At 61.5% G+C, this 115,343-nt stretch carries 93 protein-coding genes, 1 tRNA gene and 2 pseudogenes (2 of these 96 cut by a window edge); 61 read left to right on the forward strand and 35 right to left on the reverse strand.

Features of this window, described 5'->3' with window-relative positions:
• Positions 1 to 1,562, forward strand: partial view of an acid phosphatase gene (gene acpA / locus CLU92_RS15165; protein WP_101484704.1) — the 3' portion only. Its footprint begins 583 nt before the window's first position; only the last 1,562 of its 2,145 coding nucleotides appear in the window; the start codon falls outside the window, past its left edge; the stop codon is at positions 1,560 to 1,562.
• Between the two features lie 67 nt (positions 1,563 to 1,629).
• Here the strand turns inward: acpA and CLU92_RS27825 are convergent, their stop codons facing one another.
• Complete coding sequence (locus tag CLU92_RS27825; RefSeq protein ID WP_180338523.1) at positions 1,630 to 2,583, reverse strand: hypothetical protein; 954 nt, start codon at positions 2,581 to 2,583, stop codon at positions 1,630 to 1,632.
• A gap of 238 nt (positions 2,584 to 2,821) precedes the next feature.
• Positions 2,822 to 3,241 (reverse strand): hypothetical protein, encoded by a 420-nt coding sequence (locus CLU92_RS15175; protein WP_101482553.1) that lies wholly within the window; start codon positions 3,239 to 3,241, stop codon positions 2,822 to 2,824.
• Positions 3,242 to 3,522: 281 nt separating this feature from the next.
• Between CLU92_RS15175 and CLU92_RS15180 the strand changes: the two genes are divergently transcribed.
• Positions 3,523 to 4,593 (forward strand): hypothetical protein, encoded by a 1,071-nt coding sequence (locus tag CLU92_RS15180; RefSeq protein ID WP_101482554.1) that lies wholly within the window; start codon positions 3,523 to 3,525, stop codon positions 4,591 to 4,593.
• Here the strand turns inward: CLU92_RS15180 and CLU92_RS15185 are convergent.
• Positions 4,586 to 5,545, reverse strand: a complete 960-nt coding sequence (locus CLU92_RS15185) for a LysR family transcriptional regulator (protein WP_257561089.1) — start codon at positions 5,543 to 5,545, stop codon at positions 4,586 to 4,588. The genes CLU92_RS15180 and CLU92_RS15185 overlap by 8 nt on opposite strands.
• 109 nt (positions 5,546 to 5,654) lie before the next feature.
• Here CLU92_RS15185 and CLU92_RS15190 point away from each other — a divergent pair, with 109 nt between their 5' ends.
• The 13 genes from CLU92_RS15190 to CLU92_RS15250 all read left to right on the forward strand — a co-directional run bounded on the left by CLU92_RS15190 (position 5,655) and on the right by CLU92_RS15250 (position 23,124).
• Positions 5,655 to 6,494, forward strand: coding sequence for a phytanoyl-CoA dioxygenase family protein (locus CLU92_RS15190; protein ID WP_101482556.1), 840 nt, complete (start codon positions 5,655 to 5,657; stop codon positions 6,492 to 6,494).
• Complete coding sequence (locus tag CLU92_RS15195; RefSeq protein WP_101482557.1) at positions 6,494 to 7,312, forward strand: sugar phosphate isomerase/epimerase; 819 nt, start codon at positions 6,494 to 6,496, stop codon at positions 7,310 to 7,312. The genes CLU92_RS15190 and CLU92_RS15195 overlap by 1 nt, the downstream gene beginning before the upstream one ends.
• 79 nt (positions 7,313 to 7,391) lie before the next feature.
• On the forward strand, positions 7,392 to 7,853 hold the full coding sequence (locus CLU92_RS15200) for a MarR family winged helix-turn-helix transcriptional regulator (protein ID WP_101482558.1): 462 nt from the start codon (positions 7,392 to 7,394) through the stop codon (positions 7,851 to 7,853).
• A gap of 165 nt (positions 7,854 to 8,018) precedes the next feature.
• A complete protein-coding gene (locus CLU92_RS15205; protein WP_101482559.1) occupies positions 8,019 to 10,394 on the forward strand; it encodes a M1 family metallopeptidase in 2,376 nt (791 codons plus the stop codon).
• On the forward strand, positions 10,394 to 10,879 hold the full coding sequence (locus CLU92_RS15210; RefSeq protein ID WP_180338524.1) for a DUF6702 family protein: 486 nt from the start codon (positions 10,394 to 10,396) through the stop codon (positions 10,877 to 10,879). Before CLU92_RS15205 ends, CLU92_RS15210 begins: the two co-directional genes overlap by 1 nt.
• Positions 10,880 to 10,922: 43 nt before the next feature.
• Positions 10,923 to 12,956 (forward strand): TonB-dependent receptor, encoded by a 2,034-nt coding sequence (locus CLU92_RS15215; RefSeq protein WP_101482561.1) that lies wholly within the window; start codon positions 10,923 to 10,925, stop codon positions 12,954 to 12,956.
• Positions 12,957 to 13,061: 105 nt separating this feature from the next.
• Complete coding sequence (locus CLU92_RS15220; RefSeq protein WP_101482562.1) at positions 13,062 to 13,796, forward strand: 2OG-Fe dioxygenase family protein; 735 nt, start codon at positions 13,062 to 13,064, stop codon at positions 13,794 to 13,796.
• Positions 13,797 to 13,938: 142 nt separating this feature from the next.
• Positions 13,939 to 15,300: a hybrid sensor histidine kinase/response regulator gene (locus tag CLU92_RS15225; protein ID WP_101482563.1), complete on the forward strand. Its 1,362-nt coding sequence runs from the start codon at positions 13,939 to 13,941 to the stop codon at positions 15,298 to 15,300.
• A gap of 262 nt (positions 15,301 to 15,562) precedes the next feature.
• Positions 15,563 to 16,291: a CerR family C-terminal domain-containing protein gene (locus tag CLU92_RS15230; protein WP_101482564.1), complete on the forward strand. Its 729-nt coding sequence runs from the start codon at positions 15,563 to 15,565 to the stop codon at positions 16,289 to 16,291.
• On the forward strand, positions 16,288 to 17,709 hold the full coding sequence (locus CLU92_RS15235) for an efflux transporter outer membrane subunit (RefSeq protein ID WP_257561090.1): 1,422 nt from the start codon (positions 16,288 to 16,290) through the stop codon (positions 17,707 to 17,709). Before CLU92_RS15230 ends, CLU92_RS15235 begins: the two co-directional genes overlap by 4 nt.
• A gap of 13 nt (positions 17,710 to 17,722) precedes the next feature.
• Complete coding sequence (locus tag CLU92_RS15240) at positions 17,723 to 18,898, forward strand: efflux RND transporter periplasmic adaptor subunit (protein ID WP_101482565.1); 1,176 nt, start codon at positions 17,723 to 17,725, stop codon at positions 18,896 to 18,898.
• 9 nt (positions 18,899 to 18,907) lie between these two features.
• The gene (locus CLU92_RS15245) at positions 18,908 to 22,024 is read left to right on the forward strand and encodes an efflux RND transporter permease subunit (protein WP_101482566.1); all 3,117 of its coding nucleotides are present in this window, start codon (positions 18,908 to 18,910) and stop codon (positions 22,022 to 22,024) included.
• A 131-nt stretch (positions 22,025 to 22,155) separates the two neighbouring features.
• Positions 22,156 to 23,124, forward strand: a complete 969-nt coding sequence (locus CLU92_RS15250; RefSeq protein ID WP_101482567.1) for a hypothetical protein — start codon at positions 22,156 to 22,158, stop codon at positions 23,122 to 23,124.
• Positions 23,125 to 23,163: 39 nt separating this feature from the next.
• On the opposite strand, the gene CLU92_RS15255 is transcribed toward CLU92_RS15250, so the two are convergent.
• The 13 genes from CLU92_RS15255 to CLU92_RS15315 form a co-directional block, all read right to left on the reverse strand.
• Positions 23,164 to 23,904, reverse strand: coding sequence for a tetratricopeptide repeat protein (locus CLU92_RS15255; RefSeq protein WP_180338525.1), 741 nt, complete (start codon positions 23,902 to 23,904; stop codon positions 23,164 to 23,166).
• A gap of 66 nt (positions 23,905 to 23,970) precedes the next feature.
• Positions 23,971 to 24,183, reverse strand: a complete 213-nt coding sequence (locus tag CLU92_RS15260; RefSeq protein ID WP_101482569.1) for a hypothetical protein — start codon at positions 24,181 to 24,183, stop codon at positions 23,971 to 23,973.
• A 77-nt stretch (positions 24,184 to 24,260) separates the two neighbouring features.
• On the reverse strand, positions 24,261 to 25,391 hold the full coding sequence (locus CLU92_RS15265; protein ID WP_101482570.1) for a glycosyltransferase: 1,131 nt from the start codon (positions 25,389 to 25,391) through the stop codon (positions 24,261 to 24,263).
• Between the two features lie 109 nt (positions 25,392 to 25,500).
• Positions 25,501 to 26,643 (reverse strand): glycosyltransferase family 1 protein, encoded by a 1,143-nt coding sequence (locus CLU92_RS15270; RefSeq protein WP_101482571.1) that lies wholly within the window; start codon positions 26,641 to 26,643, stop codon positions 25,501 to 25,503.
• Positions 26,643 to 27,506, reverse strand: a complete 864-nt coding sequence (locus CLU92_RS15275) for an NAD-dependent epimerase/dehydratase family protein (protein WP_101482572.1) — start codon at positions 27,504 to 27,506, stop codon at positions 26,643 to 26,645. Before CLU92_RS15275 ends, CLU92_RS15270 begins: the two co-directional genes overlap by 1 nt.
• Entirely contained in the window at positions 27,503 to 28,537 is a 1,035-nt protein-coding gene (gmd, locus tag CLU92_RS15280) for a GDP-mannose 4,6-dehydratase (RefSeq protein WP_101482573.1), read from the reverse strand. The genes CLU92_RS15275 and gmd overlap by 4 nt, the downstream gene beginning before the upstream one ends.
• Before the next feature lie 303 nt (positions 28,538 to 28,840).
• Positions 28,841 to 30,265 (reverse strand): mannose-1-phosphate guanylyltransferase/mannose-6-phosphate isomerase, encoded by a 1,425-nt coding sequence (locus CLU92_RS15285; RefSeq protein WP_101482574.1) that lies wholly within the window; start codon positions 30,263 to 30,265, stop codon positions 28,841 to 28,843.
• Positions 30,266 to 30,454: 189 nt separating this feature from the next.
• Positions 30,455 to 31,606 (reverse strand): acyltransferase, encoded by a 1,152-nt coding sequence (locus CLU92_RS15290; RefSeq protein ID WP_101482575.1) that lies wholly within the window; start codon positions 31,604 to 31,606, stop codon positions 30,455 to 30,457.
• 145 nt (positions 31,607 to 31,751) lie between these two features.
• Positions 31,752 to 33,128: a TolC family outer membrane protein gene (locus CLU92_RS15295; RefSeq protein WP_257561091.1), complete on the reverse strand. Its 1,377-nt coding sequence runs from the start codon at positions 33,126 to 33,128 to the stop codon at positions 31,752 to 31,754.
• 2 nt (positions 33,129 to 33,130) lie between these two features.
• On the reverse strand, positions 33,131 to 34,480 hold the full coding sequence (locus CLU92_RS15300) for an HlyD family type I secretion periplasmic adaptor subunit (RefSeq protein WP_257561092.1): 1,350 nt from the start codon (positions 34,478 to 34,480) through the stop codon (positions 33,131 to 33,133).
• An 11-nt stretch (positions 34,481 to 34,491) separates the two neighbouring features.
• On the reverse strand, positions 34,492 to 36,279 hold the full coding sequence (locus CLU92_RS15305; RefSeq protein WP_101482577.1) for a type I secretion system permease/ATPase: 1,788 nt from the start codon (positions 36,277 to 36,279) through the stop codon (positions 34,492 to 34,494).
• A 273-nt stretch (positions 36,280 to 36,552) separates the two neighbouring features.
• The gene (locus CLU92_RS15310; RefSeq protein ID WP_101482578.1) at positions 36,553 to 38,523 is read right to left on the reverse strand and encodes a DUF4214 domain-containing protein; all 1,971 of its coding nucleotides are present in this window, start codon (positions 38,521 to 38,523) and stop codon (positions 36,553 to 36,555) included.
• A 441-nt stretch (positions 38,524 to 38,964) separates the two neighbouring features.
• On the reverse strand, positions 38,965 to 40,371 hold the full coding sequence (locus tag CLU92_RS15315) for a FecR family protein (protein WP_257561093.1): 1,407 nt from the start codon (positions 40,369 to 40,371) through the stop codon (positions 38,965 to 38,967).
• Positions 40,372 to 40,568: 197 nt separating this feature from the next.
• Between CLU92_RS15315 and CLU92_RS15320 the strand changes: the two genes are divergently transcribed.
• From CLU92_RS15320 to CLU92_RS28300, 12 genes and pseudogenes are all read left to right on the forward strand, one after another.
• On the forward strand, positions 40,569 to 42,506 hold the full coding sequence (locus CLU92_RS15320) for a CHASE2 domain-containing protein (protein ID WP_257561094.1): 1,938 nt from the start codon (positions 40,569 to 40,571) through the stop codon (positions 42,504 to 42,506).
• Positions 42,503 to 43,729 carry a lipopolysaccharide assembly protein LapB gene (locus tag CLU92_RS15325; RefSeq protein WP_101482579.1) on the forward strand — a complete coding sequence of 409 codons (1,227 nt, stop codon included), beginning with the start codon at positions 42,503 to 42,505 and terminating at the stop codon, positions 43,727 to 43,729. Before CLU92_RS15320 ends, CLU92_RS15325 begins: the two co-directional genes overlap by 4 nt.
• 43 nt (positions 43,730 to 43,772) lie before the next feature.
• On the forward strand, positions 43,773 to 44,102 hold the full coding sequence (locus CLU92_RS15330) for a VanZ family protein (RefSeq protein WP_101482580.1): 330 nt from the start codon (positions 43,773 to 43,775) through the stop codon (positions 44,100 to 44,102).
• Between the two features lie 54 nt (positions 44,103 to 44,156).
• A complete protein-coding gene (locus tag CLU92_RS15335; RefSeq protein WP_101482581.1) occupies positions 44,157 to 44,903 on the forward strand; it encodes a Crp/Fnr family transcriptional regulator in 747 nt (248 codons plus the stop codon).
• A gap of 164 nt (positions 44,904 to 45,067) precedes the next feature.
• A complete protein-coding gene (locus tag CLU92_RS15340) occupies positions 45,068 to 45,868 on the forward strand; it encodes an ABC transporter permease (protein ID WP_101482582.1) in 801 nt (266 codons plus the stop codon).
• Positions 45,868 to 47,091, forward strand: coding sequence for an ABC transporter ATP-binding protein (locus CLU92_RS15345; RefSeq protein WP_101482583.1), 1,224 nt, complete (start codon positions 45,868 to 45,870; stop codon positions 47,089 to 47,091). Before CLU92_RS15340 ends, CLU92_RS15345 begins: the two co-directional genes overlap by 1 nt.
• Positions 47,088 to 48,422, forward strand: a complete 1,335-nt coding sequence (locus tag CLU92_RS15350) for an FkbM family methyltransferase (protein ID WP_101482584.1) — start codon at positions 47,088 to 47,090, stop codon at positions 48,420 to 48,422. The genes CLU92_RS15345 and CLU92_RS15350 overlap by 4 nt, the downstream gene beginning before the upstream one ends.
• Before the next feature lie 6 nt (positions 48,423 to 48,428).
• Entirely contained in the window at positions 48,429 to 51,596 is a 3,168-nt protein-coding gene (locus CLU92_RS15355; protein WP_101482585.1) for a glycosyltransferase, read from the forward strand.
• 99 nt (positions 51,597 to 51,695) lie between these two features.
• Positions 51,696 to 53,150 carry a UbiA family prenyltransferase gene (locus CLU92_RS15360; RefSeq protein WP_101482586.1) on the forward strand — a complete coding sequence of 485 codons (1,455 nt, stop codon included), beginning with the start codon at positions 51,696 to 51,698 and terminating at the stop codon, positions 53,148 to 53,150.
• A 27-nt stretch (positions 53,151 to 53,177) separates the two neighbouring features.
• A complete protein-coding gene (locus CLU92_RS15365) occupies positions 53,178 to 53,519 on the forward strand; it encodes a multidrug efflux SMR transporter (protein WP_101482587.1) in 342 nt (113 codons plus the stop codon).
• Positions 53,520 to 53,714: 195 nt separating this feature from the next.
• The gene (locus CLU92_RS15370) at positions 53,715 to 55,247 is read left to right on the forward strand and encodes a hypothetical protein (RefSeq protein ID WP_101482588.1); all 1,533 of its coding nucleotides are present in this window, start codon (positions 53,715 to 53,717) and stop codon (positions 55,245 to 55,247) included.
• 25 nt (positions 55,248 to 55,272) lie between these two features.
• Positions 55,273 to 55,679 (forward strand): annotated as a pseudogene (locus tag CLU92_RS28300) (hypothetical protein); the annotation flags it as partial.
• Between the two features lie 57 nt (positions 55,680 to 55,736).
• Here the strand turns inward: CLU92_RS28300 and CLU92_RS15380 are convergent.
• The 8 genes from CLU92_RS15380 to pepN form a co-directional block, all read right to left on the reverse strand.
• Positions 55,737 to 57,134, reverse strand: coding sequence for an efflux transporter outer membrane subunit (locus tag CLU92_RS15380; protein ID WP_101482589.1), 1,398 nt, complete (start codon positions 57,132 to 57,134; stop codon positions 55,737 to 55,739).
• Positions 57,131 to 58,342 carry an HlyD family secretion protein gene (locus CLU92_RS15385; RefSeq protein WP_101482590.1) on the reverse strand — a complete coding sequence of 404 codons (1,212 nt, stop codon included), beginning with the start codon at positions 58,340 to 58,342 and terminating at the stop codon, positions 57,131 to 57,133. Before CLU92_RS15385 ends, CLU92_RS15380 begins: the two co-directional genes overlap by 4 nt.
• Positions 58,329 to 60,023, reverse strand: a complete 1,695-nt coding sequence (locus tag CLU92_RS15390; RefSeq protein WP_180338526.1) for an MFS transporter — start codon at positions 60,021 to 60,023, stop codon at positions 58,329 to 58,331. Before CLU92_RS15390 ends, CLU92_RS15385 begins: the two co-directional genes overlap by 14 nt.
• A gap of 197 nt (positions 60,024 to 60,220) precedes the next feature.
• Positions 60,221 to 62,632, reverse strand: a complete 2,412-nt coding sequence (locus tag CLU92_RS15395) for a catalase (RefSeq protein ID WP_101482592.1) — start codon at positions 62,630 to 62,632, stop codon at positions 60,221 to 60,223.
• A gap of 239 nt (positions 62,633 to 62,871) precedes the next feature.
• Entirely contained in the window at positions 62,872 to 63,225 is a 354-nt protein-coding gene (locus CLU92_RS15400) for a YqjD family protein (protein ID WP_101482593.1), read from the reverse strand.
• A gap of 396 nt (positions 63,226 to 63,621) precedes the next feature.
• A tRNA-Thr gene (locus tag CLU92_RS15405) sits at positions 63,622 to 63,697 on the reverse strand.
• 116 nt (positions 63,698 to 63,813) lie between these two features.
• Positions 63,814 to 64,815, reverse strand: a complete 1,002-nt coding sequence (locus tag CLU92_RS15410) for a class 1 fructose-bisphosphatase (protein WP_101482594.1) — start codon at positions 64,813 to 64,815, stop codon at positions 63,814 to 63,816.
• Positions 64,816 to 64,850: 35 nt separating this feature from the next.
• Positions 64,851 to 67,505, reverse strand: a complete 2,655-nt coding sequence (pepN, locus tag CLU92_RS15415) for an aminopeptidase N (protein ID WP_101482595.1) — start codon at positions 67,503 to 67,505, stop codon at positions 64,851 to 64,853.
• Positions 67,506 to 67,703: 198 nt separating this feature from the next.
• Between pepN and CLU92_RS15420 the strand changes: the two genes are divergently transcribed.
• A complete protein-coding gene (locus tag CLU92_RS15420) occupies positions 67,704 to 68,333 on the forward strand; it encodes a DUF4136 domain-containing protein (protein ID WP_101482596.1) in 630 nt (209 codons plus the stop codon).
• 318 nt (positions 68,334 to 68,651) lie between these two features.
• Here the strand turns inward: CLU92_RS15420 and CLU92_RS15425 are convergent, their stop codons facing one another.
• The 4 genes from CLU92_RS15425 to CLU92_RS15440 form a co-directional block, all read right to left on the reverse strand.
• Positions 68,652 to 69,581, reverse strand: a complete 930-nt coding sequence (locus tag CLU92_RS15425; RefSeq protein ID WP_243858281.1) for a quinone oxidoreductase — start codon at positions 69,579 to 69,581, stop codon at positions 68,652 to 68,654.
• 92 nt (positions 69,582 to 69,673) lie between these two features.
• Positions 69,674 to 70,063, reverse strand: a complete 390-nt coding sequence (locus CLU92_RS15430; protein ID WP_101484709.1) for a methylglyoxal synthase — start codon at positions 70,061 to 70,063, stop codon at positions 69,674 to 69,676.
• 29 nt (positions 70,064 to 70,092) lie between these two features.
• On the reverse strand, positions 70,093 to 71,013 hold the full coding sequence (locus tag CLU92_RS15435; protein ID WP_101482598.1) for a DMT family transporter: 921 nt from the start codon (positions 71,011 to 71,013) through the stop codon (positions 70,093 to 70,095).
• 104 nt (positions 71,014 to 71,117) lie between these two features.
• Positions 71,118 to 73,589, reverse strand: a complete 2,472-nt coding sequence (locus CLU92_RS15440) for an alkaline phosphatase (RefSeq protein WP_101482599.1) — start codon at positions 73,587 to 73,589, stop codon at positions 71,118 to 71,120.
• 185 nt (positions 73,590 to 73,774) lie between these two features.
• Between CLU92_RS15440 and CLU92_RS15445 the strand changes: the two genes are divergently transcribed.
• The 13 genes from CLU92_RS15445 to CLU92_RS15505 all read left to right on the forward strand — a co-directional run bounded on the left by CLU92_RS15445 (position 73,775) and on the right by CLU92_RS15505 (position 85,473).
• Positions 73,775 to 74,500: a YebC/PmpR family DNA-binding transcriptional regulator gene (locus CLU92_RS15445; protein ID WP_101482600.1), complete on the forward strand. Its 726-nt coding sequence runs from the start codon at positions 73,775 to 73,777 to the stop codon at positions 74,498 to 74,500.
• Positions 74,501 to 74,560: 60 nt separating this feature from the next.
• Positions 74,561 to 75,829 (forward strand): phosphoribosylamine--glycine ligase, encoded by a 1,269-nt coding sequence (gene purD / locus CLU92_RS15450; protein WP_101482601.1) that lies wholly within the window; start codon positions 74,561 to 74,563, stop codon positions 75,827 to 75,829.
• Positions 75,830 to 76,267: 438 nt separating this feature from the next.
• Positions 76,268 to 77,551, forward strand: coding sequence for a hypothetical protein (locus CLU92_RS15455; RefSeq protein WP_143452611.1), 1,284 nt, complete (start codon positions 76,268 to 76,270; stop codon positions 77,549 to 77,551).
• Positions 77,552 to 77,555: 4 nt separating this feature from the next.
• Entirely contained in the window at positions 77,556 to 78,200 is a 645-nt protein-coding gene (locus tag CLU92_RS15460; protein ID WP_101482603.1) for a hypothetical protein, read from the forward strand.
• Entirely contained in the window at positions 78,197 to 79,000 is an 804-nt protein-coding gene (locus CLU92_RS15465) for a hypothetical protein (RefSeq protein WP_101482604.1), read from the forward strand. The genes CLU92_RS15460 and CLU92_RS15465 overlap by 4 nt, the downstream gene beginning before the upstream one ends.
• Before the next feature lie 101 nt (positions 79,001 to 79,101).
• Positions 79,102 to 80,016, forward strand: coding sequence for an oxygen-dependent coproporphyrinogen oxidase (gene hemF, locus CLU92_RS15470; protein WP_101482605.1), 915 nt, complete (start codon positions 79,102 to 79,104; stop codon positions 80,014 to 80,016).
• Between the two features lie 20 nt (positions 80,017 to 80,036).
• Entirely contained in the window at positions 80,037 to 80,684 is a 648-nt protein-coding gene (gene nadD / locus CLU92_RS15475; RefSeq protein ID WP_257561095.1) for a nicotinate (nicotinamide) nucleotide adenylyltransferase, read from the forward strand.
• A complete protein-coding gene (gene rsfS / locus CLU92_RS15480; RefSeq protein ID WP_101482607.1) occupies positions 80,685 to 81,374 on the forward strand; it encodes a ribosome silencing factor in 690 nt (229 codons plus the stop codon).
• A 6-nt stretch (positions 81,375 to 81,380) separates the two neighbouring features.
• Complete coding sequence (gene rlmH, locus CLU92_RS15485; protein ID WP_034747108.1) at positions 81,381 to 81,851, forward strand: 23S rRNA (pseudouridine(1915)-N(3))-methyltransferase RlmH; 471 nt, start codon at positions 81,381 to 81,383, stop codon at positions 81,849 to 81,851.
• Positions 81,852 to 81,858: 7 nt separating this feature from the next.
• Positions 81,859 to 82,479, forward strand: a complete 621-nt coding sequence (locus CLU92_RS15490) for a nucleoside triphosphate pyrophosphatase (protein ID WP_101482608.1) — start codon at positions 81,859 to 81,861, stop codon at positions 82,477 to 82,479.
• Positions 82,480 to 82,521: 42 nt separating this feature from the next.
• Positions 82,522 to 83,985: a ribonuclease G gene (gene rng, locus CLU92_RS15495; protein ID WP_034747098.1), complete on the forward strand. Its 1,464-nt coding sequence runs from the start codon at positions 82,522 to 82,524 to the stop codon at positions 83,983 to 83,985.
• A gap of 2 nt (positions 83,986 to 83,987) precedes the next feature.
• Positions 83,988 to 84,770 (forward strand): AraC family transcriptional regulator, encoded by a 783-nt coding sequence (locus CLU92_RS15500; protein ID WP_101482609.1) that lies wholly within the window; start codon positions 83,988 to 83,990, stop codon positions 84,768 to 84,770.
• 79 nt (positions 84,771 to 84,849) lie between these two features.
• A complete protein-coding gene (locus CLU92_RS15505; protein WP_101482610.1) occupies positions 84,850 to 85,473 on the forward strand; it encodes a LysE family translocator in 624 nt (207 codons plus the stop codon).
• 4 nt (positions 85,474 to 85,477) lie between these two features.
• On the opposite strand, the gene CLU92_RS15510 is transcribed toward CLU92_RS15505, so the two are convergent.
• Positions 85,478 to 86,017, reverse strand: a complete 540-nt coding sequence (locus CLU92_RS15510; protein ID WP_243857947.1) for a hypothetical protein — start codon at positions 86,015 to 86,017, stop codon at positions 85,478 to 85,480.
• 72 nt (positions 86,018 to 86,089) lie between these two features.
• Positions 86,090 to 87,115: a LacI family DNA-binding transcriptional regulator gene (locus CLU92_RS15515; RefSeq protein WP_101482612.1), complete on the reverse strand. Its 1,026-nt coding sequence runs from the start codon at positions 87,113 to 87,115 to the stop codon at positions 86,090 to 86,092.
• 207 nt (positions 87,116 to 87,322) lie between these two features.
• Here CLU92_RS15515 and CLU92_RS15520 point away from each other — a divergent pair.
• The 4 genes and pseudogenes from CLU92_RS15520 to CLU92_RS15535 form a co-directional block, all read left to right on the forward strand.
• Positions 87,323 to 88,561: pseudogene (locus tag CLU92_RS15520) on the forward strand (malic enzyme-like NAD(P)-binding protein); the annotation flags it as partial.
• A 254-nt stretch (positions 88,562 to 88,815) separates the two neighbouring features.
• Positions 88,816 to 90,027: an O-antigen ligase gene (locus CLU92_RS15525; RefSeq protein ID WP_101482614.1), complete on the forward strand. Its 1,212-nt coding sequence runs from the start codon at positions 88,816 to 88,818 to the stop codon at positions 90,025 to 90,027.
• A 50-nt stretch (positions 90,028 to 90,077) separates the two neighbouring features.
• Positions 90,078 to 91,811, forward strand: coding sequence for a lipid A export permease/ATP-binding protein MsbA (msbA, locus tag CLU92_RS15530; RefSeq protein ID WP_101482615.1), 1,734 nt, complete (start codon positions 90,078 to 90,080; stop codon positions 91,809 to 91,811).
• A 35-nt stretch (positions 91,812 to 91,846) separates the two neighbouring features.
• Positions 91,847 to 92,947 carry a glycosyltransferase family 9 protein gene (locus CLU92_RS15535; RefSeq protein WP_101482616.1) on the forward strand — a complete coding sequence of 367 codons (1,101 nt, stop codon included), beginning with the start codon at positions 91,847 to 91,849 and terminating at the stop codon, positions 92,945 to 92,947.
• A 14-nt stretch (positions 92,948 to 92,961) separates the two neighbouring features.
• On the opposite strand, the gene CLU92_RS15540 is transcribed toward CLU92_RS15535, so the two are convergent.
• The 4 genes from CLU92_RS15540 to CLU92_RS15555 all read right to left on the reverse strand — a co-directional run bounded on the left by CLU92_RS15540 (position 92,962) and on the right by CLU92_RS15555 (position 97,339).
• Positions 92,962 to 93,573: a response regulator transcription factor gene (locus CLU92_RS15540; protein ID WP_101482617.1), complete on the reverse strand. Its 612-nt coding sequence runs from the start codon at positions 93,571 to 93,573 to the stop codon at positions 92,962 to 92,964.
• Positions 93,560 to 95,155 (reverse strand): ATP-binding protein, encoded by a 1,596-nt coding sequence (locus tag CLU92_RS15545; protein ID WP_101482618.1) that lies wholly within the window; start codon positions 95,153 to 95,155, stop codon positions 93,560 to 93,562. Before CLU92_RS15545 ends, CLU92_RS15540 begins: the two co-directional genes overlap by 14 nt.
• Positions 95,156 to 95,267: 112 nt before the next feature.
• On the reverse strand, positions 95,268 to 96,656 hold the full coding sequence (locus CLU92_RS15550) for an ATP-binding protein (RefSeq protein ID WP_101482619.1): 1,389 nt from the start codon (positions 96,654 to 96,656) through the stop codon (positions 95,268 to 95,270).
• Positions 96,653 to 97,339 (reverse strand): response regulator, encoded by a 687-nt coding sequence (locus tag CLU92_RS15555; protein WP_101482620.1) that lies wholly within the window; start codon positions 97,337 to 97,339, stop codon positions 96,653 to 96,655. The genes CLU92_RS15550 and CLU92_RS15555 overlap by 4 nt, the downstream gene beginning before the upstream one ends.
• A gap of 156 nt (positions 97,340 to 97,495) precedes the next feature.
• On the opposite strand from CLU92_RS15555, the gene CLU92_RS15560 reads away from it, so the two are divergent.
• The 4 genes from CLU92_RS15560 to CLU92_RS15570 all read left to right on the forward strand — a co-directional run bounded on the left by CLU92_RS15560 (position 97,496) and on the right by CLU92_RS15570 (position 100,421).
• A complete protein-coding gene (locus CLU92_RS15560) occupies positions 97,496 to 98,317 on the forward strand; it encodes a MipA/OmpV family protein (RefSeq protein WP_180338527.1) in 822 nt (273 codons plus the stop codon).
• A 103-nt stretch (positions 98,318 to 98,420) separates the two neighbouring features.
• Positions 98,421 to 98,966 (forward strand): universal stress protein, encoded by a 546-nt coding sequence (locus CLU92_RS27830; RefSeq protein WP_180338528.1) that lies wholly within the window; start codon positions 98,421 to 98,423, stop codon positions 98,964 to 98,966.
• A 46-nt stretch (positions 98,967 to 99,012) separates the two neighbouring features.
• Complete coding sequence (locus tag CLU92_RS15565; RefSeq protein ID WP_180338529.1) at positions 99,013 to 100,011, forward strand: VirK/YbjX family protein; 999 nt, start codon at positions 99,013 to 99,015, stop codon at positions 100,009 to 100,011.
• A gap of 179 nt (positions 100,012 to 100,190) precedes the next feature.
• Positions 100,191 to 100,421, forward strand: a complete 231-nt coding sequence (locus tag CLU92_RS15570; protein WP_101482623.1) for a DUF6139 family protein — start codon at positions 100,191 to 100,193, stop codon at positions 100,419 to 100,421.
• 65 nt (positions 100,422 to 100,486) lie between these two features.
• Here CLU92_RS15570 and dnaE read toward each other — a convergent pair whose 3' ends face one another.
• Positions 100,487 to 104,035 (reverse strand): DNA polymerase III subunit alpha, encoded by a 3,549-nt coding sequence (gene dnaE, locus CLU92_RS15575; protein ID WP_243857946.1) that lies wholly within the window; start codon positions 104,033 to 104,035, stop codon positions 100,487 to 100,489.
• Between the two features lie 137 nt (positions 104,036 to 104,172).
• Between dnaE and CLU92_RS15580 the strand changes: the two genes are divergently transcribed.
• The 12 genes from CLU92_RS15580 to CLU92_RS15635 all read left to right on the forward strand — a co-directional run.
• A complete protein-coding gene (locus CLU92_RS15580) occupies positions 104,173 to 105,069 on the forward strand; it encodes a sulfurtransferase (RefSeq protein ID WP_101482625.1) in 897 nt (298 codons plus the stop codon).
• A 485-nt stretch (positions 105,070 to 105,554) separates the two neighbouring features.
• Positions 105,555 to 106,637: a dTDP-glucose 4,6-dehydratase gene (gene rfbB, locus CLU92_RS15585; protein ID WP_101482626.1), complete on the forward strand. Its 1,083-nt coding sequence runs from the start codon at positions 105,555 to 105,557 to the stop codon at positions 106,635 to 106,637.
• Positions 106,634 to 107,530 carry a glucose-1-phosphate thymidylyltransferase RfbA gene (gene rfbA, locus CLU92_RS15590; RefSeq protein ID WP_373918114.1) on the forward strand — a complete coding sequence of 299 codons (897 nt, stop codon included), beginning with the start codon at positions 106,634 to 106,636 and terminating at the stop codon, positions 107,528 to 107,530. The genes rfbB and rfbA overlap by 4 nt, the downstream gene beginning before the upstream one ends.
• A gap of 3 nt (positions 107,531 to 107,533) precedes the next feature.
• Complete coding sequence (gene rfbC / locus CLU92_RS15595) at positions 107,534 to 108,082, forward strand: dTDP-4-dehydrorhamnose 3,5-epimerase (RefSeq protein ID WP_101482628.1); 549 nt, start codon at positions 107,534 to 107,536, stop codon at positions 108,080 to 108,082.
• Complete coding sequence (rfbD, locus tag CLU92_RS15600; protein ID WP_101482629.1) at positions 108,079 to 108,993, forward strand: dTDP-4-dehydrorhamnose reductase; 915 nt, start codon at positions 108,079 to 108,081, stop codon at positions 108,991 to 108,993. The genes rfbC and rfbD overlap by 4 nt, the downstream gene beginning before the upstream one ends.
• Positions 108,994 to 109,067: 74 nt before the next feature.
• Positions 109,068 to 109,838, forward strand: a complete 771-nt coding sequence (rfbF, locus tag CLU92_RS15605) for a glucose-1-phosphate cytidylyltransferase (protein WP_101482630.1) — start codon at positions 109,068 to 109,070, stop codon at positions 109,836 to 109,838.
• The gene (gene rfbG / locus CLU92_RS15610; RefSeq protein WP_101484710.1) at positions 109,838 to 110,905 is read left to right on the forward strand and encodes a CDP-glucose 4,6-dehydratase; all 1,068 of its coding nucleotides are present in this window, start codon (positions 109,838 to 109,840) and stop codon (positions 110,903 to 110,905) included. The genes rfbF and rfbG overlap by 1 nt, the downstream gene beginning before the upstream one ends.
• Before the next feature lie 30 nt (positions 110,906 to 110,935).
• The gene (gene rfbH / locus CLU92_RS15615; protein WP_101482631.1) at positions 110,936 to 112,261 is read left to right on the forward strand and encodes a lipopolysaccharide biosynthesis protein RfbH; all 1,326 of its coding nucleotides are present in this window, start codon (positions 110,936 to 110,938) and stop codon (positions 112,259 to 112,261) included.
• 8 nt (positions 112,262 to 112,269) lie between these two features.
• Positions 112,270 to 112,803: a dTDP-4-dehydrorhamnose 3,5-epimerase family protein gene (locus CLU92_RS15620; protein WP_180338530.1), complete on the forward strand. Its 534-nt coding sequence runs from the start codon at positions 112,270 to 112,272 to the stop codon at positions 112,801 to 112,803.
• Positions 112,804 to 112,816: 13 nt separating this feature from the next.
• Positions 112,817 to 113,734: an NAD(P)-dependent oxidoreductase gene (locus tag CLU92_RS15625; RefSeq protein WP_218973462.1), complete on the forward strand. Its 918-nt coding sequence runs from the start codon at positions 112,817 to 112,819 to the stop codon at positions 113,732 to 113,734.
• Positions 113,731 to 115,107, forward strand: coding sequence for an O-unit flippase-like protein (gene wzx, locus CLU92_RS15630; protein WP_101482634.1), 1,377 nt, complete (start codon positions 113,731 to 113,733; stop codon positions 115,105 to 115,107). The genes CLU92_RS15625 and wzx overlap by 4 nt, the downstream gene beginning before the upstream one ends.
• Positions 115,108 to 115,110: 3 nt before the next feature.
• Positions 115,111 to 115,343 carry the 5' end (the start) of a glycosyltransferase gene (locus tag CLU92_RS15635; RefSeq protein WP_101482635.1) on the forward strand. It continues 796 nt past the right edge of the window, so only the first 233 of its 1,029 coding nucleotides appear in the window; its start codon is at positions 115,111 to 115,113; its stop codon lies off the right edge, out of view.

A 115,343-nucleotide genomic window follows, 5' to 3' on the forward strand; every position in this document is an offset into this window, starting at 1 on the left:
CGGCGCCCGCCGATGCGCTGGCCGCCCTGAACGGCGCCCTTGCGCTGAACAATATTCAGACCATCGTCGTCATCTACGCGGAAAACCGTGGCTTCGACAATCTGTACGGCCTGTTTCCGGGCGCGAATGGCGTACCGGGCGTCAACCCCACCTCCAGCACCGCCTACGTGCCGCAGAAAGACGTCGACGGCAGCACCCTGCCCGTGCTGCCGCCCACCTGGGGCGGCATGACGGCGGCCGGCCAGAGCACCGTCATCACGCAGGCGCAATCGGCCAATTTGCCCAACAAACCGTTCCAGATCGACGATGCCAGCAGCCCCCTGTACCTGCCGCAATCGGTCATCACGCGCGACCTGGTGCACCGCTTCTACAATAACCAGATGCAGATCAACGGCGGCGCCAACGACAAGTTCGCCGCGTATTCCGATGCGGGCGGCCTGTCCATGGGCTATTACGACGGCAGCAAGATGCAGCTGTGGGACATCGCCAAACAATATGCGCTGGCCGACAATCTGTTCATCGGCGCCTTCGGCGGTTCCTTCCTCACGCACCAGTACCTGATCTGCGCCTGCGCCCCTACCTATCCGAACGCGGACACCTCGGTGGCGAAAGGGTCGATCGCGAAGATCGACGTCGATGCCAAGGGCAATTTCCTGCGCCTGACGCCATCCGCCACGGCGCCGACCACCGTGCTGAACGGCGCGCCCGCCTATGCCAACGACGGCGCGCTGACGCCGGCCGACAGCAGCGGCATGTTTTACGCCGTCAATACCATGCAGCCAGCGTTCCAGCCCAGCAGCAACGCTCCCGCATCCGGCGACAGCAGCAAGCTGTATGCCGACACGGGCAAGGCCAACACCCTGCCGCCGCAGACGCAGACGAATATCGGCGACTTGTTATCTGGCAAGAACATCGACTGGGCCTGGTATGCGGGCGCCTGGAAGGATACGACGGCCCTGGCCACGGCCAGCGCGCGCGCCAGCAGCTTCCCGAACCCGCCGAACTTCCAGTTCCACCACCAGCCGTTCAATTACTTTGCCAACATGGACCCGGTGAAGGCGCCCGCCTACCGCGCCGCCCACCTGCGCGACTTCGACAGCCAGTTCCTGAGCGATGCCAGCGCCGGCAAGCTGCCGCCCGTGGCCTTCTACAAGCCGCAGGGCAATTTGAACCAGCATGCGGGCTACGCCAGCGTGGCCGACGGCGACGCGCATATCGCCGGAGTCATCGCCCAGCTGAAAAAGAGTCCGCAGTGGAAAAACATGCTGGTCATCGTCACCTACGATGAAAACGGCGGCTTTTACGATCACGCCGCGCCGCCGAAGGGCGACCGCTGGGGTCCGGGCACGCGCGTGCCGGCCATCCTCATCTCGCCGTACGTGAAAAAGGGATTGGTTGATCATACGCAATACGATTCGGCGTCCATCCTGCGCGCCATCACGCACCGCTTCGCCCTGCCGGTGCTCGACGGCCTGAGCACGCGCGACAAGGCGCTGGTGGCCAACGGCGGCAAGCCGATGGGCGACTTCAGCGCGGCGCTGGCCCTGGTGCCGCAAGAGTAAGCGTCGATTCAAACGGCAAGATGACGCCCGCCCGGCTTGGCCGCGGCGGGCGTTTTTCCTGCTGGTGCTACTGATCCGGGGCAGGGCTTGGAATCGCGTCGAGTAGCGAGCGTTCAAGCAATTGCGACAGCGACGCGCGCAGCGCCTGCGTGCGCGCCGCCAGTTCCGGCCGCTTGTAGCGCTCGGCGGCGATCAGGCTGTTTTCCAGGCAGACCCGGTCGCCCTTGGCCAGACAGGCGTCGGCCAGGTCGAGCTGGGCGCTGGCTTGCGCCACTTTCACCCTGGCATCGAGTTCCAGGGTGTCGGGATCATCGCCCCAGCGCTTCACGTAGATGGCCAGGCGCGTGGCGGCGAGCTCCGGCTTGCCCGCATCAAGCGCCTGCTTGACGCTGTCTTGCAGCGCCGTCCATGCCTGTGCCCGCTGCTGTTGCCGGTCGCAGGAGGCAGCGGACTTGGTGATGCTCGCCTGCAAGCGCTTGATCTGCGCCGCCGGCGCCTTGGCGCTTTTCAGCACGGCCAGCGCACTGCGCGCCCCGTCCAGGTCGCACTGCGCCGCCAGCGCAGTGGCAGCCTCGACCTGTTCCGCCACGCTGGCCGGCTTGTCGGCGGGCTTGTTGAAGAACCAGATACCGGTCAGCACCACGGCCGCAGCGATCCACGTGCGCAAGCGCACGGGCGGGCGCGGTGGTGGCACCGAACCCTTGGCGGCCGGTTTCGCGGGCGGCGCCTTGGCTGGCGCTGGCGCTGCTGCGGCAGCCGGTGGCGGGACGGGCTGGGGAGCGGGAGTAGGCTGCGGCGCGGGTTGCGGCGCGGGTTGCGGAGCTGCTTGCGGCATAGGAATGGGCGGGGCGACGGGCACCGGCGGCGGCATGCGCGGCACCGGCGGCGGCGCTGGCACTTTCTCCAGAACAGGCGCTGCAGCCACCTGGCGCGCGCCGCAAAACGGGCAATGCACCACGCGCAGCGGCAAGCTCCGGCCGCAAGCGGCATTGATGCAAACATCATTCACTGTTTCAAGCACATTCCAACCTTTTCCTGGAGTCATTCCACTGCGTTCTGCCGCAATATTACCTTACGCGCGTACCGCAACGGCGCACCCGCAGCGAGTTCCACTGCCTTGATACCGATCAAAAAAAAGCTCTGTCTCCGGCAAGCAGGGAACAGAGCCAATATTATCGTGATATCAGGGAAGTAGCCGAAACGGCAGAGCAAATGCCCAAGGGCAGGCAACAACGCCAGGGGCGATTTATCAGGGTCTCTTACACCTTGACCGCATCAACTTTTGCAATCACCGTGCGCGCAATGATATCCGTTGCCGGACAAGTCTCCATCGCGTCCGAATAAGCAAGCCAGCGCTGCAGGCTTTCCATGCGGCGGATGGTGATGCCCTTGCCATTGATGTAGCCGATCTGCTCGAAATTGGCAGGGCTGGTGGTCAGCTTCGAGACGGTGGGCGCATTGTCGACCAGGCGGTCGTAGGCCTTGCGCGCCTTGTGCTCCCACTTGGCCAGCACAGGGTCGTCAAAGCGGTTGCTTTCAAAATACACGGTGATAGTGCGGTCGTGATTGGCAAAGCCGACGATTGCCGCACCCTTGCGTATGGTCAGCAAGACATCTTCCTTGACGCCCGTGACGGGAACGAACACGGCAGCGCGCCCATCCGTATCCGGCCGCTCCATGGGAATATCTTGTCCGATTATGCTCATCACATCACACTCTTAGTCATCGCCTGTTGGCTTGTTGTCCCTGCATCACTGAAAGCGTGGCCTGCACATGCTTGCCTTTGCCGCTGCGACGGGCCACTCCCAGGCTGTTTATCAAATAATACATTGCCGGAAAGCACTACACAAGACAATCAGAGGCACGGCAGCCACAGCGCCTCCGCCGGATGGGGAATGGTATGCCCTGCGGCAATCACTTTATAATGCTGCGATTACTTCACGCCAGATACCTCCGCACCATGACGCTTCCCGAGAATGACACCAGCCGGCTCGACGCCATCAGCGCCGCCGCCACCGAAGTGGCCGCGCAAAACGTGGCCGACCTGCTGGCCATGGCCATCTGCCACCGCCCGGACGAGCCGGCCCTGATCGTCTGCGACAAGCGCAGCTGGCTCAACGTCGTGTTGACGGAAGCCTATCGTCAGGCCTTGCCGGACGCGAGCTTCATCGATTTCGACGAGGTCACGCCCGACACCGTGCTGGCCGCGTTTGCCGAGCTGCCCGCCGGCAGCCTCGTCGTGCTGATCCAGTCGACCAGTTTCCGCCTGGAAGCGTTCCGCATCCGCATCGAGCTATTCAAGCGGGGCCTGAAAGTGATCGAACACGTGCACCTGTCACGCATGCCCGGCGTGCAGGGACTGCACTACATCGCTTCGCTGGCCTACGACCCGGCGTACTACCGGGGCGTGGGCCATGCGCTCAAGGCGCGCATCGACCGCGCCCGCCACGGCATGGTCGACAGCGGCGGCGAGCAACTGGTATTCGCCTCGCCGTTCGAATCGGCCAAGCTGAATATCGGCGACTATAGCGGCATGAACAATATCGGCGGCCAGTTCCCCCTGGGCGAAGTGTTTACGGAAGCGCAGGACCTGGAAGCGGTGAACGGGCGGGTACGCATCTTCGTCTTTGGCGACACGCACTTCATGGTAAACCGCCCCGATACGCCAATCACCCTGATCATCGAAAAGGGCCGCGTGACGGGCACCGAGCACGCCACGCCCGAATTTACCGCCATGCTGGAGATCATCCGCGCCCATGAAGGCGAAGTGTGGGTGCGCGAACTGGGCTTCGGCATGAACCGCGCCTTTTCGCGCGAGCAGCTGGTCAACGACATCGGCACGTATGAACGCATGTGCGGCATCCATCTGTCGCTGGGCGCCAAGCATGGCGTCTATACCAAGCCCCAGTTCAAGCGCAAGGATGCGCGCTATCACGTCGATATCTTCGCCGTTACCGAAGCCGTCTACCTGGACGACGAACGCGTGTATGCCGATGGCGCCTGGACGGTGGAACCCGTCGCTTTCAGCTGAAAAATCCAGCCGCTTCCAGCTCCCGGTCCCAGGGCGGCACGGGCTGGTATTCGGCCACCAGGAAATCGATCAGCGCGCGCACCTTGGGCGACGGCTGGCGGCTGGCCGGGTACAGCGCGCTCAGGTGATTCAGCGGCAGCTCCCAGTCGGACAGCACGGGCAGCAGGCTGCCATCGAGCAGATTGCGCCAGGCGAGAAACGTGGTGCTGTAGACGATGCCCAGCCCCCGCTGCGCCGCCTGGTGCAGCACCAGCCCGTTATTCGCCGTGAAACCCGCCTGCACGCGCACGCTGGCCTCCTCGCGCTGCTCCGCTGCTCCACGCTGGAAATGCCAGTTCGTGCCGTCGGTCAGGTGGCTGAAATGCAGGCACTGATGCTGCAGCAAGTCTTGCGGCGTCTGCGGTACACCCCATTGCGCCAGATAGGCGGGGCTGGCACACAGCACGGCGCGGCATGGCGCCAGCGGGCGCATCGCCAGCGCGCTGCTGTCCGGGATGCCGCCCACGCGGATAGTCAGGTCAAAACCATGGCGTATCGGGTCGAGCAGCGCATCGTCGACAAACAAGTCGGCCTGCACCTGCGGGTGCAACAGGCTGAAACGGGCGACGGCATCGGCCAGCCACGCGCTGCCGAAACTCGATGGCGCCTGGATGCGCAGTGGCCCGGCGAGCTCCGCCCCCGCTCCCGCCTGCGCCACGTGCGCCACCATGCGCGCCGCTTCCTGCGCCTGGCTAACGGTGGCCATGCACGGCGCCAGGTAGGCGCGGCCCGCGTCCGTCAAGCTCACTTCGCGCGTGGAACGGTGCAGCAGGCGCGCATGCAGGCGTTCCTCCAACTGCATGATGGTCTTGCTGACCATGGCCCGCGTCAGGCCCAGGCGTTGCCCGGCCAGCGTGAAGCTGCGCTGGCGCGCCACCTCGACAAAGATTTCCATTGCTTTTAGTTGATCCATGTCAAAGATTGTCTTCGCTTTGGCGACAATCTGTCAACCGCAGGAAGATTGTCTGCCGCCCTCGCCCATCCTACAATGACGCTTTCCATTGACCTCCGGAGCCGCCGCCATGCTAACAACTGAACAACAGGAACAATACCAACGCGACGGTTACATCATCCTGCCCGGCTTCAAGGGGGCGGACGAAATCGCCGCCTTGCGCGCGCGCGCCGAGCAGATTGTCAACGAATTCGATCCCAGCGTCAGCCAGTCCATCTTCACCACGCGCGACCAGGCCAAGAACACCAACGATTATTTCCTCGCCTCCGACAACACCATCCGCTGCTTCTTTGAAGAAGAGGCCTTCGGCCCGGACGGCCAGTTAAAGCAGGCAAAATCCCTGTCGATCAACAAGATCGGCCACGCCATGCATGACCTGGACCCCGTCTTCCGCAGCTTTTCCAGCGACCCGAAGCTGGCCGAAGTGGCGCGCGACCTGGGCCTGGCAGACGCGCAGGTCTGGCAATCGATGTACATCTTCAAGCAGCCCGGCATCGGCGGTGAAGTGCGCTGGCACCAGGACGCCACGTATTTCGAGACCACGCCGATCAGCGTGACCACCTTCTGGTTCGCACTGGAAGACGCGACCCTGGACAACGGCTGCCTGTGGGCGGAACCGGGCGGCCACCGCGGCCCCTTGCGCGAACGCTTCATCCGCAACGGCGACCAGGTTCGCGTGGAAAAACTCGATGCCATGCCCTGGCCCGACGACAGTACGGCTGTGCCCTTGGAAGTGAAGGCGGGCGCCCTCGTCTGCTTCCACGGCTTGCTGCCCCATTACAGCGCGCCGAACCGCTCGTCCGTCTCGCGCCACGCCTATACTTTGCACGCCACCGACGGCCAGACGGAATATGCCGCCCACAACTGGATACAGCGCGATGCAGCGTTCCCCGTGCGGGGCTTCGTCTGATGCGCATCGAAGTCTACGCCGCCCACTGGGGCAATAACGAGCTGCCGCCCGAGGTCTTCATCGACAAGGTACTGGAGGCCGGCTTCGACGGCATCGAGATGTCGCTGCCGCTGGATGCGGCCCTGCGCGAGGAATGGACGGACCGCATCGCCAAGTCTGGACTGCAACTGATCGCCGCGCAGTGGGAAACCGTGTTCCACAGCGACTTCGAACTGCACCGCGCCGCCCTGGCGGAACTGCTGGAAAACGCCTGCCTGGCGCGGCCCGTGCTGGTCAACACGCACACGGGCAAGGATTACTATAGCCAGGCGCAGAACGCGCAACTGCTCGACCTGGCCGCCGCCATCTCGGCAAAGCACGGCGTGCCCATCGTGCACGAAATTCATCGCAGCCGCTTCAGCGGCCACCCGATGCTGCTGCTGCCTTACCTGGCGCAGTATCCCGCGCTGCCATTGACGGCCGACCTGTCGCACTGGTGCTGCGCCTGCGAATCGCTGCTGGAAGACCAGCCGCAGACCCTGGCGCAGGTGCTGCCGCTGGTGCGCCATGTGCACGCGCGCGTGGGCCACGCGCAGGGTCCGCAGGTAGCCGACTTCCGCGCGCCGGAAGCGAAGGCGGCGCTCGACGCCCACCTGGCCTGGTGGGATGCCATCGTCGCCCTGCGCCGCGCGGCCGGCGCCGAGCGCATGACATTCACGCCGGAATTCGGCCCCGCGCCGTACACGCAAACCCTGCCCTGGACACAGCAACCCGTGACGGATGCCTGGGAACAGAACGTCGCCATGCTCAATGTGCTGCGCGCGCGCTACGCCGGATAGGTAGCCGCGATCCGGCGCCGGATCGCCAGGTCCGGCGCCGCGCATTGCTATTAAGTAGCGCACTATATATACTGTGCCCATGGATACCACCACCGCCCCCAACCCTTTGCACCAGGTGCCGCGCCTGGACGGCCAGCTGTGCTTTGCGCTGTACTCGACCTCGCTTGCCATGAACAAGCTGTACCGCAAGCTCCTGCGCAAGCTGGGCCTGACCTATTCGCAATACCTGGTGATGATGGTGCTGTGGGAGCGCGACGGCCTGACGGTGTCGGAAGTGGGAGAGCGCCTGTTCCTCGACTCGGCCACCCTGACACCCTTGCTCAAGCGCATGGAACAATCGGGCCTGTTGACGCGCACGCGCGCCGCCAGCGACGAACGCCAGGTCATCATTTCCCTCACGCAGCAGGGCGACCAGTTGCGCCACGAGGCGGCACTGCTGCCCGAGGCCATCCTGGCGGCCAGCCACTGCAGCGTGGAACAAGTTGTGGACATGAAACAACAACTGAACCAGTTGCGCGACAGCCTGATGAAAAGTGAGTAAAAGCCCCGCTTTTCCGAGCAAAATCAGGCAAAGCATCCCCCTCACAGCGCCAGGCAAAAGCTGGCGCAAAATCTGCCTTTCTTTATTACAAATCGATACAAGGATGGCCTCACCCTGCGTATAGAATAGTTGCCACTATTTCCTTACAACAACATCAGGGTGAATATGCGCTTACCTTTCGGCTCCGTAGCCTCGTTGGCTCTCTGCTTTACCGTGTCGGCCTTCGCTGCCGAACCATTCGACGACAAGTTCCGCCAGCTCGAAGAGGTGCTGCCCACCCCGAACACCTACCGCACCGCTTCCGGCGCGCCAGGCCACGCCTATTGGCAGCAACGCGCCGACTACAGCATCCGCGCCACGCTGGATGAGGCCAAACGCGAGATCGCCGGCAGCGGCACCATCACCTACCATAACCAGTCGCCCGACACCCTCGCTTACCTGTGGGTGCAGCTGGACCAGAATATCTACAAGCAGGACTCCGACGCGCGCCGCATGACCACGGCGCCATCGCGCCAGGCGTGGGCCAGGACGACGGGCGAAGAGACCATGAAATTCGAAGGCTTGCGCGGCATGCTGGCGCGCGGCGACTTCCAGGGCGGCTTCAATATCCGCGCCCTGAAGGGCGCCGATGGCCAGCCCTTGAAATATGTAGTAAACCGCACGATGATGCGCATCGACCTGCCCCAGCCCCTGAAGCCGGGCCAGGACTTCGTCTTCCAGATCGACTGGGATTACCGCATCAATGAACAGAAAGTGCTGGGTGGACGCGCCGGCTATGAAGTCTTCGACGACAAGAACGCCCTGTTCGAAGTGGCGCAGTGGTTCCCCCGCATGGCGGCCTACTACGACGCGGCCGGCTGGCAGCACAAGCAGTTCCTGGGATCGGGCGAATTCACGCTGGAGTTTGGCGACTACGACGTGCAGCTGACCGTCCCCGCCGACCATATCGTCGCCTCCACCGGCGAGCTGCAAAATCCGCAGGACGTGCTGTCTTCCGCGCAGCGCGAGCGCCTGGAAAAAGCCCGCAGCAGCGACAAGCCCGTCATCATCGTCACGCAAAAAGAGGCCGAAGCGTCCGAAAAATCCGTCAGCCGCGCGCAAAAGACCTGGCACTTCAAGGCGTCCAACGTGCGCGACTTCGCCTGGGCCTCGAGCCGCAAGTTCATCTGGGATGCGCAGGGCTACAACAAGGGCGGCAGCAAGCTGATGGCCATGTCCTACTATCCGAAGGAGGGCAACCCGCTGTGGGAAAAGTACAGCACGCAAGCCATCGTGCACACGATAGAACAGTACAACAAGTACAGCATAGCCTACCCGTACCCGACGGCCATTTCCGTCAACGGCCCCGTGGGCGGCATGGAGTATCCGATGATCTCGTTCAACGGTCCCCGTCCGGTGAAAGACAAAAAGACGGGCGAGCTGACCTACTCCAAGCGCACCAAATATGGGCTGATCGGCGTGATCATCCACGAAGTGGGCCACAACTACTATCCGATGATCATCAACTCGGACGAGCGCCAGTGGACCTGGATGGATGAAGGCTTGAACACCTTCGTGCAGTACCTGGCGCAGCAGGCGTGGGAAGAAAACTACCCGGCCTCGCGCGGCGAGCCACGCGAGATCGTCGACTACATGCGTAGCCGCGACCAGGTGCCCATCATGACCAACTCCGAATCGTTGCTGCAATTCGGTAACAACGCCTACGCCAAGCCGGCGGCGGGCCTGAATATCCTGCGCGAGACCATCCTCGGGCGCGAATTGTTCGACTACGCCTTCAAGGAATACGCGCAGCGCTGGAAATTCAAGCGCCCCACGCCCGCCGACTTTTTCCGCACCATGGAAGATGCCTCCGGCACGGACCTGGACTGGTTCTGGCGCGGCTGGTTTTATACCACCGATCCGGTCGACATCAGCATCGACGGCATCAGCGAATACGGCGTGAGTTCCAAAAATCCGGAAACGGAAAAAGCCTGGAAAAAGGCGCAGAAGGACGCCCAGCCGGAATCCGTTACGAGCCGCGCCAACAAGGGCATGCCGCGCCGCGTCGACGCGCATCCGGAACTGAAGGATTTCTACAACCAGCATGACGACTTCACGGTGACCAACAAGGACCGCAACGCCTACACCGAAGCGCTGGCTGGCCTGGAACCGTGGGAAAAGGATTTGCTGAAACAGGGCAAGCACCTGTACCTGGTCGACCTGTCGAACCTGGGCGGCATGGTGATGCCCTTGATCCTGGAAATCGAACTCAAAAGCGGCAAGAAGTACGTCGAGCGCGTGCCGGCCGAAGTGTGGCGCTACTCGCCGAAAAAGATCACCAAGGTCGTCATCACCGATGAACCGATGGTGGGCCTGGTGCAGGATCCGTACTGGGAAACGGCCGATATCGACACCAGCAACAACGCCTGGCCGAGAAAAATCACGCCCTCGCGCCTGGAACTGTTCAAGAGCGAAAAATCGCCCAAGGATAACCTGATGCACGACTTCAAGACGCCGTTGAAAGGCAGGAACGGCGGCTCCGACAAGGGCGACGAGGCGTGATGCGCTGGCGCACGTTCGCGGCAAGCCTGCTGGCCTGCGCCAGCACGGCGGCTGGTGCCCACAACTTCCACATGGGTATCGCCGACATCAGCTATAACGCGGCCAGCGGCAGCACGGAGGTGGTGCACACCTACACGGGCCATGACGTGGAAGCGCTGCTGACGAATCTGTACCAGCGCCAATTCGACCTGGGCCAGGAAAACAGCGAAGCGGCGCTGCGCCGCTATATCGAAAAACAGTTCTACCTCGTGGGGCCGGATGGCAAGCGCCTGCGCCTGAACTGGGTCGGCATGAAGGTCAACGCCGACAACGTGGTGATCTTCCAGGAGATCGAACGTACGCGCCTGGCCCCCGCCACGCGCATCCACAACCAGTTGCTGATCGATTTCCTCCCCAGCCAGAGAAATACCCTCAACGTTCAGGACAGCGGCAAGATCCAGACGCTGATTTTCGACAGCCAGAATACGGAACTGCCGATCCGTTAAGCACTGGCGGGACACTACCCTTCGCCGCCACACCCATATACCCATGACGCCACGCTATCTCCCCCTCCTCCTCGCCGTCCTGTTTCCAGGCGCCGCCCACGCCGACGACATCTTCCAGCGCGTGCTGGTCGACGGTTCGCGCATGAACCAGCTGGGCGTGGCCGATTCGGCCAACGCGGGCAGCGTCACGCAGCAGCAGCTCGCGGCGCGCACCAGCTACCGGCCCGGCGAATTGCTCGAAGCCGTGCCGGGGCTGATCGTCAGCCAGCATAGCGGCGAGGGCAAGGCCAACCAGTTCTACCTGCGCGGCTTCAACCTCGATCACGGCACGGACTTGCGCACGACCGTTGACGAAATGCCCGTCAACCAGCGCAGCCATGGCCACGGACAGGGCTGGACGGACCTGAACTTCCTGATCCCCGAACTAGCCATGCGCCTCGATTATAAAAAGGGCCCGTATTCGGCTGCGCAAGGCGATTTTTCCTCGGCCGGAGCGGCATCCGTCGTCTATGCGAACCGCCTGACGCAGGGCATCGCCAGCGTGGGCGTCGGACAAAACGGCTTTCGCCGCGCCCTGCTGGCCGATACACTCGATGCGGGCGACGGCAGCTTGCTGTACGCGCTCGAAGCGCAGCATAACGATGGGCCGTTCACGCAGCCGGACCGCTACCACAAGCTCAATGGCGTGCTGCGCTACAGCGAAGGCTATGCCAACAACGGTTTCAACGTCACGGCCATGGCGTACGACGCCAGCTGGCATGCCACCGACCAGATTCCGCGGCGCGCCGTGCAGGACGGCACGCTGGGCCGCTTCGACGCCATCGATGCCAGCGACGGCGGCAAGGCGCAGCGCTACAGCCTGTCGGGCGCCTGGCGACAGACGACGGACGACATATCGTCCAAGGTCAGCGCATATGTGATCGCCAACCGCCTGGCCCTGTTCTCGAATTTTACGTATGCGATGGACGACCCCGACAACGGCGACCAGTTCGCCCAGCCCGACCGGCGCGTGACAGCCGGCCTCGATGCCAGCCACACCTGGCACCGCCATACGGACAGGGGCAGCAGTGACACCACCATCGGTCTGCAGCTACAGAACGACAATATCCACAATGGCCTGTACAACACACGCCAGCGGCAGATCGTATCAAGCACGCGGCAAGACCATATCGTCGAAACCAGCATCGGCGTCTATGCCGAAAACAGCACCCGCTGGTCGCGCTGGCTGCGCAGCGTGGCCGGCCTGCGCGCGGACGCCTACCGCTTCGACGTGCGCAGCGACCGTGCGGCCAATTCGGGTACGGCCAGCGACCATTTGTTCAGCCCCAGCCTGAGCGTGATCGCCGGACCGTGGCGCGAGACGGAAGCGTATGTCAACATAGGCAATGGTTTTCACAGCAACGACGCGCGCGGCACGACGATCACGGTCGACCCGAAGACGGGTGCAGCGGCCGACAAGGTCACGCCTTTGGTGCGCTCGCGCGCTCTGGAACTGGGCTTGCGCAGTGCCGCCATCGCCGGCCTGCAAACGTCGCTGTCGCTGTACCGCCTGGACTTCGATTCCGAACTGCTGTTCATCGGCGACGCCGGCGCCACCGAGGCGGGCCGCCCCAGTCGGCGCTACGGCGTCGAGTTTTCCAGCTACTACAAGGCGGCCAGCTGGCTGTCGCTGGACCTGGACCTGGCGTATGCGCGGGCACGCTCGCGCGGCAGCGACCCGGCGGGCGACTTCATCCCGGGCGCCATCGAAGGTGTGGCCCAGCTGGCCATGACGGTGACGCCGCCAGGGCCATGGTCGGGCTCTTTGCGCCTGCGCTACTTCGGCCCGCGGCCCCTGATCGAAGATAACAGCGTGCGCTCCGCAGCCAGCGTGGGCTTGAACGGGCGCGTCGCCTACCAGATCGACAATACCTTGCGCGTGGAGCTCGAAGGCTACAACCTGGCCAACCGGCGCGACTCGGCCATCGATTACTACTATGCCTCGCGCCTGCCAGGCGAAGCGCAGCCGGTCGACGATATCCACTTCCATCCGGTGGAATCGCGCTCGCTGCGCCTGACCCTGGTAAAGAATTTTTAACTCAACAAGCATAATTCCTGGCGGACATAACACAGGAGTCGCCGCGAAGTCGTAGAATGCCAGGCTGGATAAACTGATACAGGCCGCGTTCCGGCCCGCACCGCCATGAGCACTTCCGCACCGATCTTTACCGACCCGTCCCATCTCAAGGACGCCTTGCGCGATGACGGCTATGCCGTCCTGCGCCCGCAGGATGTGGCGGCGCTGGCCGGCTGCCCGCTAGCCGCGCTGCGCGCGCTCGAACCCAGCTGGAACACGCTGGCGCTGGACAATTACCTGAAAGATGGCGGCCGCTATCGCCGCCGGCGCCACTCGTGCTTCGTGCAGGATGGCGCGCGCCTGACGCAGACGGCGCACCGCCCGCACTGGCAACCGGTCGAATACAACGCCCTGCACGGCGGCATGCACCGCCTGTTCGAGCCGATCGAGCCGGCCATCGTCACACAGCCAGCCTGGCAGCAGCTGATCCGCGCGCTCGGTGACGCCTGCTCGCAGGTCAAGGGCAGCCAGCCGTGGTTCATCGAGGCGCACCAGTTCCGCATCGATACGACCGATGGCATCGGCCGCCCCACGCCGGAAGGTGCGCACCGCGACGGCGTCGATTTCGTCGCCGTGCTGCTGATCGGGCGCGAACAGGTCAAGGGCGGCGAGACGCGCATCTTCGAAGCCAATGGTCCCAACGGCAAGCGCTTTACCCTGACGGAGCCGTGGTCGCTGCTGCTGCTCGACGATGCGTCTGTCATCCACGAATCGACGCCGATCCAGCCCATCGGCGAGCATGGCCACCGCGATACGCTGGTGCTGACATATCGCGCTGGCCAGTTCCAGGGCGAGAATTAAGCGTTGGCCACAGCATTCCCTGTGGCCAAAATAGTTACTTGCAAGTTACTTTTGCAGACTTAAATCCGATATAGTCACAGGATGTCGATATTGCGCGCTCACCGCGCCCAGCATCACCACACTGAAATTCTAGGAGAGGTCTGTGGACTCCAACAATCAAATCAAGCCTGACGAAATCGAGATCCTGATCGTCGAGGACAGCCCGACCCAGGCGGAGCGCTTGCGCCGCCTGATCCAGTCGCTGCACTACAATGCGCGCGTGGCGGCGAATGGCCAGCTGGCCCTGGCCGCCATCCGCGAGCGCAAGCCACACCTGGTGCTGTCCGATATCGTCATGCCTGAAATGAATGGCTACGACCTGTGCCGCGCCATCAAGTCCGACCCGACCCTGCGCGACATTCCCGTGATCCTCGTCACCTCACTTAACGACCCGAAGGACATCATCCGCGGCATCGAGTGTGGCGCCGACAATTTCATCCGCAAGCCCTACGCGGAAGACTACCTGCTCAACCGCATCAGCCACATGCTGATGAACCAGAAGCTGCGCAAGAACCAGAACGTGGAAATCGGCATCGCCCTGTACCTGGGCGACCAGAAGCACTTCATCAATGCGGAGCGCCAGCAAATCCTCGATTTGCTCATTTCCACGTATGAACAGGCGGTGCAGGTCAACGGCGAACTGCAGGCGCGCGAACGCCAGGTGATCGAACTGAACATGCGCCTGGCGCACCATGCGGCAGAACTGGAAACCATCAACCGCGAAATCGCCCTGAAAAACCTGGAGCTGGCCGAAGCGAGCCGCATGAAGTCCGCCTTCATCGCCAATATGTCGCATGAACTGCGCACGCCGCTGAACGCCATCATCGGCTTCACGGGCGCGCTGCTGATGAAACTTCCCGGCCCCCTGACGTCCGACCAGGACAAGCAACTGAACACCATCCGCGCCAGCGCGCGCCATCTGCTCTCGCTGATCAACGACATCCTCGACGTGGCCAAGATCGAAGCGGGCAAGCTGACCCTGTCGATCGAGCCCGTGCACTGCCAGGAACTGATGGTTGAAGTGGCCGACACCTTGCGCCCCCTGGCCCAGCAAAAGGGCCTGGCATTGGAAATGGCACTGGGAGAAGCAGGCCGCCCGCCCGCCATCATCGACACGGACCGCCGCGCGCTGACGCAAATCCTCATCAACCTGCTCAATAACGCCATCAAGTTCACGGAACAGGGTACGGTGCGCATCAGCCTGGCCCAGCGCGAGGAAGACGACGTGCTGGTGACGGAAATGAGCATCGCCGACAGTGGCGCCGGCATCAAGGAAGAAGACCAGGCCAAGCTGTTCCAGGCCTTCTCGCAGCTCGATTCCACCTCCACGCGCCACGTGGAAGGCGCGGGACTGGGCCTGTACCTGTGCCAGAACCTGGCCAACGCCATCGGCGGCGCCCTGTTCTTCAATAGCGACTATGGCTCGGGCAGCACCTTTACGCTGGCCCTGCGCAGCAAACGCTGAGCTTCTGTGCGACGCAACATAAAGTTTGATTTTTTGCCATCCATGACAAGTTCATACAGTAGTTTTACGGTATTGCACCGCACCATTTTTAGCGCTATAGTGGAACTGTCTCCTCCAATTCGTTCTCCGAACATTGGATTCGGCCCGCGCTAGTACGCGGGCTTTTTTTTGCCTGCGTTTTCCACGCATCTTCATCTTTCCTTAACTAAATCAACCGATTTAGTTATATCAATCGTTTGAGATATATGATTAAATCTCCGGCATGATTGAAAAAAACGCCATCCCAACTCCCCATGCCGACGACGGGCGCAAGCCCCGTTCCGATGGCGAGCAATCGCGCGAGCGGCTGCTGCATAGCGCCATCCGCCTGTTTGCCGAACAGGGTTACGCCAAGACCTCCACGCGCGAACTGGCGCAGGCGGCCGGCACGAACGCGGCAGCCATCAGCTACTATTTTGGCGACAAGGCGGGCCTGTACCGCGCCGCCTTTGTCCAGCAATCGTCGAATCCGCAAGACAATATCGCCCTGTACGAGCAGCCCCATTTCACCCTGCGCCAAAGCCTGGAAGGCTTTTATGCGCAAATGCTCGCGCCCATGCAGCAGGGCGAGATTGCGCGCGACTGCATGCGCCTGTGGTGCCGCGAGATGCTCGAACCGACGGGCCTGTGGGCACGCGAGATCGACCAGAACATCCGTCCCGAACACGAGGCGCTCACCCGCGTGCTGGCGCGCCATCTTGGCGCGCCCGACAACAGCGACGACATGCACCGCCTGGCGTTTTCCATCGCTTCGCTGGCCCTGCAACACATGGTGGGCGCCGAAGTGCTGCAAACTTTGCGCCCGCAGTTGCTGGAAACGCCGCACGCCATCGACACCTGGCTGTCGCGCATGACCGACTACGCACTGGCCATGGCCGAAGTGGAACGCCAGCGCATGGGCCTCCCCACTTCTACCACTACCGCTCAACGACAAGCAGAAGGACCAGCATGACGACTATTCGATGCACCGTTCAACGCGCCCTGGCCGCCAGCATCGTGCTGGCGCTGGGTGGCTGCGCCCTGCAGGGTCCGCCCGCAGTGGTGGCCGCCAGCGCACCCGCGCAGTGGCAGGCGCCGCTGCCGCACAATGGCAAGCTGACGGACCTGGCCAGTTGGTGGCAGGGCCAGGGCGACAGCCTGCTGGTGCAATTGATCACCGATGCGCAGCAGGTCAGCCCCACGATCGCCGCTGCCAGCACGCGCATCGTGCAGGCGCGCGCGGACAGGGTCGCCAGCGGCGCCGCGCTGGCGCCCGCCCTCGACGCGACGGGCAGCGTGGTACGCACCAGCCAGCAATCGGCACAGCCCAGCGGCACCACCTCGCAGGCGGCCTTGCAAGCCTCGTGGGAAATCGATGTGTTTGGCGCCAACCGTGCCACGCGCGATGCGGCGCAGGAGCGCTACGACAGCGCCCGCGCGGGATGGCATGAGGCCCGCGTCTCGGTGGCCGCCGAAGTGGCGAACCAGTACTACGCCTTGCGCACCTGCCAGCAACTGCAGGCCGTGGCCGAACAGGATGCCGTCTCTCGCCGCGATTCGTCACGCCTGACGGAACTGAGCGCAGGCGCCGGCTTCCAGCCGCCCGCCAACGCCGCCCTGGCCCGCGCCAGCGCTGCCGAAGGCGCCAGCCGCGCCATCGAACAGCGCGCCGCCTGCGATGTGAATGTCAAGGCGCTGGTGGCCCTGTCGGCCATGCCGGAAGAGACGCTGCGCCAGAAGCTGGCGACCAGCCCCGCCGTTCTTCCCTCGCCCGTGGCGATTGCGGAACTGCCGGCGCAAACACTGGGCCAGCGTCCCGACATTTACAGCGCCGAACGCGAAGTGGCGGCAGCCAGCTTCGAAGTACGCGGCGCGCAGGCGCAGCGCTATCCTCGTCTGAGCCTGGCCGGCTCCATCGGCAAGGGTAATATCCGCGCCGGCGGCACCAGCATCACGGCCAGTACCTGGAGCATCGGCCCGCTGGCCGTCAGCCTGCCCATCTTCGACGGCGGCACCCGCCGCGCCCAGGTCGATGCAGCCACGGCGCGCTACGACGAAGCGGTGGTGAAATACCGCGCCGGCGTGCGCCAGGCCGTGCGAGAAGTGGAAGAAGCCTTGGTCAACCTGGCCAGCACGGACGAGCGCAGCGGCCACGCGAAAACGGCACTGGAAGGCTACCGCGTGTCGTTCGTCGCCACCGAGGACCGTTACAAGAATGGCCTGGCCAGCCTGATCGAACTGGAAGACGCGCGCCGCACGCGCCTGGCCGCCGAAAACACTGTGGTCAACCTGGAGCGCGAACGCAGCGCCGCCTGGGTAGCGCTGTACCGCGCCGCCGGCGGCGGCTGGAACAGCAGCAGCCCCAATGCCCTCGCCAACAACGCCCCCTGACGGATACGACAATATGAAAAAAATGACCTTGAAACCCGTGGCACTCGCCCTTGCCGCCCTTTGCGTGATGCTGGGCGCGGGCGTGGCCCTGTACCCCTCGGCTTCCACTGCGGCCAACGATGCCAAAGACAAGAACGCAGCGCAAAAACCGGCCCTGACCGTCACCACGGCCAAGCCGCAAACGGCCAGCCTGCCCATCAAGCTGAGCGCCAACGGCAACGTGGCCGCCTGGCAGGAAGCCGTCATCGGCAGCGAATCGAACGGCTTGCGCCTCACCGAGGTTCGCGTGAATGTCGGCGACGTGGTGCGCGCTGGCCAGGTGCTGGCCGTCTTCTCGAACGACACGGTGAACGCCGACGTGGCACAGGCGAAAGCGGCGGTACTGGAAGCGGAAGCAAATGCGCTTGAGGCGGCCGCCAACGCGCAGCGCGCCCGGTCGCTGCAAAGCACGGGCGCCATCAGCGCCCAGCAGATCAGCCAGTACCTGACGGCCGAACAGACGGCCAATGCGCGCATCGCGTCGGCCAAGGCGCAGCTGGCATCGCAGCAGCTGCGCCTGAAATACACGCAGGTGGTCGCCCCCGACAGCGGCATCATCTCCTCGCGCTCGGCCACCGTCGGTTCCGTCGTGGGCACCGGAACGGAGCTGTTCCGCATGATCCGCCAGGGCCGCCTCGAATGGCGCGCCGAAGTGACGGCCACCGAGCTGCTGAATTTAAAACCGGGCACCCTGGCGCAGGTCAAGGCAGCCAATGGCAGCGTTTTGACAGGCAAGGTGCGCATGATCGCCCCTACCGTCGATCCGCAGACGCGTTCGGCCCTCGTGTATGTAGACCTGCCGGCCAGCACGGGCAACAATGCGCCATTCAAGGCCGGCATGTACGCCAGCGGCGAATTTGAACTGGGCACATCGGGCGCGTTGACGGTGCCGCAGCAGGCCATCGCCGTGCGCGATGGTTTCAGCTATGTCTTCCGCCTGAATGCCGACCAGCGTGTCAGCCAGATCAAGGTGCAAGCCGGGCGGCGCCTGAGCGACCGCATCGAGATTGTAGGCGGCATCGCGGCCGACACCACCATCGTCGTCAGCGGCGCAGGCTTCCTCAATGACGGCGACCTGGTACGGAATGTACAAAACCCGGTCGTGCCACCAGCAGCCAAGACTGCGGCAGCATCTGCCGTGAAAAAATAGGGGGAGGCCATGAACTTTTCCTCCCTATCGATCAAGAACCCGATTCCGGCCATCATGCTGTTCGCGCTGCTGACCCTGGCCGGTCTGCTGGCCTACAAGGCCAATCCGGTGCAGGATTTCCCTGACATCGAACTGCCCATCGTCACCGTCAGCGCGGTGCTGCCGGGCGCGGCGCCGGCCCAGCTGGAAACGGAGGTGGCGCGCAAGATCGAAGACTCCGTCGCCACCCTGCAAGGCGTGAAAAACATCTACACCAAGGTGCTCGATGGCGTCGTCACGGTGACCGTTGAATTCATCCTGGAAAAGCAGATCGCCGAAGCCGTCAACGATGTGCGCGACGCCGTCGCCCGCGTAAAGGCGGACATGCCGGCCGAACTGCGCGACCCTACCGTCACCAAGGCGTCCACCGCCGGGCGCGTGGTGCTGACCTTTATCGCCACGGCGAAACCCGGCGTGGACAACCCGCTCGACGCTCCCGACCTGTCCTGGTTCGTTGACAACACGGTGGCCAAGCGCCTGCTGACCGTGCCCGGCGTGGGCGCCGTCAACCGCGTGGGTGGCGTTTACCGCGAAATCCAGGTGGAGCTCGACGAAGCGCGCATGGCCGCATTGAAAGTGTCGGCCCTCGACGTCTCGCGCCAGCTGCGCCTGGTGCAGCGCGAAGCGCCTGGTGGACGGGGCGACATCAGCGGCGCCGAGCAGTCGGTGCGCACCATCGCCACCGTCAAGACGGCCGAAGAATTGTCACGCGTGGAAGTGCCGCTGCCGGACGGCCGCCATGTGCGCCTCGACCAGGTGGCCACCGTGCGCGACACGATCGCCGAACCGCGCGCGCTGGCCGAGCAGGATGGCAAGACCGTGGTCGCCTTTGAAGTGTTCCGCACCAAGGGCGCCAGCGAAGTGGCCGTCGCCAAGGGCGCGCGCGCGGCCATCGCCGATCTGCAGAAGGAAAACCCCAACGTGGTGCTGCAGCAGTCGATCGACAATGCCTTCCCCGTCGAGGAAAACTTCGACGGCTCGATGGAACTGCTGTACGAAGGCGCGCTGCTGGCCGTGCTGGTAGTGTGGTGGTTCCTGCGCGACTGGCGCGCTACCCTGGTGGCCGCAGCCGCGCTGCCCCTGTCCGTGATGCCGGCATTCCTCGGCATCTACTGGTTCGGCTATACGCTCAATACCGTCACCCTGCTGTCGCTGGCCCTGGTCGTCGGCGTGCTGGTCGACGACGCCATCGTCGAAATCGAAAATATCGAACGCCATCTGCGCATGGGCAAGTCGCCCATGGAAGCGGCCATGGAAGCGGCCGATGAAATCGGCATGGCGGTCATCGCCACTACCTTCGCGCTGGTGGCCGTGTTCTTGCCAACGGCCTTCATGAGCGGCATTCCCGGCCTGTTCTTCAAGCAGTTCGGCTGGACGGCCGTGCTGGCCGTGCTCGCCTCACTGGTAGTGGCACGACTGCTCACGCCGATGATGGCCGCCTACATCCTGAAACCCCTGCCGCACAAGGAAGAACAGGATGGCTGGCTGATGACGCGCTACCTGACGGTCATGCGCTGGTGCCTGAACCATCGCGGCATCACGGCTATCGCCGCAGCCCTGTTCTTTATCGGCGCCATCGCGCTCGTGCCGCTGCTGCCGACGGGCTTCGTGCCGGCCGCCGACCGCGCGCAGACGCAGATCAACCTGGAACTGCCGCCCGGTTCTACCCTGGCCGAAACGCAGGCCGTGGCGGCCATGGCACGCGATGCAGCCATGCAGACGCCGGGCATCAAGGGCGTTTTCAGCTCGATTGGCGGCGGCTCCAGCGGCGACGCCTTCGCCCCCGGCGCGGCGGCCGAGGCGCGCCGCGCCGTGCTGACACTGACCACCGTGCACCGCACGGAGCGCAAGGAATCGATGGCGGGCCTGGAAACGCAGCTGCGCCACAAGCTCGATACGATACCTGGCGCCCGCTTCACGGTGGGGCCGCCCGACACGGGCGTCAAGATGCAGCTGGTGCTGCGCTCGGAAGACCCGGTGGCACTGATGGCGGCGGCACAAAAGGTCGAGCGCGAACTGCGCGGCCTGAAAGGCATTGGCAACGTCAACTCCAGCGCATCGCTGGTACGTCCGGAAATCATCGTGCGGCCCGACTTTGCCAAGGCGGCAGACCTGGGCGTGACGGCGGCGGCCATCGGCGAGACGGTGCGCGTGGCCACGGCCGGCGATTACGACACGGACCTGACCAAAATGAACCTGCCCGAGCGGCAAGTGCCAATCCGCGTCAAGCTGCCCAACAGCGTGCGCGCCGACCTGGCCGCCATCGAGCGCCTGACCGTACCCGGCAAGAACGGCCCCGTGCGCCTGGCGAACGTTGCCACCGTGACGATGGAAAGCGGCCCGGCGCAGATCGACCGCCTGAACCGCAGCCGCAACGTGACGCTCGACGTCGAACTCGGTTCGCGCACCCTCGGGGAATTGAATGAAGAAGCGCGCGCGCTGCCGTCGATGAAGAATTTGCCGCCGTCCGTGAAGATCGCCGAACTGGGCGACGCGCAGGAAATGGCTTCGCTGTTTGCCAGCTTCGGCCTGGCCATGCTGATCGGCGTGTTGTGCATCTATTGCGTGCTGGTGCTACTGTTCAAGGACTTCATGCAGCCGGTGACCATCCTGGCGGCGCTGCCGCTGTCCATCGGCGGCGCCTTCGTGGCGCTCCTGATCACGGGCAGCGCTTTGTCCATGCCGTCGATGATCGGCCTGATCATGCTGATGGGGATCGTCACCAAGAACTCCATCCTGCTGGTCGATTATGCGATCCTGGCGCGCCAGGCCGGCATGAACCGCTTCGATGCGCTGGTCGACGCCTGCCACAAGCGCAGCCGCCCCATCCTGATGACGACGATCGCCATGGGCGCCGGCATGATGCCGCTGGCACTGGGCTGGGGCGCCGACCCGAGCTTCCGTTCGCCGATGGCCATCACCGTCATCGGCGGCCTGATCACCTCGACCTTGCTCAGTCTGCTGGTGGTGCCGGCCGTGTTCACCTATATCGACGACCTGGAGCACCTGCTCAAGCGCGGCATGGCGAAGCTGCGCCGCCACAAGGCGCCGCTGCGGCGCGATGACAAGGTGGCGCTGGAAAAATAAGCGCCGCCATTGTTTGCAAAATCGCCCCCAGCGGGCAAGGAAGCGAAGGACCGGCCGGCAGGCCGCGCTCCCTCGCTTCCATCTATCTGGCATACTGCGCCCATTCTCCATGAACGCAATCTGCCCTGCCTATGAATTACCGCACCCCGCTCGTCCTGCTACTGGTATCCGCACTGCTCGGCGCCTGCTCGGACAAGACCGCCCCCGCCAGCGCCGACGTGGCAGCTGACGTGGTAGCCGATGTCCCCGCCGCCGCAGATACGGCATCGGCAGAGCACGTGCCGCCGCCGGCCGCCACCGCGCCCAAGACGGAAGAGATGAACACGCCGCAAGCACGCAAGCGCGAGGCGGGCATGATGCGCGCCGTGTTTGGCAAGGACTACCGTGGCGACAGCGACGATGCGCTGGCCGACCTGTCCGATCCGGACAACCATGTCGACAAACTCAGTTATGTGGTCAGTGCCATCAGCCACAAGCTGCTGCCCGATGGCCGCGCCATCCTGGTGGCGAATGCGGAAACGGCCAACACGGAAGGCACGGCAGAATCGGCGCACGCCTCGCCGGGCTTGTTGAATGTCTTTTTCCTGGCGCCCAAGGGCCAGCCGGAAGACGGCCAGTGGCAAGTCGTGAAGCGGTTGGAAAACATCGCCGCCCTGGGTTCATCAGGGCAGCTGGGTGAAGTCCACTGGGTCATGCTGGGCGCGAACAAGCCGGGACTGGCGATACGCCACGGCTATACGGGCCAGGGCTACACCATCACGCAGCTTGCCCTGTTTGAAATCGGCGACGGCAAGGTGACCGCGCTCGATGGCGGCATCGACCTGTACTCGGACAATATGGGCGCCTGCACGCCGGACATGGACGAGTGCTGGATGGTCGACGGCAAGTGGCGCTTCGCCCCCGCGCGCAACGGCGGCGCCTACGACGACTTGCTGCTCGATTTCACGGGCGCGTCCGAAAAGATCAAGCCCGGCGTCACGGTCAAGCCGGACGAAGACCCGCCGCGCATCGCCACGCCACTGAACGGTCGCGCGCGCTATGCTTTCGATGGCAAGGGGTACAAACTGGTTGAAGGCAAGAATACGGTGCCTGGCGTCTAATGGGGTCCGACCCGCCGGGTCTGACCCCACGCAAGCCAGCTATCGGCGTGCCGCTTCCAGGCGCACCAGCAGCGGCGCATACATGGCACGCGTATGGCTGCTCCAGCGGGCCATGGCGCTGTCGATATCGAGCAGCAGGCGCTCCGACAACACCTTGTCGCCCTGCTGCAGCGCCCAGATCGCGCACTCGGCGCGGCACTCGAAGCTGTTGTAGCGCGTCAGCGCCTCGTCGAACTCCGCCTTCGCTTCCGCCTGGCGCCCGCTTTGCGCCAGCGCGCGGGCCGTCAGCAGGGACACCATCTCGGGACGGAAATGGGTGTCGTTGCGGCGGATGAATTCGAGGTGCGTCAAGGCCTCGGCGCCGCGCCCGCATTCCAGGTAGGCACGTGCCGCGCCCAGGCGAATTTCCAGGTCCGATGAAAACGCCCCCTGCAGGCAGGCTTCATACGTCGAAGCCGCAGCCTGCGCATCGCCCGCTTCGAGCAGCGCACTGGCCAGGCGCATCTGGTTTTGCGCCGTCGGCGTGTACTCGAAAGCGGCCTTCGCCTCGCGCAGTTCGCGGTTCGGGTCGAGCACCTGCACGGCCACAGACGCAACCTTGCGCGCGCCCTGCGGCAGGCGCGAATTGGGCAGGTAGATGGCGAAGAAATACACCACGCTGCCCAGCAGCGGGAACATGAATAAAATGAGCAGCCAGTACAGCTGCTGCCCGTTGCGCACCACGTGAATCGCAAAAAATACCGCGATCAGGATGTGGATACCTATGCCAAAAATTGTCATGCTGCGACCTCGTTCGTTCGTGACGGCAGCGGCTGGCACCATGCCGCCGCTTCTCCAGGCCAGATATTACACCGGCCGGTGGCACAGGCTGCGCCGGACACGCGGGCGCGACAAGTCGACCGAAGCGACGAGGATGCGCGCTTTCAGCGGCAGCAAGCCCGCGTCGGCGCTCCAGAGGGTAGGCTGCGCGTTCGCCAAGGCCGCCGCCAAAGCCTGCTTGTTAAGCACCACGGAATGCACGCTTTGCCGGGCAATGTCGAGTTTGGCCCGCGCCGGCATCAGCAGTAAAAGCCAAGCAACAGCCAAGCAACAGCGAAACAGGCGCTGGCGGCACAAGAGCCTGACCATTGCCAGCCTTACATCGCTGCCACTTCCCGGAACAATGCCGCGTAGACCCGACCCAAGGCTGGTCCCGAAAACAGGGCTTCGTAGCGTGCTCTGGCGGCACATCCCATGCGATGCGCCAGCCCCTCATCGAGCAGCAGGGTCTGCATTGCGCGACGCAGCGCATCCGGCGACTCGGGCTGCACGACAAAGCCCGTTTCCTCGTGTGCGTTGACAAAGGAAGTCCCGGTGCCGATTTCGCAGGAAATGAGCGGACGCCCGAACATCGAGGCCTCCACCAGCACCATGCCAAACGCCTCCGAGCGCAAGTGCGAAGGCAGGACCAGGGCGCGGCAACGTTGCAGCAAGGCGACTTTTTCAGCATCGCTGACCTGGCCGGCAAACACCACATTGTCCGCGGCGGCCTCCCTGGCCTGGTTGCGCAGGCTCGCTCCCATCGGTCCCGAACCGACAATGACGATCTTGGCGCCGAGGTTTTTGGCCGCCCGTATCAGGAACTCTAGGCCCTTGTAGTAGCGCAAGACGCCGATGAAGAGAAAAAATGGCTGATCCTCGGCCAGTCCCAGGCGCGAAAATATCTGTGAATCGCCGATTTTGGAATAGGAACTTTCCTCGATTCCCAGCGGAATGATACGTACCTTGTCGCGGATATCGCGATGCGACAGGATCGGGCTGGTTTCGGCATACACGGGCGCATTGGCCACGATCAGGCGCATCGAGCGCAGGGTACGCCACATCAGGGGCGCATAGGCCGGCCCCAGAAAGCGTTGTCGCACCACATCGGAAATATAGGTCATGACCGCCGGGCGGTCGGGGCGCACGGCGGCATGCAGGACATCGGCAAACGGCCATGGAAACAGCAGATGCAGCACATCTGCTTCGCGCGCCAGCCGGGCGTAAGTGGAAAACGCAGCGGGACCGCCAAGGTCGCAGGAAGCCGGCGCCAGCCACGAACGGCAACGCACCACCCGCGCCTCAGGGGCTGCCAGCACGGCAGGCACCGGCTGTGGCGACAGGGTGAAAATCGTATTCTTGATACCTTGCTGTCCCGTGCAGAGGGCGATCTGACGTATCGCTTCTTGCAGGCCGCCGGGCGGATCAGGGAAATACGTGCGGTACACATGCAAAACTGCTGGGTTCAAACTGACTGCTCCTCTTACTTATCAATGGACGCGCGCGCCCTGTTCCAGCCTGGAGCCTGCTGCCTGGGCAGGCGCGGGCGGACCAAAAAGAAATAGCGCTCCCGGCGGCTCAGGCCTTTGCGCCCAGTACCTGGCGGTAAGCCGCGACGGTCTTTTCCGCGCACAGGTCCCAGGTGAACTGTTTGCTACGCGCCAGGGCCTTGGCCGACAGCACTGCCCGCAGCGCGTCATCTTCCAGCAATTCGGTGATGGCGTTTGCCAAGCCATCCACATCGCCCGGATCGATCGCCAGGCCCGTGTCGCCCACTACTTCAGGCAGCGAGGACACATTCGATGCGATCACCGGCACGCCGCAAGCCATGGCCTCCAGCGGCGGCAAGCCAAAGCCCTCGTAAATGGAGGGGTAAATCAGGGTTTTCGCGCCGGCCAGCAAGATGGCCAGATCCTCGCGCGACAAATAGCCCAGCTGGCGCACTTCCCCGGAACGCAGCAAGGGTGCGATCTGCTGTTCCAGGGCCGAGGTGTGCCAGCCCTTCATGCCCACCAGCAGCAAGGGATAACGCTTCCTCAAGGCGGGCGGCAGCAACATGAAGGCATGCAGGGCAGACTGCAGGTTTTTCCTCGGTTCCAGCGTCCCCACGGCGATCAGATACTCGCCGTGCTGCAAGCCATGGACTTGCAGCAGGGCCAGCGTTTCGGCTGGCGAGCGGGGGCGAAACATGGACTCGACGCCCAGCGCCACCGGCACGATGCGCTCCGGGGCGATCTGGAAGACATCGATCAGTTCGCGTTTGACGAAGGCCGAATCGGTGAGTATCAGGGCCACCTGGGACAGGCTTTTTTCAAAGAACTGGTTCATCGCCCGCACGCGCTTCACCGGATGCGTATGCGGATAGCGTATCCAGGACAAATCATGCACCGTGATGATCGATGGCGGCTTGCATTTGAACGCCAGGAAATTGGGCTCATGATAAACGTCAGGCTGCTGCGCCCGAATGCCGGACTGGAAGCGAATCTGCTGCACAAACCGCCCTACGGCATATGGGTTCGGCACGAAGCGGGTAATCAGGGACTTGATGGTCAGAATGCCCGGCGCCGCCTGGCTGCGCAACTGCCGGCTCCAGCCCGTGCCATAGAAAAAATTCAGATCGACGTCGCCCCGCGCCTGCAGCGCTTGCGCAAGCTGATAGCTATATTGCCCGATACCCGTCAGCGGCGACAGCAGCGAGGTTGCATTAAAGGCAACCCGCATCACACCCTGCCGCTGGCGGCATGCTCAAGCATCCAAACCAAGGTTTCGCGCAGGGGGGGCTGGCTGAGGCCGGGCGCAACGGCGTCCAGCTTGGCCGAGGAGCCGGACAGGCGGTGAATTTCGTTGGCGCGTACAAAAGCGGGGTTGACGCTGACCTCCAGTTGGTGGCCGGTAATGTCGGCCAGCAGCGCCAACACCGAACGCAGGGTCGCCGGACGTCCGCCGCAGATATTGTACATTTCACCGGCTTGCGCATGGCCGAGCAATTGCAGATAGGCATCACACACGAAGCGCACATCGTTGAACTCGCGCTCGACGTCGAGATTGCCCAGCTCTATCCTGTCTGCCCGGCGGGCAAAGTGATCGACCAGCTTGGGGATCAGGAACGACGAAGCCTGGCCAGGGCCGGTGTAATTGAAGGGACGGGTAAAGAAGATCGGCAAACGGTCCAGATAAGTGCGCGCCATATGCTCCATCGCCAGCTTGCTGGTGGCGTAATGGTTCACCGGCGCCGGCGGCTGCGTCTCCGCTATCGGCGATTGCAGGCAATTGCCGTACACATTGGCACTACTGGCCAGCAATACGCTGCGCGGCGGCTGCGCCAGCCCGGCCAGGGCATCGAGCAGATTGAGCGTGCCGATCACGTTCACGTCATAAAAGCTGCCGGGGTCGGCATGGCCGACAAAGCTGATGGCAGCCAGATGCACCACCGCTTCCGGCGCCGCCTCAGCCACTTCGGCGGCCAGGGCGGCCCGGTCATCGAGCTTGGCCCGCAGGGACACAATCTCGTGGCCACAAGCGCGCGCGCGCGCGACAAAATGCTGCCCCGTGAAACCGCTCGCGCCTGTGACTAGCAGCTTCAAAATGAAAAGCCGTGCGTATTGCGCTGTACATCGGCATGCACCATCATCTGGCACAGCTGTTCCAGCGTCGTCGTTGGTTCCCAGCCCAGTTTCTCTTTCGCCTTGAGCGGATTACCAATGAGCAACTCCACTTCGGCCGGACGATAGAACTTCGGATTGACGCGCATCACGGTCTTGCCGGTCGCAACATCGATTGCGACCTCATCTTCCGCGCTGCCCTTGAATTCAAGCGCGATGCCGACTGCCTTGAAGGCCATGGAGACAAAGTCGCGCACGGTTTCGGTGCGGTTGGTCGCCAGCACGAAGGTATCGGGCTCATCGACCTGCAGCATGCGCCACATGCCTTCCACATATTCCTTGGCATAGCCCCAGTCGCGCTTCGCGTCGATGTTGCCCAGTTCCATGCAATCGAGCTTGCCCAACTTGATCTTGGCCACCGCATCCGTGATTTTGCGCGTCACAAACTCACGTCCGCGCAATGGGCTTTCATGGTTGAACAAGATACCGCTGGCGCCGAAAATACCATAGCTTTCGCGATAGTTAACGGTCATCCAATGCGCATACAGCTTGGCCACGCCGTAAGGGCTGCGTGGGTAAAATGGCGTGCTCTCGACCTGCGGCACAGCCTGCACCTTGCCAAACATTTCCGATGTCGACGCTTGATAGAAGCGGATCTTCGGATTCACCAGACGAATCGCTTCCAGCAAATTGAGTGCGCCGATGCCGGTGATATGGGCCGTCGCTGCCGGCTGATCGAAACTCACGCCGACGAAGCTCTGGGCGGCCAGGTTGTAAATTTCATCAGGCTGGACGCGCTGTACCAGGGCAATGTTGGAACCGGCATCCGTCAGGTCATACTCCACCAGATGCAGATTCGGATGGTCCTGGATGCCCAGCTCTTCGATACGCCAGAAATTAACCGAGCTGGTGCGACGATACGTGCCGTAAACGGTATATCCCTTTTCCAGTAAAAGCTGGGCCAGATAGGCCCCGTCCTGGCCGGAAATACCGGTGATGATGGCTTTTTTCAACTTAGGCACTCCAATTGTAATATATTTTCAGCAAATAATTGCTGTATTGCTAACAGGTAAAGGCAGGCGGCATTCAGGCGCCCATGACGACGCTGCGCCCGGCCTGCGGGCTACTGCCAGGGCCAGACAGTTTCCGTCGGTGCGGCGCCTGCAAAGTGACGCGAGGTGCGATGGGGAAGCTTGCCGCAGCAGCTGCCGGTGGCACGCCTATGCTATCTCAGCGGACATTATACTGAAGGAAGCCCCGCACGATAAAAAATACTGGCAGGGTAGCAGCACGCCGCCTGGCAACTTCAATGTATTTCAGACACGTCCATAATTATCCTGGAAGCGGACGATATCGTCCTCGCCCAGATAATCGCCGCTCTGCACTTCGATCATGACAAGGTCGAGCACACCAGGATTTTCCAGCCGGTGCTTGTGGCCTGCCGGAATATAGGTGGACTCATTGGTGCTGACAAACAATTCACGCTCGCCGTTGACGACCTTGGCCATACCGCTCACCACGATCCAGTGTTCGCTGCGGTGATGATGCATTTGCAGGCTCAGGCTGGCGCCAGGCTTGACTTCGATGCGCTTGATCTTGAAACGCGTGCTGTCTTCCAGTACCGTGTACGTGCCCCACGGACGGTGCACGGTGCGGTGCAGCTTGTGAGCGTCATGCCCGCGCGACTTCAGGCTGGCATACAAGTGCTTGACATCCTGCGCATGGCGGCGGTCGGCCACCAGCAAGGCATCCGGCGTATCGACGATGATCAGATTATCGATGCCGACGGCGCCGACCAGGCGCTCCTTGCTCTGTATGAAACAATTACTCACGCCATGCAATTGCACTTCGGCATCGACACGGTTGCCATCGGCGTCCGGTTCGATCAGTTCACCCACCGCATTCCAGGAACCGATATCGCTCCAGCCTATGCTGCAGGGCACGACCGCGACCTTGCCCGATTTTTCCATCACGGCATAATCGATCGAATCGTCGGCCACCTGCTCAAAGGCCTGGGCATCGAGTTCAATCTGCTGGAAGTTCTTGCCCTGTGCCGTGCTCGACTGCTCCAGGCATAGACGGGTGGCGGCCAAAATCTCGGGGCAGTGCAACTCCATCTCACTGATCATCGCGCCGGCGGCAAAGCAGAACATGCCGGAATTCCACAGGTAACGACCGCTTTGCAGGTACTCCCTGGCTTTTTCCAGCGATGGTTTTTCAACGAAGCGCAGCACTTTATTGCCTTCGGCCTCGATGTAGCCGAAGCCGGTTTCCGGTGCTTCGGGCTGAATGCCGAAGGTGACCAGCAAGCCCTCGCGGGCCAGCGGCACGGCTTGCGCCACGGCAGCGCCAAACGCCGCCTCGTCATGTATCAAATGGTCGGCAGCCAACACCAGCAGCAAGGCATCTGGCCCATGGGTCGCGGCCACATGCAAGGCGGCGACGGCAATCGCCGGCGCCGTATTGCGTCCGCATGGTTCCAGGATATAACTATTATTGAGGGCCAGACCAGGCTTGCCGGCGACGGCACGGTATTCGTCGGCCGTCTTGAAAAACAATTCGCGATTCGTTACCGTGAGCACTTCTGCAACATCGGGCAATACGGCGCCACGCAACCAGGCTTTTTGCAGCAGGCTGTGACCGTCGGCCAGGCGGATGAAAGGCTTCGGATGCAGTTCCCTGGAGACTGGCCACAGACGCGATCCCGCGCCGCCGCATAATATAGTTGGTATGAGTTTCAATGATGCTCCCTTAATTGCATGCTCGCCGAAGCTTAAACCTCAAATTGTATCCATAACGGACAGAAAGGGGAATTGCTTCGGGCAATCAATTGTAACAATAACAAACACCGGGCATATAGCCCGGGAAATTAGAGTATTTGATCAGGCATCAACTAAATACCGGGAGACGGATGATTCGCCGCAATTATTTCATTTGCTGCTGGCGACGCCGCCTGTGACAGCAACTGGCGCAGCTTGTCCCGCCCCCTTGTCCATGCCCGATGTGCCGTAGTTGCGGCGCATGCGCAGGAAGGGTTCTTCGATGGCGCTATAGCTCAGGGTGGCAAGCGCCCAGGTGGCAGCGTAGCTCAGGACCAGCAGGATGGCCGCATTGAGCCAGACGCCGGGCACGATGGAGACCAGGCCAAACCATTGCTGTAGCAGATGGATCAAGGCCATGTGCAAGAGATAGAACGAGTAGCTGACCTTGCCACCGTGGTTGAGCATGCGCTCCAGCCAGGCTGGCAACAGCGAGCGTTCGCGCGCCAGCCATGCGACGATGAAGCAGGCCCAGCCGCCGCTTTCCAGCATCGACCAGAATATCCAGAACGCCGACTTGGGCGCAGCGCCGAAGGCGGCATAGTGCGACTGCGCCGCACTGTTGCCAAACACCAGCAAGGCTGCAGCCGGCAGCAGCCAGATGGCGTAAGCCTGCAACCTGGCGTGGTGGCGCTGGTAGAGCAAGGCCGCCAGCATACCAATCAAAAATTGATCGAAACGGCCGACGAAGGTGCTGAAATACATCAGCTCGCTATTCTCATTGACCGTATAGGCTGCCAGCTTGAAGAACAACATCAAGGCCAGCAGTTTGAGCAGATAGCGCGGCCCCTGCTCCATGGCAAAGCGGGCCAGGAAGGGGAAAACCATATAAAACAGGAATTCGAGCGAGATGCACCAGGCCGCCCCGGTAACAACCGTGCCCGACGTCGGCGACATGCCGAGGTTGGTGGTGAACAGGTACAAAATATCCTGCGGCTGAAATTTATCGCGGCCGATCGAGGTCGCCAGCAGGAAAATCGTCAGGAACAGGGGAAAAATGCGCAGCAAGCGGTTGCGCACGAAATGGCCATACTCGATGGTGCGCTGGTGCAGCGCGATTTGCATGAACAGGAAACCGGACAGCGTAAAGAACAGGCCGACCCCGGTATGCCCTTCGCTCACCAGGCCGAACCAGGAGCTACCCAGCGCGGCACCGCCAGAACCGCGATAGGCCAGATAGAAATGGAACAGAAACACCAGCATGGCGGCCAGCCAGCGCAATTGATCGATGCGGGGATTATAGGGAAGATTCAGAGATTTCATCAGAACAATACCGGGCTGCTGGGGAACGTCATTATACGGCGCTGTCCACGCCAGCCAGCGAAAAAAACGACCGGCGCCGTCAGCATGGGCGCCGGTCGCTTTTTCACTGTCTACGCCAGGTCCGGCTATTGGCTGATGCTGGGTATCAACGGAAATAGTTGGCGATTTCCGTCACGTCGGCACCGTTCAAGGTACCGGCGGCGGCCTTCAGGCGCACCACACCGAGTAGATAGCTATAGCGCGCCTGCGCCAGGTCGCGCTGGCTGGTCACCAGTTGCTGCTGCGCATTCAGCAGGTCGAGGTTGATGCGCACCCCGCCCTTGATGCTTTGCTCGGTCGCCTTCATCAGCATGGTGCCCGAATCGACCGCCTTGAGCAGCGCGTCGACCTTGGCCATGCTGCTCACCACCACGCTGTGGGCCTTGCGCAGCTCTACCAGCATCCGGTTGGTGCGCACATCGAGCTCGGACTTGTAGCGCTCGGTCGTGGCAACTGCCTGGCGCGATGTCGCACTCACCTGCCCGCCGGAATACAGGGGAATATTCAACTGGAAACCAAGCGAGCGGTTCAGCGTACTCTGGTTAACCGTGGTGATGGAGTCGGAATCGCTGTTGCTGTAGGTCGCAACAAAGTCGAGCCGCGGCATGTGGCCGGCCCGCGCCTTCTGGATTTCCTGCTCGTAGATTTCCACGGTATGACGCGCCGCCCTCAGCTCCGGGTTGTTCGCCATCGCGATAGTGCGCCACTCCTCGTAGCTGGCCGGCAGCAAACGCTCGACTCGGAAATTCGGCGCCAGCGGCGCAAGGTTATCCACTTCCATGCCGACCACGCCTTCGAGCGCGTTACGCGCGGCGGTCACGGCGTCGCGCCCTTCTATCACCTGGGCCTCCGCCAAGTCCAGCCGGGCCTCGATTTCCAGCATGTCGGTCTTGGTCCCCTCGCCTTTTTCAAACATGCGCTTGGTGACCTTCCTGTGCTCTTCAAGTGCATCGCGCTGCGCCAGCACCAGCGCCACCTGGTCACTCGCAAACAGCATGTCGAAGTAGGCGCTCACCACACGCATGGCCACATCGCTGCCGCTGAGTTCGTACTTGGCCTCGGCTTCCTTGCTTTGCGCAACGCCCTGGCGATAGCGCGCCAGCGCGTCCATGGCAAACAGCGGCTGGCGCAGCTGCAGCACGGCGGAACGGCTGAGGTATTGCGGATGGCTCTCTGACTTATACGTGCCCAGGCCCTTGGGCAGGGTCTGGATTACGGTCTGGTCGGCACGATTGCGGCTGCCGCTATAACTTGCACTCAAGCTGGGCAACAGGCCGGCGCGCCCGATGACGCGGCTCTCCTTGCCTGCCTCGCTTTCATAAAAACCCATCTTGTAGGTCGGGTCGTTCTTCAGCGCCGCATCGTATGCCTGCTGCAGATTGAGCGCTGCGGCAGAGCCGGCCCCCATGGCCATCAGGGCGCCAAGGGCACACGCCATGGCGCGCAGGCGAAACTGTTGAGTCGTCTTGGTCAAAATCGGCACGGTTATTCCTCGCTCAGCGACGACTTCGACCGGTCGAAGACAGGCTTCAACAGATAGTTCATCATCGTGCGTTCGCCCGTCTTGACGAACAGCTCCACCGGCATGCCGGACTGAATGGCCAGCTTATGCTTGGCGATCAGCACCGCACCTGCGGGCGTCACCTTGACGCGCACTTTATAGTAGGCAAAGCCGGTGCGCTCTTCGACTGTCCGGTCGGCGGCGACGTTGACTACCTGTCCCGGAATATGCGGCGTGCGGTTGGTATTAAAAGCCGAGAATATCAGCTCCACCGGCAAGCCAGCATGCACCCGGTCCACCAGGTTGACCGGCAATTGGCCCTCGACGACGAAGGGGTCGCCGCTAGGCACGATATCCATCATGCGAAAGCCCGAGGGCACGACGCCGCCGTTGGTGAATACATTCAGACCGACCACGATGCCGTCGACCGGCGCCTTGACATCCGCATTGGCCAATTCATATTCCTGCGCATCCATGCGGCTGGCCAGCGCTTCCGCTTCCTTCTGCACGTCGGTAAGGGTCGTGCGCACTTCTTTTTGATAATCCTGTATGCGCTGGCTGCGGCGCAAGCCGTATTCGATGATCTGGTGCTGTACGCGGCCGATCTGGCCGAGATCGTCCGACACGGAACCATTCACCTGGGCGTAAGTACGCTCGAGTTCGAGCAAGCGGTTGCGGGCCACATAGCCTTCCTTGGCCAGGTCGCGCATGCCGGCCAGCTGCTCCGTCAACATGCCCAGCTGAAGCTTCTTGTTTGCAAGAGATTCCTTGATGCCGGCCAGCTGCTGCGTCAGGCCGGCGACGGTCTGGTCGTACGCGCCCAGCTCATTTTGCAGCGAAGACTGGCGCGAGCTGAACAACTGACGCTGCAAACCCATCACTTCCAGGACCCGCGGATCGTCCTTCTTGGCTAGCAATTCGGCCGGGAAAGCAGGCTGCTTGGCGCCGTCGCGTTCGGCGACCAGGCGCGCCTCGGTGGCGCGCGCCGTCACATACTGGCCACGCGAGATGTCCGTCTGCGACTGTGCCGTCACCGGATTCATGCGCACCAGCACCTGGCCCGCCTTCACCACCGAACCTTCATGCACCAGGATCTCGCGCACCGTGCCACCGGACAAATGCTGCACCGCCTGGCGGTTCGATTCGCTCGCCACCACGCCAGACAGGGGCACGCCCTTGTCGAGCGGTGCAAACAAGGCCCACAGCATGAAACCGCCAAAGCCGAACAGCACCAGGAACCAGCCGAACCTGGTGTAGCTCCTGGCATCGGTATCCACCGTGACCGGCGTGACTTCATGCGTGACGACCTCGGCCGCCTCTGTTTTTTGTTTCATCAAATTGCGCATTATTGATCCTGTTCCGTCGTTACTTGTGCCGCCGCCTGCGCGGCAGCCAGTTGCGCCGCATGCCGATGGGCCGCCTCCTGCTGCGCCAGCGCCACCTTCTGCGCCTGCTCCGTCAATGCCGCCAGCACCTTGTCGGTAGGGCCGAACATCTGCACCTCGCCTTCACGCAACAGCAACAGCTTGGTAGTGGCGCTGATGATGTTGGTACGGTGGGTAATCATGATGATGGTCTTGCCGCGGGCCCGCAGGTCGGCAATGGCTTTCACCAGGGCTTGTTCGCCCACTTCATCCAGATTCGAGTTGGGCTCGTCGAGCACAATCACGGACGGATCGCCATACATCGCGCGCGCCAGTCCCAAACGCTGCTTCTGCCCGCCGGACAGGCCGGCGCCGCCGTCGCCCAAACGGGTGTCATACCCTTCCGGCAGGTGCAAAATCATGTCGTGCACGCCGGCGCGCTTGGCCGCGAGCACCACTTTTTCAGGATCGATGTCGCCGAAGCGGGCGATATTTTCGCTCACCGTGCCACCGAACAATTCAATATCCTGCGGCAGATAGCCCATGTTAGGGCCCAGTTCGGCCTTGTTCCACTGATAGATATCGGCGCCATCGAGACGCACCTTGCCTATTGCCGCCGGCCACACGCCCACCAGCAGACGCGCCAGTGTCGACTTGCCCGAGCCGCTGGCGCCGATGACGCCCAGCACGTCGCCCGGCACGATCGCAAAGTTAATATTCCGGATCACTGCATTGCGGGTGCCTGGCGGCGCGGCAGTCACGCCTTCCACGCTCAGGGCGCCGCTCGGCTTGGGCAAGGGCATGCCAGCATCGCGTGCAGGGTTGTCGCTCAGCAGGCTGGTCAGGCGATCATAGGCGCTGCGGGTGCTGCTGAAGCTCTTCCACACGCCGATCACTTGCTGCACCGGTGCCAGCGCGCGCCCCACCAGGATGGAGGCGGCAATCATCATGCCGGCCGTAATTTTATTTTCAAGCACCAGTAGCGCGCCGAAGCCCAGCACCAGCGACTGCAAGGAAGTCTGCACGAATTTGGTGGCCGCCTGGATCTTGCTGGCCTTCTCGCTGGCCTCGGCCTGCAACTTCAGGAATTTTGAGTGCAGCTTGTACCAGCGCCCCATCAAATTGGGCAGCATGCCCATCGACTCGATCACTTCGGCGTTGCGCAAGTTGTTGGTGGCCAGGGTGCCGGCCTCGATCGCCATGCTGTTTGCAGCCTTGAGCGGGTCCTTGGTGACGCGTTCGTTAACATAGGCCAGCACCACCAGGACCGCCGTGCCACACAGGGCGAAGACACCCAGCTGGGGTTCAAAGAAGAAAATAACGATCAGGTAGACGGGGAACCAGGGCGCATCGAAGAAGGCGAACAGGGCGTTGCCAGTCAGGAACTGGCGCACGCTGGTCAGGTCCGACAGCGACTGGCCGGCATTGGCGCCTGTCTGCTTCAAATTCTGCTCGAAGGCCGCCGTGTAGACGCGCTTGTTGAGCTGCATGTCGAACATGGCACCGACGCGCACCAGGATGAAGCTGCGCACCAGCTCCAGGCCGGCCACAAACAGATACGCCCCCAGCATCAGCAGGGTGAGCATCAGCAGGGTGATTTCGTTGCGGCTGCCCAGCACGCGGTCATAGACCTGCAGCATGTACAGCGACGGAACAAGCATCAGCAGGTTGCTGATGGCACTGAAGACGCCGACCGTGATGAAAGTGCTCTTGAAACCCTGCAGCACACTCGCGAGTTCGGTCTTGGCGTGGGAAATTTTATTGGTCATTTTATCGTGGCAGGTCAGCGGTAAGATACGAGCAGCGGCTCGAAGTACCCAATCATGTCCGGCAGCCTGGCAGCCCGGCTTGGCTGGCCAAAGATTATTGAGCATTGCCATTATCGCTCAAAAACACAAAAATTTGTGATGCACATCACAAATTTTACCCATGAGCAATCGAAATGTCGCCTCTGGAAGACAAAAAACCCCGCCACCTTGCGGTAGCGGGGTTGAGGGATCAGCAAGCCGGCATGGCCGGCCGCTGCTCGCCTACGGCATCACTTATACAGTGACGATGCCGTTTGCGAAGTGCACGTCGGTTGCGTTCACGCCCACCAGGGTGATGGTGATGGTGTCGCCCGATTCCGAACCGTAAGCTGCTTTTTCCACCGTTACGACGGTGTTGGCACCGCTTTGTGCCAGGAAGATTTCCAGCACTGCATTGTTACCAGCAGCTGGCTTGCCAGCGTTCAGCACGTAGTCGCTACCGACGAACAGCATGTCTTTATCATCCAGACCAACAACGGTGCTGTTCACGTCACCTGCGACAAAAATGTCGGCAGCCGAAGTGGCCACGTCAAAGCTCGTCAGGGTAACTGGCTTAGCCAAGCCATGATCAGCGAAGTTTTGCTCAGCAGCAGCGATAGCAGCTTTCAGGCCGTCCATTTCTTTAACCACCGCGTGTGCGGCATCCAGTTTCGCCACGGCTTCCGTCAGCGCTTTGATATCAGCAACAACGTCGGCAGCATCCGCTTTAGCACCGGCCAACGCATCAGCCAATGGATTGACGGTATCGGCAGTGTCAAACGCGGCAAGCTTGGTGTTGAAAGCAGTCACCGCGGTAGCGGCATCAGCAGCAGCCTGGGTCTGGGCTGGAGTAACTGCGGCACCAGCAGCCGTAACAACTGCATCAGCAGCTACTTTTGCAGCGGCCAGGCCGAGGATTTCAGCATTGATCTGCGCTGCAGTTGGATACTCACCAGCAACGATTTTGACGATGGTCATAGCTGCACCGACGTCTACCAATTTAGTACCGGAAACATTAGCATCGAAATCCGAACGATTGACGTCCGCTTGGGCGGCCAGTGCTGCTTTATTGGTCGTGCCTTCCGCCTTGTCAGCAGCTTCTTTGGCGATGCTGGCATTCAGGACAGCGGTGATGCCTGGATTGGTCGTTTCAGTAACGCCGGTTTCCAGTACCAGCTTCTTGGAATCTGCATCAACCTTGATCAGGGTAGCAACCGTACCGTCAGCATTAACAGTAATTGCGCTGTTGTTTACAATGTACGATGCTACAACACCTGCCAGGGATGCTTGGGCAGCAACCGTTGCCTTGTGTGCAGCAGTGTCAGCAGCGGCAGTAACTTCCGCTTTTGCAACATACGTAGCCAAAACTGCATCTTTAGCAACTGCAGTATTGGCGGTAGTGATTGCTTTCTGCGCGTCAGCCAGAGCTTTTGCATTCGAATCAATTTTATCTGCCAACGCAGCTGCCTTGACGCCAGCCGTTTGGCCAGGTGCATTGTAAACACCGCCTACGATCGAGCCAACGCCACCGGGGCCAGTGTCAGCAGTGGTTTCAAGAGCTTTCACTTGCGCTTCGGTCAAGCTGGTCTTCGCATTGTTGTCGCCGTCAGCAGCTGCCAGGAACGTAGCCAGGGCTTCGCCTGCATTGGTCAGCGCGGTCAGCGCGCCAGGCACCGTGAATGGAACGCCAGCCTTAACAACAGCGGCAACTTTTGCGTCCAGGGCAGCTGGTACGATTGCTGCGGTTGCATCTTCAGCGGTCTTGATGGTTGCCAGGAAATCTTTGGCAGCTTTGTTTGCATCCGCGCCGTTGTAGCCAGCTTTTTCAGCATCGGTGTCCAGTGCTGCGGTGAAGCTGGTAGCGACCAGTACTTTGCTGTCGTAAGCAACTTTATCGGTGCCTTGGGCGCCGGCAGCGATTTTGGTCACAGCTTGGTCGATGGTGAATACCTTGTCGCCAACTGCTTTGACCCAGTATGCCAGACCAGGCGCATCAGGAGCGTGGCCAAACAGGTTAGCGTAGATCTGCGAGATCACGCCGGAGGTGTTCACTTGAGCGTATTCGGTCTGGTATTCGGTCGATGCTGCGAATGCGGCGGAAACGGCTGCGGTGCTGCCATTGGCTGCAGTAACTACGCCTTCCCAGTAAGCCAGGCCAGCTGCATCAGCAGGACGGTTGAAGTAAGCGACGTACAGCTTTTGGATTGCATCGGTATAAGTTGCCATGTATTGCTCCTGAGTAGATCAAAAAGATCATTAAGTAAATCGATTCTGCAGCCACACTCTGTGTCTTGCAGCCCAACGTTCCGCATCATGACAGAAGGCAATGCGCATTAATGTGACCACGATCACAAAATGAAAATAAATTTCTCTAAAACATTGGTTTTTTTCGATATTACTATTGGCAATATCAGTAGCAAGGAAAATTATTAATATTAATGCAACTATAGAGTAATCAAAAAGGTGGCGAATACATCGGGGGAAAATCCGCTTGTGACGTGCCATGCCCCAGGGAAACACTCAGCCATGCGCCGCCCATGCATGGATGGGCAAGTGCGTGAGCCGCAACATAAAACACCCCGCAATGAAAAACCCCGAAAGTTGGCGTCCAACTTTCGGGGTTCGGTTTACATGCGCGGCATGCATAATAATGCCGCCGTATGCTGCTTATTGATTTTTAATGCGCCAAGATGTCCCGCCATTAATGGTTCGGCGGGCATCGATGCGCCCGTCAAAGATATACGCGGCGGTACCGCCCTTTTCATTGCTCAATACACCATCGACATTCATATGGCCGGCGCGGCCGTTTGCATCGTCGCCGTACAGCCGGCCATCGGCCGACAGTGCGCCCTGCGCCTGGAACTTGAACGACTCATCCTTGCTGGTCAAATCGAAGGAGGTGGCGAAAGTCTTGCTGCCGAAATTCACGTCCAGGCGGCCATTCGACAGGCTGGCAGCCGCCGTCGTCCGGTTGCCATAGCCGTAGTCGGTATACACATACGCCTCGCTGGCGGCCATGCTGAACCCCACGCTGCCATTTTCGCGCGCCACGTACTCCTTGCCGGGTGTGCGGAACAGGGCAAAATTGCCTTTCACGGCCAGCAGTTCCGAGCGATTGCGCTCCTCGGTCAAGTCGATCGTCGCGGGAGGCGCCCCAATGCGCACAAAACGCCCCCACAGGATGCCACTGTCCTTTTGCGGCACGATCACGGGCGGCACCACGGGTGGCAGCACTGGCGGCAGCACCGGATCAGGCTTATGGCCCGAGTCGACCACCGGTGGCGGCGTCACGACGGGGGGCACAGGCTCCTGCGGCACGCGGGGGACCACGGCCTGGGCCAGGCTTTCATTTTTCTTCGCATCCAGGTTCGGCTCGACCACGATGGCGGCAGGCGCATTCGTCATGGCCCCGCTCTTGGCCAGCGGTTCATCGCTGCGCGGTGGAGCAATGTTGTCGGGACCAACGTTAGCACTCGACATCAATTGCGGCGCACCCTGGCCGCGCTGGATCTGCAGCAGCTGGCCGCGCTGGCTGGCCGACAATTCACGGCTGGCCATCCCCTCGCAAGGGCCGACGCCTTCCCGGCTGCAGGCGCCGGCAAAACCACTGACCACGATGCCGCCGGAAATGACGGCCACGCGCGAGGTGTCCTGGTCGGTAAAGACCGTGAAGTCGGTGCCGCGCACGCCAATCGCGGCCACCGGCGTGTTGAAACGGAAGTTCTGGCGCGCCAGCTTGACGGCGTCGCCCGACTTGCTGCGCGCAACGCCGCTCAGCAACTCCAGCTTGATGCGGGTGTTCTCGGGGGTCTTGGCGTCGATATGGTAAGTCACGATGCGCGCCCGGGTATTCGGGCGCAGGATGAACAGGCCATTGTCGAGCGTCTTGATATAAATAAAGCCATCCGCGCCAGTCGTCAGCAGCTCGCCTTCCTGCACGGCAGCGTCCTGCAGCGCCGGGCGATCCACCACCTGCGCCATCCCGGCAACAAAGATGATCTTGCCCGCTTCCGCGGCGTGGGCTAGCTGCGCGCAAAGCGCAATGCTGGCTGTAACTAACAATTTACGCAACATGAGTTCTCCATTTTCCCCATTATCCGGCCTGCCGGGAATTAGATCAGTGATGAGGATCACATTTTATCGAATTCCCCAGGCCTGTGCCCGCAGTTACAATTTGTATCAACTGCTGCAACTGCTATGTGGCAGCGGACACAACACGATATACTTACTATTTATTCACTGCAAGTGTACCCGCACTTTCCCGGCCAGACGTGCTCGATCCCCGCCCACCTTCCCCTGCCATACGACGCACCGCCCGCCCAGGCCTGGTCCGCTCGGCCATCGCCCTGCTGGCCATCCTGCTGACGATCTGGGCGCAATGGGGCAGCACACCCAGCGCCTCCGTGTTTGCCAATGAATGGGTGCGCGATTTTTTCGTGCGCCTGCAGGCCAGCAAGGCGCCCGAGCCGCGCATATTGGTGGTCGATATCGATGAGGCCAGCCTGGCCAAGCTGGGGCCATGGCCCTGGCCGCGCGACCGCCTGGCCGAACTGGTCGAAACCTTGTTGACACATTACAGTGCGCGCGCAGTGGCGCTCGATATCGTCCTGCCCAAACCTTCGGAGGGCCAGGGCGACCAGCGCCTGGCACTCTTGGCCCAGCACGGCCCGCTGGTGCTGGCGCAGATGTTCGATTACAACTTTGGCCGTCCCGAGCCGGTGCGCGACGGCCAGCCAGCCGGCGCCAGCACCCGCTACCCCGGCGGCCAGGTGCAGGCTGCCGGCTACATCGCCAACCATCCAGGCCTGGCACAGGCTCGCCACGTCGGCAATATCGGCTTCATTCCGGACGCCGACGGCGCACTGCGCCGCGTGCCGCTGATGACCACCCTGGAAGGCCAGCACTACCCCGCACTGGCGCTGGCCATCGTCAACTGCTGCCAGGGCGGCGGCGCACTGGCGCTGCCGGACACCGGCCTGATGCGCGTAGCCTACAAGCGCGACTGGAGCGCCTACACCGTGGTGTCGGCCGCCGACATCCTCGACCAGGCGATCGATCCGGCCAGCGCCGCCGGCCGCCTGGTACTGGTGGGTTCCTCCTCGCTGGGCATAGGCGACCGCGTCATCACCCCCTTCCATGGCGACCGCCCCGGCCTCGGGGTACAAGCCGCCGCGCTTTCCACCTTGCTGGACCAGCAAGCCGGACTGGCGCCGGCGCCCTGGCCCGGTCGCCTGCTGGGCGTCCTGTTTGCCATTGTCGTCACGCTGGGCGCCAGTTACGCCTTCCCGCGCCTGTCGGCAACCTGGAGCGTCGGCTTGCTGGGCGGCGCATCCGTGCTGTGGCTGGCGCTCGCGTATGTCATCAACCCCCACGACCCGGACTTTTCAACCACCGGGCCGCTCGCCACGAATCTGTTCCTGCTGACGTTTGCCGTTCCCTACCATTGGCAGCTGAGCCAGCGCAAATCGCGCTACCTGCTCGATACCCTGCGACTCTACGTGGCGCCGAAAGTGGTCGAGCAGCTCATGCGCAGCGATGTGAAGGACCCGCTCAAACCGCGCCTGCTGGACGTGACCACCCTGATTGCCGACATGGAAGGCTACACCACCCACGTCGAATCGCTGCCGGTGGAAGAAGCGGCCCGGCTGACGCGCGACTTTCTCGATTGCCTGACCGCTCCCGTGATCGACCAGCAAGGCACGCTGGACAAATACACCGGCGATGGCCTGGTGGCATTCTGGGGCGCACCCTTGCCGATCGAACACCACGCCGACCTGGCGCTGGACGCGGCGCACGAGATCCTGCGCCGCGTAGCAGGCCTGAGCGCCGAACGCTGCCTCAACGGACACCCGCCCCTGCGGGTGCGCATCGGCATCGAAAGCGGACGGGCCATGGCCGGCGATTTTGGCACCTCATTTCGCAGCATTTATACCGCGGTCGGCGACAGCGTCAACACCGCCTCGCGCCTGGAACAGGCGGCGCGCGACTTCAGCCATGACATCATCATCGGCACCGGCACGGTCGAGCGCGCACGGCGCCACCGTTTCATCGTGCTGGGTGAACGCATATTGCGTGGCAAAGAAAAACCAATTACCTTATACACTCTTGATTTGAGCATGGCACCTGCCCTTCCCATACCCCCTGCCCCCCGTATTACCCAAGGCATCACGCCTGCCAGCAGTAGCAACAGCATGGACGACGCAGCATGAGCCTTCGGCGCGGCGTACTGCCGTCCGTCCTGGCCTTGTTTTGCATGCTGCTTGCCGTCCCTGCAGTCGCGCAGGAGCCGCCGCCGGCCCACTCCGATCCGTATCAGGAAGCGCTGCAATCGCTGTCCGAGGGACGCAAGAATGATGCATTGAAGCAATTCCAACGTGCCATCGACGAAGAGCCGATGCACGCCGGCGCCATGCTTGAAATCGCGCTGATCCAGTGCAGCATGGGCAATATCAGCGAAGCAGAACGCCTGTTTTTGGAGATCGAACTGCGCTTCAGTCCGCCGCCCGGCATCATCGAACTGATCACCACGGAACGCCGTACCGGCTGCCACGGCAGGCCGGCGCTATCCTCGTCGTCGTTCATCTTCGGGCGCGGCTTCGACCAGAATGTTAACCAGGGCGCAACGAACCCCTATTACTCCAATGTGCAGGGCGAGTTGATGTTGCTGACCGATTTCCTGCCCAAGTCCGACCAGTACAGCTTGCTTGGCGCCGACTACATGCGCGAAATCACGCCCAACGGCAGCATCGGCTTCGCCCAGTTCCAGAGCCGCCGCAACGATACACTGCGGCAGTACGACAGCACTTCGCTGTACTTGGGCGTGGAGTCGCCCTACCGCCTCGGGCGCTGGACCGCCCGCAGCACGGCCATGCTCGGCCTCACTACCCTGGGCGGCAGCCTGTACCAGCGCCAGGCCCAGTTGCAGGCCCGCATCGTCCCGCCGCTGCCGCTGCCCGACAGCCTGCAGGTCACGCTGATGGGCGGCATCACGCATATCCAACACGTAACATTGGCCAACTTCGACGCCAACACCTTCGAGCTGCGCGGCCAGCTCAGCTACCGAAAAGACGATTTGTACGGCAACGCCAGCCTCGCTTATGTGCAGGACCGTGCGGTCAGCGACCGGCCGGGCGGCGACCGCCGCGGCATGGCGCTGAACCTGCTGGGGCGCCGCCTGCTGTGGGCCAGTTGCATCGGCGAGATGGCATACGTCTACCAAAAGTGGGACAGCGAACTGCCCTACGCGCCGGGCATGATCAATGAAGTGCGGCACCAGGCTACCCACGTCATGCGCGGCACGCTGATCTATCCGCTCGGCAAAAATCAAGCCCTGCAACTGGAAGCGCGCTTCGTGCGCAACAATAAGGATATTTCACTATTCCAGTACAACAACCGGCAACTGCAATTGAGCTACCAGTGGCAAAGTCCTTGAACGTATACAATCAGGCCTGTTCAATCTTTTGATCTGGAATGCAATGCACTGGGAATTGATGCTGTTCATCGCCATCGCTGCTGCCATGTCGGCAGGCTGCCTGGTGCCGAACCGCTGGCTGCCGCCTTTGCCTAACGATAAACTGATGCACTTCGCCGGCTTCGCCCTGCTCAGCGCGATTGCCGCGCGCATCGCCAGTGGACCGGGCGAAACGGCGCTGTGGCTGCTGGGCCTGCTGATCGCCGGCTGGCTCATCGAATGCCTGCAGGCGCTGGTACCGACCCGCGCCTTCTGCTGGAAAGACATACTGGCGAACACGGCCGGCATTGCCCTGGTGGCTATCGTCGTCGCATGCTGCAGCCTGTTCGCGTAATGCGGCATGGCGCCTTGCGCCTGCGCCGCCCCTTTGATACCTGACACGACACCTATGACACTTCGGAAGCTGGATGCAAACGCACTGAACAATGAAGCAAGCGGCACTGCTGCGCCGGAAGAACAGCGCCACATTCAAATTCACCTGCGCAAGATCCCGCTGCTGGCCGAACTCAGCGAGGACGAAATCACCCTCGTCAAGAGCGAGGTGCGCATCCGCCACTATGCCAGGCGCGAAGTGGTGTTGCACAAGGGTGGCAGCGGCGATGGCCTGCTGTTCCTGCTGTCGGGCCAGCTGCAAGTCATCGACGTGACCGAAGATGGGCGCGCGGTCGGCCTGCGCATGCTGGAGCCGGGCGACTTTTTCGGCGAAATCGCCCTGATCAACAATTCGACGCGTTCCGCCTCGGTGCTGGCGATGAGCCCGGTGCTGGTGGCCTTCCTGCCGGCGCCGACCGCGATGCACCTGTTTTCGCATTCGCCATCGGTGGCCAAGCAGATGCTGAAATACCTGGCGCAAAAAATCCAGCGCGACTCGGAATTTCGCGCGCTGCTGAGTATCAGCAACACGGCCAGGCGCATCTATGCCTACCTGGCACTGATGCAGACGACGCAGCCGGACGGCATCGTGGTGGAAAACCTGCCTACCCACCAGGACATTGCCAACATGATCAACACCAGCCGCGAAACGGTCACCCGCGCGCTGCTGATGCTGGTACAGCAAGGTATCGTGCAAAAAGAGGCGCACCGACTCTTCATCAAAGACCCCGACGCCCTGAAAAAACTGGTGCAAGGAGGGTAATTTCTTTGCAAGAAGGTATTGCGCCGGTATCCGGGCACTGGGGTGGGTACGGTATAATTCCGCTCTTATCAATTCTAGGGTGCTGCCTGCCGTAACGGTAGCGCAATTTTCTCCATGGTGACAGTTTTAGCGGCATTGCCGTCCAGCCGGCTGCGGGGCTGGGCATGATTCCCAGCACGATGCTGCGGGCCCTGTGGTCGTATCGCGGCTTCGTCATCGGCAGCGTAAAGCGTGAATTCCAGTCCAAATACCGTCAAGCGATGCTGGGTGCGGCCTGGACCGTACTGAGCCCACTGGCTCTGATCCTGGTGTACACCCTGATCTTCTCCCAGGTAATGCATAGCAGACTGCCCGGCGTCACCTCTGAATTTGGCTACAGCATCTATTTGTGCGCCGGCATCCTGACCTGGGGCCTGTTTTCCGAAATCGTCACGCGCGCCCAGAACATGTTCCTGGAGCACGCCAACCTGCTCAAGAAAATCAGTTTTCCGCGCATTTGCCTGCCCGTCATCGTGGTCCTCAATGCCGGCCTCAACTTTGTCATCATCTTCGCCCTGTTCGTCCTGTTCCTGATTTTCTCGGGTCAATTTCCAGGCTGGATTTTCATTGCCGTAGCGCCCGTGCTGCTGCTGCAGATCCTGTTTGCCATCGGCCTGGGCATGGTGCTGGGCGTGCTCAATGTATTCTTCCGCGACGTCGGCCAGTTTTTTGCGATCTTCATCCAGTTCTGGTTCTGGCTGACGCCTATCGTGTATCCGGCGTCTATCCTGCCGCCGGAAATGCGCCATTACCTGGCCTGGAATCCGATGGCCGCGATCACCCAGGCTTACCAGACGATACTGGTGACAGGCCAGGCGCCCGATTGGGGCAGCCTGCTGCCGGCCGCCATCTGCGCCGTGCTGCTGTGCGTGCTGGGCATGCAATTATTCCGCAAACGTGCCGGAGAAATGGTGGATGAACTCTGATGGGCTCGATAACAGTCAGTCACCTGGGCAAGGCCTACAAGCAATATCCCACGCGCTGGTCGCGCCTGGCCGAATGGCTGCTGCCGTTTCGCGGCCCGCGCCACCAGCTCAAGTGGATTTTGCAAGACATTAATTTCCACGTTGCGCCGGGTGAAGCCGTCGGCCTGATCGGCATCAACGGCGCCGGCAAGAGCACGCTGCTGAAACTCATTACCGGCACCACCCAGCCGACCACCGGCAGCGTGACGATGCAGGGCCGCGTGGCGGCGCTGCTGGAACTAGGCATGGGTTTTCATCCGGACTTTACCGGTCGCCAGAACGTCTACATGGCCGGCCAGCTCCTGGGCATGTCGGTCGACGAGATCACCCGTTTGATGCCGGAGATCGAGGCCTTCGCCGAAATCGGCGACTATATCGACCAGCCGGTGCGGGTCTATTCCAGCGGCATGCAAATGCGGGTGGCGTTTTCCGTGGCCACCGCGCGCCGTCCCGATATTTTGATCGTGGACGAGGCCTTGTCGGTCGGCGATACGTATTTTCAGCACAAGAGCTTTGAGCGCATCCGTCAGTACCGGCGCCTGGGCACCACGCTGCTGCTGGTGTCGCACGACAAGCAAGCCATCCAGTCGGTATGCGACCGCGCCATCCTGCTCGATGGCGGACGGCTGGCGCGCGTGGGCAAGCCGGAAGAGATCATGGATTATTACAACGCCATGATCGCCGAGCGCGAGAACCAGACCGTGCGCGTCAATGAACGGGCCGACGGCAAGGTGCAGACCATTTCCGGCACTGGCGAGGCCAGCGTGGCCGATATCGCCCTGCTCGACGAGCATGGCGCGCGCGTCGAAGTGGTGGACGTCGGCAGCACCGTGACGCTGGAAGTGACGGTGCAGGCGCATGCCGATATCCCGCGCATGGTGCTGGGCTATATGATCAAGGACCGTTTGGGCCAGGCCATGTATGGCACGAATACCCACCTCAAGCAGATGCCGCTCGAAGAGGTCAAGGCCGGCGCGCGGCTGCGCTATTGCTTCGCGTTCGCGATGAACCTGGGGCCGGGCACGTATTCGGTCTCGACCGCCATCGTCAGCACCGACACCCACCTGGTCAACAACTATGAATGGCGCGACTTGGCGCTGGTATTTACCGTGATGAACATGCACCGGCCGCACTTCGAAGGTACGGCCTGGATAGACCCTACTGTCAATATCGTCCACCTATGACCTTCCTCACCTACGCTCAAAACTTCGAAGACGTGCTGCTGTGGCGCGCCCTGCAGCACGTCAAGAACGGCTTTTACATCGACGTTGGCGCCAACGACCCGGTGCTGCACTCCGTGACCAAGGCCTTTTATGACCATGGCTGGAGCGGCATCAACATCGAGCCGATGCCGTCCTACCACCAGGTGTTCGAGCAGCAGCGTCCGCGCGACATCAACCTGGCCGTGGCGGCCGGCGCCGCAGCCGGCGAGATCACGCTGTTCGATGTGCCGGCCATGAACGGCTGGGCCTCGACCGACAGCGCCGTGGCGCGCGAGCATATCGCCGAAGGCTACGCCGTGGTGGAAACGGTGGTGCCGCTGCGCACCCTCAGCGATATCTGCGCCGAACACGTGCGCGGCACCATTCATTTCCTGAAAATCGATGTCGAAGGCTTCGAGGGCGAAGTGCTGCGCGGCTTCGACCTGCAACGCTGGCGCCCGTGGGTGCTGGTGATCGAGGCGACCCTGCCCGGCAGCCGCGTGAGCAACCACGCCGACTGGGAGGCTCTGGTCACCGACCACGCTTACCATTACGCTTATTTCGATGGCTTGAACCGCTATTACGTGGCCGACGAACAGCGCGCCCTGCTCAACGTGCTCAATCTGCAGGCCAATGTCTTCGATGACTTCATCAGCTATCACCTGGACGCGGCCTGGAAGGAAAATACCCGCATTACCACGGTGGCGCAGCAGGCCCAGCTTGCAACAGCCGAGGCGGTGGCGCTGCGCGCGCAAGCCGAGCAGCAAGCGGCCGCGGCAATCCAGGCACAGCTCAGCGCGGGCAACGCCATTGCCTCGCTTGGCCAGGCCGTCAATACGCTCGAGAGCGTGCTGTCACAGGCGCAGCAGCGCCTGGAGACAAGCGAACGCGAAGCGGAGCAGCTGAAGGCCCGTGTCGCCGCCTACCAGCAAATGGAACAGTGGGCCAACGGCCTGCAACAGCGTTTGGTGCAGATCGAAACGAGCTTGACCTGGCGCGCCATACTGTCCCTGCGCCACGTGACGCAACTGCCGCGCAAGCTGTATGCGCGCAGCCGTAACGGCGCCCGCCTGGTGCTGCGCCGCATCAGCAGCAATGAAAGAGCGCGGCGCTTGCTGATGCCGCTCAAGAAGCGTTTCCCCGCTGTCACCGAGCGCTTGATGCAAATCAGCCGCCAGCAGGCCTCGCCGCAAGCAAAAGTACCGACCCAGGCTGCCCATCTGGCCGTTCCAGCCGAACTGGCAGCACTGCCGCTGTCGGTGCGCGCCGTGCTGGCCGACTTGGCCTCGGCCATGCACTCTTCTTCACGATAATTCATTATGCGTCTCGTCATCGATTTGCAAGCCTGCCAGGACGGCAGCCATACCCTTCCATCCAGCCCGGCAGCGCAAGCGCTGGCCCAGGCGCAGGAACTGGCCCGCAGTGCCGGCACGCACGAGGTCTGGATCGTGCTGCAGGCAGGCCAGCCTGACCAGCTGGAACAATTGCGCGCCGCGTTCAGCGGCCTGTTGCCCTCCGGACAGGTGCGCACTTACGATGTGCCGCTGACGAAAGATGCCACGCCGTGGCAGCGCCGCGCAGCCGAACTGGTGCGCGACAATTTCCTGCTTGGGCTGGCCCCCGACCTGGTCTATACACCAGCCCTGTTCGAGTCCGACAGCGGCACGCCGGTGTGCGCGGCGCGTCCGCTGGCCGGCCTGCGGACCGTCTTCAGCCTGGAATCGGACACGCTGCTGGCCGCACCGAAGAACGCCAATGCGGCGCAGCTCGAATCCTGGCAGCGCCTGCAGACCAGTTTGCGCACAGCCGACTTGTTGCTCGCAGCCACGCCGGCACTGGCCCAGCGCTTGCAGACGGCTTGCGACAAGCAGCCGCAGCAGCTTGCAGTGCTGCCCGCCACGCCACAGCTATGGCAGTTGTTTGACGCCGTCGCCGCACAACCCTCGCCTGCCGAAGCTGCCACGCGCCGGCCGCGCCTGGCCTACCTGTCGCCACTGCCGCCGGAACGCTCCGGCATCGCCGACTACAGCGCCGACGTCATTCCGGCGCTGGCGCAATACTATGACATCGAACTGATTGCGGAACAGGACAGTATCAGTGACATAGCCCTGAGTGCCAACTTCCCGCTGCGCACCCCCACCTGGTTCGACGAGCACGCCCACGAATTCGACCGTATCGTCTACCACTTCGGCAACAATCACATGCATCGCTACATGTTCGACATGCTGCAGCGGCATCCGGGCGTGGTGATCCTGCATGACTTTTATCTGTCGGGCGTGGTCGACCAGATGGAGCGCGGCGGCTATCAGGACAGCGCCTTTTTCCAGGCGCTGTACCAGTCGCACGGCTACAAGGGCTTGCTGGAACAGCAGCGCCTGGGACGCAACGATACGATCTGGGCCTTTCCAACCAACAAGGCGGTACTCGACCAGGCCGCCGGCGTCATCGTCCATTCCGCATTCGCCTGCCAACTGGCGGCACGCTGGTATGGCGCCGACTACCCTGCCCAATGGCGCACGGCGCCGCTGCCGCGCCGTCCGCTGGCACAACAGATAGGCGCCAGCACTGCCGAACGCCGCGCTGCGGCGCGCAGCCGCCTGGGGCTGGGCCCGAACGACTTCGTCGTATCAACTTTCGGCATGCTGGGGGCGACCAAACTCAATGCGGAATTGATCGCCGCTTTCGAAGCGTCGCCGCTGGGCAGCGACGCGCATTGCCGCCTGCTGTTCGTGGGGCAGAACGCCAGCACCGATTACGGCTACGATATCGAACGGCAGATCGCCAGCAGCCCCGCCCGCGAACGCATCGGCATCACCGGTTTCGTCAGCGCCGAGCAGTATGCGGACTACGCCGCCGCTACCGACATCGCGGTCCAGTTGCGCAGCATGACGCGCGGCGAAACCTCGGCCGCCATCCTCGACTGCATGCTCTACGGCGCGCCGACTATCATCAATGCCCACGGCGCCGGCGCCGAGCTGCCCGACAGCGCACTGTTAAAGCTGCCGGACGCCTGTAGCGTGGCCGAGCTGAGCGCTGCGCTGGCGCTGCTGCACGGCGATCCCGCCCTGCGCCAGCGCCTGGGCGAAGCCGCCGCCGGACTGATACGTAGCGACCATTCGCCGGCCGCCGCCGCACATTGCTACCACGAGGCGATAGAACATTTTGCCATGCAGCATACGCGCAGCCGCTACCGCGCGCTGACCCTGGCGCTGGCGCGCGTGGCCACACCTGCGCCGGGCCCGGCGGAGCTGCTGTCCGCCGCCCGGGCGATTGCCTACAATCAAGCACCGACGGCGCCGCGACAGCTCTTCGTCGACGTCTCCGCGCTGATGGATACCGACTTGAAAACGGGCATCCAGCGCGTGGTGCGCAGCGTGTTGCAAGTCTTGATCGATCAGCCGCCGCCCGGTTACCGCGTCGAGCCCGTGTATGGCAATGGCGGTAATCGCCCATATCGCTATGCGCGCCGCTTCACGCTGGAGCTGCTCGGCGTCAGCGAGTTGCAAATGGAGGATGCGCCGATCGAGGCCCGCCACGGCGATATCTTCCTCGGACTCGACCTGTTTACCAATGGCACGTCGCAGAATCGCCAGTTATTGCTCGACATGCGCAAGCGCGGCATCGCCGTGTATTTCGTGGTGTATGACATTTTGCCGATGCTGCGGCCGGAATGGTTCCCGCACGGCACCGAGGATTATTTCGGCATTTACCTGGACACCGTGACGCACGCCGCCAATGGCATTATCTGCATTTCGCGCGCCGTGGCCGACGAGTTGGCGGCCTGGACGGCAACGCGCCCGCAGCTCCGCCGCGCGCCGCTGCAGCTCGGCTATTTCCATCTGGGCGCCGACATCGATGCCAGCAAGCCCAGCTTTGGCCTGCCGCCGAATGCCGACCACGTATTTGCCAGCGTGGCGGCGCGCCCCAGCGTGCTGATGGTCGGCACGCTCGAACCGCGCAAGGGACACGCCCTGGCCCTGGCCGCCTTCGACCTGCTGTGGGAACAGGGCGAGCAAGTCAATCTGGTGATCGTCGGCAAGGAAGGCTGGATGGTCGACGCCCTGGCGCAGCGCCTGAAGCAGCATCCCCAGCGCGAACAACATCTGTTCTGGCTGCCCGGCGTGTCCGACGAAATGTTGCAGCGCCTGTACAAGGAAGCCTCCGGCCTGCTGGCGGCGTCCGAGGGTGAAGGTTTTGGCCTGCCGCTGATCGAAGCCGCACAGCAAGGCATTCCCATCCTGGCGCGCGACTTGCCCGTGTTCCGCGAAGTGGCGCAGGGACATGCCAGCTATTTTACGGCGGCGACACCGGCCGAACTGGCGGCCACCCTGCACCAGTGGCTTGCTGCACTACAAGCGGGCACGGCGCCGGATTCACGCGCCTTGCCCTGGCTGACCTGGCACGACAGCGCCCAGCAACTGCTGGACGTGGTGCTGCAGCAGCAATGGTATAAGGAGTTGCCAGGCGGCAGCGATACCACGCACTAGCGCTATGGTGCAGCCAATTGCGATTATACTTTCTCATTTAACAATATAAGCGTTCGGCTCCTGGCATCTCCGCCAGGCCGGCGCTCATTGCAAAGCCACATGTCCTCAAACGAATCAAGCACCCTTCCCGCCACCAGTTCCGCCACCTCCCCGCCGCTGGTGGTAGACCTGGACGGCACACTGATTTATTCCGACTTGCTGTGGGAAGCCATGCTGCTGTTCATGAAGCAGCATTTCTGGAAAGTCTGGCGCCTGCCGTTCTGGCTGCTGCGTGGCAAGTCCGGCTTCAAGCAGCAACTGGCACTGCATATCGCATTTGATCCTGCCACGCTGCCTTACGACCAGGGCTTGCTGGCCACGCTGGCCGAACAGCGCCAAGCCGGCCGCCGACTGGTGCTGGCCACGGGTTCGCAGCGCCGCTTCGCTGAGCAGATCGCAAGCCATACCGGCCTGTTCGACGACGTGATGGCGACCGACGACGAAGGCGTCAACCTGACCTCGCACAACAAGGCCGACGCGCTGACGGCACGCTACGGTCCGCGCGGCTTCGATTACATCGGCAACTCGCCCGTCGACGTGCCGGTCTGGCAAGCCAGCCGCCAAGCCTACAGCGTCACCATGAAACCGTTCGCTCTGGGCGGCGGCACCGCCACGACGCACATGGGCACCCCGCGCAAGCCGGTCATGCGCGCGCTGCTGAAAGCCATGCGGCCGCGCCAATGGCTGAAAAACCTGCTGGTATTTCTGCCGATGCTGGCCGGCCATGCGCTGGACCTGCCCACATTCTTGCAATCGCTGCTGGCCTTTGTCGCGTTTTCGCTGTGTGCATCCAGCGCCTATCTGCTCAACGATGCGCTCGATGCCCACGACGACCGCCTGCATCCGACCAAATGCAAGCGCCCGATTGCCGCCGGCACGCTGCCATTGGCGCTGGCGATGATCAGCAGCCCGCTGCTGGCGCTGGCCGCGATACTACTGTGCGCCACCTTCAATCCGCTGCTGCTGGCCGTGGTGCTGGTGTATTTCGTCGCCACGCTTTCCTATTCCTTCGTGCTGAAGCGCTTGCTGATGATCGACATCGTCACACTGGCACTGCTGTACACGGTCCGCATCCTGGGCGGTGCTGCCGCAACGCAGATTGAACCGTCGTTCTGGCTACTGGCATTTTCCTTCTTCCTCTTTCTGTCCCTGGCGCTGCTGAAACGATATAGCGAACTGTTCAATCTGAAGCGCCAGGGCAAGGATAAAACCAGCGGCCGCGGCTACTCGGTGGCCGACAAGCCCGCCATAGGCGCCATGGGCATCAATAGCGGCATGTTATCGGTGCTGATCTTCATGCTGTACATTAATTCGCCGAACGTGCAAAAACTGTACCCCAGCCAGCACTGGCTGCTGGCTGTCGTACCCCTGCTGGTGTACTGGCTGGGCCGCCTGTGGACGCTGGGCTTTCGCGGCCAGGTCAATGAAGACCCGGTCCTGTATGTCAGCAAGGATGCGGTCTCACTGGTCGTGATCGGCCTGTGCATACTGTTCGTTGCCGGCGCCGCATTCTGACCTCCTCACTCACCATCGATTCCAACCATGTCCTCAAATCTGAACGGCTACCTGTGGTGCGGCTTGGCCGCCGTCGCCAGCGCCCTCGCCACCCTGCTGATCAAGCTGTCCGCCCATGCCGGCGTCGGCTGGACCCTGGCCCGCATGGGCTGGCTGGGCGGCGCCTGCACTACCTATGCGCTGGGCTTTGTCTGCTATTCGATCGCCCTGCAGAAATTGCAGATCAGCCTAGCCTACCCGGTGATGACCGCCGCCACCATGTGCCTGGTGGCGCTGATCGGCGCCACGCTGCTCAATGAGCCGCTGCATGCCGGCAAGCTGGCCGGCATGGCCCTGATCGCGGCCGGCGCCTTCATTCTGACGCGCTAAACCGGCTGCGTTAACCTGTGCAGGCGTCGTCATGACCCGCAATACCGGCATGGCCGCCTCGATGTCCGCCTGTACGATTGAAGACTGTCCGCGGCTGCCAAATTTACTGCCTGCATCGACATACATGCTATTTGTGCAATACACTGACGGCACCCTAACGACCGGGTCCGTCCCGACCTTTACTTTGGAGATAATGTGACGTTCAACAAATTGTCCGCCGCCTGGTGGCGTTTTGCTTTCCTGCTCGCCTTGCTGCTGAGTGCTTTGCTCATCAGCACCGAAGCTCAGCATCGTGGCGATGCGGTCGAGTATTCCCTTGTCACCGTTGCCCTGGCCACCCACGGTACGCCGGACGTGCGCCCGAGCGACATCACTCTGGCCAGGTCATTAGCGCCCGCCCTGCAAGGCGTGTACGACCTCGTCGAACCCGGTCTGCGGCAAAACGGCAAGGATCTGTATCCCGCCTTTGCCATTGGCAAGGATGGCAAAGCCTATTCCATCCATTTTTTTGGCTATTCACTGCTGGCCGCGCCGCCGTTCAAATTGCTGCATGCGCTGGGCCTGCCTCCCTTCAAAGCCTACCAAATCATCAACCTTGGCATGGTCTTCGTGCTCGGTCTGAGCCTGTTCCGCCTGTTCGGCTCGGCGCCCAGGGCGCTGCTGGGTGTGCTGCTGTTCATGCTGTGTGGCGGCTGGCACTATGGCGGCTGGGGCAGCCCCGAATGCCTGAGCGCAGCGGCGCTGCTGGCGGCGCTGATCCTGTATTGCGACGATGCGCCCATCGCAGGCGGGGTGCTGGCCGGCCTGGCTTCACTGCAAAATCCGACCATCGTATTTTTCTTCGCTTACGCTCCCCTGTTGCGCGCCGGCCTGCACTATCGCGCCGATGCTGGCTGGCGCGTCAGTCTGCGCGCCATGCTGCAGCGGCGGTATCTGCTGGGCCTGGCGATCGGCGTCTTGCTGGCCCTGCTGCCGGTGCTGTGGAATCTGTATCAATTTGGCGTGCCTAGCATCATTGCCCAGCGCGCTTCCGACCCAGCCCTGATCAGCTTGATACGCCTGCATTCCTTCTATTTCGACCTGAACCAAGGCATGATTATGGGCATCCCCGGCGTAATGGCCATGCTCTTGCTCTGGGGCTGGCGCAAGCTGGCAACCGGGCAAATAGTTCACCAGGCGCTGTTACTATTGAGCTGCGTGCTGTTTACCATGGCGCTGGCGATACCGGCGATGGCCATACACAACTGGAATTCGGACGCTGCCGGCGTCATGCGCTACGCCTTCTGGGCCAGCATGCCCTTCCTGTTCGCCCTGTTCTGGCGTTTGCGCACGCTCCCTCGCTGGCCGGTGGCGCTACTGTTCGGCGTCGTTCTGGTGCAGGCCGTTTGCACTGCCGAAGCCAAACGCTATAACTATGTCGAACTGAGCCCGCTCTGCAAATGGATCATGCAGCGGGCGCCCGGCCTGGTGAATCCGGAACCAGAAATCTTTGTCGAGCGTAGCGGACATCTTGAGACCTACCTCCAGCAGGAGCTGATCTATACCTTCAATTTCGGCGGCCGCGCCATCAAGACCCTGTACAACCCGGCCAACACGAAAGTCGACGAGCAGCTATGCGGTACGGGCAATAGGCTGGCGAGCGACAATCATTACCATGATACGGATCGGCAGTGGCGCTACATCAATGGCCCTGTGCGTTGCCAGAATGGCGCAGTGTCGCATCAATGAATCGCCATTCAAACAGCACTGTTGCGATGACCGCTTGAACACACAGCAGTCATGGCTTGAAAGCGGCGCGGTCTACGGCTATCGCAAGGTATCCGGCGACCTGCGCGAGCTGGGCGAGCGATGCGGCATCCATCGCGTTCCCGCATCATGCGCTCAGCGGAGCTGACGCTCTCAGACCGGATACGGCAAGCGCCAGTGGCAAGGCGGCGGCGTGCCAAGCATGAGCCGGCGTGGCAACTGCCATGGCAATGCTGTCGCTGAAAGCTTTTCCAGCGTATCAAGCGCAAGACCCATGCAACCCGGGACGACGCCAGGCAAGGCATCTTCGACTATATCGAGATGTTCTACAATCCGAAGCGCCGTCATGGATTGCATGACAGGCTTTGGTCCGCAGAGTTTGAGCGTAGGCATTTTGAACGGCTCGCCAGTGTCAGGCAAACTCGTGGCGATCACCGGCCGGTAGCACAGGCTGCGCCGGACACGCGGGCGCTATTGTCCACCAGCGGACCAGCCGCCGCCCATGGCCCGGTACAGGTCGACCGAAGCGACGAGGATGCGCGTTTTCAGCTGCAGCAAGCCCACGTCGGCGCTGTACAGGGTACGCTGCGCATCGAGTTCTTCCAGGTACGATGCGTAGCCATTGCGGTAGCGGTTATGCGCGATGCGCAGGGTATCAGCCGCCGTGGCGCGGCGCGCGTCGTTTTCCACGGCTTGCTGCTGGAGCCGATAGATGGCACCCAGGCTGTTTTCCGTTTCGGCGAAAGCATTCCTCACCACGTTTTCATAGGTATACACGAGCTGGTCGCGCTGCGCGCCGGCCGCATCCGTCTGCGCCTGCACCCGCCCGCCGTCGAACAGGGGGCCGGCCGCCAGCGCCGTCAGCCGCCACAGCGCCATCGGCGCATGCAGGAAATCAGTCAAGGTGGTGGCTTGCCCGCCGCCGGTCGACGTCAGCTTGAACGAGGGCAGCAGCTGGTCGCGCGTGGCTGCCAGGCTGGCATTGGCGGCCGCCAGATTGTGTTCCGCGCGCGCGATGTCGGGCCGCCGGCGCAGCAGTTCGGAAGGCAGGCCGGCCGGCACGCCAGGCGCCGACAGTTCGGCCAGCGGCAAGCCGCGCGCGATGGGGCCGGGATTGCCACCGACGAGGACGGCCAGCGCGTTTTCCTGTTCAAAAATCTGCCGCTGCAGCTGCGGCACCTGTTCGGCCGCCGCATGGTATTCCGATTGCGCCTGCAGCCATTCCAGCCGCGAGCTGTAGCCCACCTCGAACTGCTTGCGCGCCAGCTCGCGCGACTGTTCGCGCAGTTGCAGGGTCGATTGCGTCAGCGCCAGCTGCGCGTCGAGTCCGCGCAGGTTCAGGTAGGCCGTGGCCACGCTGGCGGCGATCGACAGGGCCGCCGCATCGAGGCTGGCCTGCTCGGCGCGGTAGCTCTCGCCGGCCGCATCGCTCAGACTGGCCAGCCGGCCCCACACATCGATTTCATAGCTGGCCTGCAGTTCTGCCTGGAAGACATTCGTCACATACGGCACGCCGTTGTAGGCCAGCGTGCGCGTGCGCGTGGGCGAGCCGTCAAAGGCCAGGTTCGGCGCGCGGTTCGCATCGGCCTGCGCCAGGCGTGCGCGGTATTCCTGCACGCGGGCGCGCGCCACGCGCAAGTCGCCATTGCGCGCCAGCGCCTCTCCCACCAGGTCACTTAAAACAGGATCACCGAACGCCTGCCACCACAGCTGCTCCACCTGCGTGCCATGCGCGGACACTGCGCCGCCCTCGCCTTGCGCGCGCCAGCCGGACGGCAGTTGCAGGGCCGACGGGGGCTGCGGTGGCGCATAGGCGGCGCAGCCAGCCAGCGCCAGCACGCCGGTAATCAGCAGGAGGCGGCGCTTCATGGCTTGGCCTTCGCGGCCGCCTTTTTCGGTGCAGGCGGTGGTGCGGGATTGTCCGCCGAGTCGTTCAATACGGCGGAGGTGTCGACGCTGACCACCACCGACATGCCAGGCACGAGTCGGCGCGCATTCGCCTGCCCGGCATCGATGCGGATGCGCACGGGAATGCGCTGGGCAATCTTCAGGTAATTACCCGTCGCGTTATCGGCCGGCAGCACAGAAAACTCGGAACCGGTGGCTGGAGATATGCGTTCCACCTGACCCGTCAGCACGGCGCCATCGAGCGCGTCGACGTGGAAGGTGGCGCTCTGCCCTTCCTGCACGCCGTTCATCTGCGTTTCCTTGAAATTGGCGATCACCCACATCTGGCGCGGCACCAGCGCCATCAGCTGCGCGCCCGAATTCACGTAGGCGCCCTGGCGCACCGTCACCTGGCCCAGCTGGCCGTCGGATGGCGCGACGATGCGCGTGTTATCGAGGTCGATCTTTGCCGCCTTGACGGCCGCCTGCGCGTTTGCCACCGCCGCTTCCAGGGCCTGCTTGTTGACCACCACGCTATGTACGCTTTGCTGGGCGATGTCGAGATTGGCGCGGGCCTGCGCCAGCGCGGCCGCCATCTGCGCCTGCGTGGCGCGCGACTGATCGTGTTCGCGCTGCGACAGCGAACCGTCGGCCACCAGCTGCTCCACGCGATTCAAGTCGGCGCTGGCCTTGCGCGCCTGCGCTTCCGCGTTGGCCAGGGTCGCCTCGCTGACCGAAATCCCCGCCTGCGCGCTGGCCTTCTGCTGCGCCCAGTTCGACAGCGCCGCCTGCTGCGCCGCCAGCTGCGCCTGCGCCTGCTCGTAGCGCTGCTGGTAGATGCGGTCGTCGATGCGCACCAGCAGCTGGCCTTCCTTCACATCCATGAAATCCTGCACAGTCACTTCCACCACATAGCCGGACAGCTGCGTGCCGATGATGGTCACCTGTCCCCGCACGGTGGCGTTTTCCGTCGTCACGATGGGACTGGTGAACGGCGGCAAACGCCACGCATACAGCACGATCAGCACGCCCACCAGGGCCACGGCGGCAAAGGCCAGCGCGGACAGCCACTGGTGGCGCCGGTCCGGTTGCGGTGGCGTGGTGGTAGCCGCGGGGACTGGCGCAGGAGGCGCAGGAGGCGCTGCAGGTGCGGATGGCGGTACTGGCGGCGTGGTGTTATTTTCTGTCATTGCTCGGTTCCGAATTGGTAATGGGGACGATGGCCATGGCCGTCTGCGCATCGCGCACGGGGCCGACCAGCCGGCGCGCGCCGGTGGTGATGCGGGTCCAGGACTGGCTGACCAGCATCCAGATCAAGGTGGCGATGGCGACGCCCGCGATCATCAAAAAAACATCGTTATAGGCCAGCACATTGGCTTCGCGCGTGGCGATGGCGCCGAGGCGCGCCACGCCCTGGGCGCCGCGCAGGGCGGGGTCCATCAGCACGCCGCCGTAGCTTGCGGCACCGGACTGCACGCGCGCGGCCACCTGTGGGTCGAGCATGGTCAGGTGCTCGACCAGGTAGCTGGAATGGTATTTTTCGCGCGCCGTCTGGATGGTGCCGACGATGGCCGAACCGAGCAAGCCACCCAGGTTCTGCGTCATGGTAAACATCACGGAAAAACTCACCAGGTTGCGCGGTTCGGCGATCACGGCGCCCATGCCGGCCACCATGGTGGGGCCGAGGAAATACGTGCCGCCAAAGGCCAGCAGGAACTGGCTGACATACATGTTGACGGGGCGCGTCTGGCTGGTGGCGTGCGCGTCGATCAACGCCCCGGCGGCGATCAGCAGCAGCGCGAACATCAGCGAACGGTGGAGGGTCGCCGGATTGATCGTCAGCGCGCTGACCAGCAAGCCCGCCACGCTGCCCAGGAGCACCACGATGAACAGGTTCTGCATCTGGTCCGTATTCAAGCCCAGCGCCTGCAGGAAGCCGACCGCCCCCGTCGATTCGGACAGCACGATGCGAAACAGCAGCACGGATAAAAATAGCTTGGCGATCTTGCCCGTGGTGAGCCAGCGCGTGTTGAGCAGCGGGCGTGCGCGGTTATGCTCGATGGCCAGGGAGGCGGCGATCAGCACAATGGAGCACGCCAGGCACACGCCCACCCAATCGGATTCCATCCACCACGCCGTGCGTCCCTGCGCCAGCACCGCGCACAGCAGGGCCACGCCGGGCGCGAACAGGATGAAGGTGAGGAAATCGAGCGGCTCGAAGGTCTGCACGCGGTCGCCGGGCGGCAGTTTCAGGGCCAGCACGCAACCGAGAGCCAGCAGGGCCAGGCCCAGCTCAAACAGGTACAGGCCGTGCCATTCGCCGATCTGCAGCAGTTCGGAGGTAAAGATGCGCGCCAGCGGCAAGGCCAGCTGGGCAAAGCCCAGGCCCAGCACCACCCCCTTCAGGCGGTGCCGCGCGGGAAACGCCTGCAGGGTGTAGTACAGGCCCAGCACCCCCAGCGCGCCGCCCACCATGCCATGCGCGGCGCGCACGGCGATCGCCGACGGCAAGGTATTGGCATACAGGTGGGCGAACGTCACCAGCGCATACAGCACCAGGAACGCTTCCGTGAACAGGCGCAGGCCGAACTGCTGGCGGAACTTCACCAGCAGCAAATTCATGGACACGATGGTCATCACGTAGGCAGCCGGCAGCCACTGCATCTGGTAGGCATAGGCGGCCAGCGAACCTTGCAGGTTCAGCAAATTGGCAGTCACCAGGCCGTTGCCCAGCCCCCCCGTCAGCGCGACGATCAGGCCGACGATGAAATACGCGACACGCTTGGGCGTCGAATGTTCGGGCATCGATGGCGACCCGGGCAAGGTCGGGCGTTCGCCCGGCCCCCAGGTGCGAGGTGTGTACTTGTCCATGCAGTAATCGCGATCCGGTTTGCTGAAGCCGTTCTTTGCTGGTGTTATGGAAATGGTTGCAAATGAACAGTTCTAGTCAGCAGCATATCACCGCAGGACGTTTTTATTGTTTACATTGTTGCATGGCGTTGCGCATGCAGAGCAAACAGGGTATGCAACGGGACAGGCGGGTCCGGCCCCGTTGCTGATCCAGCCACTCACACCCTCGGCGGATCCGTTTCGCGCGCGAATGCCCGGTGTGCCGCCAGCGCTTTTTTAAAGGCCGCCACGGCTTTCACCACGTCGCCGAACGGCACGACGATGACGGCTGGATCAGGCTTGCCATCGGGCAGGGCCGCCGGCACACCAGCCTTGTCCAGCAAACCCTTGCCCGCGCCGACGGCAAGCATCGGCTTGCAGTGGCGGTATTGCAGGCGCAGGAAGTCGAGCGCGTTGGCGTCGTCAGCCAGTTGCTGGACGGCGCCCTGGCCATCGGGAAGCACGACGGCGTCGAACAGCACGGACGGTCCCGCTTCGAGCGAGATTTCCACGTCGAGTGGCGCACCGCCGCTGGTGTCGACTTTCCCCAGGAGGCTGCCCACCAGCCGTGGCACGGCGCCATCGGAGAGCAACGATGCATAGATGTTGCGCACCTGCGCGCCATCGCTGCCCGGCCCCACCAGGATGGCCACGCGCAGGGTATGGATGCCCGTCTTGCCGGGACGGAAAAAGAGCGACAGTGCCGGCGACGGCGGATACGCGGGCAGCGGCTGCAGGGAGGCGCGCGGCATGACGGGCGGCAGCGCCAGGCCCAGTGCATCAGCCAGGCGCTGCGCCAGGGTTTCGTCGACATTGCGCAGCATGGCGACGATGCGCTGGCGGATCACCACCGTCTGTACCTTGCTCAGTTCAAAGCGGAAGGCGTGCACGATATGGTCTTGTTCGACCGGCGTCTGGCTGATCCAGAACAAACGCGCCTGGCCATAGTGCTCGGCGAACTTCTCGGGCTTGCCGCGCACCTCGTCGCCTTCGGCGGGCGCGGGAAAACTGTTGAAACCCTTCGTACCCGCCTGGAACGGGCAGCCGCCCGCCAGCGAATTGGGTTCGTAGGCCACCCGGCCACGGTTGATGGCCTGGCGGTGGATACCGTCGCGCTGGTTGTTGTGCAGGGGCGCCAGCGGAGCATTGATGGGAATTTCATGGAAGTTGGCGCCGCCCAGCCGCGTGATCTGCGTGTCCATGTACGAGTGAATGCGGCCCTGCAGCAGCGGATCGTTGGAAAAATCGATGCCGGGCACGATGTGCGCCGTGCAAAAGGCCACCTGCTCCGTCTCGGCGAAAAAATTGTCCGGGTTGCGGTTCAAGACCATTTTGCCGACGGGGACAAGCGGCACCAGCTCTTCGGGGATCAGCTTGGTGGGATCGAGTACGTCGAAGGGAAATGCTTCCGCCTGCGCTTCCGTGAACACCTGGAAGGACAGCTCGTACTCGGGATACTCGCCGCACTCGATGGCTTCCCACAGATCGCGCCGGTGGAAGTCGGAATCGGCGCCGCTGATCTTGACTGCTTCGTCCCACACAAGGGAATGCGTGCCGGCCATCGGCGACCAGTGGAATTTGCAGAAGACGGACTGGCCCTTGGCATTCACGAGACGGAAGGTGTGCACGCCAAAGCCCTGCATCATGCGGTAGCTGCGCGGAATGGCGCGGTCGGACATGGCCCACATCAGCATGTGCGTGATTTCAGGCGACAGCGAGGCGAAATCCCAGAACGTGTCGTGTGCGCTGGCCGCCTGCGGCATGCCATGGTGCGGCTCGGGCTTGACGGCGTGGATCAGGTCGGGAAATTTCATCGCATCCTGGATGAAGAAGACGGGAATGTTATTGCCCACCAGGTCCCAGTTGCCCTCGTCCGTATAAAACTTCACGGCGAAGCCGCGCACATCGCGTGCCGTATCGGTCGAACCCCGTTCGCCGGCCACGGTGGAAAAGCGCACGAAGACGGGTGTGCGCTTGCCCGCCTTGGCGAACAGCGCGGCACGCGTCAGCTTGCCTTGCTCCTTGTAGCATTCAAAGTAACCATGGGCGGCCGAACCGCGCGCATGCACGACGCGCTCGGGGATGCGCTCGTGGTCGAAATGCGTGAGCTTTTCACGCAAAATGAAGTCTTCCATCAGGGTGGGGCCGCGCAAACCCGCCTTCAGCGAATTCTGGTTGTCACCCACGGGCACGCCCTGATTGGTCGTCAACACACAGCCGTTGTCGTCGCTGCGGGCGCCGTCCAGCGAGGCATTACGCGCATTCTCGCCCAGCGCTGGCTGGCCATCGCCCGTCTTCGCTGATGCTGTCGTTTCACCCGTAGTGCTGGCCGTTGCCAGCGGTTCACCCGCTGCCACATGCACGCCTTCGGCAGGCGTACGCGCCGCCTCGCCATACTGGCCATCTTCCTTGGGATTGACAGCCATGGCGGCGGCCAGCTCCTGGCCGGCGGCCGTTTTTTGCAGCAGTGCGCGGGTCACGTCATTATCCGCGCCCAGGCTGTGCGGCGCCTTGCTGTCGGATGGACCGGACATGCTGCTTAAAACGGAACCCGCACCGTCCGTGGACGGCGTTTTCTTGTTGCTAGCCATGTCATCTCCTGTGAGAAATTCGCCCCGGGAGAACGCTACAACTCCCTCATTCAGCGCACGAACAGGGCAATCAAAATAAGGATGGGAATAGGTATGCCGATTAAACACGACAAAACGGAGCGCATCATCACGCCCCTTTACTGCTTGCTACTGTCTTGTGCGCGTGGGCGCTGGCCCGCCCCGCCATGACGGCGAAGGGAACAGCGCCCACGACAGCACCTTCCAGGAAGACGTAAAACTTATTTACGCGAACCCAGCAGTTTCGACAGGCCATAACCGGCCGCTGCCGCAATCAGCAAGGATACGGCCGGACGCTCGCGCACATAGCCACGGCCCGTCTCGCCGGCGCGCTGGCAGGCGGCGCCCAATTGCTTGCCGCGGGCCATCAGGGTTTCGGAAGCCTTGCTGACGGTATCGCTGACCTGGTCGATGCGGTCGCCTACCTGATCCACGCCGTCATGCGCGCGCGTGGCCACCTTGTCGGCCAGGGGCTGGGCTTGGCTAGCCACCTTGTCGATGGTGCGGTGCAAATCCTGGCGGGTATCCTGGACGTTGCCATTCAAATCGGAGCTGGTTTTTTCAATCGCGTTCATGATGGTTTCCTTTAACAGTGAATAATTTCAACCATGCTCGATGCCGTGACCGAATCATGATTCTCCTCGCTTCAGGGGAAAAGAAGCGGCTAAACGCTGCCGGGCTGAGCCATATCAAACGGTGGATCAGCAGCAAGCTGTTAGCACTACCTTAACCGCACCCGCCGCGCGCCACTGTGCGCTGCCACACCTTGAGGCACAGGCTTAAATTCCTGTTGGAAATAGCAATCCCCGCCGGCCCGGTGTGGCGGGCAGGGCGTTTTCCTCCTGCAATTGCAAGAACTGCTCCGGAGGCGCGAGGTGGCTGAGATCCCGCCAGTGCAGGCTGGCGGCGACAAAGTTGCAGACGAAAAAAAACCACCGTTTGAGCGGTGGTTTTTTTCTACTGCGAATACTTGGTGCCGTTGGCCGGAATCGAACTGGCGACCTTCACATTACGAATGTGCTGCTCTACCAACTGAGCTACAACGGCGAAGACCCACATTCTACAAACAATGCACAAAATTTGCTAGTGTCAACGCGAACTTTTTTGCATTTTTTTCGCGGCCCGGCTACGGGCCGCTGAAATCCATGGAAAAGTGCGGCTTTTTACTCCGCGTGGTAAGCCGTGACGCGGGCCACTTCGTCTTTCGAGCCAAGGAAGACGGGCACGCGCTGATGCAGCTTGTGCGGGGCGATGTCCATGATGCGCTGCTGGCCATCGGTGGCTGCGCCGCCGGCTTGCTCGACGATGAAAGCCATCGGGTTCGCTTCGTACATCAGGCGCAGCTTGCCGGGCATTGACGTGTCGCGCAGGTCGGCCGGGTACATGAAGATGCCGCCGCGGTTCAGGATGCGGTGCACGTCGGCCACCATCGAGGCGATCCAGCGCATGTTGAAGTTGCTGCCGCGCGGACCCGTGTCGCCGGCCAGCAGCTCGTCGACATAGCGTTTCACGGGCGGATGCCAGTGGCGCGCGTTCGACATGTTGATGGCGAATTCCTTCGTCGTCGGCGGAATCTGCATATTGCTTTGCGTGAGGACCCACGAACCCATTTCGCGGTCCAGGGTGAAGCAGTTCACGCCATTGCCGAAGGTCAGTACCAGCATGGTTTGCGGGCCATACACGGCGTAGCCGGCGGCAACCTGCTTGGTGCCTGCCTGCATGAAGTCCTGCTCCGTCGGCTGCCCCATGCCTTCCGGTGCTTTGAGCACCGAGAAGATGGTGCCGATGGAAACGTTGACGTCGATGTTCGACGAGCCATCGAGTGGGTCGAACAGCAGCATGTATTCGCCCTTCGGATAGCGGTTCGGGATCGGGTGGATCGATTCCATTTCTTCCGATGCCATGGCCGCCAGGTGGCCGCCCCATTCGTTCGCTTCGAGCAGGATCTCGTTGGAGATGATGTCGAGTTTTTTCTGTACTTCGCCCTGCACGTTTTCCGTGTCGGCCGTGCCCAGCACTTCACCGAGGGCGCCCTTGCCGACAGCATGGCTGATGGTTTTGCACGCGCGCGCGACGACTTCGATCAGCAGGCGCAGTTCGGCCGGAATGCTGTTGTTCGAGCGCTGCTCTTCAACCAGGTATTGCGTAAGACTGATGCGTTTCATGAATTCCCTTTTGTTTTTGGTGATGATTTGCTGTGCTAGTTCGCTAAAGCCTTGCTGACCACTTCCATCACGTCATTCGACAGGCTGGCCTGGCCGGCGACTTTTTCCAGCGCGCTACGCATATGGCTTTGCAGCGCAGGCACGTAACGGCGCCAGCGGTCCATGGAGCGCGCCAGGCGGGCGGCCACTTGCGGGTTCAGGGCGTCGAGCGCAATGACTTGCTCGGCCCAGAATGCGTAGCCACTGCCATCTGCCGCGTGGAATTGCGATGGATTGGCGTTGGTGAAATTGAAGATCAGGCTGCGCGCGCGGTTCGGATTTTTCAAGGTGAACGCATGGTGCGTCATCAACTGGCGCACGGCTTGCACGTCGGTCGTTGGTGCGGCCGCCTGCATGGCGAACCACTTGTCGATCACCAGCGCCTCGTTCTCAAAGTCGCGATAGAAACTGGCCAGGGCCGCCTGCGCGTGCGATGGCGAACCCGAATGTATCAGAGCGCCCAGGGCGGCCGCGCGGTCCGTCATGTTGCCGGCGCCGTCGAACTGCTGCTGCGCAAGGGCCAGCTCCGCTTCGCCCGGTGCAATCAGCAAATAGGACAGGGCCAGGTTTTTCAAGGCCCGCTTGCCGGCCGACAGGGCGTCGGGGCTGTAGTCGCCCGGCGTCTGGTTGGCGTGGTACTGCGCCAGCAATTCAGGCTTCATGGCTGCCGCGATAGTGCGGCGCATGAACTGGCGCGCCGCGTGGATCGCCTGCGGGTCGACTTGTGCCATGCGCTCGGCGATGATGGTTTCCGATGGCAGGATCAGGGCCAGCTCGCGGAAGGCAGGATCGAGCGTTTCGTCGGCCAGCAAGGCGCGCTGCGCTTCGATGAAGGTCTCATCCAGCGCCAGCGCTTCGCCAGCGGCCACGGCGCCGGTCAGTTTCAGCAGGCGTTCCATGGCCAGGCGCTGGCCCGCTTCCCATCGGTTCACCGGGTCGCTGTCGTGACGGAACAGGTGCAGCAGCTGCGCATCGGTATAGTCGTACTCCAGCACCACGGGCGCGGAAAAATCGCGCAGCAGCGAAGGCACGGGTGCTTGCGTCACGTTCGTGAAACGGAAGGTTTGCGACGCTTCGGTCAATTCCAGCACCACGCTGGTAGCGCCATTCGATGCCACGCCGTCCACGTGCAGCGGCAGGTCGCGGCCATCGGCAGCCAGCAAGCCGACGGTGACGGGAATGTGGAATGGCAGTTTTTTCGGCTGGCCCGGCGTGGCGGGGCAGCTTTGCGCCAGCGTCAGTTCAAACGTCTGGCTGGCAGCGTCGTAGCACGTGGAAGCGGTGACGATGGGCGTGCCGGCCTGGCTGTACCAGCGCTCGAACTGGGTGAAATCACGGCCATTCGCGTCCGCCATGGCGGCGCGGAAGTCGTCGCACTGCACGGCCTGGCCATCGTGGCGTTCAAAGTACAGGTCCATGCCCTTGCGGAAACCGTCGCGGCCCACCAGCGTCTGGACCATGCGCACCACTTCGGCGCCCTTTTCGTAGATGGTAACGGTATAAAAGTTATTGATCTCTACAAAAGAATCGGGACGCACGGGATGCGCCATCGGACCGGCGTCTTCGGGGAACTGCGCCTGGCGCAGCGTGCGCACCTGATCGATTCGCGTGACGGCGCGGCCCGTGTCCGTACCGATCATGTCGGCCGAAAATTCCTGGTCGCGGAACACCGTCAAGCCTTCTTTCAGCGACAGCTGGAACCAGTCGCGGCACGTCACGCGGTTGCCGGTCCAGTTATGGAAGTACTCGTGGCCCACCACCGCTTCGATGCCCGCGTAATCGACGTCGGTCGCCACGCGCGAGTTGGCCAGCACGTACTTGGTATTGAAAATATTCAAACCCTTGTTTTCCATGGCGCCCATGTTGAAATCGCCGACGGCGACGATCATGAAGCGGTCCAGGTCCAGTTCCAGGCCGAAGCGCTCCTCGTCCCAGCGGATCGAGTTCTTCAGCGACTGCATGGCGTAATCGGTTTTATCCAGGTTGCCTTCTTCCACCCACACCTGGAGCAGCACTTCGCGGCCGGACTTGAGCCTGTAATGCTCTTCCTGGCATACCAGGCGCGCCGCCACCAGGGCGAACAGGTAAGACGGCTTCTTGAACGGGTCTTCCCACTTGGCGTAATGGCGGCCATCACCGAGGTCGCCCTCTTCGATCAGGTTGCCGTTCGATAGCAGCACCGGATACTTATCCTTGTCGGCGCGCAGCATGACGGTGTACCTGGCCATCACGTCCGGGCGGTCCGGGAAGAAGGTGATGCGGCGGAAGCCTTCCGCTTCGCACTGCGTGAAGAAGTTATGGTTCGACACGTACAGGCCGGACAGCGAGGTATTGTCCTGCGGCGCCAGCACGGTCTCGATATCGAGCAGCACCTCGTCCGGCGCCTTGGGAATGGTCAGCATGCTGGCCGTCAGCTTGTACTGCGACGGTTTCAGCAGCTTGCCGTTCAGGCGTACCTGCACCAGTTCAATGTGTTCGCCATGCAATTCGATGCTGCGGCGGCTGCTGGCCGGGTTATGGCGCATGCGGATCCGGCTCGCCACCACTGTGCGGGCGGGATCAAGATCGAAACCAAGTTCGACGCTGTCAACCAGGAAGCTGGGCGGCGTGTAATCTTTGCGGTAAATCGTCTGAGGGCTGTCTGTGCGCATAGGGATTTGGGTGGGAGCGGAGGCAAAAGCCTATTTTACCAACACCAGCCCCCCGATAGTCGCGATTCAGCTCAGGAATGTTGGATTCCCTTACACGCAGACATACCAGGTAACATTCTGTAATAATGCATGGAAACAAATAGAACTATTCTTATAATACCAAGTGATGAATTGCGTCTACTATCAGGAGATCATGCAATGAAACGATATCTCACCATCATGATGGCCGCATTGACCGTGTTGCTGACCGGATGCGCCACCACCATACGCAGCGATGTGACCGTTTTCCATGAGTGGCCTGCGCAATTGCAGGACAAATCATATGCATTTGAAGCGCCAGCGGCGGAAAACGATACGCTGGAATACCGCAGCTATCAGAACCTGGTGCGCGCGGAACTGGCAAAACACGGCTTCGGCGAAGCTTCCGGCCCTGCGGCTGCCAATTTGCGCGTGGCGATGAATTTTTCCACCGTCGACTATCCTGAGCGCGTGCTGCAAGCCACCGATCCATTCTGGTATGGACCCGGCTACTGGCCTGGCCGCTACGGCTATCGCTACGGCGCATGGCCAGGCTATGGCCGCTTCGGTTACAACCCTTACTGGTATGGTCCAATGGACGTGGAAGAAAGCGTGCGCCATAAATACGAACGCGAATTGCGCGTGACGATCAATGACCGCAGCGGCAAGAAACTGTACGACGTGACCGTGCAATCGACCAGCAACAAGCGCGCCACCTCGCAAGTGATGCCGGCCATGGTGGCCAGCGCCTTTGCCGACTTCCCCGGCCAGAGCGGCGTGCCCCGTAAAGTCGAAGTCAAGGTGGAATAACTGAAAGCGCCAGTCAAAACCTACTGCGCGTCGTGATCTACGGCCTGTGATGCTCACTGCCTCGGCGGCCCCGTACTTCGTACAGTTGCGCTTCTCGACCGCAGCTCCCTTCCGCTCGCTACGGTTTTGTCAGGCGCGAGAAGTCTGGAGTATTTTTAAAAAACCGGCTTGTGCAGCGATGCGCAAGCCGGTTTTTTCATGTCTACGAATAATATGCCTCGGCGGCAAAAGTGAGCACGCCGATCAGGGCCACGGCCAATACCAACACGATCAACAGGCGGCCGAACTTCGGCGTGCCGTCGTTTTCGCTACCGCCGCTCATGGCACGATGATGGTCGAGCCGGTGGTCTTGCGCCCTTCCAGGTCTGCGTGCGCCTGGGCGACATGGGCCAGGCCGTAGCGCTGGTTGATCTCGATTTTGACTTCACCGCTGCTGACGACACCAAACAGCGAGGCAGACATCTCTTCCAGATTCGCGCGGTTCGACGCATAGCTGAACAAGGCCGGGCGCGTGATGAAGAGCGAACCGCGCGAGGCCAGCTCGCTGAGGGTGAACGCGGGCACGGGCCCGGACGCATTGCCGAAGCTGACCATCATGCCCAGCGGCGCCAGGCAGTCGAGCGAGCCCGTAAACGTATCCTTGCCGATGGAATCGTAGACCACGGAGACGCCCTTGCCACCCGTAATCTCGCGCACGCGCTCGACGAAGTTTTCCCTGTTGTAGTTAATGACGTGGGCCGCGCCATGCGCCTTGGCCAGCGCCGCCTTCTCATCGGAACCGGCCGTGCCGATCAGGTTCACGCCCAGCACCTTCGCCCACTGGCAGGCGATCAGGCCCACGCCACCCGCCGCCGCGTGAAACAGAATGGTATCGCCCGCCTTCAGCGCCACCGTGCGGTGAAACAGGTATTGCACCGTCAAGCCCTGCAGCATCATGGCGGCCGCCGTATCGAAGCCGATGCGCTCGGGCAGCACCAGCAACAGGGCCGCCGGCAAGTTACGCTGCTGCGCATACGCGCCATTGATGCGCGCCGCATAGGCCACGCGGTCGCCCACTTTCACTTCCGTGACGCCCTCGCCCACCGCCTCGACGATGCCAGCCCCCTCGACACCTAGGCCATTGGGCAGCGGCTGCGGATACAGGCCCGTGCGGAAATACACATCGATGAAATTGAGGCCGATCGCCTCGTGTTTCACGCGCGCTTCGCCGGGGCCGGGAGGCGGCAGTTCCACATCCACATATTCCATCACGTCCGGGCCGCCCACGCGCTGTACGCGGATGGCTTTGGTGGTAATCGTTGCGCTCACAATATGCTCCTTGAAGAAGAATCGGGAAAACGTCAGGCGGCAGCAACGGCCTGCGCCTGCAGCTGCGACAGCACCAGGTGCGCCGAGGACAGATTCGTCGCGCACGCCACGTTGTGCACGTCGCAGGCGCGCACCAGGGCGTTGATGTCCGGCTCGTGCGGCTGCGGCGTCATCGGGTCGCGCAGGAAGATCACGCAATCGATCAAGCCTTCCACCAGCAGCGAGCCGATCTGCAAGTCGCCGCCGAACGGGCCCGAATGCTTGCGCTCGACGCTCAGGCCCAGTTCTGCGATCAGGCGACCGCCCGTGGTGCCCGTGGCCGACAATTCGCAGCCCTTGAGAAAGTCCAGGTATTCGCCCGCCAGGGTAATCATGTCATCTTTTTTCTTGTCGTGGGCAATCAGGGCGATGCGTGTTTTCATGGTGAGGATCATTTCAGTGGGTGGAGGAATTATTTCTTTTTCGACAGCAAGTAAATACCGGCTAATACCAGGCTGGTGCCAGCCAGTTGCCAGTTGGTGATCGGTTCATCGAGGATCATCGCCCCCAGGAACAGGGTCGAGACGGGGCCGATCATGCCTGCCTGCGAAGCGACGGGCGCGCCGATGCGTTCGACGGCGATCATCGTCATGAAGACGGGCATCACCGTGCAAAAGATGCCATTAAGCAAAGACAAGCCATATACGGGCATGGGCTGGATCAGCAGCTCGACAGGGCGCAGGATGAAGAACTGGGCAATGCAGGCAAAGCTGGCCACGCACATCGCGTAGGAAACGAGCCGCATCGAACCGATGCGTTTCACCAGTTCGCCGGATCCCAGCAGATACACGGCATACGAACAGGCCGATCCCAGCACCAGGGTCGAGCCGAGCGCCACATTGCTGGCGCCACCCTGCAAGTCGTGCACGAAGACCAGCACGATACCGCAATACGAGGTGAGCAGCGCCAGCCATTGGAGGCGGCTGATGCTCTGCTTGAAGTACACGGTGGTAATCAGGAGCACGAAAGTGGGCGTGAGAAACAGAATCAGCCGCTCCAGCCCCACGGAGATATATTGCAGGCCCAGGAAATCCAGGTAGCTGGACAAGTAATAGCCGACCAAACCCAAACCGACGAGGCGCCAACGGTCGCTGGTCGACAGCGGCGGCTCCGTGCGCATCTTCCACCAGGCGATGACGGCGAACACGGGTAGCGAAAAGATCATCCTGAAGGCGATCAGGGTGACGGCGTCGATCTGGTAGCGGTACAGCAGCTTGGCGACGATGGCCTTGGTGGAAAACAACACCGCCCCGCCCACGGCGATGGCCAGGCCACCGAGATAGACGGAACGGGGAAGCGATGTAGGGGTTGCTTGCGGGGGACTGGAGCTCATGCCAAGATTGTAAGGCAAAAGCTGGGGTCAGTTCCCCGCAAGCGACAGCGCAAGCCTCTGAGTTAGCGGCATTGAGGGTCTGACCCCATAAATTAGAAACAAATTTAAGACACCACCACCGCCGCCGCGCCCGCCGCCACCGTGGCCGTCGTCACGCGCGCAATCACGTTCGCCGGCGCCGCCGTGCCGATCAGTTTATTCACCTGCTTGAACTGCGCCACCAGCTTGCCCGGCGTCAAGGTGACCACCGTGTAACCCTGCGCATCCGTATTCAAATGCTTGATCCACGGATTGTTGCCCAGGCCGGACAATTGTTGTGCCAGGCCCAGCAGGGTGGTATTGAAGTCAGTGCTCGCTTTCAAGCCAGCCTGCACGGCCGCGACCGTTGCATCCAGTTGCGCCTCCGGCACGCCCTTGGCGGCCAGCGCGCCGCGCAGCTGCACGCGCAACTGCTCCAGCAGGCTGTCGACGGTGGGTACGGCTTTGCCCATGGTGTAGTCGAGCAGGTTGACGTCGAGATTGACGGTGCCCAGGCCCGTGACGGGAATCGCCAGCGGGTAGCTGACGAGGGTACCGATGTCGCCCATGCTGCCAGCCGCCGACTTCAGGTAGCTGAAGAAGGAATCCGAGCTGACGCCGGCCGACACCAGGTCCACCATGACGGGCGTGCCGCCGCCTGCCGCGTCGAAATCGTCGCTGACCGTGCCGGCAAAGAAGGAGTGGATATCACCCGTGATGGCCACCACATTGCCGATGGCATTCGTTTTCAGGTGCGCCATCAGATTCTTGCGCTCGCTGTTATAGCCATCCCACTGGTCGCAATTAAGCAGGAAGCGCGTGAAGAATGGCGTCAGCGCGGCTTGCTGGCCCGATGCGGCGACAAAGCTCGATGCTGCGCCTTTGGCCTGCACGTCGGGCTTGATCCAGCCAAAGGCGATCACTTGCGCGGCTGCCGTCGGCGAGCCACTGTTGTAGGCGGCCACCGTGATGCCGGCCTGGGCCGCGCTCAAGCCGGCGCCCACGGCAGCGGCGCCCTGTGCGCTGGCATTGGCGGCGGCACCGGCAATGGCCATGGCCGCTGCCTGCGCCACGCTCGCTGAGGCGCCCGCCGTCGAGGCGGCCACGATGGCGCAGGCCAGCGGCACGCTGCCGCCGACCAAAGGCAGGGTGCTGGCAATGGCCTTGCCCACATTCGACATGGCGCTCAGGGCCAGCAAGGTGGCAATCGCATCCGTGCCATTCAAGCCCATGCGCAGCAAGGACACTTCATTGCCCCACAGCTTCCAGGTCGACGTGGCCGCCTTCATCTTGCTTTTCCACCAGTCGCGCTGCGTGCTGCCCAGCATGCCCACCGCTGCCAGCGGGTCGGCACCGGCCTTCGTGGCGGCCGCCATTTTCTGCCCTTCCACGCTGTCGAACAGCGCTTGCGGCACCAGGTAGCGGCTGCCGATGCTGCCCAGCGGCTTGCCCGTGGCGGGGTTGATGGTCGACTCGGCGATCGCATGGTCGGCGCGGTACAGCCGCTCATCCGTCATCACCAGCTGCATCAGTTTGCCGAACTGGAAATCGCGGTAAATCTGGATGTTCTGGAACGTTGTCGCGGCGGCATCGAAGGTGACGTCGGCCGGCATGTATTCGAACCAGGCCTGGTTGGCGCTGCGGCGACGAATTGGCTGATGCAGGTCGCTGCCATCGGCTGCCACGATGTTTTCATAGGTTGAGGCGTCCTGCCAGGCGTCGTCCGTGAATTCGTGGTCATCCCAGATGGCGATGAAGGCGAAGCGCTCGTGCACGGCTTGCAGGCGCGTGTCGGTACGGTACTTCTTGTACAGGTAGCGGTAGTCGGCCACCGTGGTCGCGTACTTGGCGCCCGCGCTGCCGCTTTTAAACGTGCCGTCCGGCAACTTCAGCTGGTCGTGCCGGCTTTCCACGGCGCCGCTCTGGAAGGCCTCGCCCACCGTTTCATAGATGTAATCGCCCAGGTGGACGATGAAATCGAGCGATTCGTTGGCGGCGATGTGCGACAGCGCGCCCCAGTGGTTGATGCTCCAGTCCTGGCACGTCAGGTAGGCGAACTGCAACTGGCTCACGTCGGCCGTGGCGGCAGGGGCCGTCTTGAAGCGGCCCACGTTCGAGCGCACGTCGCCGGCGATGAACTGGTAAAAATACACCTGGCCCGGCTGCAAGCCCGTCACTTTGTGGCGCAGGGTATTGTCGAAATCGGCTTTCAGCGGCAATTTCGCATCGACGATGGGTGTGCCGGCCAGGGCCGTATTGCTGCCCAGGGCGGCCGTATTGTCCGCCACGCTGACGATCAGGCGTACAGCGACCTCTTCCTTGCCGGCCACGGCGGGCGCGACGGTATCGAAGCTGGCGGGCACGACGCGCGTCCACAGCATGGCGCTGTCGGCGCGCGGATCGCCCGAGGCCACGCTTTGCGGGAATTTCCAGTCGCTGCCCGATGCCAGCGGTACGCCAGGATCGCTGTAATCGGTGCTGCCGCAGGCGGCGAGACCGACAGTGGCGACAGAAACAGTGATAAAACCGCCCAATTTCAGAAATTGCCGTCTATCCATTTGACTTGCCATGATGTCGCGCCCTTAATCTTGATTATTGGAGTGGTGGGATGATGCATAACATGAAAGCGCGTCACTTTAACAACAAAATGTGTCGGCTTGATGACGGGGCCATGCCGCTTCGCAGGGGGGCAATATGCTAAAATGTCGGCCACAATTGAACACCCGTCTAAGGAAGATTCGACATGGCAGGACATAGCAAATGGGCCAATATCAAGCATAAAAAGGCTGCCACCGATGCCAAGCGCGGCAAAATCTGGACGCGCCTGATCAAGGAAATCACGGTCGCGGCCCGCATGGGCGGCGCCGATATCGCGGCCAATCCGCGCCTGCGCCTGGCGGTCGACAAGGCGGCCGACGCGAACATGCCGAAAGACAACGTCCAGCGCGCAATCAACCGCGGCAGCGGCGGCGTCGATGGCGCCAACTACGAAGAAGTGCGCTACGAAGGCTACGGCGTGGGCGGCGCGGCCGTCATCGTTGAATGCATGACCGACAACAAGGTCCGCACGGTGGCCGAAGTGCGCAACGCCTTCAACAAGAATGGCGGCAACATGGGCAATGAAGGCTCCGTCGCCTTCATGTTCCAGCACTGCGGCCAGTTGCTGTTCGCGCCGGGCACCGATGAAGACAAGCTGATGGAAGCAGCCCTGGAAGCGGGTGCCGACGACGTCATCGCCGACGAGGAAGGCGGCTTCGAAGTGCTGACCCCCGTGCACGATTTCGCCACCGTCAAGGAAGCGCTGGAAGCGGCCGGCTTCAAGGCCGAAGTGGCCGAAGTCATCATGAAGCCGGCAACGGAAACCGTGTATGCGGGCGACGACGCCATCAAGATGCAAAAACTGATCGATGCGCTGGAACTGCTGGACGACGTCCAGGAAGTCTTCACCAATGCATTGATAGAGAATTAATCACTTCGCACACAAGGGCGGCACCGCCGCCCTGCAACCCACACTGAACGAACGGTCCCTATGAAAATTCTGGTAGTCGGCTCTGGCGGCCGCGAACACGCCCTGGCCTGGAAACTGGCCCAGTCCGAACGCATACAGATGGTGTATGTCGCGCCGGGCAACGGCGGCACCGCGCGCGATGCGCGCCTGGTCAATCTCGATATCAGCGATCCGCAATTGCTGGCCGACTTCGTTCAGCAAGAACACATCGGCCTCACGGTCGTCGGTCCGGAAGTGCCACTGGCGGCGGGCATTGTCAACCTGTTCCGCTCGCGCGGCCTGAAAATCTTCGGCCCGACGAAAGAAGCGGCGCAGCTGGAGTCGTCGAAAGACTTCGCCAAGGCCTTCATGCAGCGCCACGGCATCCCGACAGCCGCCTACCAGACGTTCTCTGACGTCGCGCCAGCGCATGCCTACATCGATGCCATGGGTGCACCGATCGTCATCAAGGCCGACGGCCTGGCCGCCGGCAAGGGCGTCGTCGTTGCCATGACCCTCGAAGAAGCGCATCAGGCAGTTGACATGATGCTGTCTGACAACCAGTTCGGCGACGCAGGCGCACGCATCGTCATCGAGGAATTCCTCGCCGGCGAAGAAGCCAGCTTCATCGTCATGTGCGACGGCAAGAACATCCTGCCGCTGGCCACCAGCCAGGACCATAAACGCCTGAAGGATCACGACCAGGGCCCGAACACGGGCGGCATGGGCGCGTACTCGCCGGCACCGATCGTCACGCCGGCCATGCATGCGCGCGTCATGCGCGAGATCATCGTGCCGACCATCCAGGGCATGGCCAAGGATGGCATCACGTTCACGGGCTTCCTGTATGCGGGCCTGATGATCGACGACAAGGGCACGCCGAAGACCCTGGAATTCAACTGCCGCATGGGCGACCCGGAAACGCAGCCCATCATGGCGCGCCTGAAAACCGACCTGGTCACCGTCATGGAACATGCCGTGAACGGCACGCTCGACGCGGTGGAACTGGAATGGGACCGCCGCACGGCTGTCGGCGTCGTCATGGCTGCCGCCGGCTACCCGGACGATCCCGTCAAGGGCACGCCGATCGGCGACATCCCGGCCGAAACGGCCGACTCCGTCACCTTCCATGCGGGCACCCGCATCGAGGGCGAGCGCCTGGTCACCAACGGCGGCCGCGTGCTGTGCGTGGTGGGCCTGGGCGACAGCATCAAGATGGCGCAGAAGCAGGCGTATGAAACCGTGGAAAAAATCCATTTCGACGGCGCGCAGTACCGCCGCGACATCGGCTGGCGCGGTTTGAAGCATTGATCACCCCGTAGTGATCACACGGCGGGCCGGCGCGGAATCATCCGCCCCGGCCCGTTTTCATTTTGATTGTCATTGCCCTTCCCTCTCCTTGACCACTGCTGCCGGCCTTGCCGCACCCGATAAGGATGCCCCGCTGAGTCCCCTGATCTGGCTGATCCTCGCTGCCGGCCTCGCCTGATACTGGTTCAGCAGCTATGCCTGGCCGGAAAGAACCCTAGGCTGCCAGACCACCTTGCCTGGCATGGCGGCTTTGCGCAGCAGGACCAGCCCATCGGGCGCGAGGCGGTGAAATGGCAAGAACTGGCCAGTAATACCGCAGTTCAGGACAGAACTGGATCAGGCACAGATTCAATAGTGCGCTAGGGAAAGGAGATTGCATTGTAAAGTTTATCATCTTGGTTCCTGATCAACCCCCTCCCGATGACAAGCAATCTACCTGTGTCCCCGCATACTTCTGTCGAGGCGCTGCATTTGCTGAAGCTGCTCACGCGCCGCCAGCGCGAGCAGGCGCTGGCGCATCCCGATTTGCCACAGCTCGCCATCGGTACGCCGCTACCCGACACCTTGATGTGGTTGTACCGGCGCCAGATCGTTACGTCCGAGGATGTGACAAGCCTGTCCTTGAGCGTGGCGCGCCACTTCAGCGGCGACGAGCTGGCGCTGCGTTTGTCGATATTGCAGCAGCTGGTGGAAGTGCTCAATCGCGTATCGCTCGATCATCTGCGTGACGACATGCTGATCACGCCGGAGCTGTACCAGCGGGCACTGGCACACCTGCCCGGCGACGTTTTGCTGCCCACGCCGGGCGAGGCGCTGAACTGGATGCTGCATGTGGGACTGCTGCCGCGCGCAGAATTCAAGTCCATGGCCCGGCGCATCGAGTCCGGCGGCAGTGATGAGGCAAAGCGCGTGATCCAGCATGCGCAAGGGCGCCAGGATGAACATAAAAAGGCGGTACGCGGCGTGATACTCGATGGCTTGTTTCCCGGTTCGCGCCTGACCTGGGTAATCGTCGCGCCGCTGGCACTGGCCGGCATGGCCTGGTACCTGCTCAGCGGCAATTCTGTGCCCGAGTGCGACTCCACCAACACGATCACCACCGTGACACGCATGCTCAACAAGGCGGCGCCGGAAGGCACGGGCAAAGCAAGCCTGCACGACGTGAAAGAAGCGGGTTACGCCTCGAAACAAAATATCCGTGGCTGCCTGGCCACGATAGCACTCGATGGCGAGAAGATGGACTATGCCTATACCGTCGCGCGCGACGACAGCGGCAGCAAGAGCCGCATCAGCTATGTGGGCGCGCAACCGTTACTGGTCCAGGCGCGCTTTGGCAACATCCAGGATGGCGACTTTGCCCAGCAAGCCAAGCCCCTGGGACGCGAGGCGATGGAAAAAGCGTTTCGCGCCGGCATGGATGGTGCGCGCATCATGCCCCAGCCACGGCAAGCGTTTTCGCTGACGCGATCGATGGAGCGCACGCGCGAAATCGCCGAAATCGAACCGCTGGCGCCATGCAAGGAAATCTCGCCGGGCGTATATTCCTGCCGCCTGCTGATCGAACGCAATGACGCCGTGCTGAGCATGCTCAACGGCGGATCGGCGGTCATGCTGGAAGGCGACTTCACCTTCCAGCGCAGCAGCGAAGAAAGCACCGGCAAGGGCTGGTCGGTGACGCCGCAATTTGCCGGCGAACTGCGCCAGGCCAAAGTAAAAGAGTAAGTCCATGCATATCGAACCACCTCACGCATCGCTGGGCCAGCTGCACCAGCTTGGCCTGATCACCGCACAGGAACTGGACGAGGCCAATTCGGAACGCAATGCCGCCGCCCATGAGCGCCTGCACCCGCCCGAGGATCCGGTCGACATGCCGGAACTGGCGCAGGACGCCGATCTGGTCAGCACCCTGGGCTGGCTGCTGCTCACCGATCTGCTGCCCAAAAATGACTTCGACAAGCGCGTGGCCAGACTGCCACCCCGGCAACAGGCGCTGGCAGCTGAGGGGGTGCGGCACTACAACCGCCGCGAGGTCGACGCCCTGTACGAACTCGATTTGCTGAACCAGTTCCAGCGCGATGCGGCACACGCGGCGGTGCCAGCCGACCGCATGTTCTATTCAGCATGGATCGCCATGCGCTGGCTGGTGGTCAACGGCGTCCTGCCGACGCCGCAGTTCGAGGCGCTCGAAGAGCGGGTGCGCACACACGGCAGCGAACTGGCGCGCGAAATCATGCAAGCGGCCAGGCTGCGGCACGGCCACGACATTATTCCTTACAAGCGCCCGCCGGCATGGAAAGGCGCCTTGATCGTGCTGGGCATGATACTGGTGATGTCGGTGATTTACGGCGCCGTCACAGGATGGCTAGCATGAGCAGCGATCCGCGCCTCAAGCCGCTCGGCGAACTCCAGCATCTGGGCCTGATCAACAGTGACGAATACGACGACACGCTGGCCGAGCTGCAAATCATCGAACTGCAGCGAGCGCACAATGCCGCCGAAGACATCGATGTACCCGAACTGGCGATGACTGCGGACCAGGTCAAGACGCTGGCTTGGCTACTGAGCACGGAACTGGTGCCCGAGGACCGTTTTTTCGAGATGCTGCGCAAGCTGCCCGTCGGTGACCAGCGCCGGCAACTGGCCACCGCAGCGCTGCAGCAGGTGAACCGCGAGGCGGTCGACACGCTGTACGACGAAAACGTGATCAACCAGTGGCAGCGCGACGCTTTTCATGACTGCTTGCCGGACGACTGCCTGACCGCCTCGCCCGTGGCGGCCTTGCGCCATATGCTGAAACAGGGCACCTTGTCGCAGCAGGATTACCAGACGATGCGAACGCGCGTGCGTTCGCATGGCTCGGCACTGGCACGCGTGATCGTCGACGCCGCCGGCAAACCGCCGACCCGGTATGGCCGGCGCGCAGCGCGCGCCTTGCACGTGATGCTGGTGGCGGCCACGCTGGTGATGCTGATGGTCGTGGCGGTTGCGGGGCAGTTGTGGTTCAAGCGCGAGCAGCCAGCGCCGGCCGCGCAGCCGGCCGACACGGTCGAACGCACGGACTTGCAGCAGCGCGCCGCGGACGTCGTCGAAGGTGCCCGCCAGCCGGGCGCGGATGCGCCCCAGTTCGAGGTGCAGCTGATACAGGGCAAGGCGCCGCCAACCAGGCCCTGAATCCTCGACAGCAAGCCCATCGCCGGTTTTGCTATCACAAAAATCCGTTACAGGGTACAATCCGTCCTTACTTTTTTATTCCGGCCTCGTCGGCCCACGCGATGTCGTCAACTCCCTCTCCTTCGGCCGTCAAGGCGTATTTGCTCGATTTGCAAAGCCGTATCGTGCAGGCGCTCGAAGCGCAGGATGGCAAGCCTTTTCTGACCGATACCTGGCAACGTCCCGAGGGCGGTGGCGGCATTTCGCGGCTGATCGAGGAAGGCAATGTGTTCGAGCGTGGCGGCGTGAATTTTTCGCACGTCACCGGCGCCGCACTGCCGCCATCGGCCGCGGCCGCGCGCCCTGAATTGGGTGGCAAGGCATGGGAAGCAATGGGCGTGTCGCTGGTGCTGCATCCGCGTAATCCCTACGCACCAACGGTGCACATGAACGTGCGCTTTTTCAGCACGGTGAATGCCGATGGCGCCCCCGTATGGTGGTTCGGCGGCGGCATGGACCTGACGCCGTACTACGGCGACGCGGGCGACGTGAAGCACTTTCACCAGGTGTGCCATGATGCGCTGGCGCCGTTTGGCGCGGAGCTGCATCCGAAGTTCAAGCAGTGGTGCGACGATTATTTCTACCTGAAACACCGGCGCGAAGCGCGCGGCGCCGGTGGCATCTTCTTCGACGACTTCAATGCCCTGGGCTTTGACAACAGCTTTGCGATGCTGCGCAGCGCCGGCGATGCCTTCATCGACGCCTATGTGCCGATCCTGGCACGGCGCAAGGACACGCCCTACGGCGAACGCGAACGCGATTTCCAATGCTACCGGCGCGGACGCTATGTCGAGTTCAACCTGGTGTTCGACCGCGGCACCCTGTTCGGGCTGCAATCGGGCGGACGCACCGAGGCGATCCTGATGTCGATGCCGCCCGTGGTCAAGTGGCGTTACGACTGGCACCCGGAAGAGGGCAGTCCCGAAGCGGCGTTGTATACTGACTTCCTCGTGCATCGCGACTGGCTGCAGGCGTGAAGGAAAGTGGTACGGCATGCGTGGCGCTACTCGGTGGCAGCTACGACCCGGTGCATATGGGCCATGTCGCGCTGGGCACGCATTTTTCCTGCCTGCTGCACGCCGATGAACTGCGCGTGATTCCGGCCGGCGCGCCCTGGCAAAAGGGTAACTTGGGCGCCAGCGGCCAGCAGCGCGCCGAGATGGCCAGCCTGGCGTTTGCCGGCCTGCCCCTGCCGGTCGTGGTCGACCGCCAGGAAATCGAGCGCAGCGAACATGGCCAGGCCAGCTACACCATCGATACCTTGCGCCAGGTACGCGCCGAGCTGGGAGCGCGCGCTTCCATCGTTTTCCTGATGGGCGCCGACCAGCTGCAGCGGCTCGCGACTTGGCGCGAATGGCAGCAATTATTTGAATACGCGCATATCTGCGTCGCGGCCCGCCCCGGCTTCGCGCTGAATGACACCGCAGTGCCGCAAGTGGTCGCCGAAGAATTTTCGCGCCGCCTGGGGTCACTGGAAAGCATCCGCAACACGCCGCACGGTCTGACTTATCTGGCACAGGACTTCGCGGTGGATATCTCCGCCACCGAAATACGTGCGGCATTACAACGGGGGAATCGGGCAAACTCGCTTGTTTCCCCGCTAGTGCTAGACTATATTGAACAACACAATTTATACAAAAGCTAAATGGACATCAAAAAACTGCAAACTCTCGTCGTTGACGCCCTTGAAGACGTCAAAGGCCAAGACATCGCCGTATTCGAAACGAGTCACCTGACCAGCCTGTTCGACCGCATCGCGATCGTCTCCGGCACCTCGAACCGTCAAACCAAGGCGCTGGCCGCCTCGGTACGCGACAAGGTCAAGGACGCCGGCGGCCAAATCATCGGCATGGAAGGCGAGGAAACGGGTGAATGGGTGCTCGTCGATCTGGGCGACATGATCGTTCACATCATGCAAGCGCCTATCCGCGCTTACTACCGTCTGGAAGAAATCTGGGGCGACACCCCGGTCAAGCTGGGTGCCGCCAAGCGCGCGCCGAAAAAAGCGGCCGGCGACGAGCCGAAAAAGGTCAGCGGCCATCTGGCAGCGAGCAAGGCCAATGTGGAAGCTTCGCCCGTGATCGAGAAAAAGACACCGGCCAAGAAAGCCACGGCAGCCACCGCCGCCAAGAAAGCCCCGGCGAAAAAAGCCGCCGCTTCCAAAGCCGTCGGCAAGACCGTGAAAGTCGCGCCTACCAAGACCGAAGCAGCTGCAGTGAAAGCCTTGAAAGCACTGCCAGAGAAAAAAGTGCGCGCCCCACGCGCGGCCAAGCCGGCAGCCGACGCGGCACCGGCAAAAACCGTGATCAAGCGTATCAAAAAAGTCGAAGCGTAAGCCTCGATGCAGCTCATCATCGCTGCAGTCGGCCATAAAATGCCGGCCTGGATAGAGACGGGCTTCGCGGAATACGCGAAGCGCATGCCGCCGGAACTGCGCATCGTGCTGAAAGAAATCAAGCCGGTGGAACGTTCCGGCAGCAAGACCGCCGCCACGGCGATGGCGCTGGAACGCGAACGCATCGAAGCCGTCCTTCCCAAGGGCGTGCGCATCATCGCCCTCGACGAACGCGGCAAGGACCTGACCAGCGTCGGCCTGTCGCAGCAATTGATGGCGTGGCAGCAGGATGGCCGTGATACGGCCTTCCTGATCGGCGGCGCCGACGGCCTCGATCCGCAACTCAAGGCGCGTGCCGAAGGCATGCTGCGCATTTCCAGCATGACCCTGCCGCACGGCGTGGTGCGCGTGATCCTTGCCGAGCAGTTGTACCGCGCCTGGTCGATCACGCAAAACCACCCCTATCACCGCGTCTGAACTCCCCATGAAAACGGCTGATCACAAGATCTACCTTGCTTCCAAAAGTCCGCGCCGGCGCGAACTGCTGCGCCAGATCGGCATCGATTTCGAATTGCTGCTGCTGCGCAGCGACGGCCCGCGCGGCGCCGACGTCACCGAGGAAGTCCTCGCTGGCGAATCGGCGCTCGACTATGTCGCCCGCGTGTCGAATGAAAAAGCCGCCTTTGCCTGGGACCTGGTGCGCCGCCGCCACCTGACCCCGCGCCCCGTGCTGGCAGCTGACACCACCGTCACCATCGATGGCGTCATCCTCGGCAAACCGGCCGACCGGGCTGAAGCCGTGGCGATGCTGCAGCAACTGTCGGGCCGCACGCACCAGGTGCTCACCTCGATCGCCGTGCACTACAAGGACTTCGCCGAGCAGCGCACGCAGGTGTCGCAAGTGCGCTTCGGCGCGTTGACGCCCGCCGCCATCGCCGCGTATTGCGCCACGCCAGAACCGTACGACAAGGCCGGCGGCTACGGCATCCAGGGCAGCGCAGCGCTGTTTGTCGAGCATATCGAAGGCAGCCATTCCGGCATCATGGGCCTGCCCCTGTACGAAACTGCACAGTTGCTAAGGCTGGCGGGTTTGCCCCTGCCCTGATCCCGGGTATGATGTCATTCGTTGCCTCCACTTCCCGCCTCCATGAACGAAGACATCCTGATCAATATCACGCCGCAAGAAACGCGCGTCGCCCTCATCCTGCAGGGCGCCGTGCAGGAATTGCACATCGAGCGCACGCTCACGCGCGGCCTGGCTGGCAATGTGTATTCCGGCAAAGTGGTGCGGGTGTTACCAGGAATGCAATCTGCGTTCATCGACATCGGCCTGGAGCGCGCCGCCTTTTTACACGTGGCCGACATCTGGGAAGCGCGCGGCCACGATGGCCAGAACGCGACACCGGCGCCGATCGAAAAAATCCTGTTCGACGGCCAGGTGCTGACGGTTCAGGTGATCAAGGACCCGATCGGCACCAAGGGGGCGCGCCTGTCGACGCAGATTTCCATCGCCGGGCGCATGCTGGTGTACCTGCCGCAAGACAAGCACATCGGTATCTCGCAGAAAATCGAAAAGGAAGCGGAGCGCGAGCAATTGCGCGTGCGTCTGCAAAGCCTGCTGCCGCCCGATGAAAAGGGCGGCTACATCGTGCGCACCATGGCCGAGGACGCTTCTGACGCGGACCTGAAGGCGGACGTCGACTACCTGCGCAAGACCTGGAGCACCATCACACACGGCGCGCGCACGCGTCCCGCCACCAGCCTGCTGCACCAGGACTTGAGCCTGGCGCAGCGCGTGCTGCGCGACTTCGTCGGCGATGAAACGGCCACCATCCAGGTCGACTCGCGCGAAAATTATGTGAAATTACGCGAATTCGCGGAAATCTACACACCCAGCGAACTGACGCGTTTGCAGCACTACACGGGCGAGCGCCCCCTATTCGATTTATATGGCGTGGAAGAAGAAATCCTGCGCGCGCTGGGGCGCAGAGTCGACCTGAAATCGGGCGGCTACCTGATCGTCGACCAGACGGAAGCGATGACCACCATTGACGTCAACACGGGTGGCTTTGTGGGCGGGCGCAATTTTGCCGACACCATCTTCAAGACCAACCTGGAAGCAGCGCACGCCATCGCGCGCCAGCTGCGCCTGCGCAACCTGGGCGGCATCATCATCCTCGACTTCATCGACATGGACAACGCCGAGCACCGCAACGCCGTGCTGGCCGAGCTGAAACGCACACTGTCGCGCGACCGCACCAAGGTGTCGGTGAGCAATTTCTCGCCGCTGGGCCTGGTGGAAATGACGCGCAAGCGCACGCGCGAGTCGCTGGCCCACATCCTGTGCGAACCGTGCCCAGCCTGCGCCGGCAAGGGTCAAGTCAAGACCTCTCGCACGATCTGCTATGAAATCCTGCGCGAACTGTTGCGCGAGGCAAAACAGTTCAACCCGCGCGAGTTCCGCATCCTCGCGTCACAGGAAGTGGTCGATCTATTCCTGGAGGAAGAATCGCAGCACCTGGCCATGCTGGGCGACTTCATCGGCAAGAAGATTTCGCTGCAGGTGGAAAACGCCTACCACCAGGAGCAGTACGACGTCATTTTGATGTAGTCATGCCCGGCACTGCTTCCTTCTGGCGCGACCCGTTTTTACCCCATGTGGAGAGCCGGCGCGCCTGCCACAGCCGGGCGTGCTACAAGCCCCACAGCCATCCCACATTTTCCATCGGCGCCGTCGACGCGGGCGCCAGCGTATTCACGGGCAGCCATGGCCGCCAGAGCGCTCTCAGCGCCGGCAGCCTGGTGCTGGTACCAGCCGGCTGCGTACACGCCTGCAATCCCCTGCCTGACACCCTCTGGAGCTACCAGATGCTGCATCTCGATGCAGTATGGCTACAGGGCAAGGTGCCGCAGCTGTGCATGGACAACGCCAGCGTGCTGCATGCTCCCGTCCTGTACGCGCAATTCTGCAGCATGAATGCGCTGCTGTTTTCCAGCGCCGGCACGCACGCGAAAAACGCCGCACTGCTGGCATTCCTGCACGCTTGCGTCAACGCCAGCGAGACGACGCCCCTTCCCTCCGGGATGGCAGTCATACCTGCACAGCTGCGCCCCGTCCTGCAGCGACTCCAGGGGCAGCCGCCGGCCAGCCTGGAACACCTGTCGCAACTGGCTGGCATGAGCCGCTACCAGCTGATCCGCGCCTTCCGTGCCGCCACCGGCATGACGCCGCATGCGTATCAGCTGAACCTGAGCGTGAACCGCGCGCGCCATCGCTTGCATGCAGGCGTGGCGCTGGCCGATATCGCCTGTGAACTCGGCTTTGCGGATCAGAGCCATCTGCAGCGCGTCTTCAAGGCGCATGCGGGCACCACCCCAGGGCGCTATCGCGGCTGAAGCGCCTGCAATTTTCTTCAATACAGGCTGTAGCCAGCCCCTGCATACTCGCGCATCGCCATTGCCGGAGCCGACTTACATGCAGGATTTCTTCTTTATCGCCGCCGCCCACTTCCTGGCCCTGCTGTCGCCCGGTCCCGATTTTTTCCTCGTCGCCCGCAGCGCGCTGGCGCAGGGCTGGCGCGGCGCGGTGGGCGCCTGTGTCGGCATTACGCTGGCCAATGGTGTGTTTATCGTCGCAGCGTTTGGCGGCTTGTCGGTGCTGCAAGCGGACAGCAAAACCTTTGTTATGGTGCAACTGGCGGGTTGTGGCTATCTTTTCTACCTGGGCTGGCTGTTCCTGCGCCATGCAGGCAAGGGCAGCCTGGAAGCCGTGTCTGCCGCCGGCAAGGCGCACTGGCGCGGCGGTGTTGTGATGGGGTTTGTCTGCGCCATCCTGAACCCGAAGAATGCGCTGTTCTATGTCAGCCTGGCCACCGTGCTGGCCAGCAGGCAGACGAGCCACGGTGCGATGGTGGCGTATGGCGCCTGGATGGTCTTTGCCGTACTGGCGTGGGATATGGCGGTGGCGCTGGCGATCGGCAGCGCCACGCTGCGCCAGCGCTTTGCGCGCGCGCTACCGCTGCTGGAACGGTTATCTGGCGTCATGCTGATCGTGCTGGCGGTGGCGCTGCTGGCGAATATCGCCAGCAGCAGCGTCTGACGGGTCAGGCGGGCAGCGGGTCCAGATAAAACACGGCATACACTTTCAAGGGCGTGGTTTCCGTCGCCTTTTCCGAGCGCACGACGGAGCAGTCGTCGGCGGCCATGCTGCGCCAGTTCTGGATGCCGGCCTTGGCAAACATGGCGTGGGCCGGGGCATTCGCGGCCAGGTCCAGCACCAGGCAGGCGTTGCGCGGGCCGGCGCCGTAGTTGACGGCGCGGATCTCGATGCCGAAGGTCGTCATCCATGGTTCCCACAGACCTTTTTCCTTGCCAGCGGCAATACGGTCCAGCATTTCGCCAAACGTCAGGCCTTTCTTGACGGTATCGCGCAGTGCTTGTAACGACGGCGCCAAGCGCGGGTCAGGCTGCTTGTTGCCGGCGCGGATCTCGGCGATCGCTTTCAATTCCTTGATGATGGCCGCGTCGCGCTCCGTGTAGTCGCGCATGCGTGCGTAAAACTCGGCGTCCAGGAAGGGATTGACGGTCAGCTTGACGGCGCCCTCTTCGCGGCGTTTGGGGGAAGGCGTGGTGGTTTTGGTCATGGCGATGGAGGGCAAAATACGTTGAGGGGCGCCAGTGTACCACCTTGCAGCGGCGCGGCCCCAGGCGTTGCATCAGCCCTTGGGGGCGGCCGTCGATTCACGCACCACCAGTTCGGGTTTCAGGCGCACGTCGAGCACGGGGGAATCGGGCGAATCGATGGTTTGCAGGATCAGCCGGGCCGCTTCCGTGCCGATGCCATGGTGGCGGATGCGGATGGTGGTCAGGGGCGGACGGATCATGTCCATGTAAGGCATGTCGTTGTGGCCCAGCACGGAAATATCTTCCGGGCAGCTCAAGCCCAGTTCGCGGATGGCATCGTAGCAGCCGATGGCCACCAGGTCGCTGCCTGTCACCACGGCCGTCGTCTGTGGCGACTGGCGCAGCAGTTCCAGCAGGGCTGCCTTGCCGCATTCGCGTGAATAGCCGCTGCTTTCAAAGACAAACGCCTGCGAAGGATCGAGTTCGCTGGCCTGGATGGCGGCCAGGAAACCCAGGCGGCGCACGTGGCCCGTGGACAGGTTTTCCGGACCGGCAATGTGCGCGATATGGCGGTGGCCCAGCGCCAGCAAGTGCTCCACGGCCAGGCGCATGCCGACCACGTCGTCGCTGACGACGCAGGAAGCGACGCCCGTCTCGTCGCTGCGGTTGACGGTGACGACAGGCACATTCTGGTCGATGCACATCTTGATGACAGGATCGTGGCGCCGCGCCGTGGCCAGGATCAGGCCATCGACCTGCTGCCCCAGCAGCCGGTTGATGACGAACAGCTGCTCTTCCTCATCGGCGCCCACATTGGCGACGATGGCCAGGTAGCCATGCTTGCGCAAGCCTTCCTCGATGCCCAGCAGAATCGGTGGAAACACAGCATTGGTAATGTCGGGCAAGACCACGCCGATGATGCGCGACTTGCGCGTGACGAGCGTAGAGGCGGCGCGGTTGGGCCGGTAGCCGAGCCGGCCCGCCTCGGCAAGCACGCGTGCAGCCACCTCGGCGCTGACCATTTGCCGCGTTGCCGGGTTCATCACGCGCGAGACGGTGGAAAAGTGCACGCCGCTGGCCCGCGCGACGTCACTTAAAGTGGGGTTCTTGTTTGTCATGGGCTTCCCGGATCGCAATACCGTGATTTTATCGTAAAAATTCCCCATTCCGTCAAAAACCGAGCAAACGCTTGCATTGAAATAAAGCCGTTGCCCAAAGCGGTTTTGGGACTCTTAAGCACAATCCAGCCTTGACAGCGTGCAAACGCTTGCATACCATGGCCCGGATTGACCACTCGGGCCCTGTATGCCCTTCCCAGAATTCTTATGTCTACTTCCCACAGCAAGCACGCCGACCAGAACGGCGAAACCTTCAACCTGAAAGAAGCCGCCCTCGCCTATCACGCCGAACCCCGCGCAGGCAAGATTTCCGTCACGCCAACCAAACCGCTGGGCGACGCCCGCGCCCTGACCCTGGCGTACTCGCCGGGCGTGGCCTTCGCCTGCGAAGCCATCGTGGAAGATCCGCGCACGGCCGGCATCTACACCTCGCGCAGCAACCTGGTGGCCGTGATCACGAATGGCACGGCGGTGCTGGGCCTGGGCGATATCGGCCCGCTGGCCAGCAAACCGGTCATGGAAGGCAAGGCTTGCCTGTTCAAGCAATTTGCCGACGTCGATGTGTTCGACATCGAACTGGCCGAGAACGATCCCGACCTGTTCATCGACACCGTGGTGCGCATGGAGCCGACCTTCGGCGGCATCAACCTGGAAGACATCAAGGCGCCGGACTGCTTCTATATCGAGCAGCAATTGCGCAAGCGCATGAACATTCCCGTCTTCCACGACGACCAGCACGGCACGGCCATCATCGTCGCGGCCGGCATCCTGAACGGCCTGGAGCTGGTGGGCAAGGATATCGGCAACGTGAAAGTGGCCGTCTCGGGCGCCGGCGCCGCCTCGATCGCCTGCCTCGACTTGCTCGTCTCGCTGGGCCTGAACAAGTCGCTGCTGAAGGTATGCGACAGCCAGGGCGTGATCTACCCGGGCCGCGATGCCAGCATGGAAGAGAACAAGGCGCGCTACGCGAATGACACGAGCGACCGTGACCTGGCCGATGCCATGGTCGGTGCTGACATCTTCATCGGCGTCTCGAAGGGCGGCGTGGTGAGCGCGCAGATGGTCGAATCGATGGCCGCCAAGCCGCTGATTTTCGCCCTGGCCAACCCCCATCCGGAAATCGCCCCGGAAAAAGTGCATGCCGTGCGCGACGACGCCATCGTCGCCACGGGCCGCTCGGATTACCCGAACCAGATCAACAACGTGCTGTGCTTCCCGTACATCTTCCGCGGCGCGCTCGACGTGGGCGCCACCACCATCAACGAAGAGATGAAGCTGGCTTGCGTGCGCGCCATCGCCGCGCTGGCAAAAGAACCGTTGCCGGGCCACACCACCAGCGCGCTGACGCCGCTGCAACTGATTCCGTCGCCGTTCGACGAGCGTCTGCGCAGCTGGGTCGCGCCTGCCGTATCGCAAGCGGCCATCGCCACCGGCGTGGCTACCCGCGTACCGGCCAGCGCCTGATACGCATGACAGGCCTGCCGGCCTTGGCAAATTAACGGCAAGTTACCATTGCTTACAAAAAAAACCATGGCTAAAAACCATGGTTTTTTTCATTTTTGCCCTTGAAACCGCCTAAATAGCTATACGGAAGCATATTTCTCAGGGGCGTTCCTGCCAGTGCCTTCGATTACAATGATGCCTACTTTATGTTGCTACATTTGCCAGGATGGCGATGATGTGCGTTACCAAGGATTTTCATGCTCGGCCTGACTTCTGTTTCTGTTTTTCTTTTCTTGGCATTGGCGCTGGCTGTCAATAGCGGATATTCATTCGGAGCCCTGACCCTTCTGCTCGCCAGCACCTTCCTGCTATGGAAACGTCCCCGCCTGAATCTGCAACGCCAGGATTATCTGATGCTCGGCGCCCTGCTGCTGTACTTCCTCATCTTTTCCGCCAATATGGTGTACCACGGCGATCCGGCACGCGAACTCGACATGCCCCTGCGGGCGCTGCTGGCTATACCCGTACTGCTGCTGCTGATTGCCTATCCACCGCGGCCTGAGGCGTGGTGGAGCGGTTTGGCAATCGGCGCTATCGCGGGCGCCGCCTTGGCAGCCACGCAATACATTCCAAGCAGCCCCTTCCGGCCACAGGCCGCCACCAGCAATGCTATTCACTATGGCAATGTCAGCATGCTGTTTGGCATGTTATCGTTATGTGGGCTCGAATGGGCCATCAAACAGCGCCACCGAATCGCCTGGAGCGTATTAGTGCTGGCCGGCGGCCTTATCGGAATTTTCGGCTCCGTTATCAGCGGCAGCCGCGGCGGCTGGCTGGCGCTGCCCGTCTGTGGATGCATATTTGTCGTCCACTATGCGAGAACACGCGGCAAGCACTATATGACTGGGCTGGTGGCGGTGCTACTGGCCGTGGCCGTACTGTCTTACGCAGTACCCAATTCACCTGTGCTTGAGCGAGCGGCAGATGCCGTAGAAGATTTGAAAAAATTTGAAGACAGCGACAACGTCAGCACGTCCGTCGGCCAAAGGCTGGAAATGTGGCGTACCGCACTCACTTTATCAAATGACCATATATGGCTAGGCATGGGGCGTAACGGCTACTTAGAGGCAAAGCAAGAGCTGTCGGCCGAAGGAAAAATGAGCGAGATCGTCCTGAATTACACCAATGCGCATAACGATTACATCGACTCCCTGGTCAAGCGTGGCATCTTCGGCTTGCTGGCCCTGCTGCTGCTTTTCCTGCTGCCGTTGACCCTGTTTGCGCAGGCACTGCTGCGCAGCGCCGCTGCAGCCCGCCCATTTGCGCTGGCTGGCGTGATGCTGTGCACTTGCTACATGATTTTTGGCCTGACGACGAGTTCGCTCACCCTGAACATCGGCATCATCATGCTGGTCTTCCCGATGGTGATATTGTGGTCTCTGCTGCGCCATCAAAAGCGCATGAGCTGATTCGTTTTCCGTCTGACCGTTTTTGCTATCCCCTGCAAGGAATCATACCGATGCTCACGCCCGACCTGAAGCGCCTCACCGCGCTGCACGCGCCGTATAAAAAACATCTGGCCCTGGCTCTGCTGGCAATGGTCGTCACGGCCGCCACGGAGCCACTGTTGCCGTATGCGCTCAAGTTATTGCTCGACAATGGCTTCGGTGGCAAGGTCGATTTTTCCTTCTGGCTGGTGCCGCTGATCGTCATCGGTATCTTTGCCATGCGCGGCGCATCGACGTTTGCCAGCAGTTACCTGATGAGCTATGTCTCCACACGCATCCTCAACGAGTTGCGGCGCAGGATGTTTGCCAGCATGCTGAACTTGCCCATCGACTTCTACAACACGCATACAGTTGGCAAAGTCATCAATTCCATCATGTTTGAAGTGCAGCAGATCATTGAGATGGTGACCAAGGTGTTTACCTCGATCGTGCGCTCCTCGCTGACCGTACTGGGACTGCTGGCGTGGCTGCTGTACCTGAACTGGGTGCTGACCCTGGTCACCCTGGTGCTGCTGCCTCTGCTGACCATCGTCGTGCGCACCACGGGCAAGCGCCTGAAAAAACTCAACCGCGACTCGCTGGCCGTCAATGCCGAGCTGACCCAGGTCATCGAGGAAACCACGCGCGCGCAACAGGTGATCAAGATCTTCGGCGGCCAGGACTACGAAAAGGCGCGCTTCGAAGAGCGCGCCGAACAATTGCGACGCTACAGCATGCGCATGACGACGACCTTTTCCGCCACCGTGCCCATCACCCAAGTGATCACGGCAGCCGCCGTGGCCCTGGTCATCGTGATGGCGCTGCTCCAGTCGGAACAGGGGCAAATCACGGTCGGTGGTTTTGTTTCCTTCATCACGGCCATGCTGATGCTGCTGACGCCCTTGAAGCAACTGGCCGAAGTCAACGGGCCCCTGCAGCGCGGCATGGCCGCCGCCGAGGAAGTCTTCCAGCTGATTGACAAGACACCGGAACGCACGGGCGGCAAGCCGCTCGCTGGCCGCTGCAACGGCAACATCGAATTCAAGGACGTGAGCTTTGCCTACCCCGGACATCAGGAGCCGGCCCTGCGACACATCGATCTGAGCATCGCGCCAGGACAAACGGTCGCCTTTGTCGGCATGTCCGGTGGCGGCAAATCGACCCTGGTCAGCCTGCTGCCCGGTTTTTACTCTGCCAGCAGTGGTGAAATATTGCTAGATGAACAAAATATCGACACCATCTCCCTGACGAGCTTGCGCAGCCAGATCGCCATGGTCAGTCAGCAGGTGGTGTTGTTCGACGATACCCTGGCCGCCAATATCGCGTATGGCGATGCATCCCCTGACCGGCAGCGGGTCGAAGCGGCCGCTGCCGCCGCCTTCCTGTCTGACGTTATCGATGGCTTGCCAGAAGGCCTGGAAACGCGCCTGGGCGACAACGGCTCGCGCCTGTCCGGTGGCCAGCGCCAGCGCGTGGCGATCGCCCGCGCCATCTACAAGGATGCGCCCATCCTGATTCTCGATGAAGCCACCTCGGCACTGGATACGGAGGCGGAACGGGCCGTACAAGCGGCGCTGGAGCACCTGATGCAAGGTAAAACCACCCTGGTTATTGCTCATAGGCTATCAACAATTGAACGTGCGGACCGTATCGTGGTATTGTCACACGGGAAAATAATGGAAACCGGCAGTCACCAGCAATTATTGGATGCCAACGGCGCATATGCCAATCTGCACCGCCTGCAATTTTCCCAGCAAGTGCTTTGACACCATCGAATGAATACCTGAAATCGTACTGATACATGACGCCTTTGATTCCCGCCGAACTTCTACAAAAGTCGGACAAAATTCTTTTCATCGCCCATCTGGCGCTGGGAGACTTTACCTACCTGCAGAACGGCTTCCGCGCCTTTGCCGCGGCCTATCCCCATATTCAGATCCACCTGTGGGTCGACGAAGTCCGCCGCACGTCCGACGCCAGGCAATGGGAAGGCTTGCGTACCTATTCGCTGTACGACTGGGTCGAACAGTCGGGCCTGTTCGCCAAGGTGTACCGCAAGACCTACAGCCCCGCGCTGTACGAAGAGTCACTGCGCGAAGCCAAAGCGGAACACTATCCTGTCGTCGTATCATTGGCCCACGTACGGCCACAGCAGTACGCGGATCTTGCCCGCGAGATCAGCCCGAACGGGCTGGTGATCGGCACGCGCAAACCGTTCAGCCCCTTGCGCCCCTGGCATTACCTGGCCTACCGCAAGATCGATGCCGTGCTGGCCTCGTATGCGGGACAGGATGCGGGTGAGCACCATATCAGCAGCGTGTATGCGGACTGGTTCCGTCAATTGACGGGACTCGACATTCCCGTGGCCGAGCGCTATCCCTTCGTGCACATCCCCGAGTTCGCGTTGCAACAGGCGCGGGAACAGCTGAGCGCCTGGGGCTTCGCCCCGCGCCACGGTCCGCTCGTACTCCTGAATCCGTTCGCCAAATCGCACAAGCGCAGCTGGCCGCTGGAGCGCATCGCCGAGATGATCGCACGCATGCAAACGATGCCCAAATGGCAAAACGCCTGCTTCCTGATCAATGCCATGCCGCAGGAACTGGCCAAGGTAAATGCCGTCGTGCAGGCGCACAACTTGCCGCGCACGCAAGCCTTCAGTGCCGTCGACAACTTTTTCCAGCTGCCGGCGATGCTGGCGCAATGCGACCTGATTATCTCGGTGGAAACGTCGATCATGCATCTGGCGAACGCCGTGCATGTGCCCGTGGTGGCACTGATGCGCAAGAAAAATCCCGAATGGGCTCCCTTCGACAGCGCCAACAGCACCGTCATCACGGTGGCGCGGCGCAGCGAGTGGGTCAAGGCGATATCAGTCGATCAGGTATTGAAAACCATCACCTAGATAATTGTTAACGCTTAGCCGGTGCCCAGCATGCTGATGCGCACCAGGTCGGCCACATTATCGACCCCCAGCTTGTCCATCAGGCGCGCCTTGTGCACTTCCACCGTGCGCACGGAAATACCCAGCACCGGTGCGATATCGCGGTTGTGCTGGCCCGTCACCACCAGGTGCATCACTTCCCGCTCACGCGGCGTCAACGCGCGCAGCAAGGCTTGCCCCGCCGCTTGCCGCTGCAACTGGCCGCGCGCATGTTCCTCGCGCGAAAATGCTTCATCGATGGCTGCCAACAACTTGTCGTGGTCAAATGGTTTTTCCAGGAAATCGCTGGCCTGTGCCTTGAAGGCCTGACGTGCCAGGGCCACGTCGCCGTGTCCCGTGATAATGATGATGGGCAGCATGCATTTGAGCTCCAGCAGGCGGCGCTGCAGGCTCAGACCATCCATGCCCGACATGCGGATATCGATCAGCAGACAGCCGGCCCACTCTGGCCGCCAGCTTTGCAGGAAATCCTCGCCGCAGGAAAACAGGGCCGTACGATAGCCGCGTATGCCCAACAGCAAACCCAGCGCATCGCGCACGGCGGGATCGTCGTCCACGATAAACACCGTCAAGTTACTTGTCACCATGCTCTCCTGTCGCGGCCGCACTGGCGCGCGCCAGGGGCAGGATAAAACGAAAAATACCATGCCTGCCCACTTCGGCCCAGAGCTGGCCGCCATGCGCTTCGACTATGGTGCGGCTGAGTACCAGGCCCAACCCCAGGCCGCTGGCCTTGGTCGAGACAAACGGTTCGAACAGGCGTGCCGCCAGGCTATTGGAAATACCGGGGCCGCTATCTTCCACGGACAGGCGCAAGCGTCCGCCCTCGAGCCGCTCGGCCGACACCGTGATGCGGCGCCGGCCACGCGGCTGGGACATCACCGCATCCTGCGCATTGGCCAGCAAATTACGCAGTACCAGCTCGATTTGCAGGCGATCGGCATTGACCGCCAGCGGCGACGGCGGCGCCAGCACCAGCTCGATGCCATGCTCATGAAACAGCGGCGTGAACTGGCGTGCCATGCCCTCGATCAAGGCGCCCGCCTCCACCGCTTCGAGTTGCATCGCGCCCGTGCGGAAAAAGTCGCGCAGGCGACGCACCACATCCGCGGCGCGTCCCGATTCAACAATCATATGCCCTACCGCACCTTGCAGCAAGGCACCAGTCTCCCCCCGTTCCAGCAGGTATTCACACGCCTTGCCATAGGTAGACAAGGCCGTCAGTGGCTGGTTCAGCTCATGCGCGATCGCCGCTGCCATCTCGCCGGCGGCCGCCAGGCGCATCGTGTGTTTCAGTTCGTCGGCCACCTGGCGCATTTCATCGACGACGATGCCGATAAAAAAACCCACCAGCGCCAGCACGGCATCGAGCAGTTGCAATTCATAAAACTGGATATCGACCGCATGCGTCCATTTCACCAGGGTGATGATGCATAACTGCAATACAAATACAGCCAGCACGGCACCATGCAAGCCCTGACGCGAGGCAGCCCAGATCACGGGGAGAAACAGGAAATAGAAATGCTTGTATTCGGAACGCACGATGGAACCGAAGACGCTCCACAGCACAAAGCAGGCCAGGGCCAGATAAGCCAGGGTTTCCCAGCGCCAGACGGCAGCATGCAGGCGCTCCCGCCCCCGCTCGCTGAACAGCACCCAGATCAGCGGCATCGATACCAGCATGCCTACCGTGTCGCCGATGCCGAAACGCCATACCGCCGTCCCCCATTCGCCGGCCGGAATACGCCCCGTCAGCGACAGCAAGGAGATATAGCCCAGCGCATTGAGCACGGTGCCCATCAGCACGACGGCGACCCAGGTGCCCAAGCGGCTCCGGTTGTCGAAGATATCGCTGCTGCTGAAACTGCGGCGCAAGACTGCGCCGATAGCACCATAGCCAAGCACCAGCCAGGCCGAACAGAGCAAAGTCAGGGGCAGACCTGCCGGCATGCCGCGCACCAGCACCTCGCCAGCCAGCAAGGCGACAAACCACGGCAGCGCCGCCTTGCGGCCATGGATCAACCAAAACACCAGACCCAGCGCGGGATCGGGATTCCAGGGGGTGATGTTCAGCCCGTACATCGGGTCGATATAGGTCGCCCAGTCAAACAGCAGATACAGGCCGACAAAGGCGGGGTATTGCAGGTAGCGGGACAGGAATGGGCGCATAACGGTGTTTTTTGGCTGTCCTGCATTATGCATCGCAGGCGTGCGCCACGCCATGCCATCTTGCGTTATGTGCACATATCTTCATGCCATATCACGAAGTCCGCCAGTACACTCAGGCATCGGCCAAGGGCAAACGGACCTCCACCAGCAAGCCCAGGCCGCCATTACCGCTATGCAGCTGAATCGTGCCGCCGTGCAGGCGCACGACAGAAGCGACGATGGACAAGCCCAGGCCGCTGCCCGCCTGCGCCTGCTGCGGGGCGCGGAAAAAGCGGTCGAACACGCGCGCATACAGCGCCGGCGCGATACCCGGTCCCTGATCGGCCACATGCAGCACGGCCTGGCCCCGCTCCGCATGCAGCGACACCGTCACGCTGCTGCCACGCGGGCTGTACTTGATGGCGTTTTCCACCAGGTTGTCGATCAGCGACACCAGGCTCTCGCGCTGTCCGGGCACGCTGAGCGAGACGCTGGCTTGCAACTCGAGCTCGATACCGCCCGCCTGGGCCAGGCCGGACAGGGCCGCCAGCCGGTCTTGCAGCAAACTATCGAGCGCCTGCCGCTGCGGCAGCTCGCCAGCGCCAGCCTGCACTTCGCTGCGCGTCAGCTGCAGCAACTGGCCCACCAGACGCGCGGCACGGTTGCCACTGTTCAAGATACCGTCCAGCAACTCTTGCTGGCGTGCGTCATGCGCCTGGCCCTGCAATGCCTCGACATTCACGCGCATGGCCGCCAGCGGCGTGCGCAGCTCATGCGTAGCGTCGGCGATGAAGCTGCGTTCACGCGCGGCACTGGCATCGACCCGCTGCAGCAGGGCATTGATATTGTCGACCAGTCCCGCCAGTTCGCCATGCGGCGGCTTGAACGCCAGCGGGCGCAAATCCTGCGGCCCGCGCGCCGCTACCTCCTGCGCCACCTTGCGCCAGGGGCGCATGGCAAGGCGGATCGACAGCCAGGCCGGCACCAGCAAGAATGGCAGGCTGATCAATAGCGGCAGCAGGTAGTAGCCGTGTGAATTGATCGTGATGAAAAACTGCCAGGCCCCGCCCACTTCCAGTACCGTCACACGCGTAGTCCCCTCGGTCAGGCTGCGGCTGCGCCAGGCCTGCCCCTTGATGTAGATCACTTCCATCTGGTCGGGGCCGGCGCTGCGGATACCGCTGGGCGCTGCGGGGGACTTGTAGACCAGCTTGCCATCGCGCCAGACCAGGATGCGCGGCGCCAGCTCCGGCACTTTCCCCATTTCAAACTCTTCGCGCAAGGCTTCGTCGATCGCGCGCAAGCTCTGCTCCTGGCGCTGCGGCTGCTCGGCCAAATTGTCGGCCACACTGATAATGGCGTGCAAGACACCCCGACTCACGTTGCTCGCTTCACCCGTTCCCTCGAACAGCACATAAGCCACGGCCAGGCTCCACAGCACGGTCAGCATCAGCATTTGCGCCATCATCAGGCGGCGCACCAGGGTAGGCCGGCGCAGCATGACCCAGAAACGCCCCATCATGCGGCGGCACCCGGCGGGGTGAATGTCTCGCCTTGCTGGTCGATGACATAGCCAACGCCGCGCACGGTACGGATATAACCTTCGCCTATCTTGCGGCGCAGGTTACCCATATGCACATCCAGGGTGTTACTGGCATTGGCCAACCCGCCGGGCAGGATATGTTCCTCCAGCACGCGGCGCGTGATGACTCTGTTGGCGCGCATCAGCAAGGTCTTCAGCAAGGCATACTCACTGGCGGTCAGCTCCACCGGCCGCCCATGCACGCTGACGCGGCGCGTGGGCACCTGCAGCAGCAGGCCGCGCAACTCGATGGTGTCGCCGTCGAAGCCATAGCTACGACGCGCCAGGGCACGCACGCGCGACAGCAGCTCGGCCAGCACGAAGGGCTTCACCAGGTAATCGTCGGCACCGCCATCGAGGCCCCGCAAGCGCTGTTCCAGCGTGTCGCGGGCGCTGAGGATCAGCACCGGCAGGCGGGCAGCGCGCAGCCGAGCCAGCAAATCGAGGCCATCACCATCCGGCAAGCCCAGGTCCAGCAACACCAGCTCGCAGCTGTCGTGCTCGATGCTGCGCGCCGCATCCTCCAGGCTGCGCACCCAGACCACTTGCATGCCCTGGTCGCGCAAGGCGATCCGCACGCCATTGCCCAGGTCCATATCGTCTTCAATCAGCAGTATCTTCATGGTGAGTATTAAACCATCACAAGCTGAAGAATGGGTAAAGACGCGCTCTTCATGCAATCTTAATAAAGGGCTCATTTTTCCTTCATGGCACAGGCCGATACTGTCAGCAGTCAATCGAGCCACTCCGGACTCGGTTCTCCACCTGACGGAAAACCCATGCACTCACCCACAACCCTGCTGACCTCGCTGGCACTCGCCAGCGGCATGATCTTCAACCCCCTGGCCGCCGTGGCGGCCGAACCGCCGGCGGAAAACGTCTTCACCATCGGTGGCGGCGTCGCCGCCGTATCCAGCTATTCCGGTTCCGACAAGCTGTCGGCCTCGCCACTGATCATCCTCGACTATGCCATGGCCAATGGTCTGTTCATCAGCACCTCGCGCGGCATCGGCTATGGCGGCCAGGCCGGCCCCTTTAGCTATAGCGCTGCATTGGGCTACCGCGGCAACCGCGAAGACCACAAGCGCAATGGCGCCAACGGCTGGGGCGGCAGCGATTACCTGAAGGGCATGGGCGAAGTCAAGGGCAACGCCAGCGCCCTGCTCAGCGCGGGTTATTCTCCATTGCCGGGCCTGTCGCTGAGCGTGTCGAGCGACATTCCCCTGTCGAATCGCGAAAATGGCGCGAACGTGCATTTCGGCGCGACAGGCCAGATCTACGGCCGCGCCGATGCCAAGGGCGTGCAGCAAGACAGCGTGAGCATCGGTGGCCAGCTGGGCTGGGGCGAACGCAAGTATGTGCAGACCATGTATGGCGTGACGGCCACCCAGGCCGCGAATACCTCGTTCAAGCAATACACGCCCAAGGGCGGTTTCTATGAAGCACAGGCCACCGTCAACTGGGAGCACCGCTTCGATGCGCGCTGGGGCATCAACACCCTGGTCGGCGTCGAACACCGCATGGGCGACGCGGCCAAGAGCCCCATCGTGCAACGCAAGACAGCGCCGATTGGTGCCGTATATGTCACCTACCGCTATTAAAACAGGGCAGGAATAAGGGAAACACGTACGCTATTTCGCCAATTTACAGGGGGTGAGGGCATGGATAAGATGACACGGTTTTCCTGCCACGGTCATCTTTTCCATGCATGCATCGCGCCTTGCCCCGCAACGCCACCGCACCCAAGATAGCGCCGAGGGCGAAGGCGTGGGCGGCAAGCCGGACCAGGATACCCTGCTGCTGCTCTTGCCCGTCAAGCGCGCCAGCGACATCATCTACGGTGCTCGCTACGCCAGGCGCTTGCAGGAATGGGGCATCAAGGTTCGCGTCAGCCTGCTGCACGTGACACCGGCGCTGCCGTACCAGGCCGATGGCTTGCCCCAGCACAGCGCCAGCGACTGCCATGCGCTGGACCTGGCTACACAGCAGATGATGCACGAGGCGGGACTCTACCTGAGCCGTTCCCATCTCGCCTTCAGCACCCATATTTTTGCCGGCGAGCTGCTTTTCACGATACTCGACACGGCTGAACTGCTGGGCTGCCATGAAGTTATCTTGCCCGCGCACAGGCATAGCGGCTGGCCCCGCCATTTTTCGGGCGGACTGGCCGCCAGACTGGCGCGCGGCACCCGCAGCACCACCATCTTGCTGGCAAACCACGAGGGCGTCAGCAGCCCGGTACCCGTCTGAGCCAAAACGGCTTGGACGTTCTCTCTTTATCATGGATATGCGCACGATGATGCCAACTATTACCCTGTCTGACGGCTTGATGGCGATGCCAAGCGGCATGCGCCGCTGGCGCGAAATGCTCAAGCTGCATCTGCGCGCCCGCGTGCAACAGCGCCAAACCCGGCTATGGCTACAACTGCTGAACTCGCATCCGGTCTTTCATGATCTGGTACAAGCCTACCCGCACATGATCCACAAGGTCTACCGCCCTTATCTGAGCCTGACGCTGAATTGCGGCCAGCGCGTGGCATTGCTGGCCGAACACTACCGCTTCATCTTGCAGCAAGGCTGGGGCAAGCTGATGAGCCAAGCGGCGCACGGGCCCGTGCGACTGGCGACGGTACCGGGCAAGTCGGGAGCGCCCTACCATCTGCAACTGTGTTCGCTGCACCCCATGGACCGCGAAGGCGAGATGGTGCTGCAACTGATGCATGAGGATGACGTGCTCTATTCGATCGCCTTTTCTTTCTTTGGCTGCCCCTTGCGCTCCACCCTGGGCGTGAGCGTCGGCTGCGTGCAAGGCCCGAAGGGCCAGGAAAGCGCGCACCGCGTGCGTGAAGCAACGCGCGACCTGCATGGCATGCGTCCCAAGACGCTGATGGTGCGCCTGGTACGCCAGTTGGGATACGAACACGGCTGCCGCAAGATGCTACTTGTCGGCAATATCAACCGCGCCGTGCACCACTCCGCCAAGAAAGGCCGATTGTTCGCCGACTACAATGCGTTATGGCAAGAACTGGGGGCGCAAGCGCGCCAGGATGGCGATTTTGAGTTGGCATGCGAAGACCTGCCCTTGCCTGCGCTGCAAGAAATTCCTTCAAAAAAACGCTCGGAAGCGCGCAAACGCCACGAACTGACACTGGCCATGATCGCCAGCCTGCGCAGCGGTCTCGACGCCCATCGCAGCACGGTGCAGGTCGCCACGCCTAGCGCTGCGGTAGCCGCCAACGATGTACGGCAATCAGCCAGCCTCGACGACGACGATTACGTTTCCGCTGCTGCCTGAGCGTCCCTGGCCCCGCACGGCGCCCCGCCCCCGCGTCGTTGCTCGCCGTCACTAGCCACACCGCCTTCCCTCTTGCGCCACACGCTAGAACCCATGCGTGGCGCAATCCTGTTACGCTAGCGCTATCGGTCATGCATTACGGTGCGCCGGTTCCCCCAACGCTTACTAGGAGGCAAGTCATGCGCGTAGACATCTACCGCCGGGCCGAGCACGACGGCATTTTTTCCTACCTCGCCGTGCCGGAAGGAAAGCTCATTCCGGAAGAAGTTACCAATACAGACTGGCAACTCGAAGTACGTGCCAGCGAAGTGGCCGACGATGCCAAGGCCTTGCCCGACTATCATATCGAACAGCCGCACCAGCAGATCGCTGCCAAAGGCTATGCGATCACGGGCCTGAAAGACATGTAAACGTCAAAAGCCAAACCCGATTCACATCCGGTTTGGCTTTGGCGTAGCGCCTGCGCTGCAGCCGATCAGTATTCGACCGCCACCTCTTGCGCACCCAGCATTTGCTCCAGTGCCATCTGCAATTCATCCGATGGCGCCACTTTCCACTCATCCCCAAACTGCAGCACGCAACTGACGCCTTGCGGGCTGACCCGCGCAGCGATAGGCAAGCCCGTCTCGGCACGGTGCGGCATGATCACATCACGGATGCGCTTGGCGTCCAGGGTCGCCGGCAACGTCAGGCCCAGCTGGCGGCCATACTGTACGCGCGCGGCGATGATGTCGAAGGCGCTCTCGGCCGTGATGCGCAAGCCGCCCGAAAAACGGTCTTCCGACACCTTGCCCACGACAGCCAGGAATTCATCTTCCTTGAAGATTTTCCTGTTGGCGTCGAACAATTCGCCATATACCGTCACTTCCACCGTGCCACTCTTGTCGTCCAGGGTGACGATGAGGATTTTGCCACGCTGCGTCATCTGCGTGCGCAAGCCCGTGATGACGCCGGCCATCATGCGCGGTTCCCGCGATGGCGACAATTCGGACAATTTCGTGCGCGCAAAACGGCGCGCCTCGGGCGCATACGAATCGAACAAGTGGCCGGAAAGGTAGAAGCCCAGCGCGATCTTTTCTTCCGTCAGGCGCTGCTTGTCGGTCCACACGGGCACCTTGACGTACTCGGGCGGCGCCACCATGTCGCTGTCGTCGCCGCCGAACAGGCTCACCTGGTTCGCCGCCTTGGCGGCCTGGTCCGCGCATTCCATGGCGAACGCCACGGACGCGAGCAGGATGGCGCGGTCAACCTTCAGGCAGTCGAAGGCACCGCTGCGTATCAGCGACTCGATAGTGCGGCGGTTGATTTGCTTTTTATCCACGCGCTTGCAGAAGTCGAACAGGCTGGTGAACGGTCCGCCCGCCTCGCGCGCGGCGATGATCGCTTCGATGGCGTTCTGGCCCGAGCCTTTCACGGCGCCCAGGCCATAACGGATTTGCGTGACTTTCTTGCCGCTCACGGACGGCGCTTCGCCGCTCGGCGTGAAGCGGTAGTCCGATTCGTTGATATCGGGCGGCAACAAGGTCAGCTTGCAGATTTCCAGCGAGTCTTCCACCAGGATCTTGATCTTGTCCGTGTCGTCCATGGCCAGCGACAAGTTGGCGGCCATGAAGGCGGCAGTGTGGTGCGCTTTCAAATACGCCGTGTGGTACGACAGCAAGGCGTAGGCGGCGGCGTGCGATTTGTTGAAACCGTAGCCGGCGAACTTTTCCATCAAGTCGAAGATCTCGTCGGCCTTTTCCGCCGTCAAGCCGTCTTTCGCCGCCCCCGCGCGGAAGATCTCGCGGTGCTCGGCCATTTCCTCGGCCTTCTTCTTACCCATGGCGCGGCGCAGCATGTCGGCGCCGCCCAGCGAGTAGCCGCCGACGATCTGCGCCATCTGCATCACTTGCTCCTGATACACCATGATGCCGTAGGTTTCGGACAGAATCGATTCCGTGCGCGGGTCGGGATAATCGAAGCGTTCGCCGTGCTTGCGCTTGCAAAAGTCGGGAATCAGGTCCATCGGGCCCGGCCGATACAGGGCCACCAGCGCGATAATGTCTTCGAAACGGTCGGGACGCGCATCTTTCAGCATGCCCTGCATGCCGCGCGACTCAAGCTGGAACACGGCCACAGTCTTGGCCTTGGTCAGCAAGTCGTAGGACGGCTTGTCGTTCAGTGGCAAGGTAGCCAGGTCGAAATCGGCTTGCGCGGGATCGAGCTGCTTGATGTAGCGCACGGCGCGGTCGAGAATCGTTAGCGTGGTCAAGCCCAAAAAGTCGAACTTCACCAGGCCGACGGCTTCCACGTCATCCTTGTCGTACTGCGACACGACGCCCGAGTCGCCGCCCTGCGTGTACAGCGGGCAGAAATCCGTCAGCTTGCCCGGGGCGATCAGCACGCCCCCGGCGTGCATGCCGATATTGCGCGTGATGCCTTCCACTTGCTGCGCCAGCTCCAGCAACTGCTTGACCTCTTCCTCGTTTTCCAGGCGCTCCTTGAGCAGCGGCTCTTCCTCGATGGCATCGGCGATCGACACGGGTTTGCCCGGTTTGAACGGGATCAGCTTGGAAATGCCGTCGCAGAAGTTATAGCCGAAGTCCATTACGCGGCCCACGTCGCGAATCGCCCCCTTGGCCGCCATGGTACCGAAGGTGGCGATCTGCGAGACCGCCTCCTTGCCATACAAATCCTTGACGTGCTGAATGACGCGGTCGCGCCCTTCCTGGCAAAAGTCGATATCGAAGTCGGGCATCGAGACGCGTTCGGGATTCAGGAAGCGCTCGAACAGCAGGTTGTACTGCAATGGATCGAGGTCGGTAATGAGCAGCGAATACGCCACCAGCGAACCCGCACCCGAACCACGGCCCGGGCCGACGGGCACGCCGTTTTCCTTGGCCCACTGGATAAACTCGGCCACGATGAGGAAGTAGCCAGGGAATTTCATGTTGCAAATCGTGTCCGTCTCGAATTTCAAACGCGATTCGTAGCGCGGCCGTTCCTTTTCACGGCGCTCGGGATCGGGATACAGCTGTAACAAGCGTTTTTCCAGGCCAGCCTGCGATTCGGCGACGAGGAACTGGTCGATCGTCATGCCGGGCGGCGTGGGGAAATTCGGCAGTTGCGGCTTGCCCAGGGTCAAGGTCAAGTTACAGCGTTTGGCGATTTCCACGGAATTGGCCAGCGCGGCCGGCAAGTCGGCGAACAATTCCGCCATGTCGGCCTGCGACAGGAAGCGCTGGCTGTCGTTGAAGCGTTTCACACGCTTGGCGTTGGCCAGCATTTCGCCTTCGGCGATACAGGTGCGGGCTTCGTGGGCAATGAATTCTTCAGGGGAAATGAATTGCACGGGATGCGTGGCCACCACTGGCAAACCCAGCTTGGCCGCCAGCGCCACCGCATGACGCACCTGTGCCTCCTGGTTGGCCTGGCCGCCGCGCTGGATTTCAATATAGAAATGGCCAGGGAAAATCTCGGCCCAGCGCTGGGCATTGCGTTCGGCCAAGGCCAGGTTGCCATTCTCGATAGCAATACCAACATCGCCGAAATGCGCGCCGGACAGGGCGATCAGGCCATTGGCCGCGCTTTCGCCCGGATACAGATCATAGGTATTCGTCGCCAGCGCCTGCAGCCACTCGATGCGCAGCTCGGCGCGTCCCTTGTACTGATTGGTCAGCCAGGCCATCGACAGCAGTTCGCACAACTGCAGATAGCCCATGCGGTTCTTCGCCAGCAACAGCAGGCGCGACGGCTTTTCACGGTTGTCGTCATTCGTGATCCACACATCGACGCCGACGATGGGCTTGATGCCCTTGCCGCGCGCTTCCTTGTAGAACTTGACCATGCCAAACAGGTTCGACAAGTCGGTAACGGCCAGCGCCACCTGCTTGTCCTTCGCCGCCGCCTTGACCACATCGTCGATACGCACCAGGCCATCGACGATCGAATACTCCGAGTGCACGCGCAAGTGGACGAAGGCGGGTCCTTGCGGGGCTTGCTGCATCGCTTGCGGTGAACCTGCCGGAGCGCCGGCCTCTTGCATTACCATTTCCATCCTGTGTACCGTTTCGTGCAAAATTCAATGGGGTCTATTCTACCGCGTCGCGGGTACGGACCGGGTATCCTGCCAGGCCTGTCGGGCTTATAATATCGGCTGTTCAGTCTAAGCCGATCGCCATCATGCAAGCCATCACCCCAGCAACACCCGCCGTTTCCGCCGCCGTCAGCCCGCTGGCCGCCACGTTTGTCAATATCGCCGCGTATAAATTCATTACGCTGGCCGATACGGAAGCCATGCGCCCCTTGTATCAGGAGCAATGCCTGGCACTGGAACTGAAGGGCACGATACTGCTGACGCCGGAAGGCATCAATATGTTCCTGTCCGGCACGCGCGAGCATATCGATGCCTTCCTCGCCTGGGTGCGCAGCGACGAACGCCTGGCCGATCTGGAGTGGAAGGAAAGCTTGTCGAACGAGCAATCGCACAAGCGCATGCTGGTCAAGCTGAAAAAAGAAATCATCACCATGCGCATGCCGCTGATCAAGCCGGAACTGGGCCGCGCCCCGTCAGTCGACGCGCATACGCTCAAGCGCTGGCTCGACGCCGGCGTGGACGACGCAGGCAAACCCGTGGTCATGATGGAAACGCGCAACGCCTTTGAAGTGGATGTGGGTACGTTCAACAACACGCTTGATTACCGTATTGACAAGTTCACGGAATTCCCGGCCGTCGCCGCAGCGCACAAGGACGAACTGGAAGGCAAGACCGTCGTCACCTTCTGCACAGGCGGCATCCGCTGCGAAAAGGCCGCCATCCACATGAAGGAAATCGGTTACGACAGCGTGTACCAGCTCGACGGCGGCATCCTGAAGTATTTCGAGGAAGTGGGCGGCGAACACTATACGGGCGACTGTTTCGTGTTCGATTACCGCACCGCCCTGAACCCGAAACTGGAACCGACGGAAACGGTGCAGTGTTTTGTGTGCCGCGCCGTGGTTACACCGCGTCAGCAATTGTCGCCGGAATATGTGTATGAAGTGTCTTGCCCAAACTGCCACGATAAAACGATGCCTTGACGCGCTTACGATTTCGCCATTTCCCAGGCGGAATCTTTCAAAAAAATCAATTCAAAATAGCAATTGATCTGCATTTTCTCTGCCAGGCCTGGCGCTGTCCAGGCGGCTCAAAGAAGCAAACAAATGTAACAATATTGGATTTGTTTGCCATTCTCATAAACACTCGCTTTCTTTGGCTCGTTGAGTCATGTGAAATATTCAATTGCCAGCTGCTTCGTGCCGAACTGCCCACAGGCGGCTTGCCTATGGGAAAACAACAACACACCCTGTGGAAAGCGCTCACTAGTACGCGGGAAAACTGCTGTAAATTCGGCAATTTATGGGGTTCTGAATTATAATCAAGAGTTAAGGATTGATTGATTTTTTCAGTTATTAACCTCATGAAATATACGCATCTTGGATAGACAAATTCTCGTTGCCTACTATTATTAGAGAAATGAATTGACAGCATCTCTTATTTGTATTTTTTTGCTCAGGAAGCTCAGATGATTTTAGTGACAGGTGGCGCAGGCTTTATCGGATCGAATTTCGTTCTGGATTGGCTCGCGCAAAGTAATGAACCGGTAATTAATCTGGATAAGCTGACGTATGCAGGAAATTTAAATAACTTGCTAGCGGTACAAAACGACCCACGTCACCAGTTTGTCAAAGGCGATATCAATGACGGTGCCTTGCTGGCACAGTTATTGGCACAGCATAAGCCACGTGCCATCGTGCATTTTGCAGCGGAGAGCCATGTCGACCGCTCGATTCATGGACCGGCAGATTTTATCAGCACCAATATCAATGGCACCTTCAGCCTGTTGGAAGCCGTGCGCCCCCATTGGCAAGCACTGCCTGAAGCAGAACGTATGGCATTTCGCTTCCTGCATGTCTCAACCGATGAGGTGTACGGGACACTGGGGCCGGATGATGCTCCGTTTACCGAAACCACGCCTTATGCGCCCAACAGCCCTTACTCGGCAACAAAAGCAGCCTCGGACCATTTGGTGCGCTCCTATCATCATACCTATGGCTTGCCGACGCTGACCACCAATTGCTCGAACAATTATGGTTCCTATCATTTCCCGGAAAAGCTGATTCCCTTAATCATTGCCAACGCGCGCGCTGGCAAGCCCTTGCCTATTTATGGCGATGGCCAGCAGGTGCGCGACTGGCTGTATGTCAGCGATCACTGCACGGCCATTCGCCGGGTACTGGAAAGCGGGCGTACGGGAGAAACCTACAATATCGGCGGCTGGAACGAAAAAGCCAATCTCGACGTCGTGCATATCCTGTGCGACATCCTCGATGAACTGCAACCGAAGGCAGCTGGCGGCAGCTATCGCGAACAAATCAGCTATGTTGCCGACAGGCCCGGACATGACCGCCGCTATGCCATCGATGCACGCAAGATTGAGCGCGAACTGGGCTGGAAGCCGGCAGAAACCTTCGACACCGGCATACGCAAGACGGTGCAATGGTATCTGGACAACGATGCATGGGTGCGCGACGTACAATCCGGCGCTTACCTGACCTGGCTGGAAAAAAACTATGTGGCCCGCGCCGAACAGAAAGCGGAGGCATGATGGAAGCCAAACTGGCCCGCAAAGGCATCATCCTGGCTGGGGGTTCAGGCACACGCCTGTATCCCGTGACCATGTCGGTATCGAAGCAACTGTTGCCCGTGTACGACAAGCCGATGATTTACTATCCGCTGACAACATTGATGCTGGCGGGAATACGCGACATCCTGGTCATTTCCACGCCCTCCGATACGCCCCGCTTTCAAGAGTTGCTGGGTGACGGTAGCCAATGGGGGATTAAGCTGAGCTATGCGGTACAGCCATCACCCGATGGCCTGGCGCAGGCGTTTCTCATCGGCCGCGAATTTCTGGGCGATGCGCCGTCGGCATTAATCTTGGGCGACAATATTTATTACGGGCATGATTTTGAATCGAGCCTGTCTGCCGCGACCGAGCGCACTGACGGCGCTACCGTATTTGCCTATCATGTGCAAGATCCGGAGCGATATGGCGTGGTGGAATTCGACGCCAATCAGCAAGCCATCAGCATAGAAGAAAAGCCATTGCAGCCAAAGTCGAACTATGCCGTCACTGGCCTGTATTTTTACGACAAGGACATTGCCGATATCGCCGCATCGATCAAGCCCTCCGAACGGGGAGAGCTTGAAATTACCGATGTCAACCGCGTCTATCTGAACCGCGGAACGCTCAAGGTGGAACGCATGGGGCGCGGCATGGCCTGGCTCGATACGGGTACGCACGAGTCACTGCTCGAAGCAAGCCAATTTATTGCCACCATCGAACACCGCCAAGGCTTGAAAGTAGCTTGCCCTGAGGAAATTGCTTACCGTAAAGGCTACATTACCGCCAACCAGTTGGAACAACTTGCTCAACCGCTGAAAAAAAACGGTTACGGACAATATTTGTTACGCCTGTTGAATGATAATATTTTTTAAGCCATGCATATTCAAACCACTGTCATTCCCGACGTATTGATCCTCGAACCCAAAGTATTTGGCGACGATCGGGGCTTTTTTTACGAAAGCTTCAACCAGCAGCGCTTTGCCGACTTGACGGGCATTACCGCCAATTTCGTCCAGGATAACCACTCCAAGTCCAGCAGGAATGTCCTGCGCGGCCTGCATTACCAGATCCAGCAACCGCAAGGCAAGCTGGTGCGTGTCGTGGCAGGCGAGGTCTTCGATGTCGCCGTCGATATCCGCGCCTCCTCCCCGACGTTTGGCAAATGGGTCGGCGTCGTGCTGTCTGCCGAGAACAAACGTCAGCTCTGGATACCTGAAGGATTTGCCCACGGCTTCATGGTGACCAGCGAGAGCGCCGAATTTCTCTACAAGTGCACGGACTATTGGGCACCCGAGTTTGAGCGCAGCATTGTCTGGAATGATGCGGATATCGGTATTGACTGGCCATTGCATGGCGACGCACCCATGCTGTCGGCGAAAGATCAACTGGGCAAGCAACTGGCAGCTGCCGAGGTCTTCGCATGAAAATCCTCATTACTGGCAAGACCGGCCAGCTCGGATATGCATTGCAGAAACGCCTGCAGGACATGGGTGAAGTGATAGCGCTGGACCGCTCGCAAATGGACTTGGCCGACCTCGATCAGGTTCGAAGCGTGATCCGCGCAATCGAGCCAGACCTGATCATCAATCCGGCGGCCTATACGGCCGTCGACAAGGCAGAGACCGAGCTGGCGCTGGCGATGCGCATCAATGGCGAAGCGCCAGGAGTCATGGCGCAAGAAGCCAAGCGGCTCGGTGCAGCCATCATCCACTACTCGACTGACTATGTCTTCGACGGCAGCAAGGGCAGTCCATACACGGAAGACGATGCAACGGGTCCGCTCAATGCCTATGGCCGCAGCAAGCTGGCGGGCGAGCAGGCGGTGCGCGAAAGCGGCGCAAGCCACCTGATATTGCGCACAAGCTGGATATACGGTGAGCATGGCAACAATTTTCTAAAAACGGTGCTCCGCCTGGCACAGGCGCGGGATGAGCTGCGCATCGTTGCCGATCAACATGGAGCGCCCACCTGCAGCGCCAGTATTGCCGATGCAACGGCCTGCGCCATTGCCACACTGGGTTCGCCCTCCGGTTTCGCGACGGCAGAAGACGCCAGGACTGATGCGTGGAAACAACACTCCGGCCTGTATCATCTGACTGCACAAGGGGAAACCACCTGGTATGGCTTTTCCAAAGCCATCTTGGACCATCCATCAACGTCCAGGAAACCACCAGTCGTCCCTATTGCCACGCAAGACTACCCATTGCCGGCAGCACGGCCGGCCTACTCGGTGTTGTCCAGCGCGCGGTTTATCAAGACCTTCTGTGCGTTGCCGGATTGGCATGATGCACTCACGCTTTGCCTCGATGGCATGGCCAAAGACAACAATCAGTAAGCAACAGAAGTTGTCAATTCAATAAAAATAACGGCGCTAGCAGCCACCACTTCGATCAAGAGGAATAATTAATAATGAAAGCAGTCATTCTTGCCGGCGGCCTTGGCACCCGAATTTCCGAAGAGACACATCTCAAGCCAAAACCGATGATTGAAATTGGTGGCAAACCAATCCTGTGGCACATCATGCAGAGCTACTCAGCGCACGGCATTAATGATTTCGTGATTTGCTGCGGCTACAAGGGCTATGTGATCAAGGAATATTTCGCCAATTATTTTTTGCATACATCCGATGTCACTTTCGATATGCAAAACAATCAGATGGAGGTACACGCACGCAATGCCGAGCCCTGGAAGGTGACCCTGGTCGATACTGGTGACGAAACCATGACGGGGGGCCGATTGAAGCGCGTCCGCGAATATCTGAATGATGAAGAAATGTTCTGCTTCACCTATGGCGACGGTGTCAGCGATGTCGACATCACCGCGCTGGTCGAGTTCCACCGCGCGAATGGCAAGCTCGCCACCGTCACCGCGACCCAGCCACCGGGCCGCTTTGGCGCCCTGAGCCTGGACGGCCACAAGATCAACAGTTTCCAGGAAAAGCCGCAAGGCGACGGCGCCTGGATCAATGGCGGCTATTTTGTCCTTTCACCAAAAGTCATCGACTTCATCAGCAATGATGCTACCGTCTGGGAAAAGGAACCGATGGAGAGCCTGGCCAAACAAGGTGAAATGAATGCCTTCTTCCATCACGGCTTCTGGCAACCGATGGATACCTTGCGCGATAAAGTGCATCTGGAAGAACTGTGGCAATCGGGCAAGGCGCCCTGGAAGGCGAAGTGATGAATTCCACATTCTGGCAAGGGAAACGTGTTTTCCTCACCGGCCATACCGGCTTCAAGGGGGGCTGGCTGAGCCTGTGGTTGCAGCAGCTTGGTGCCGACGTGACCGGTTACGCGCTGGAAGCGCCCACTAAGCCCAGCCTGTTTGAGGTGGCCAATGTAGCGCACGGCATGCAGTCGGTCATTGGCGACGTGCGCGATGGCGACGCCGTCAAACGCGCCATGGCTGCCGCGCGCCCGGACATCGTGATTCACATGGCGGCTCAGCCGCTGGTGCGCTACTCGTACGTGAACCCGGTGGAAACGTATGCCACCAACGTGATGGGCGTGGTCAACCTGCTCGAAGCCGTGCGCGCCACGCCAGGCGTGCGCGCAGTGGTGAATGTCACCAGCGACAAATGTTACGAAAACCGCGAGTGGCCCTGGGGCTACCGCGAAAACGAAGCCATGGGCGGTTATGACCCGTATAGCAACAGCAAGGGCTGTGCGGAACTCGTCACGGCCGGCTATCGCAGTTCCTTCTTCAATGCGGAGAAATATGCGGAGCACGGTATTGCCCTGGGCAGCGGCCGCGCCGGCAACGTCATCGGCGGTGGCGACTGGGCGCTGGATCGCTTGATTCCGGACATGCTGCGCGCCATCGGCGCCGGTGAACCCGTCATGATCCGCAACCCCCACGCCATTCGTCCGTGGCAGCACGTGCTCGAGCCGCTCAGCGGCTATCTGACCCTGGCGGAAAAACTGTACACGGAAGGTCCCGTCCATGCCGAAGGCTGGAATTTCGGTCCGTACGATACCGATGCCAAACCGGTGGAGTGGATCATCGAGCGCATGACGCAAGAATGGGGCGCTGGTGCTTCCTGGTCGCTCGATGGCCAGGACCATCCGCACGAAGCAAGCTATCTGAAACTCGATTGTTCCAAGGCCCGCAGCACGCTGGGCTGGCATCCGCGTTGGGACATTGGCCGGACCATCGCCAACATTGTCGAGTGGCATAAGGCGTTCGACCAGGGTGCAGACATGCGTGCATTCACCCTGGCGCAAATCGCCACTTATCAAAATACCTAATAAATCATCCAACAAATTGAAGGCTGTATCATGAGCGAACAACTGACCCAACAACAAATCCGCGAACAGATCGCTGCACTCGTGGCGCAATATGGCGCACTGGCCAGCATACCGAAACCATTCGAACCGGGCGTGACGGTGATTCCACCTGCCGGCAAAGTGGTCGGTGCACCTGAAATGGGCCTGATGGTCGAAGCGTCGCTCGACGCCTGGTTGACGACGGGCCGTTTCAATGACGAGTTCGAAAAGCGCCTGGCCAAATTCATCGGCGTCGAATTTCTGATCACCGTGAACTCCGGTTCGTCGGCCAACCTGGTCGCCTTCTCTGCCCTGACCTCACCTAAATTGGGCGCGCGTGCCATCCAGCCCGGTGACGAAGTCATCGGCGTGGCCGCTGGCTTCCCGACTACCGTCAATCCTATTTTGCAGTTTGGCGCCGTGCCCGTCTTCGTCGATGTCGAACTTGGCACCTACAATATCGATGCCTCGAAAATCGAAGCGGCCATCACGGACAAGACCAAGGCCATCATGCTGGCCCATACCCTGGGCAATCCATTCAATCTGGAAGTCATCGTCGCGCTGTGCAAGAAATACAATCTGTGGCTGGTGGAAGATTGCTGTGACGCCCTGGGCGCCACGTACAACGGCCAGATGTGCGGCACTTTTGGCGATATCGGCACCATGAGTTTCTACCCTGCGCACCATATCACCATGGGCGAAGGCGGCGCGGTCTTCACCAACAATCCGGAACTGAAAGCGATTGCCGAATCGTTCCGCGACTGGGGCCGCGACTGCTATTGCGCGCCGGGCAAGGATAATACCTGCGGCCAGCGCTTCTGCTGCAAGCTGGGCACGCTGCCGGAAGGCTATGACCACAAGTACACCTACAGCCACCTGGGCTACAACCTGAAAATCACCGATATGCAGGCCGCTTGCGGCCTGGCGCAGATGGACCGCGCGGCTGGCTTTGTGCAGGCACGCAAGGATAACTTCGCCTATATGAAAGATGGCCTGCAAAGCTGTGCGGAATTCCTGATCCTGCCGGAAGCGACGCCTAACTCGGATCCATCGTGGTTCGGCTTCCCGATCACGTTGCGCCCGGAAGCCAATGTGGACCGTGTCAGCCTGCTGACGTTCCTCGATCAAAACAAGATTGGTACCCGTCTGCTGTTCGCCGGCAACCTGACGCGCCAGCCGTACATGATTGGTCGTAACTACCGCGTCTCGGGTGAACTGACGAATACCGACCGCATCATGCACGACACGCTGTGGATTGGCGTTTTCCCGGGTTTGACCAAGGAAATGATGGACTTCTCGATCAGCAAGATTGAAGAATTTTTTGGTGTGAATTTCTAAATTACATCATGAAACTAATAGAAGAACTCCTTCCCGCCTGTTTTTTGCTTGAGCCTAGCCGCTTTGAAGATGCGCGTGGCACCTTTGTTAAAACCTATCATGAAGGCATCTGCAAAAGTTTAGGCGTCAATCTGGATATCCAAGAGGAGTTCTATTCTGTTTCACGCAAGGACGTAATTCGCGGCATGCACTTTCAGCTACCGCCGCACGATCATGAGAAGTTGGTTTACTGTACCCGCGGCGCCGTCCGCGATGTGCTGCTAGACCTGCGAAAAGGACCAAATTACGGCAAAGTAGCTTCAGTCGACCTGTCTGGAAAAAACGGCCTGATGGTCTTTATTCCCAAAGGAATAGCCCATGGTTTTGTTGCGCTGACAGAGGAGGCGTTGATGCTGTACAAGACCAGTACGGTGCATGCCCCGTCCGCCGACTACGGCATCCACTGGGACAGCTTCGGATTCGATTGGCAAGTGACGCGCCCCCTCCTGTCGGCGCGCGATGAGCAGCACGGCGTCTTTGCCGATTTCATTTCTCCGTTTTAATAGGATATGTTACGTGAAAGTATTTCTTACAGGCGCTACCGGTTTTATAGGCAGTCAGCTGGTCAAACGTCTGCTTGGCGATAATCACGAGGTTGCAATCCTGGTACGCGAGCACTCTGATCTCAGCGTATTGCATGACGCTTTACCAAAGATCAGCGTGCATATTTATGATGGCAGCTATCTCTCATTACATGCGGCGCTGGCGCAAACTCAGCCAGACGTCGTGTGTCACGTTGCCTCCTTGTTCCTGGCACAGCATCAACCGGAAGATGTGACCCGCCTGATCGAGTCAAATCTCGGCATGCCAACGCAGTTGCTTGAGGCCATGCAACAGTTGGGCCTGCGTCGCCTGATTAATACCGGCACGTCCTGGCAGCACTTTGAGGACGCTGCCTACAACCCCGTGAACCTGTATGCGGCGACCAAACAAGCATTCGAGAATTTACTGGCTTACTATGTATCAGCGCATGGTTTTCAGGCCATCACATTGAAGCTGTTCGACACGTACGGCCCGGGCGATACCCGTGCAAAATTGTTCAGCCTGTTGCGCAAGACAGCCCGCAGCGGCGTCAAGCTGCGCATGTCGCCGGGAGAGCAACTGCTCGACCTCGTGTACATCGATGACGTACTCGATGCCTACCTGTTGGCCATGCACCGCCTCCCCTCGATTGGCGCAGCGGAATGCTATGCCGTCAGCAACCCCGAACGTCTGACATTGAAAGATCTGGTGCAGGTCTACGGCGCCGTCGTAGGCAAAGACCTGCAGATAGAATGGGGTGGCCTTCCCTACCGTCCACGTGAAACGATGCAACCGTGTACACATCAGCCACGCCTGCCAGGTTGGCAGCCACATATCAGTTTGCAGCAGGGGATCGCACGCATGGAAGCCGACACGCTCATCGAAGGCTTGCTGGTCGGGCCAAGCAAATGAAAAAAGACATGATCTGGGGCTACCTGTCTCAGTTTCTACAGTACGGAGCAGCTTTGCTGGTTCTGCCATTATTACTGAGAAAACTGAGTAGTGCCGAACTAGGCATCTGGTATGTCTTCATGACGATATCGGCTCTGGTGACGATGCTCGACCTCGGATTCACGCCCACGCTTGCTCGCAATGTCAGTTATGTCCTGGGCGGCGCGAAACGCCTGCTCAAGGATGGTTTCGAGGTGCTGAGCACACCTTCCCCTGTCGACTATAGCCTGTTCAACGCCATCATTCACGCAGCACGGCACATCTTCATGGTATTGGCCGGCTGCGCCTTCGTCTTGCTGGCCACTCTGGGTAGCTGGTACATCGTGCATGTATCGCAAGGGCAGATCGCCGCGCAAGAAGTGTTGCTTGCCTGGGGTGTGTTTGTTGTCGCTACAGTAATCAATCTGTATTACAAATACTATACGCCGTTGCTGCAAGGCCGCGGCCTGTATTCTGCCTTCTACAAATCGAGTGCTCTTTCCAATCTCGGCTTCGTGATTGTCACGGCCATTCTTTTGCAATGCGGACTGACCTTACTAGCCGTGGCTTTGGGATACCTTGCTTCGGCGCTCATTGGACGCTGGCTCAGCTGGTATTATTTTCACGACCGGTCTTTCCAGGCAGCCCTGCATCAGGCGCCGCCTTCCAGCATCTCCACGCGTGATATTTTCGGTATTCTCTGGCATAACGCCTGGCGCATGGGCCTTGGGGTTATCGGCGCTTTCCTGATACTAAGAGCCAATACCCTGCTATCGTCAGCCTATCTGGGCTTGGCCACCACCGCCGCGTATGCACTGACGCTGCAGGTCTATTCCGTCTTGCAAAATATGTCGATGGTTTTGTTCAATATCCAGCAACCTAAACTTGCGCAATACCGTGTCGCCAATGACCCAGAGCGCCTGCGTCACACAATACAGCTAGGCATCGGCTATGCACTCGGGATCTTTCTCTGTGGAGCGGTCATCCTAATATGTTTTGGCCCGGCCATGATTAAATGGATCGGCGGTCAAACCGGACTGGTAGCACTACCGCTGCTGATTTGGGTTGGAATCATGGTCCTGCTGGAATTGAACCACTCATTGGCCGCCAGCGTCATTGTCACCGGTAACCGAGTGCCATTTGTCAAACCAGCACTCGTTTCTGGCATAGCTATTGTCACCCTCTCATGGCTAGGCCTGCGTTTTGGAGGAATGGGTCTGACGTGGCTCATTGCAAGTCAATTTACAGTACAACTCATCTATAACAATTGGAAATGGCCATATATGGTCTGGCTCGAACTGTATCGCAATAAAGCGTCGCCTGCGGCCTCCTCGCAACATCAAATGAAAGTGTAACGTTTGAACATTCTTGATATTGAAGACCAGTTTGCCATTTGTGCAGATCGCCCTTCGTCACTCATCATTGATGGTGGCAAGCACATCATGCCAACACTGTCCATCATGATCCCGACCTATCGCCGCCCAGCCATGCTGGCGCAGGCGATTCGTTCGGTACTGGCCCAAACAAGCGATATCGACTTCGAAATCGTCGTGGTGGACAACGATCACTCAATGAGCGAGAAAATCGACGA

This window comes from Janthinobacterium sp. 61 (assembly GCF_002846335.1).
GTDB lineage: Bacteria > Pseudomonadota > Gammaproteobacteria > Burkholderiales > Burkholderiaceae_D > Janthinobacterium.

Coding starts and splice junctions, on each gene's coding strand:
- CLU92_RS15410 (WP_101482594.1), bottom strand. CDS start 64,815: ATGAAACGCATCAGTCTTACGCAATACCTGGTTGAAGAGCAGCGCTCG.
- hemF (WP_101482605.1), top strand. CDS start 79,102: ATGTCGTCAACTCCCTCTCCTTCGGCCGTCAAGGCGTATTTGCTCGAT.
- CLU92_RS15535 (WP_101482616.1), top strand. CDS start 91,847: ATGACGCCTTTGATTCCCGCCGAACTTCTACAAAAGTCGGACAAAATT.
- msbA (WP_101482615.1), top strand. CDS start 90,078: ATGCTCACGCCCGACCTGAAGCGCCTCACCGCGCTGCACGCGCCGTAT.
- CLU92_RS27830 (WP_180338528.1), top strand. CDS start 98,421: ATGCATGCATCGCGCCTTGCCCCGCAACGCCACCGCACCCAAGATAGC.
- rfbH (WP_101482631.1), top strand. CDS start 110,936: ATGAGCGAACAACTGACCCAACAACAAATCCGCGAACAGATCGCTGCA.
- CLU92_RS15175 (WP_101482553.1), bottom strand. CDS start 3,241: ATGGAGCGGCCGGATACGGATGGGCGCGCTGCCGTGTTCGTTCCCGTC.
- CLU92_RS15510 (WP_243857947.1), bottom strand. CDS start 86,017: ATGACCAAAACCACCACGCCTTCCCCCAAACGCCGCGAAGAGGGCGCC.
- dnaE (WP_243857946.1), bottom strand. CDS start 104,035: ATGCAAGAGGCCGGCGCTCCGGCAGGTTCACCGCAAGCGATGCAGCAA.
- rfbC (WP_101482628.1), top strand. CDS start 107,534: ATGCATATTCAAACCACTGTCATTCCCGACGTATTGATCCTCGAACCC.
- CLU92_RS15230 (WP_101482564.1), top strand. CDS start 15,563: ATGATTGAAAAAAACGCCATCCCAACTCCCCATGCCGACGACGGGCGC.
- CLU92_RS15385 (WP_101482590.1), bottom strand. CDS start 58,342: ATGACAGAAAATAACACCACGCCGCCAGTACCGCCATCCGCACCTGCA.
- wzx (WP_101482634.1), top strand. CDS start 113,731: ATGAAAAAAGACATGATCTGGGGCTACCTGTCTCAGTTTCTACAGTAC.
- rng (WP_034747098.1), top strand. CDS start 82,522: ATGAACGAAGACATCCTGATCAATATCACGCCGCAAGAAACGCGCGTC.
- CLU92_RS15325 (WP_101482579.1), top strand. CDS start 42,503: ATGAGCCTTCGGCGCGGCGTACTGCCGTCCGTCCTGGCCTTGTTTTGC.
- rfbA (WP_373918114.1), top strand. CDS start 106,634: ATGATGGAAGCCAAACTGGCCCGCAAAGGCATCATCCTGGCTGGGGGT.
- CLU92_RS15335 (WP_101482581.1), top strand. CDS start 44,157: ATGACACTTCGGAAGCTGGATGCAAACGCACTGAACAATGAAGCAAGC.
- CLU92_RS15430 (WP_101484709.1), bottom strand. CDS start 70,063: ATGAAAACACGCATCGCCCTGATTGCCCACGACAAGAAAAAAGATGAC.
- CLU92_RS15215 (WP_101482561.1), top strand. CDS start 10,923: ATGACGCCACGCTATCTCCCCCTCCTCCTCGCCGTCCTGTTTCCAGGC.
- CLU92_RS15515 (WP_101482612.1), bottom strand. CDS start 87,115: ATGACAAACAAGAACCCCACTTTAAGTGACGTCGCGCGGGCCAGCGGC.
- rlmH (WP_034747108.1), top strand. CDS start 81,381: ATGCAGCTCATCATCGCTGCAGTCGGCCATAAAATGCCGGCCTGGATA.
- CLU92_RS15245 (WP_101482566.1), top strand. CDS start 18,908: ATGAACTTTTCCTCCCTATCGATCAAGAACCCGATTCCGGCCATCATG.
- CLU92_RS15580 (WP_101482625.1), top strand. CDS start 104,173: ATGCAAGCCATCACCCCAGCAACACCCGCCGTTTCCGCCGCCGTCAGC.
- CLU92_RS15550 (WP_101482619.1), bottom strand. CDS start 96,656: ATGATGGGGCGTTTCTGGGTCATGCTGCGCCGGCCTACCCTGGTGCGC.
- CLU92_RS15190 (WP_101482556.1), top strand. CDS start 5,655: ATGCTAACAACTGAACAACAGGAACAATACCAACGCGACGGTTACATC.
- rfbD (WP_101482629.1), top strand. CDS start 108,079: ATGAAAATCCTCATTACTGGCAAGACCGGCCAGCTCGGATATGCATTG.
- CLU92_RS15235 (WP_257561090.1), top strand. CDS start 16,288: ATGACGACTATTCGATGCACCGTTCAACGCGCCCTGGCCGCCAGCATC.
- CLU92_RS15380 (WP_101482589.1), bottom strand. CDS start 57,134: ATGAAGCGCCGCCTCCTGCTGATTACCGGCGTGCTGGCGCTGGCTGGC.
- CLU92_RS15365 (WP_101482587.1), top strand. CDS start 53,178: ATGTCCTCAAATCTGAACGGCTACCTGTGGTGCGGCTTGGCCGCCGTC.
- CLU92_RS15350 (WP_101482584.1), top strand. CDS start 47,088: ATGACCTTCCTCACCTACGCTCAAAACTTCGAAGACGTGCTGCTGTGG.
- CLU92_RS15360 (WP_101482586.1), top strand. CDS start 51,696: ATGTCCTCAAACGAATCAAGCACCCTTCCCGCCACCAGTTCCGCCACC.
- CLU92_RS15525 (WP_101482614.1), top strand. CDS start 88,816: ATGCTCGGCCTGACTTCTGTTTCTGTTTTTCTTTTCTTGGCATTGGCG.
- rfbF (WP_101482630.1), top strand. CDS start 109,068: ATGAAAGCAGTCATTCTTGCCGGCGGCCTTGGCACCCGAATTTCCGAA.
- CLU92_RS15465 (WP_101482604.1), top strand. CDS start 78,197: ATGAGCAGCGATCCGCGCCTCAAGCCGCTCGGCGAACTCCAGCATCTG.
- CLU92_RS15290 (WP_101482575.1), bottom strand. CDS start 31,606: ATGAAATCTCTGAATCTTCCCTATAATCCCCGCATCGATCAATTGCGC.
- CLU92_RS15435 (WP_101482598.1), bottom strand. CDS start 71,013: ATGAGCTCCAGTCCCCCGCAAGCAACCCCTACATCGCTTCCCCGTTCC.
- CLU92_RS15310 (WP_101482578.1), bottom strand. CDS start 38,523: ATGGCAACTTATACCGATGCAATCCAAAAGCTGTACGTCGCTTACTTC.
- CLU92_RS15255 (WP_180338525.1), bottom strand. CDS start 23,904: ATGACAATTTTTGGCATAGGTATCCACATCCTGATCGCGGTATTTTTT.
- purD (WP_101482601.1), top strand. CDS start 74,561: ATGAAAATTCTGGTAGTCGGCTCTGGCGGCCGCGAACACGCCCTGGCC.
- CLU92_RS15305 (WP_101482577.1), bottom strand. CDS start 36,279: ATGACCAATAAAATTTCCCACGCCAAGACCGAACTCGCGAGTGTGCTG.
- CLU92_RS15250 (WP_101482567.1), top strand. CDS start 22,156: ATGAATTACCGCACCCCGCTCGTCCTGCTACTGGTATCCGCACTGCTC.
- CLU92_RS15200 (WP_101482558.1), top strand. CDS start 7,392: ATGGATACCACCACCGCCCCCAACCCTTTGCACCAGGTGCCGCGCCTG.
- CLU92_RS15315 (WP_257561093.1), bottom strand. CDS start 40,371: ATGTTGCGTAAATTGTTAGTTACAGCCAGCATTGCGCTTTGCGCGCAG.
- CLU92_RS15205 (WP_101482559.1), top strand. CDS start 8,019: ATGCGCTTACCTTTCGGCTCCGTAGCCTCGTTGGCTCTCTGCTTTACC.
- CLU92_RS15560 (WP_180338527.1), top strand. CDS start 97,496: ATGCACTCACCCACAACCCTGCTGACCTCGCTGGCACTCGCCAGCGGC.
- CLU92_RS15340 (WP_101482582.1), top strand. CDS start 45,068: ATGATTCCCAGCACGATGCTGCGGGCCCTGTGGTCGTATCGCGGCTTC.
- CLU92_RS15545 (WP_101482618.1), bottom strand. CDS start 95,155: ATGCGCCCATTCCTGTCCCGCTACCTGCAATACCCCGCCTTTGTCGGC.
- CLU92_RS15400 (WP_101482593.1), bottom strand. CDS start 63,225: ATGAACGCGATTGAAAAAACCAGCTCCGATTTGAATGGCAACGTCCAG.
- CLU92_RS15220 (WP_101482562.1), top strand. CDS start 13,062: ATGAGCACTTCCGCACCGATCTTTACCGACCCGTCCCATCTCAAGGAC.
- CLU92_RS15565 (WP_180338529.1), top strand. CDS start 99,013: ATGATGCCAACTATTACCCTGTCTGACGGCTTGATGGCGATGCCAAGC.
- pepN (WP_101482595.1), bottom strand. CDS start 67,505: ATGCGCACAGACAGCCCTCAGACGATTTACCGCAAAGATTACACGCCG.
- rsfS (WP_101482607.1), top strand. CDS start 80,685: ATGGACATCAAAAAACTGCAAACTCTCGTCGTTGACGCCCTTGAAGAC.
- CLU92_RS15505 (WP_101482610.1), top strand. CDS start 84,850: ATGCAGGATTTCTTCTTTATCGCCGCCGCCCACTTCCTGGCCCTGCTG.
- CLU92_RS15620 (WP_180338530.1), top strand. CDS start 112,270: ATGAAACTAATAGAAGAACTCCTTCCCGCCTGTTTTTTGCTTGAGCCT.
- CLU92_RS15420 (WP_101482596.1), top strand. CDS start 67,704: ATGAAACGATATCTCACCATCATGATGGCCGCATTGACCGTGTTGCTG.
- CLU92_RS15185 (WP_257561089.1), bottom strand. CDS start 5,545: ATGGATCAACTAAAAGCAATGGAAATCTTTGTCGAGGTGGCGCGCCAG.
- rfbB (WP_101482626.1), top strand. CDS start 105,555: ATGATTTTAGTGACAGGTGGCGCAGGCTTTATCGGATCGAATTTCGTT.
- CLU92_RS15440 (WP_101482599.1), bottom strand. CDS start 73,589: ATGGATAGACGGCAATTTCTGAAATTGGGCGGTTTTATCACTGTTTCT.
- CLU92_RS15330 (WP_101482580.1), top strand. CDS start 43,773: ATGCACTGGGAATTGATGCTGTTCATCGCCATCGCTGCTGCCATGTCG.
- CLU92_RS15540 (WP_101482617.1), bottom strand. CDS start 93,573: ATGGTGACAAGTAACTTGACGGTGTTTATCGTGGACGACGATCCCGCC.
- CLU92_RS15240 (WP_101482565.1), top strand. CDS start 17,723: ATGAAAAAAATGACCTTGAAACCCGTGGCACTCGCCCTTGCCGCCCTT.
- CLU92_RS15555 (WP_101482620.1), bottom strand. CDS start 97,339: ATGAAGATACTGCTGATTGAAGACGATATGGACCTGGGCAATGGCGTG.
- CLU92_RS15390 (WP_180338526.1), bottom strand. CDS start 60,023: ATGGACAAGTACACACCTCGCACCTGGGGGCCGGGCGAACGCCCGACC.
- CLU92_RS15570 (WP_101482623.1), top strand. CDS start 100,191: ATGCGCGTAGACATCTACCGCCGGGCCGAGCACGACGGCATTTTTTCC.
- CLU92_RS15395 (WP_101482592.1), bottom strand. CDS start 62,632: ATGGCTAGCAACAAGAAAACGCCGTCCACGGACGGTGCGGGTTCCGTT.
- CLU92_RS15345 (WP_101482583.1), top strand. CDS start 45,868: ATGGGCTCGATAACAGTCAGTCACCTGGGCAAGGCCTACAAGCAATAT.
- CLU92_RS15490 (WP_101482608.1), top strand. CDS start 81,859: ATGAAAACGGCTGATCACAAGATCTACCTTGCTTCCAAAAGTCCGCGC.
- CLU92_RS15270 (WP_101482571.1), bottom strand. CDS start 26,643: ATGCGGGTTGCCTTTAATGCAACCTCGCTGCTGTCGCCGCTGACGGGT.
- CLU92_RS15500 (WP_101482609.1), top strand. CDS start 83,988: ATGCCCGGCACTGCTTCCTTCTGGCGCGACCCGTTTTTACCCCATGTG.
- CLU92_RS15460 (WP_101482603.1), top strand. CDS start 77,556: ATGCATATCGAACCACCTCACGCATCGCTGGGCCAGCTGCACCAGCTT.
- CLU92_RS15300 (WP_257561092.1), bottom strand. CDS start 34,480: ATGAAACAAAAAACAGAGGCGGCCGAGGTCGTCACGCATGAAGTCACG.
- CLU92_RS15425 (WP_243858281.1), bottom strand. CDS start 69,581: ATGGAATATGTGGATGTGGAACTGCCGCCTCCCGGCCCCGGCGAAGCG.
- rfbG (WP_101484710.1), top strand. CDS start 109,838: ATGAATTCCACATTCTGGCAAGGGAAACGTGTTTTCCTCACCGGCCAT.
- CLU92_RS15355 (WP_101482585.1), top strand. CDS start 48,429: ATGCGTCTCGTCATCGATTTGCAAGCCTGCCAGGACGGCAGCCATACC.
- CLU92_RS15180 (WP_101482554.1), top strand. CDS start 3,523: ATGACGCTTCCCGAGAATGACACCAGCCGGCTCGACGCCATCAGCGCC.
- CLU92_RS15445 (WP_101482600.1), top strand. CDS start 73,775: ATGGCAGGACATAGCAAATGGGCCAATATCAAGCATAAAAAGGCTGCC.
- CLU92_RS15210 (WP_180338524.1), top strand. CDS start 10,394: ATGCGCTGGCGCACGTTCGCGGCAAGCCTGCTGGCCTGCGCCAGCACG.
- CLU92_RS15260 (WP_101482569.1), bottom strand. CDS start 24,183: ATGCCGGCGCGGGCCAAACTCGACATTGCCCGGCAAAGCGTGCATTCC.
- CLU92_RS15195 (WP_101482557.1), top strand. CDS start 6,494: ATGCGCATCGAAGTCTACGCCGCCCACTGGGGCAATAACGAGCTGCCG.